The 115,343-nt window shown below is 38.8% G+C and carries 139 protein-coding genes and 1 pseudogene (1 of these 140 running past the window's edge); 133 read left to right on the top strand and 7 right to left on the bottom strand.

The features are described 5' to 3' along the window. Positions 1-174 precede the first annotated feature (174 nt). From DWW68_RS02135 to DWW68_RS02220, 18 genes and pseudogenes are all read left to right on the top strand, one after another. On the top strand, positions 175-1,272 hold the full coding sequence (locus DWW68_RS02135; RefSeq protein ID WP_118588718.1) for an endonuclease/exonuclease/phosphatase family protein: 1,098 nt from the start codon (positions 175-177) through the stop codon (positions 1,270-1,272). Positions 1,273-1,321: 49 nt separating this feature from the next. Then, complete coding sequence (gene xth, locus DWW68_RS02140; protein ID WP_118588719.1) at positions 1,322-2,074, top strand: exodeoxyribonuclease III; 753 nt, start codon at positions 1,322-1,324, stop codon at positions 2,072-2,074. 90 nt (positions 2,075-2,164) lie between these two features. After that, positions 2,165-4,048 (top strand): carbohydrate-binding protein, encoded by a 1,884-nt coding sequence (locus DWW68_RS02145; RefSeq protein ID WP_186840037.1) that lies wholly within the window; start codon positions 2,165-2,167, stop codon positions 4,046-4,048. Between the two features lie 182 nt (positions 4,049-4,230). Next, a complete protein-coding gene (locus tag DWW68_RS02150; RefSeq protein WP_118588720.1) occupies positions 4,231-6,423 on the top strand; it encodes a CotH kinase family protein in 2,193 nt (730 codons plus the stop codon). Positions 6,424-6,638: 215 nt separating this feature from the next. Next, positions 6,639-7,043: pseudogene (locus DWW68_RS02155) on the top strand (hypothetical protein); the annotation flags it as partial. Between the two features lie 68 nt (positions 7,044-7,111). Next, positions 7,112-7,816, top strand: coding sequence for a YoaK family protein (locus tag DWW68_RS02160; RefSeq protein WP_118588721.1), 705 nt, complete (start codon positions 7,112-7,114; stop codon positions 7,814-7,816). A 121-nt stretch (positions 7,817-7,937) separates the two neighbouring features. Continuing rightward, the gene (locus tag DWW68_RS02165) at positions 7,938-8,483 is read left to right on the top strand and encodes a PH domain-containing protein (RefSeq protein ID WP_118588722.1); all 546 of its coding nucleotides are present in this window, start codon (positions 7,938-7,940) and stop codon (positions 8,481-8,483) included. Positions 8,484-8,491: 8 nt separating this feature from the next. Continuing rightward, on the top strand, positions 8,492-9,994 hold the full coding sequence (locus tag DWW68_RS02170) for a PH domain-containing protein (RefSeq protein ID WP_118588723.1): 1,503 nt from the start codon (positions 8,492-8,494) through the stop codon (positions 9,992-9,994). A 236-nt stretch (positions 9,995-10,230) separates the two neighbouring features. Next, complete coding sequence (locus DWW68_RS02175) at positions 10,231-10,509, top strand: DUF6110 family protein (protein WP_118588724.1); 279 nt, start codon at positions 10,231-10,233, stop codon at positions 10,507-10,509. Continuing rightward, a complete protein-coding gene (locus tag DWW68_RS02180) occupies positions 10,509-12,584 on the top strand; it encodes a heavy metal translocating P-type ATPase (RefSeq protein WP_118588725.1) in 2,076 nt (691 codons plus the stop codon). The genes DWW68_RS02175 and DWW68_RS02180 overlap by 1 nt, the downstream gene beginning before the upstream one ends. Before the next feature lie 538 nt (positions 12,585-13,122). Next, positions 13,123-14,418, top strand: coding sequence for a phosphopyruvate hydratase (gene eno, locus DWW68_RS02185; protein ID WP_118588726.1), 1,296 nt, complete (start codon positions 13,123-13,125; stop codon positions 14,416-14,418). A gap of 5 nt (positions 14,419-14,423) precedes the next feature. Further along, positions 14,424-14,987, top strand: a complete 564-nt coding sequence (locus tag DWW68_RS02190; protein ID WP_021952788.1) for a DUF3793 family protein — start codon at positions 14,424-14,426, stop codon at positions 14,985-14,987. A 71-nt stretch (positions 14,988-15,058) separates the two neighbouring features. After that, entirely contained in the window at positions 15,059-15,481 is a 423-nt protein-coding gene (locus DWW68_RS02195; RefSeq protein WP_021952787.1) for a flavodoxin, read from the top strand. A 173-nt stretch (positions 15,482-15,654) separates the two neighbouring features. Further along, the gene (locus DWW68_RS02200) at positions 15,655-16,191 is read left to right on the top strand and encodes an RNA polymerase sigma factor (protein WP_021952786.1); all 537 of its coding nucleotides are present in this window, start codon (positions 15,655-15,657) and stop codon (positions 16,189-16,191) included. After that, positions 16,191-18,386, top strand: coding sequence for a beta-propeller domain-containing protein (locus DWW68_RS02205; RefSeq protein WP_118588727.1), 2,196 nt, complete (start codon positions 16,191-16,193; stop codon positions 18,384-18,386). The genes DWW68_RS02200 and DWW68_RS02205 overlap by 1 nt, the downstream gene beginning before the upstream one ends. 44 nt (positions 18,387-18,430) lie before the next feature. After that, on the top strand, positions 18,431-19,528 hold the full coding sequence (locus DWW68_RS02210; protein ID WP_118588728.1) for a 2-oxoacid:acceptor oxidoreductase family protein: 1,098 nt from the start codon (positions 18,431-18,433) through the stop codon (positions 19,526-19,528). Between the two features lie 3 nt (positions 19,529-19,531). Further along, positions 19,532-21,754, top strand: coding sequence for a thiamine pyrophosphate-dependent enzyme (locus DWW68_RS02215; protein ID WP_118588729.1), 2,223 nt, complete (start codon positions 19,532-19,534; stop codon positions 21,752-21,754). Between the two features lie 38 nt (positions 21,755-21,792). Then, positions 21,793-22,431, top strand: a complete 639-nt coding sequence (locus tag DWW68_RS02220) for a 4'-phosphopantetheinyl transferase superfamily protein (protein WP_021952782.1) — start codon at positions 21,793-21,795, stop codon at positions 22,429-22,431. Positions 22,432-22,508: 77 nt separating this feature from the next. Here the strand turns inward: DWW68_RS02220 and DWW68_RS02225 are convergent, their stop codons facing one another. After that, positions 22,509-23,369, bottom strand: a complete 861-nt coding sequence (locus tag DWW68_RS02225; RefSeq protein ID WP_118588730.1) for a class I SAM-dependent methyltransferase — start codon at positions 23,367-23,369, stop codon at positions 22,509-22,511. A gap of 339 nt (positions 23,370-23,708) precedes the next feature. On the opposite strand from DWW68_RS02225, the gene DWW68_RS02230 reads away from it, so the two are divergent. The 34 genes from DWW68_RS02230 to DWW68_RS02395 all read left to right on the top strand — a co-directional run bounded on the left by DWW68_RS02230 (position 23,709) and on the right by DWW68_RS02395 (position 46,118). Further along, on the top strand, positions 23,709-23,996 hold the full coding sequence (locus DWW68_RS02230; RefSeq protein ID WP_118588731.1) for a hypothetical protein: 288 nt from the start codon (positions 23,709-23,711) through the stop codon (positions 23,994-23,996). Positions 23,997-24,446: 450 nt separating this feature from the next. Next, positions 24,447-27,500: a S8 family serine peptidase gene (locus DWW68_RS02235; RefSeq protein ID WP_118588732.1), complete on the top strand. Its 3,054-nt coding sequence runs from the start codon at positions 24,447-24,449 to the stop codon at positions 27,498-27,500. 348 nt (positions 27,501-27,848) lie between these two features. Further along, positions 27,849-28,166 (top strand): 30S ribosomal protein S10, encoded by a 318-nt coding sequence (rpsJ, locus tag DWW68_RS02240; protein ID WP_021952778.1) that lies wholly within the window; start codon positions 27,849-27,851, stop codon positions 28,164-28,166. A gap of 108 nt (positions 28,167-28,274) precedes the next feature. Further along, the gene (rplC, locus tag DWW68_RS02245) at positions 28,275-28,904 is read left to right on the top strand and encodes a 50S ribosomal protein L3 (protein WP_021952777.1); all 630 of its coding nucleotides are present in this window, start codon (positions 28,275-28,277) and stop codon (positions 28,902-28,904) included. Positions 28,905-28,927: 23 nt separating this feature from the next. Continuing rightward, entirely contained in the window at positions 28,928-29,548 is a 621-nt protein-coding gene (gene rplD / locus DWW68_RS02250) for a 50S ribosomal protein L4 (protein ID WP_118588733.1), read from the top strand. Beyond that, entirely contained in the window at positions 29,548-29,847 is a 300-nt protein-coding gene (rplW, locus tag DWW68_RS02255) for a 50S ribosomal protein L23 (RefSeq protein ID WP_021952775.1), read from the top strand. Before rplD ends, rplW begins: the two co-directional genes overlap by 1 nt. 112 nt (positions 29,848-29,959) lie before the next feature. Continuing rightward, positions 29,960-30,802: a 50S ribosomal protein L2 gene (rplB, locus tag DWW68_RS02260; RefSeq protein WP_021952774.1), complete on the top strand. Its 843-nt coding sequence runs from the start codon at positions 29,960-29,962 to the stop codon at positions 30,800-30,802. Positions 30,803-30,815: 13 nt separating this feature from the next. Further along, positions 30,816-31,094 (top strand): 30S ribosomal protein S19, encoded by a 279-nt coding sequence (gene rpsS, locus DWW68_RS02265; protein ID WP_021952773.1) that lies wholly within the window; start codon positions 30,816-30,818, stop codon positions 31,092-31,094. A gap of 32 nt (positions 31,095-31,126) precedes the next feature. Continuing rightward, a complete protein-coding gene (gene rplV / locus DWW68_RS02270; protein WP_021952772.1) occupies positions 31,127-31,513 on the top strand; it encodes a 50S ribosomal protein L22 in 387 nt (128 codons plus the stop codon). A gap of 15 nt (positions 31,514-31,528) precedes the next feature. Next, positions 31,529-32,176, top strand: a complete 648-nt coding sequence (gene rpsC, locus DWW68_RS02275) for a 30S ribosomal protein S3 (protein ID WP_118588734.1) — start codon at positions 31,529-31,531, stop codon at positions 32,174-32,176. Further along, a complete protein-coding gene (gene rplP, locus DWW68_RS02280) occupies positions 32,176-32,613 on the top strand; it encodes a 50S ribosomal protein L16 (protein ID WP_021952770.1) in 438 nt (145 codons plus the stop codon). The genes rpsC and rplP overlap by 1 nt, the downstream gene beginning before the upstream one ends. After that, complete coding sequence (gene rpmC / locus DWW68_RS02285) at positions 32,603-32,812, top strand: 50S ribosomal protein L29 (RefSeq protein ID WP_021952769.1); 210 nt, start codon at positions 32,603-32,605, stop codon at positions 32,810-32,812. The genes rplP and rpmC overlap by 11 nt, the downstream gene beginning before the upstream one ends. A 28-nt stretch (positions 32,813-32,840) precedes the next feature. Then, positions 32,841-33,101 carry a 30S ribosomal protein S17 gene (rpsQ, locus tag DWW68_RS02290; RefSeq protein ID WP_347475138.1) on the top strand — a complete coding sequence of 87 codons (261 nt, stop codon included), beginning with the start codon at positions 32,841-32,843 and terminating at the stop codon, positions 33,099-33,101. 29 nt (positions 33,102-33,130) lie between these two features. Next, positions 33,131-33,499: a 50S ribosomal protein L14 gene (rplN, locus tag DWW68_RS02295; protein WP_021952767.1), complete on the top strand. Its 369-nt coding sequence runs from the start codon at positions 33,131-33,133 to the stop codon at positions 33,497-33,499. Positions 33,500-33,511: 12 nt separating this feature from the next. Beyond that, positions 33,512-33,823 carry a 50S ribosomal protein L24 gene (rplX, locus tag DWW68_RS02300; RefSeq protein WP_021952766.1) on the top strand — a complete coding sequence of 104 codons (312 nt, stop codon included), beginning with the start codon at positions 33,512-33,514 and terminating at the stop codon, positions 33,821-33,823. A gap of 22 nt (positions 33,824-33,845) precedes the next feature. Beyond that, positions 33,846-34,385, top strand: a complete 540-nt coding sequence (gene rplE / locus DWW68_RS02305) for a 50S ribosomal protein L5 (RefSeq protein ID WP_118588735.1) — start codon at positions 33,846-33,848, stop codon at positions 34,383-34,385. A 15-nt stretch (positions 34,386-34,400) separates the two neighbouring features. Further along, positions 34,401-34,586 carry a type Z 30S ribosomal protein S14 gene (locus DWW68_RS02310; protein ID WP_021952764.1) on the top strand — a complete coding sequence of 62 codons (186 nt, stop codon included), beginning with the start codon at positions 34,401-34,403 and terminating at the stop codon, positions 34,584-34,586. 27 nt (positions 34,587-34,613) lie between these two features. Further along, positions 34,614-35,015 (top strand): 30S ribosomal protein S8, encoded by a 402-nt coding sequence (rpsH, locus tag DWW68_RS02315; protein ID WP_021952763.1) that lies wholly within the window; start codon positions 34,614-34,616, stop codon positions 35,013-35,015. Between the two features lie 24 nt (positions 35,016-35,039). After that, positions 35,040-35,582, top strand: coding sequence for a 50S ribosomal protein L6 (rplF, locus tag DWW68_RS02320; RefSeq protein ID WP_118588736.1), 543 nt, complete (start codon positions 35,040-35,042; stop codon positions 35,580-35,582). 17 nt (positions 35,583-35,599) lie between these two features. Further along, positions 35,600-35,968, top strand: a complete 369-nt coding sequence (rplR, locus tag DWW68_RS02325; RefSeq protein ID WP_021952761.1) for a 50S ribosomal protein L18 — start codon at positions 35,600-35,602, stop codon at positions 35,966-35,968. A 17-nt stretch (positions 35,969-35,985) separates the two neighbouring features. Then, on the top strand, positions 35,986-36,495 hold the full coding sequence (gene rpsE / locus DWW68_RS02330) for a 30S ribosomal protein S5 (protein ID WP_021952760.1): 510 nt from the start codon (positions 35,986-35,988) through the stop codon (positions 36,493-36,495). A 15-nt stretch (positions 36,496-36,510) separates the two neighbouring features. After that, positions 36,511-36,693 carry a 50S ribosomal protein L30 gene (rpmD, locus tag DWW68_RS02335; RefSeq protein WP_021952759.1) on the top strand — a complete coding sequence of 61 codons (183 nt, stop codon included), beginning with the start codon at positions 36,511-36,513 and terminating at the stop codon, positions 36,691-36,693. A 25-nt stretch (positions 36,694-36,718) separates the two neighbouring features. After that, complete coding sequence (rplO, locus tag DWW68_RS02340; protein ID WP_021952758.1) at positions 36,719-37,159, top strand: 50S ribosomal protein L15; 441 nt, start codon at positions 36,719-36,721, stop codon at positions 37,157-37,159. A gap of 1 nt (position 37,160) precedes the next feature. Then, a complete protein-coding gene (gene secY / locus DWW68_RS02345; RefSeq protein ID WP_021952757.1) occupies positions 37,161-38,501 on the top strand; it encodes a preprotein translocase subunit SecY in 1,341 nt (446 codons plus the stop codon). A 76-nt stretch (positions 38,502-38,577) separates the two neighbouring features. Beyond that, positions 38,578-39,222, top strand: a complete 645-nt coding sequence (locus tag DWW68_RS02350; protein ID WP_021952756.1) for an adenylate kinase — start codon at positions 38,578-38,580, stop codon at positions 39,220-39,222. A 2-nt stretch (positions 39,223-39,224) separates the two neighbouring features. Then, the gene (gene map, locus DWW68_RS02355) at positions 39,225-39,974 is read left to right on the top strand and encodes a type I methionyl aminopeptidase (protein WP_118588737.1); all 750 of its coding nucleotides are present in this window, start codon (positions 39,225-39,227) and stop codon (positions 39,972-39,974) included. Between the two features lie 28 nt (positions 39,975-40,002). Next, positions 40,003-40,221 carry a translation initiation factor IF-1 gene (gene infA, locus DWW68_RS02360; protein WP_005362190.1) on the top strand — a complete coding sequence of 73 codons (219 nt, stop codon included), beginning with the start codon at positions 40,003-40,005 and terminating at the stop codon, positions 40,219-40,221. Positions 40,222-40,490: 269 nt separating this feature from the next. After that, positions 40,491-40,604 (top strand): 50S ribosomal protein L36, encoded by a 114-nt coding sequence (gene rpmJ / locus DWW68_RS02365; protein WP_118588738.1) that lies wholly within the window; start codon positions 40,491-40,493, stop codon positions 40,602-40,604. 343 nt (positions 40,605-40,947) lie between these two features. Further along, positions 40,948-41,316 carry a 30S ribosomal protein S13 gene (rpsM, locus tag DWW68_RS02370; RefSeq protein ID WP_021952754.1) on the top strand — a complete coding sequence of 123 codons (369 nt, stop codon included), beginning with the start codon at positions 40,948-40,950 and terminating at the stop codon, positions 41,314-41,316. A gap of 31 nt (positions 41,317-41,347) precedes the next feature. Then, positions 41,348-41,743, top strand: coding sequence for a 30S ribosomal protein S11 (gene rpsK / locus DWW68_RS02375; RefSeq protein WP_005362186.1), 396 nt, complete (start codon positions 41,348-41,350; stop codon positions 41,741-41,743). A gap of 15 nt (positions 41,744-41,758) precedes the next feature. Then, a complete protein-coding gene (gene rpsD / locus DWW68_RS02380) occupies positions 41,759-42,352 on the top strand; it encodes a 30S ribosomal protein S4 (RefSeq protein ID WP_118588739.1) in 594 nt (197 codons plus the stop codon). Positions 42,353-42,423: 71 nt separating this feature from the next. After that, positions 42,424-43,383 (top strand): DNA-directed RNA polymerase subunit alpha, encoded by a 960-nt coding sequence (locus DWW68_RS02385; RefSeq protein WP_021952752.1) that lies wholly within the window; start codon positions 42,424-42,426, stop codon positions 43,381-43,383. 101 nt (positions 43,384-43,484) lie between these two features. After that, complete coding sequence (locus tag DWW68_RS02390) at positions 43,485-44,009, top strand: L17 family ribosomal protein (RefSeq protein ID WP_118588740.1); 525 nt, start codon at positions 43,485-43,487, stop codon at positions 44,007-44,009. 627 nt (positions 44,010-44,636) lie between these two features. Next, positions 44,637-46,118 (top strand): glycosyltransferase family 2 protein, encoded by a 1,482-nt coding sequence (locus tag DWW68_RS02395; protein ID WP_118588741.1) that lies wholly within the window; start codon positions 44,637-44,639, stop codon positions 46,116-46,118. Between the two features lie 58 nt (positions 46,119-46,176). On the opposite strand, the gene DWW68_RS02400 is transcribed toward DWW68_RS02395, so the two are convergent. Further along, complete coding sequence (locus DWW68_RS02400; protein ID WP_158576787.1) at positions 46,177-48,051, bottom strand: alkaline phosphatase family protein; 1,875 nt, start codon at positions 48,049-48,051, stop codon at positions 46,177-46,179. A 138-nt stretch (positions 48,052-48,189) separates the two neighbouring features. Between DWW68_RS02400 and DWW68_RS02405 the strand changes: the two genes are divergently transcribed. The 10 genes from DWW68_RS02405 to rpsI all read left to right on the top strand — a co-directional run bounded on the left by DWW68_RS02405 (position 48,190) and on the right by rpsI (position 56,879). Then, positions 48,190-49,041 (top strand): energy-coupling factor transporter ATPase, encoded by an 852-nt coding sequence (locus tag DWW68_RS02405; protein WP_021952748.1) that lies wholly within the window; start codon positions 48,190-48,192, stop codon positions 49,039-49,041. Position 49,042: 1 nt separating this feature from the next. Further along, the gene (locus tag DWW68_RS02410) at positions 49,043-49,891 is read left to right on the top strand and encodes an energy-coupling factor transporter ATPase (RefSeq protein ID WP_118588743.1); all 849 of its coding nucleotides are present in this window, start codon (positions 49,043-49,045) and stop codon (positions 49,889-49,891) included. Between the two features lie 5 nt (positions 49,892-49,896). After that, positions 49,897-50,703, top strand: coding sequence for an energy-coupling factor transporter transmembrane component T (locus DWW68_RS02415; protein WP_118588744.1), 807 nt, complete (start codon positions 49,897-49,899; stop codon positions 50,701-50,703). A 13-nt stretch (positions 50,704-50,716) separates the two neighbouring features. Then, positions 50,717-51,457, top strand: coding sequence for a tRNA pseudouridine(38-40) synthase TruA (truA, locus tag DWW68_RS02420; protein ID WP_021952745.1), 741 nt, complete (start codon positions 50,717-50,719; stop codon positions 51,455-51,457). A 122-nt stretch (positions 51,458-51,579) separates the two neighbouring features. Continuing rightward, positions 51,580-52,416, top strand: coding sequence for a hypothetical protein (locus DWW68_RS02425; RefSeq protein WP_021952744.1), 837 nt, complete (start codon positions 51,580-51,582; stop codon positions 52,414-52,416). 14 nt (positions 52,417-52,430) lie between these two features. Continuing rightward, positions 52,431-53,858, top strand: a complete 1,428-nt coding sequence (locus DWW68_RS02430; protein ID WP_118588745.1) for an MBOAT family protein — start codon at positions 52,431-52,433, stop codon at positions 53,856-53,858. Positions 53,859-53,870: 12 nt separating this feature from the next. Beyond that, positions 53,871-55,277 carry a hypothetical protein gene (locus DWW68_RS02435; RefSeq protein WP_158576788.1) on the top strand — a complete coding sequence of 469 codons (1,407 nt, stop codon included), beginning with the start codon at positions 53,871-53,873 and terminating at the stop codon, positions 55,275-55,277. 83 nt (positions 55,278-55,360) lie between these two features. Further along, positions 55,361-55,810, top strand: a complete 450-nt coding sequence (locus tag DWW68_RS02440; RefSeq protein WP_021952741.1) for a hypothetical protein — start codon at positions 55,361-55,363, stop codon at positions 55,808-55,810. Between the two features lie 224 nt (positions 55,811-56,034). After that, positions 56,035-56,463: a 50S ribosomal protein L13 gene (gene rplM / locus DWW68_RS02445; protein WP_021952740.1), complete on the top strand. Its 429-nt coding sequence runs from the start codon at positions 56,035-56,037 to the stop codon at positions 56,461-56,463. A 23-nt stretch (positions 56,464-56,486) separates the two neighbouring features. Beyond that, on the top strand, positions 56,487-56,879 hold the full coding sequence (gene rpsI / locus DWW68_RS02450) for a 30S ribosomal protein S9 (protein WP_118588747.1): 393 nt from the start codon (positions 56,487-56,489) through the stop codon (positions 56,877-56,879). A gap of 217 nt (positions 56,880-57,096) precedes the next feature. Here rpsI and DWW68_RS02455 read toward each other — a convergent pair whose 3' ends face one another. The 3 genes from DWW68_RS02455 to DWW68_RS13570 all read right to left on the bottom strand — a co-directional run bounded on the left by DWW68_RS02455 (position 57,097) and on the right by DWW68_RS13570 (position 59,126). After that, the gene (locus tag DWW68_RS02455; protein ID WP_118588748.1) at positions 57,097-57,435 is read right to left on the bottom strand and encodes a hypothetical protein; all 339 of its coding nucleotides are present in this window, start codon (positions 57,433-57,435) and stop codon (positions 57,097-57,099) included. 9 nt (positions 57,436-57,444) lie between these two features. Then, complete coding sequence (locus tag DWW68_RS02460; protein ID WP_118588749.1) at positions 57,445-58,497, bottom strand: site-specific integrase; 1,053 nt, start codon at positions 58,495-58,497, stop codon at positions 57,445-57,447. 173 nt (positions 58,498-58,670) lie between these two features. Continuing rightward, positions 58,671-59,126: a DUF3040 domain-containing protein gene (locus DWW68_RS13570; RefSeq protein ID WP_118588750.1), complete on the bottom strand. Its 456-nt coding sequence runs from the start codon at positions 59,124-59,126 to the stop codon at positions 58,671-58,673. Positions 59,127-59,192: 66 nt separating this feature from the next. On the opposite strand from DWW68_RS13570, the gene DWW68_RS02470 reads away from it, so the two are divergent. Both DWW68_RS02470 and DWW68_RS02475 read left to right on the top strand, forming a co-directional pair. Continuing rightward, a complete protein-coding gene (locus DWW68_RS02470) occupies positions 59,193-59,390 on the top strand; it encodes a helix-turn-helix transcriptional regulator (RefSeq protein ID WP_022164642.1) in 198 nt (65 codons plus the stop codon). 47 nt (positions 59,391-59,437) lie between these two features. Continuing rightward, complete coding sequence (locus DWW68_RS02475; RefSeq protein ID WP_118369655.1) at positions 59,438-59,635, top strand: hypothetical protein; 198 nt, start codon at positions 59,438-59,440, stop codon at positions 59,633-59,635. Positions 59,636-59,642: 7 nt separating this feature from the next. Here DWW68_RS02475 and DWW68_RS02480 read toward each other — a convergent pair whose 3' ends face one another. Continuing rightward, a complete protein-coding gene (locus tag DWW68_RS02480; protein WP_118588751.1) occupies positions 59,643-60,008 on the bottom strand; it encodes a helix-turn-helix transcriptional regulator in 366 nt (121 codons plus the stop codon). Positions 60,009-60,155: 147 nt separating this feature from the next. Here DWW68_RS02480 and DWW68_RS02485 point away from each other — a divergent pair, with 147 nt between their 5' ends. The 57 genes from DWW68_RS02485 (at position 60,156) to pckA (ending at position 100,500) form a co-directional block, all read left to right on the top strand. Then, entirely contained in the window at positions 60,156-60,572 is a 417-nt protein-coding gene (locus tag DWW68_RS02485) for a hypothetical protein (RefSeq protein WP_118588752.1), read from the top strand. Between the two features lie 214 nt (positions 60,573-60,786). Then, a complete protein-coding gene (locus tag DWW68_RS02490; protein WP_226981619.1) occupies positions 60,787-61,047 on the top strand; it encodes a hypothetical protein in 261 nt (86 codons plus the stop codon). Beyond that, the gene (locus DWW68_RS02495) at positions 61,044-61,226 is read left to right on the top strand and encodes a hypothetical protein (protein WP_055287211.1); all 183 of its coding nucleotides are present in this window, start codon (positions 61,044-61,046) and stop codon (positions 61,224-61,226) included. The genes DWW68_RS02490 and DWW68_RS02495 overlap by 4 nt, the downstream gene beginning before the upstream one ends. Continuing rightward, positions 61,193-61,375 (top strand): hypothetical protein, encoded by a 183-nt coding sequence (locus DWW68_RS13320; RefSeq protein ID WP_147365636.1) that lies wholly within the window; start codon positions 61,193-61,195, stop codon positions 61,373-61,375. The genes DWW68_RS02495 and DWW68_RS13320 overlap by 34 nt, the downstream gene beginning before the upstream one ends. 25 nt (positions 61,376-61,400) lie before the next feature. After that, positions 61,401-61,697: a hypothetical protein gene (locus DWW68_RS02500; RefSeq protein ID WP_101874765.1), complete on the top strand. Its 297-nt coding sequence runs from the start codon at positions 61,401-61,403 to the stop codon at positions 61,695-61,697. A gap of 208 nt (positions 61,698-61,905) precedes the next feature. After that, entirely contained in the window at positions 61,906-62,871 is a 966-nt protein-coding gene (locus DWW68_RS02505) for a hypothetical protein (protein WP_118588753.1), read from the top strand. Beyond that, entirely contained in the window at positions 62,816-63,547 is a 732-nt protein-coding gene (locus DWW68_RS02510; RefSeq protein WP_243052991.1) for a lytic transglycosylase domain-containing protein, read from the top strand. Before DWW68_RS02505 ends, DWW68_RS02510 begins: the two co-directional genes overlap by 56 nt. Beyond that, on the top strand, positions 63,544-63,747 hold the full coding sequence (locus DWW68_RS02515) for a hypothetical protein (protein ID WP_118588755.1): 204 nt from the start codon (positions 63,544-63,546) through the stop codon (positions 63,745-63,747). The genes DWW68_RS02510 and DWW68_RS02515 overlap by 4 nt, the downstream gene beginning before the upstream one ends. Before the next feature lie 102 nt (positions 63,748-63,849). Further along, complete coding sequence (locus DWW68_RS13575; RefSeq protein WP_199641179.1) at positions 63,850-64,014, top strand: hypothetical protein; 165 nt, start codon at positions 63,850-63,852, stop codon at positions 64,012-64,014. Further along, on the top strand, positions 64,011-64,478 hold the full coding sequence (locus tag DWW68_RS02520) for a VRR-NUC domain-containing protein (protein ID WP_118588756.1): 468 nt from the start codon (positions 64,011-64,013) through the stop codon (positions 64,476-64,478). Before DWW68_RS13575 ends, DWW68_RS02520 begins: the two co-directional genes overlap by 4 nt. After that, a complete protein-coding gene (locus DWW68_RS02525) occupies positions 64,475-64,774 on the top strand; it encodes a hypothetical protein (RefSeq protein WP_118588757.1) in 300 nt (99 codons plus the stop codon). Before DWW68_RS02520 ends, DWW68_RS02525 begins: the two co-directional genes overlap by 4 nt. Before the next feature lie 33 nt (positions 64,775-64,807). Beyond that, complete coding sequence (locus DWW68_RS02530; RefSeq protein WP_118588758.1) at positions 64,808-65,587, top strand: ParA family protein; 780 nt, start codon at positions 64,808-64,810, stop codon at positions 65,585-65,587. Positions 65,588-65,589: 2 nt separating this feature from the next. Further along, positions 65,590-65,985, top strand: coding sequence for a hypothetical protein (locus DWW68_RS02535; RefSeq protein WP_243052992.1), 396 nt, complete (start codon positions 65,590-65,592; stop codon positions 65,983-65,985). 18 nt (positions 65,986-66,003) lie between these two features. After that, a complete protein-coding gene (locus DWW68_RS02540; RefSeq protein ID WP_118588759.1) occupies positions 66,004-67,308 on the top strand; it encodes a ParB N-terminal domain-containing protein in 1,305 nt (434 codons plus the stop codon). A gap of 91 nt (positions 67,309-67,399) precedes the next feature. Then, the gene (locus DWW68_RS02545) at positions 67,400-67,735 is read left to right on the top strand and encodes a hypothetical protein (RefSeq protein WP_118588760.1); all 336 of its coding nucleotides are present in this window, start codon (positions 67,400-67,402) and stop codon (positions 67,733-67,735) included. Between the two features lie 6 nt (positions 67,736-67,741). Continuing rightward, positions 67,742-68,353, top strand: coding sequence for a type II toxin-antitoxin system PemK/MazF family toxin (locus DWW68_RS02550; RefSeq protein ID WP_199641172.1), 612 nt, complete (start codon positions 67,742-67,744; stop codon positions 68,351-68,353). After that, positions 68,350-68,928 (top strand): hypothetical protein, encoded by a 579-nt coding sequence (locus DWW68_RS02555; protein ID WP_055287234.1) that lies wholly within the window; start codon positions 68,350-68,352, stop codon positions 68,926-68,928. Before DWW68_RS02550 ends, DWW68_RS02555 begins: the two co-directional genes overlap by 4 nt. 119 nt (positions 68,929-69,047) lie before the next feature. Further along, on the top strand, positions 69,048-69,476 hold the full coding sequence (locus DWW68_RS02560; RefSeq protein ID WP_118588761.1) for a single-stranded DNA-binding protein: 429 nt from the start codon (positions 69,048-69,050) through the stop codon (positions 69,474-69,476). Between the two features lie 23 nt (positions 69,477-69,499). Beyond that, a complete protein-coding gene (locus DWW68_RS02565) occupies positions 69,500-69,865 on the top strand; it encodes a hypothetical protein (RefSeq protein WP_118588762.1) in 366 nt (121 codons plus the stop codon). Then, positions 69,834-70,277 (top strand): hypothetical protein, encoded by a 444-nt coding sequence (locus DWW68_RS02570; RefSeq protein ID WP_055287240.1) that lies wholly within the window; start codon positions 69,834-69,836, stop codon positions 70,275-70,277. The genes DWW68_RS02565 and DWW68_RS02570 overlap by 32 nt, the downstream gene beginning before the upstream one ends. A 227-nt stretch (positions 70,278-70,504) precedes the next feature. Further along, positions 70,505-71,014, top strand: a complete 510-nt coding sequence (locus tag DWW68_RS02575; protein ID WP_226972221.1) for a hypothetical protein — start codon at positions 70,505-70,507, stop codon at positions 71,012-71,014. Between the two features lie 77 nt (positions 71,015-71,091). Further along, the gene (locus tag DWW68_RS02580; protein ID WP_055287242.1) at positions 71,092-71,631 is read left to right on the top strand and encodes a phage terminase small subunit P27 family; all 540 of its coding nucleotides are present in this window, start codon (positions 71,092-71,094) and stop codon (positions 71,629-71,631) included. A gap of 3 nt (positions 71,632-71,634) precedes the next feature. Then, positions 71,635-73,434 (top strand): terminase TerL endonuclease subunit, encoded by a 1,800-nt coding sequence (locus tag DWW68_RS02585; protein ID WP_118588763.1) that lies wholly within the window; start codon positions 71,635-71,637, stop codon positions 73,432-73,434. An 81-nt stretch (positions 73,435-73,515) separates the two neighbouring features. Next, positions 73,516-74,841, top strand: a complete 1,326-nt coding sequence (locus DWW68_RS02590) for a phage portal protein (protein WP_243052994.1) — start codon at positions 73,516-73,518, stop codon at positions 74,839-74,841. Between the two features lie 2 nt (positions 74,842-74,843). Further along, the gene (locus tag DWW68_RS02595; RefSeq protein WP_118588765.1) at positions 74,844-75,671 is read left to right on the top strand and encodes a head maturation protease, ClpP-related; all 828 of its coding nucleotides are present in this window, start codon (positions 74,844-74,846) and stop codon (positions 75,669-75,671) included. Between the two features lie 20 nt (positions 75,672-75,691). After that, a complete protein-coding gene (locus tag DWW68_RS02600; protein ID WP_118588766.1) occupies positions 75,692-76,924 on the top strand; it encodes a phage major capsid protein in 1,233 nt (410 codons plus the stop codon). Between the two features lie 51 nt (positions 76,925-76,975). Next, on the top strand, positions 76,976-77,284 hold the full coding sequence (locus DWW68_RS02605) for a head-tail connector protein (protein WP_055287252.1): 309 nt from the start codon (positions 76,976-76,978) through the stop codon (positions 77,282-77,284). Then, positions 77,281-77,598 (top strand): phage head closure protein, encoded by a 318-nt coding sequence (locus DWW68_RS02610; protein ID WP_118588767.1) that lies wholly within the window; start codon positions 77,281-77,283, stop codon positions 77,596-77,598. Before DWW68_RS02605 ends, DWW68_RS02610 begins: the two co-directional genes overlap by 4 nt. Before the next feature lie 29 nt (positions 77,599-77,627). Then, on the top strand, positions 77,628-78,077 hold the full coding sequence (locus DWW68_RS02615) for an HK97-gp10 family putative phage morphogenesis protein (RefSeq protein ID WP_118588768.1): 450 nt from the start codon (positions 77,628-77,630) through the stop codon (positions 78,075-78,077). A 9-nt stretch (positions 78,078-78,086) separates the two neighbouring features. Continuing rightward, positions 78,087-78,449 carry a hypothetical protein gene (locus tag DWW68_RS02620; RefSeq protein ID WP_118588769.1) on the top strand — a complete coding sequence of 121 codons (363 nt, stop codon included), beginning with the start codon at positions 78,087-78,089 and terminating at the stop codon, positions 78,447-78,449. 2 nt (positions 78,450-78,451) lie between these two features. Beyond that, a complete protein-coding gene (locus DWW68_RS02625; RefSeq protein ID WP_055287260.1) occupies positions 78,452-79,087 on the top strand; it encodes a major tail protein in 636 nt (211 codons plus the stop codon). A 29-nt stretch (positions 79,088-79,116) separates the two neighbouring features. After that, positions 79,117-79,434, top strand: coding sequence for a hypothetical protein (locus DWW68_RS02630; protein WP_118588770.1), 318 nt, complete (start codon positions 79,117-79,119; stop codon positions 79,432-79,434). Further along, the gene (locus DWW68_RS02635; RefSeq protein WP_118588771.1) at positions 79,431-79,958 is read left to right on the top strand and encodes a hypothetical protein; all 528 of its coding nucleotides are present in this window, start codon (positions 79,431-79,433) and stop codon (positions 79,956-79,958) included. The genes DWW68_RS02630 and DWW68_RS02635 overlap by 4 nt, the downstream gene beginning before the upstream one ends. A 16-nt stretch (positions 79,959-79,974) precedes the next feature. Then, positions 79,975-83,340 (top strand): phage tail tape measure protein, encoded by a 3,366-nt coding sequence (locus DWW68_RS02640; protein ID WP_243052996.1) that lies wholly within the window; start codon positions 79,975-79,977, stop codon positions 83,338-83,340. Positions 83,341-83,349: 9 nt separating this feature from the next. Then, entirely contained in the window at positions 83,350-84,048 is a 699-nt protein-coding gene (locus DWW68_RS02645; protein ID WP_055287266.1) for a phage tail domain-containing protein, read from the top strand. Between the two features lie 12 nt (positions 84,049-84,060). Further along, a complete protein-coding gene (locus tag DWW68_RS02650; RefSeq protein ID WP_158576789.1) occupies positions 84,061-86,331 on the top strand; it encodes a phage tail protein in 2,271 nt (756 codons plus the stop codon). Positions 86,332-86,347: 16 nt separating this feature from the next. After that, a complete protein-coding gene (locus tag DWW68_RS02655; RefSeq protein ID WP_118588773.1) occupies positions 86,348-86,578 on the top strand; it encodes a hypothetical protein in 231 nt (76 codons plus the stop codon). 2 nt (positions 86,579-86,580) lie between these two features. Beyond that, positions 86,581-86,877, top strand: a complete 297-nt coding sequence (locus DWW68_RS02660; RefSeq protein ID WP_118588774.1) for a hypothetical protein — start codon at positions 86,581-86,583, stop codon at positions 86,875-86,877. Positions 86,878-86,905: 28 nt separating this feature from the next. Further along, positions 86,906-87,967, top strand: coding sequence for a BppU family phage baseplate upper protein (locus DWW68_RS02665; protein ID WP_118588775.1), 1,062 nt, complete (start codon positions 86,906-86,908; stop codon positions 87,965-87,967). A gap of 90 nt (positions 87,968-88,057) precedes the next feature. Further along, positions 88,058-88,489 (top strand): alanine-zipper protein, encoded by a 432-nt coding sequence (locus tag DWW68_RS02670; protein WP_055287276.1) that lies wholly within the window; start codon positions 88,058-88,060, stop codon positions 88,487-88,489. Positions 88,490-88,492: 3 nt separating this feature from the next. Then, the gene (locus DWW68_RS02675) at positions 88,493-89,788 is read left to right on the top strand and encodes a hypothetical protein (RefSeq protein ID WP_118588776.1); all 1,296 of its coding nucleotides are present in this window, start codon (positions 88,493-88,495) and stop codon (positions 89,786-89,788) included. Between the two features lie 364 nt (positions 89,789-90,152). Beyond that, a complete protein-coding gene (locus DWW68_RS02680; protein WP_117800718.1) occupies positions 90,153-91,538 on the top strand; it encodes an RNA-directed DNA polymerase in 1,386 nt (461 codons plus the stop codon). After that, the gene (locus DWW68_RS02685) at positions 91,447-91,773 is read left to right on the top strand and encodes a hypothetical protein (protein WP_147365637.1); all 327 of its coding nucleotides are present in this window, start codon (positions 91,447-91,449) and stop codon (positions 91,771-91,773) included. Before DWW68_RS02680 ends, DWW68_RS02685 begins: the two co-directional genes overlap by 92 nt. 1 nt (position 91,774) lies before the next feature. After that, positions 91,775-91,927, top strand: a complete 153-nt coding sequence (locus tag DWW68_RS02690) for an XkdX family protein (RefSeq protein WP_118588778.1) — start codon at positions 91,775-91,777, stop codon at positions 91,925-91,927. After that, positions 91,924-92,169, top strand: a complete 246-nt coding sequence (locus DWW68_RS02695; protein ID WP_101874790.1) for a hypothetical protein — start codon at positions 91,924-91,926, stop codon at positions 92,167-92,169. Before DWW68_RS02690 ends, DWW68_RS02695 begins: the two co-directional genes overlap by 4 nt. Then, a complete protein-coding gene (locus DWW68_RS02700; RefSeq protein ID WP_055287287.1) occupies positions 92,159-92,464 on the top strand; it encodes a hypothetical protein in 306 nt (101 codons plus the stop codon). Before DWW68_RS02695 ends, DWW68_RS02700 begins: the two co-directional genes overlap by 11 nt. A 51-nt stretch (positions 92,465-92,515) precedes the next feature. Further along, positions 92,516-92,869 carry a hypothetical protein gene (locus DWW68_RS02705; protein ID WP_226972216.1) on the top strand — a complete coding sequence of 118 codons (354 nt, stop codon included), beginning with the start codon at positions 92,516-92,518 and terminating at the stop codon, positions 92,867-92,869. Continuing rightward, complete coding sequence (locus DWW68_RS02710; RefSeq protein ID WP_101874791.1) at positions 92,866-93,240, top strand: hypothetical protein; 375 nt, start codon at positions 92,866-92,868, stop codon at positions 93,238-93,240. The genes DWW68_RS02705 and DWW68_RS02710 overlap by 4 nt, the downstream gene beginning before the upstream one ends. Continuing rightward, positions 93,224-93,589 carry a hypothetical protein gene (locus DWW68_RS02715; RefSeq protein WP_055287292.1) on the top strand — a complete coding sequence of 122 codons (366 nt, stop codon included), beginning with the start codon at positions 93,224-93,226 and terminating at the stop codon, positions 93,587-93,589. Before DWW68_RS02710 ends, DWW68_RS02715 begins: the two co-directional genes overlap by 17 nt. Continuing rightward, positions 93,586-94,392: an SH3 domain-containing protein gene (locus DWW68_RS02720; protein ID WP_055287294.1), complete on the top strand. Its 807-nt coding sequence runs from the start codon at positions 93,586-93,588 to the stop codon at positions 94,390-94,392. Before DWW68_RS02715 ends, DWW68_RS02720 begins: the two co-directional genes overlap by 4 nt. Positions 94,393-94,403: 11 nt before the next feature. After that, positions 94,404-95,084 (top strand): hypothetical protein, encoded by a 681-nt coding sequence (locus DWW68_RS02725; RefSeq protein WP_118588779.1) that lies wholly within the window; start codon positions 94,404-94,406, stop codon positions 95,082-95,084. 508 nt (positions 95,085-95,592) lie between these two features. Then, on the top strand, positions 95,593-95,754 hold the full coding sequence (locus DWW68_RS02730; RefSeq protein ID WP_243052998.1) for a hypothetical protein: 162 nt from the start codon (positions 95,593-95,595) through the stop codon (positions 95,752-95,754). Further along, complete coding sequence (locus tag DWW68_RS02735; protein ID WP_118588780.1) at positions 95,744-95,950, top strand: hypothetical protein; 207 nt, start codon at positions 95,744-95,746, stop codon at positions 95,948-95,950. The genes DWW68_RS02730 and DWW68_RS02735 overlap by 11 nt, the downstream gene beginning before the upstream one ends. A gap of 5 nt (positions 95,951-95,955) precedes the next feature. Then, on the top strand, positions 95,956-96,645 hold the full coding sequence (gene vanR, locus DWW68_RS02740; protein WP_118588781.1) for a VanR-ABDEGLN family response regulator transcription factor: 690 nt from the start codon (positions 95,956-95,958) through the stop codon (positions 96,643-96,645). A 157-nt stretch (positions 96,646-96,802) separates the two neighbouring features. Continuing rightward, the gene (gene vanS / locus DWW68_RS02745; RefSeq protein WP_279220104.1) at positions 96,803-97,729 is read left to right on the top strand and encodes a vancomycin resistance histidine kinase VanS; all 927 of its coding nucleotides are present in this window, start codon (positions 96,803-96,805) and stop codon (positions 97,727-97,729) included. 125 nt (positions 97,730-97,854) lie between these two features. Further along, positions 97,855-98,718 (top strand): C39 family peptidase, encoded by an 864-nt coding sequence (locus tag DWW68_RS02750; RefSeq protein WP_118588783.1) that lies wholly within the window; start codon positions 97,855-97,857, stop codon positions 98,716-98,718. A gap of 177 nt (positions 98,719-98,895) precedes the next feature. Next, positions 98,896-100,500 (top strand): phosphoenolpyruvate carboxykinase (ATP), encoded by a 1,605-nt coding sequence (gene pckA, locus DWW68_RS02755; RefSeq protein WP_118588784.1) that lies wholly within the window; start codon positions 98,896-98,898, stop codon positions 100,498-100,500. A gap of 109 nt (positions 100,501-100,609) precedes the next feature. On the opposite strand, the gene DWW68_RS02760 is transcribed toward pckA, so the two are convergent. After that, on the bottom strand, positions 100,610-101,497 hold the full coding sequence (locus DWW68_RS02760) for a LysR family transcriptional regulator (protein WP_118588785.1): 888 nt from the start codon (positions 101,495-101,497) through the stop codon (positions 100,610-100,612). Positions 101,498-101,810: 313 nt separating this feature from the next. Here DWW68_RS02760 and DWW68_RS02765 point away from each other — a divergent pair, with 313 nt between their 5' ends. The 12 genes from DWW68_RS02765 to DWW68_RS02820 form a co-directional block, all read left to right on the top strand. Then, entirely contained in the window at positions 101,811-102,506 is a 696-nt protein-coding gene (locus DWW68_RS02765; RefSeq protein WP_347497858.1) for a F0F1 ATP synthase subunit A, read from the top strand. Positions 102,507-102,547: 41 nt separating this feature from the next. Then, on the top strand, positions 102,548-102,778 hold the full coding sequence (gene atpE / locus DWW68_RS02770; protein ID WP_021952726.1) for an ATP synthase F0 subunit C: 231 nt from the start codon (positions 102,548-102,550) through the stop codon (positions 102,776-102,778). A 24-nt stretch (positions 102,779-102,802) separates the two neighbouring features. Further along, positions 102,803-103,255 carry a F0F1 ATP synthase subunit B gene (atpF, locus tag DWW68_RS02775; RefSeq protein WP_118588787.1) on the top strand — a complete coding sequence of 151 codons (453 nt, stop codon included), beginning with the start codon at positions 102,803-102,805 and terminating at the stop codon, positions 103,253-103,255. Next, positions 103,233-103,751 carry an ATP synthase F1 subunit delta gene (atpH, locus tag DWW68_RS02780; protein ID WP_158576790.1) on the top strand — a complete coding sequence of 173 codons (519 nt, stop codon included), beginning with the start codon at positions 103,233-103,235 and terminating at the stop codon, positions 103,749-103,751. The genes atpF and atpH overlap by 23 nt, the downstream gene beginning before the upstream one ends. Before the next feature lie 5 nt (positions 103,752-103,756). Beyond that, on the top strand, positions 103,757-105,265 hold the full coding sequence (gene atpA / locus DWW68_RS02785; RefSeq protein ID WP_118588789.1) for a F0F1 ATP synthase subunit alpha: 1,509 nt from the start codon (positions 103,757-103,759) through the stop codon (positions 105,263-105,265). 32 nt (positions 105,266-105,297) lie between these two features. Next, positions 105,298-106,182 (top strand): ATP synthase F1 subunit gamma, encoded by an 885-nt coding sequence (gene atpG / locus DWW68_RS02790; protein WP_118588790.1) that lies wholly within the window; start codon positions 105,298-105,300, stop codon positions 106,180-106,182. Between the two features lie 56 nt (positions 106,183-106,238). Then, positions 106,239-107,630, top strand: a complete 1,392-nt coding sequence (atpD, locus tag DWW68_RS02795) for a F0F1 ATP synthase subunit beta (RefSeq protein ID WP_118588791.1) — start codon at positions 106,239-106,241, stop codon at positions 107,628-107,630. A 72-nt stretch (positions 107,631-107,702) separates the two neighbouring features. Then, on the top strand, positions 107,703-108,116 hold the full coding sequence (atpC, locus tag DWW68_RS02800) for an ATP synthase F1 subunit epsilon (protein ID WP_021952720.1): 414 nt from the start codon (positions 107,703-107,705) through the stop codon (positions 108,114-108,116). Between the two features lie 214 nt (positions 108,117-108,330). Next, a complete protein-coding gene (locus DWW68_RS02805) occupies positions 108,331-112,035 on the top strand; it encodes a hypothetical protein (protein ID WP_118588792.1) in 3,705 nt (1,234 codons plus the stop codon). A gap of 51 nt (positions 112,036-112,086) precedes the next feature. Further along, positions 112,087-112,527: a cytidine deaminase gene (gene cdd / locus DWW68_RS02810; protein WP_118588793.1), complete on the top strand. Its 441-nt coding sequence runs from the start codon at positions 112,087-112,089 to the stop codon at positions 112,525-112,527. Further along, a complete protein-coding gene (locus DWW68_RS02815) occupies positions 112,524-113,648 on the top strand; it encodes a phosphopentomutase (protein ID WP_118588794.1) in 1,125 nt (374 codons plus the stop codon). Before cdd ends, DWW68_RS02815 begins: the two co-directional genes overlap by 4 nt. Before the next feature lie 189 nt (positions 113,649-113,837). After that, on the top strand, positions 113,838-115,343 hold the 5' portion of the coding sequence (locus tag DWW68_RS02820) for a glycosyl hydrolase (RefSeq protein WP_118588795.1). Its footprint extends 2,343 nt past the window's final position; the window shows 1,506 of its 3,849 coding nt (coding positions 1-1,506); the start codon lies at positions 113,838-113,840; the stop codon falls past the right edge of the window.

Consider the following 115,343-nt stretch of genomic DNA (forward strand, 5'->3'; position numbering starts at 1 on the left):
AAAGTAAATTCCACTGTACAGTGGGAGAGTGGAATTTAAAATTTCATTTTAGGGAAGTATAGAAATCTGCTGACATGTTTGCTTCCCCGCCTCCTAATATGTTATACTAACCTCATATTAAATTCATTTATAATAACAGTGAAAATATTTATAGCCTAAAGGAGCAACATACAAATGAAGAAAAAATGGTCAGTTAAAAAGAAAATAGTAGTAACTCTGTTGTCTGTTATTGCGGCATTTTTGTTGGTGGTGATTGTGTATGTTCTATATGTATTTGGAACCTATCACAGAATTAAGGATAAGCAGCTTATTGAAATCAATTCTTTAAATGCCACGGAAGGAAGCAAGGTTAAGACAGGAGTGGAATATACAGCAGGTACTTATAATGTGGGATTTGGTGCATATACTCCGGATTACAGTTTCTTTATGGATGGAGGCAAGTATTCCAGATGCTTTAGCAGGCAGTCAGGTATAGATGCCATTAATGGAGCAGCAGATTATGCCAAAAGTGAAAATCCTGATTTTATGATTTTTGAGGAAGTTGACAGGGATTCCACCAGAAGTTATCACGTAAATCAGGAAAATCTTATTAATAAAAAGTTTCAGGGATATTTTCAGAATTTCGCAGTAAACTATGATTCTGCATATTTATTTTATCCTTTCAATGAACCTATTGGAAAATCATATTCTGGTATTAGTGTTTACTCAAAGTACGAGATAACCTCTGCCCTAAGAAGAAGCTTTCCTATTTCCACATCATTTTCTAAATTGTTGGATTTAGACAGATGTTACAGCGTAAGCAGAGTGCCGGTGGAAAACGGAAAGGAATTAATTATTTACGGCGTTCACATGTCTGCATATGGAAACAGTGATGAAATAAGAGAGGCTCAAACCTCCATGCTTTTTCAGGATATGAAGTCTGAAATGGATAAAGGAAATTATGTTATTTGTGGCGGTGATTTTAATCATGACTTAAAATTAGCAGAGGATGACAGCGTTGAATATGAAAGTTGGGCATATCCATTTCCAAGAAGCAAAATGCCGGAAGGTCTTTCATTTGCCATGGATCAGCTATCAAAGGAAAAGTACGACAGTCTGGCAGATTCTAACAGAAATGATGATACTGAATATATTCCGGGAAAAACTTTTACCTGTATATTAGATGGATTTATTATTTCGGATAATGTGGAAATGACGGATTATACAGTTAAGGATAACGGATTTTTATATTCAGACCATCAGCCGGTATTTATGAAATTTAAATTAAAATAAAGCAGGTGGAATAACAAAACAATTTTCTTATGGAAAGGCAGATTATATTATGAAATTTATATCATGGAATGTAAACGGGTTAAGAGCCTGTGTAGGGAAAAACTTTATGGAGGATTTTGAAAAGTTAGATGCAGACTTTTTCTGCCTTCAGGAAACTAAGTTGCAGAAAGGGCAGATTGACCTTCAGTTACCGGGATATTATCAGTATTGGAATTATGCAGTTAAAAAGGGATATTCAGGAACTGCAATATTAACAAAGCATGAACCGGTTTCTGTTTCTTATGGCATTAATATAGAAGAACATGATTTAGAAGGCAGAGTAATTACATTAGAATATCAGGATTTTTATCTGGTTACTGTTTATACTCCTAATTCTCAAAATGAGTTGGCAAGACTTGATTACAGAATGAAATGGGAAGATGATTTTAGAAAATATTTAAATAGTCTTGCAGAGAAAAAAGGGGTAATTGTATGTGGAGACATGAATGTGGCACACAATGAAATTGATTTGAAAAATCCAAAGACAAACAGGAAAAATGCCGGATTTACTGATGAAGAAAGAGAAAAAATGACTGAGTTGTTAGACAGTGGATTTGTGGACAGCTTCAGATATTTTTATCCCGATTTGGAGTCGGTGTACAGCTGGTGGTCATACAGATTTAAGGCAAGGGAAAAGAACGCAGGATGGCGTATAGATTATTTCCTTGTGTCTGAGGATTTAAAAGAACGAATGAAGGATGCCAAAATTCATACGGAAATAATGGGGTCAGACCACTGTCCTGTGGAACTGGATTTTGAGTAGATAAAACAATTTTTTTTCCCCATTTGGTGGAAATGATTCTATACTTTTGATATACTTAAGGGGTTAAAAAAATCTTTAAGGAGGAAGTAAATGGGGATTTTAAAAAAATGGTCAAAAAGATTTTTGACAGGATTGTTAGCATTTGTGTTGGTTATCGGCTCAATGACCATCACGCCAAAGACAGCTAAGGCAGCAATTTACGCTGATCGGGGAGCTTACGGAGTCGGTGAAGGAAAGAAGATTCCGGATCATATCTTTGCACCTTTTGTGGATATTGTATCTTATGTTTCAGATAAGAATTATTCTTCGGCGGGAACTCTTAGTCTGGAGAAGATGTACAAGGACACGGGGATTTTATATTATAACTTAGGTTTTATAATGACTACTGCAACAGGTGGCATTACAGATGGGGTTATTGACTGGTCATGGGGTGGCTATTCCACATTAAGCGAAAAAGCAACTGATACATGGCAGATTGACGGCATTAAAGAATCTATTAAGTATATCCGTTCAAAAGGTGGCGATGTTATCGTATCTATCGGAGGATTGAACGAGGGAAACTTTTTCCAGAAAACTCAGGATGAAGATATTTTATACAATTCATACATGGATGTAATACAGGGATACGGACTTACGAGGCTTGATTTGGATATTGAAGGCGGTGCTCAGGGCAAACAGATTAATATTGCTAATGCCAGAGCACTTAAGAGAGTTCAGGAAACCACAGGTATAGAAATTGTACTTACACTTCCGGTATTGCCTACAGGATTGACAGATTTAGGACTTGGAACTTTAGAGGCATATATAGAAAATGGTGTGGACGTTAAAATGGTAAACATTATGGCTATGTGCTATGGTAACGCAACTATTTTACCCGGGGAAACTTACGCAGGTGCATCAGTCCGTGCTATTGATAATACAGCAAGTCAGATTTTAAGTACATACAAAAATAATGGAAAGTCACTTAGTACTTCGCAAGCATATGAAAAGGTTGGAGTTACAGTTTCCATAGGAGAGGAAAGTGCAAGTTTCCCAATCTGGACTACTGATTATTCAAAGGTCGTAAATGATAAGGCAATAAAGGAAAATATTGGAATGACATCTTTTTGGTGCTTAAACCGTGATTGTCAGCAGTATGGCGCTAATAAGGGAATTACGGGAATGTATGAACATACCAATGTATTTAAAACCTTTATGGGGGATAATGCATACACAATTCCACCGGCAGGTTCAGATGGAGATTATGAATTAGATGGTGAGGTTATTAAGGAATGGAAGAAGGGTACAGCGTATTCCCAGGGTGATAAGGTTTTATATAATGGAAAAATATGGCAGGCATCATGGTGGACGCAGGGAGATACTCCGGGAGTTGCCACAGACAATGGTTCGGAGCCTTGGAAATATTTGCAGGATGCAACAGGAAGTGAAAAACCTACGGAACCGGAGACTACTCCGCCGGAAAGCACTAATGTTAAATTAGAAATTAATGGATGTCAGATAAGTACCACAAAGGAAGGATACAGGGTAATTTATTCTCTTGAAGATTCTGACAGTGAAGTGGAAAATTTTGGCCTTATATACGGATTATCAGTAAATGATTCGGATATGGTTATTGGAAGTACAAATAATGCCGTAGTAAATTATCAGGCAAGTGATGCCGGAAGAATGGACAATAATTATGGCAGTTATCCAATGGGACAAAGTTATGCCATGACTATGACTTTTATTAAAAATGCTTCGTTTTATAACAGTAATATAAGTGTCAGAGCATACGCAAAGTTAAAAAATGGTAATTATGTGTATGGCAATGTTAAGAAGATTAAAATATATGACATTGCAGATTATTTGTACCAAAATGCATTAATGAGCAATAATGCAGGTCATATATATTTGTATGATAATATATTAAAGGTTGTAAATGGAAGTTACAAAAAAATAGATTTTGATTTTAAAAATATTATTATAAAATATTAATGGTTAATTAGCATAAAATGAGGCTTTTGCTTTTGGGCATTATGCCTCTTTTTATTTTTGTGTATTTAATTTATTAAAAAAAATACAATACTCTGATACAATTATATCAATGAGATGAACGGGTTAAATTAAATATAGGAAGTGCAATATAGGATAAAACAAAATGAACGGAGGAAAGGATTATGCTTAGAAAATTCCTAATTACAATGACAGCATTTTTGATTGTCGTTTCAGGGGCGTTGTGTAATGGAAAAAGCGTATCTGCTAATGAACAAAGGAAGCCGGGAGACATTCGTACGATTTATGTCACTACCGATGGAACCACCATAACTAAAGAAAAAAAGGTTCCGGCGCAGATTACCGTGGTAGATAAAGAAGGTGGAGATTTGTATGAAGATAATGCAATTTATGACACAATAGAGTCTGATGGAACAATTAAGGTAAGAGGAAATTCAACAGCAGTGGCTGATAAAAAGCCATTTAATATTTCATTCTCAAAGGCTAAAGATGTGTTTGGAATGGGCAAGGCAAAGAAATGGAGTCTATTGGCAAATGCCTTTGATAAGTCTTTAATTAGAAATCGTCTTGCCATGGAATTTGCCACAAATTTAGGACTTAAGTACACAAGTAAAAGCACGTTTGTTGATTTATACATAAATGATGTTTATTACGGAAATTATCTGCTAATTGAATCTGTGGAAGTGGGGGAAAGCAGAGTAAACATTAATACTGAGGATTCAAATGATGTTCTTCTTGAAAAGGAATATGACAGAACAGAAGAGGGACAGACTTATCTTAGAACCATAAGATATGGAATAAGGTTTAATGTAGGTGACCCGGAAGGGCTTTCGGAAGATACGCAGCAGTATAAGCAGACCCTTACAGTGTTAAACAGATTTGAAACAGCATTGGAAAATGGTGATTTTGAGGAAATATCTAAGTTTGTGGATGTAAAATCATTTGCTAATTTTTATATTGTAAATGAATTGTTTAAAAATGTAGACTTTAATTACAGCTCCACAAGGTTTTACATAAAAGACGGTGTGTTGTATGCAGGACCATTATGGGATTTGGATTTGTCCGGCGGAAATGCCAATCCGGTGAATTATCCTACTTATTTTGAAAATGGTGACAGCAGTAAGGGATTATGGTGTCAGCAGTTTACATGGTTTAAAAAACTTATGGAAATGCCGGAGTTTTATAATATGGTGTCTGAACGTTACAGTCAGGTATCAGGACTTATTTCAAATATGATTTATGGAAATACCGGCAATTCAATTAATTGCATAACATCTACATATAAAAATTCTTTTGCAAGAAATTATCTTCCAAAGAAAAATGGTGGTGCAGGATGGAGTGTAACCAACAAAGACAGCGCTGATGGCATTAGTTACGCAGGTACTGCTAAGTGGAAGGATTATAATAGTGCAATTGAATATTTAAGACAATGGTTAATAGACAGAGATAAATATTTAAAATCCCAGTTTGCAGGTGGTAGAGATGCTACACCTAAAAAGAATATAACAGTAACTTACAATGAAAGTGCAGATGATATTGTTCTTGATGGAAATCCAAAAGGAAATCAGGCAATGATTGGGTCGTATTCATGGACAGATAAGGATTATCAGTGGTTGGGATTTGTTAACTTTAAGGGACTGGCAGACAGCTCTTATAAATATCTGGTAATAAGATATACCGGTGATATTTCTACATTCAGGTTGGAATTTAGAGGTAAGTCAGGCAGTGATGAGATTAAGTCAAAGCCATACTGGTTTAAAAATGTATATTATGATAATAATTTTGTATCAGCAGATGAAAAGGTATTATCTTTATATGATACAGATAAGTTGTTAATAATAGATTTGGAAAAATCAGGCTTAGATTTGGGCAAATATAATTTAGGTTTTCATATGCATATGGCAGCATCAGAATGTAGGAATGGTGAACTTACCATAAGTGATGCACGTCTGGTAAAATCTGTAGATATAAAGGTGACAGGTGGAGAAGAAACTACAAAAGAACCTCATACCACAAAGCCTGCATCTAAACCTACAGCTACTTCCGGAACATCAACAAAGGTTACAAGACCAAAAGCTACATCCATTAAATCTATTAAAAAAGCTAAGAAATCATTGAAAATAAGCTGGAAGAAGATTAAGGGAGTAAAAGGATATCAGATACAGTATTCTACCTCTAAGAAGTTTAAAAAGGCAAAGACAGTTTTAATCAAAAACTATAAAACAACTTCAAAGACCATAAAGAAGTTAAAACAAAAGAAAAAATATTATGTGAGAATAAGAACATATTATTGTGTAAAAGGAAAGAGAGTTTATTCATATTGGTGTAAGGTAAAAACCGGAAAAACAAGAAAATAGGTTTGTACGACTAATTTATAAACGGATTTCAGAATATATTCTAAAAATGCTCAAATAATAATACTTACCAACAAGTTATACATATGTAAAAAAATGGACATTTAAATTTTTTTTAATAAGTGATAATGTCGAAACGTGGAGGTAAGTAATATGGGAACAATGACACACAAAATTGACAGGTTGCTTAAGGAAGTTAATCCAAATGTATTAAAAACAACGGCACATTAGTAGACGAAAAATTGTGTAAACAAATGCAGGAAGTGGGTAATTTCTATCTTGCCATAAGTCTTGAAGGTTTTGAGGGAGTTAATGATTTAAGACGTGGTGAAGGCGTGTATGGCAAAGTTATGAAAGCAATGGACCTGGAATTTTTACTATGGATTTCCAAAATGATGGAGAGTTTGTTGGCGGATGTATTGCAGGAGGAAGGAATTATTTTCATATTAATGCCAATGGTGAAGGAAACAAGGGCTAAGTCAACAGACCTGCAATCACCGGAGACGGTAGAGCATTTGTGCGGAAAATGTAGTGAATATGCAAAAGAGTGGGCAGGAGTTGCCGACAAAATATGGAAAGAAACTGATTATAAAAAGCCTTCTTATGAGAATTATAAGAAATAAATTTGCCAATTTTCAAAAAAGTGCTATGATAGTATCTCGGAAGAAAACATAAAGGATGGTGTTAGAAAATGAACTTCCGAAGTAAAGAAATGTACATTCATAGCCTTATGTGCATAATTGGTGGATTTTTTGGGGCATATGCCATAGTTAATGGATTTGAAAATATGGGATCAGCCCAGACTACGAATATGATAGATATTGTGTGTACTCTTTTAGGAAAAAATTATTTTGATTTTTTCTTAAGAATTTTAGCTTTTGTGCTTTACATTACGGCAATCGCAATTTGCGTTTGCTTAGGAAAAATGACTAATGTTAATACAAGGAAATACGCAATTACCGTGGAAATTATAATTATGATTGCATTGGTTTTCATGCCAAAAAGTATCAATCCTCTGGTGGGACTTCTTCCTATATTTTTTATGATGTCAACCCAGTGGAGTGTTTTTCACGGCGTTGGAAAATATAATAGTGCAACAATTTTTTCAACTAATAACTTGAAACAGTGTGTAATCGGTTTTACTGAATATCTTTTAGACAAAAATCCGGAGCAGTTAGAAAAAGGCAAATTTTATGGCAATTCTCTTATATGGTTTCATGTGGGAGTTGCTATATCGTACTTTACATGTAAGGAGTTCGGATATATGGCAAGCCTTTTCGCAGTTCCTTTTTCAGTGGCAGCCTTTACTTTAGAGGTACTTCCGGAAAATATAAAAGACGAAGTAGAGGAAGAAATTGAAAAGGACATTACAGTATTGGGGGAAGTGAAGGCATAGAATATTATCTCTAACAAAGATGAAAAACAATATAGGTGAATAAAGACAATGGATGATTTTGGTAGATTAGTCATGAACTATATGGTAAACTTACAGTAAGTTTATTTACAGGAGGACTAATATGTACGAAAAATTATCTAAAAGAGCTTTAAAAAACATGTATATGGCAGCAGGTTTTGCTACGGTGGTATATCTTATTATTGCACTTGTAGTGGAACTTGCTATTTTTATACCTAATAATCTTACAATTGGAACAGTTATACTTGTTATAGTGACAATTTTGATGGTAATAAATTGTATAGTAAGTCCTGTTTTCAGATTTCACAGATACAGATATAAAATTGACGATGAGTGTATAGATATTGTTGAGGGATACATATTTGTGGAAAGAAATATTGTTCCTATTGAACGTCTTCACAAGTTGCAGATTCAAAGAGGACCTTTCGATAAAATCTGTAAAGTGGCAAAGATTGTGGTAACGACTGCCGGAGGAGATGTGGTTATCAGGTTTTTAGACGAGGAAAAGGCAGAAAATATAGCCGAAAATCTTAAAAGCAGGATAAACAAAATAGCAGTTTGCCAAAGAGAAGCGGATATACAAAAAAATGGTGACGTTTTAGACCATGAAACTCAAGGCATTAACGTAAAAAAATTGGATGATAAGTAGGTGGGACTATGGAAAATAAGAGATTTAGAAATCATTGGACCAGTGTTGTGGAACAATTTGGGGCAGCATTAATAGCACTGGTGGTTATTATTATGGGAAGTCCCGATGATATTATTGATATGATAGTGGATATATCCCGTGGAGGATTTTCAGTAGAAACCGTTTATGTTGTCTTTATTTTGCTGATTTTTATTGTGATTATAGCAATATTTGTGGCATGGCGTTTCAGGGTATGGTATAAAACATGGATTGTAATTGATAATGATACATTGTCAGTGGAGAGAAATACAATTATTTCACTAAAGAATACTATTGGGTTTAAAAATATATCCAATGTTAATATGGAACAAAATCTGTTTGAAATGTTAATAGGAACCTGCAAGGTTAAATTTGATACAGATAGCTTATCCACGGCTAACACCACGGATGTTAAAATAATTCTAAAGAAAAAAGAGGCTGAGGAATTAAGAAATTACATTATCAAACATATAAACCGGATAAAGGGTGATGGGGATGATGTGGTAGAGCAGGAAATTTTAAATAATGAAGATTATGATGTGGTTGCTAATAAAAGAAACATTATTATGAATGGACTATATTCAATAAGTATTTTAGGAATAATTATTTTTATAGCAAGTATTGGGAGTATAGTTAGTATTATCCCGAAATTTGTTACAGCAGGTTTTGATGGAGATGGTTTCAGAGTACTTATTGTAGCAATTACAGTGGCGTTTTCTCTGGCGTTAGGTACCGGTGCAGGTTTTGTTAAAAATTTCCTTAAGCTGTATGACTTTAAGCTTAAAAGAAAGAATAACAAGATATATATAAAATACGGATTGTTTAAAAAGGTTAATTTTGCCATTCCTGTCAACAGAATAAATGCCATTATTGTACATCAGACTTTTATTGCCAGATTGTTTAAGAAATATGCAGTGGAAATTGTAAATGTAGGTATGGGAGATGAAAAGCAGGAGCAGACATACTTTACTTTTTATGACACCTGGGAAAACACAGAAAAAATCATAAAAAGGCTTTTGCCGGAATTTTCCGAAAGCTTTTCCTGTGAAACAGAAAGACAACCAAAGTCAGTGTGGGTTATAAAGATGCTAAAAATTATTGTAAAATATATAATCTGCATAGTGACATTTTGTGGATGTAATATTGTTTTAGGTATTCCGTTGATAGTAGAAATAGGGGTATTGGCAGTGATTATGTTGTGGATTATTGTATGTAACATATTGTCATACAAAACAGAGGGAAGTTATATTGGCAATAGCCAGATAAAAGTAAAATCAGGAATTTTTGGCACAACTACAACTATAATAAAATTTGAAAAAATACAAATTGTTACTTTTAATCGGAATATTCTGGAAAATAAACTGGGGATAACCAAAGGCTTTATAAGAATACTGGCAGCAATTTCTAATGCAGGACATAAAATTCCATATATGAGTGCTGAAAAGACAGAATTAATTAAAGATAAATTGTGTATTTCTTCCTTTAAAGATTAATGGAGTACACTGTAAGTAATATAAGGCTGTTCTGTTAATGTTGAATTAAACATTGAAGGGATGGTCTTATTTAAAATACTTGAAAAATCCTCACAAAAGAAGTATTATTTGGTTAGGCGTAACAAACCTAAAAGCAGAAGGAAACATAATGAATCAACTTCATGGCTAAGGATGTTTCCGACGAAATGCCGCTGACCGAAGGGAGGGGGCAATACATATTATAGGAGGGTTTTATAATGGATATTTTAAAGAAGGTAGCTGTATTTGCAGCAGGAACATTATTTGGAACAGCAGGTATTAAGGTTCTCTCAAGCAGAGATGCAAAGAAAGTGTATGCCAATTGCACCGCAGCAGTTCTTAGAGCTAAGGATTGTGTAATGGACACAGTTACAACTGTTCAGGAAAATGCCGGCGACATTTATGCAGAAGCACAGCAGATTAACGAGGACAGAAAAGCAGAAGCAGAAGAATGCTTTGAAGATGAAAGCGTTGAAGACGAAAGTGGCGAAGAATAATGAAATTTGTTATTAAACATGAGATAAGGGGGAGACTCCGGGTACATTTTGTCTATAAGAATATGACGTTCAGACAGGCAGATATTTTACAGTATTATCTTATGGGAAGGGAAAATATAATCTCTTCACAGGTTTTTAATAGAACAAATGATGCGGTCATTTGTTATTCAGGTGATAGACAGGCTGTTTTGGATATGCTTAAGAGGTTTTCTTATGAAAAGGTAGATGTACCGGAACAGTATTTAGAAAATTCAGGTCGCCAGCTTAACGAGTATTATAAGGAAAAACTTATTAATAAAATTTTTATGCGTTATGCATGCCGTGTGGTTTTGCCTATGCCGGTTAAAATCGCTTTAACTTCTTATAGTGCTTTTAAGTATGTTCTTATAGGAATTAAGACATTGGCAAAGGGAAAATTGGAGGTTCCGGTTTTAGATGCCACGGCCATTAGCGTTTCCATGATTAGGGGCGATATTAATACTGCAGGTTCAATTATGTTTCTGTTAGGAGTAGGCGAACTCTTAGAAGAGTGGACACATAAGAAGTCTGTAGGTGATTTAGCACGTAGTATGTCACTTAATATCAACAAAGTATGGCTGAAAAAGGACGGTACAGAGATTATGGTGCCGGCTAAAGATATTAAAAAAGGAGACATAGTTGTTGCAAGAATGGGCGAAGTAGTTCCATTTGATGGCGAAGTGGCAGATGGCGAAGCCATGATTAATCAGGCATCTATGACCGGTGAAGCTGTTCCGGTTCGTAAAATAAAAGGAAATTATGTTTATGCAGGAACGGTGGTTGAAGAAGGAGAAATAGGTGTTATTGTAAAGGAAACCAGTGGCTCAGGTAAATTTGACAAAATTGTATATATGATAGAGGAGTCAGAGAAGCTTAAGTCATCAATGGAAGGAAAGGCAGAGCATTTGGCAGATAAGTTAGTTCCATATTCTTTGGGAGGAACGATTTTGACTTATCTTCTTACAAGAAATGCAACAAAAGCCATTTCCATTCTTATGGTCGATTATTCATGTGCTCTTAAGCTTGCCATGCCAATATCTGTTTTAGCAGCGATAAGACAGTCAAATGACTATAAAATAACCGTTAAAGGTGGAAAGTTTATGGAAAAGATGTCTGTGGCGGATACTATTGTGTTTGACAAAACAGGCACTTTAACAAAGGCGGAACCTACAGTTGTGGATGTAGTGGCATTTGAAGACAGGTCAAAGGATGATTTGTTAAGAATCGCAGCATGCTTAGAGGAACATTTTCCACATTCCATGGCCAATGCTGTTGTTAATGCGGCAAAAAGCAGAAATCTTACGCATGATGAATTTCACAGTAAGGTGGAATATATTGTAGCTCACGGAATAGCTACTACAATTAATGGAAAGCGTGCAATTATTGGCAGTTATCATTTTGTAATGGAAGATGAAAAGTGTGTTATTCCTGATGGAAAGGAAGAATTGTTCAAAAATCTTCCACCGGAGTATTCTCATTTATATCTTGCCATTGAAAACAAACTATCTGCAGTTATTCTTATTGAAGACCCGTTAAGGGAGGAGTCTGTTGAGACCATAAGGGAATTAAAGAAAAATGGTATCAGCAAGGTGGTTATGATGACCGGAGACAGTGACAGAACTGCGAAAGCAATAGCTGCGCAGGTAGGTGTTGATGAGTATTATTCAGAAGTTTTGCCGGAGGATAAGGCAAAGTTTATTGAAAGTGAAACCGAAAAGGGCAGATGTGTCATAATGATTGGGGATGGCATAAATGATTCACCGGCTTTATCAAAAGCAGATGTGGGTATTGCCATAAGCAACGGCGCACAGTTAGCAAGAGATATAGCTGATATAACTATAGATGGTGAAGATTTAAGCCAGATAGTTACTCTTATAAAAATAAGCAAAGGTCTTATGAAGAAGATACATAGGAATTATCGTTCAATTGTTGGTATAAATACTGCACTGATAATTCTTGGGGCCTGCGGTCTGATACAACCGGCAACGTCAGCATTGCTGCATAATTCATCAACTCTGGCAATAGGCTTAAGCAGCATGAAGGATATAGAAATATAAAAGTGGATGTGTATATAGATTAAACATTATAGAATATCTGTGGATGTGTATGAGAGTTGATATCTATAGGACATTTTAGAAAAGGCACTACGTTAATGAAAGTTAGTCATTAACGTGGTGCCTTTTTGTGGACAATTGTTGAGATAGTAGTTATCTGCTGCGATTGGAAAGTCAAATATAAGTGTGGCATGAAATTTGTTAGGGGACAATGTGTTTAAGAACAGTTGAAAGTGGCAATTTGAACTGGTCAATGGTACCCACCCCGGAAAAACAAATAAATTTGCTATTATGGGAAAAGCACACACCATCCCTCTTCCTTAACGTCTAACTTAAAAAAATAAAAAATCTCAAATTCCCTATTGACTTTTATCAAAATGTTAGTATATTATAACTATGGTTAGAAAAAACTAACCTCTTTTGAATAGACATTTGGACTCCGAACGGGAAATGGAAGGGGTAGCTGCCTTCCATTCGGATTCCTTACTTAATTATTTCAAGACTAAAATTTATTTTTTATAGAAATATGGAGGAACATACAATGAATTATTTACAGATTGAAAAAGTCGTAGGACGTGAAATCATGGATTCAAGAGGAAATCCTACAGTAGAAGCAGAAGTTTATTTGGCAGACGGAACAGTAGGAAGAGGAACTGCACCTAGTGGAGCATCAACAGGTGAGTTTGAAGCCCTTGAGTTAAGAGATGGTGATAAAAGCAGATATCAGGGAAAGGGTGTTTTAAAAGCAGTAGAAAATATTAATACAACTATTAATGATGTGTTAAAGGGAATGGATGCATCAGATATATACGCAGTTGACAAGGCTATGATTGAAGCAGACGGAACTAAAGATAAATCAAATCTTGGAGCAAATGCCATTTTGGCAGTTTCAATTGCCAGTGCCAGAGCAGCTGCAATATCATTAGACATTCCTTTGTATAGATTTTTAGGAGGAATATCAGGAAACAGACTTCCGGTTCCAATGATGAACATTTTAAACGGTGGAGCTCATGCGGCAAACACTGTAGACGTTCAGGAATTTATGATAATGCCGGCAGGGGCAGAAACATTTAAAGAAGCTCTTAGATGGTGTGCAGAGGTATTTCATCAGTTAAGCACATTATTAAAAGAAAAAGGATTTGCTACATCGGTGGGTGACGAAGGCGGATTTGCACCGGACTTAAAGAGTGACGAAGAAGCTATTGAATATATTTTAAAGGCAATTGAAAAAGCAGGCTACCAGCCGGGAAAAGATTTTATGTTGGCAATGGATGCTGCTTCTAGCGAATGGAAAGGGGAAAAGAAAGGCGAGTATATTTTACCAAAAGCAGGCACAAAATATACATCAAATGAACTTATTGAGCATTGGAAAAAGTTAGTTGACAAATATCCAATCATCTCAATTGAAGATGCGTTAGATGAAGAAGATTGGAAAGGATGGCAGGTTCTTACAAAAGAATTAGGAGACAAGGTTCAGTTAGTAGGAGATGACTTGTTTGTAACTAACACTGAAAGATTAGGAAAAGGTATAGAATTAGGATGTGGAAATTCAATCCTTATTAAATTAAATCAGATTGGCTCAGTATCAGAAACTTTAGAGGCAATTAAAATGGCACACAAGGCAGGATACACCGCAATATCATCTCATCGTTCCGGTGAAACTGAAGATACAACTATAGCTGATTTGGCAGTGGCTCTTAATACATGCCAGATTAAAACAGGAGCACCAAGCAGAACTGAACGTGTGGCAAAATACAATCAGTTATTAAGAATTGAAGAAGAATTAAAAGATGCGGCAGTTTATCCGGGTATGGCAGCTTTTAACGTGAAAAGGTAAAAAACATGCTTGAAAAATATCTTATTGAATGGTGTTCTTCCACTCTGGCATCTCTAAAAACCGCCAGTTTATTCAACTGGTTTTATACATGGGATGGATTAACAAGGGAAGACGTTTACAAAAATGTAAAAGACATGAACACGATATTTGAAGAAAAAGGAATAAGCATAGAAATATTGCGGGAAAATGAAAAATCAGCATTAATATATGTATATAGGACTAATAGACTGCAAGAGGATTTGAAGCAGGAGAAGACATGGGAGCTGCTAAAAAAATGTGGGTATACATGTTGTGATGTAAAGTATTCCATTGCACATTTGAAAGAGAGGCTTAGAAATTTAAATGACTTTCCCCATGAAATCGGATTGTTTTTGGATTATCCGGTGGAAGATGTTATTGGATTTATTGAAAATAAAGGGGATAATTTCAAGTGTTGTGGTTATTGGAAGGTTTATGGCGACGAATCGGCAGCAGTGAAACAATTTGCCAGATATGATAAGTGCAGATTGATTTATACAAAACTATGGAATGCCGGAAGAAGCATTTTGAAGCTTACAGTGGCAGCGTAAAATGGATAATTCCTTACTATAGCTAAGGAGTATTAACCATAAATATATTGTGGCAGAAAGGAATAAGATTAATGAGTAAAGTGGCAGTAGTTTTTTGGAGTGGAACAGGAAATACAGGAGTTATGGCAACTAATGTTGCAGAAGGAGCAAAGGAAGCAGGAGCACAGGCAGATGTAATATTTGTATCTGATTTTAGTGCTGATAAGATGGATGAATATGATGCCATAGCTTTCGGATGTCCTTCAATGGGAGCTGAACAGTTAGAAGAAGGTGAATTTGAACCTGTATTTGCACAGTGCGAGGCGAAGCTAAATGGCAAAAAAATAGCACTTTTTGGCTCTTATGGATGGGGCGATGGTGAGTGGATGAGAAACTGGGATGAGACATGCAGAAATGATGGTGCTGTTATGGCATGTGATTTTGTTATATGCAATGAAGCACCGGATGATGAAGCAATTGATGCGTGCAAGGCTTTGGGCAAAGCGTTAGCATAGATTTTCTCCAATTTAATTCGCCGGGAAACCGGCAACTCAAATACTTAATAATATGCCGGAATGTGTAGACAGCATTCCGGTGTATTTTTTTTTATTGCAACAAAATCTATATTTCCGTACACTACATATATGAAAAGATTAATTAATCATAATAAAAGGGAAAAGGTACCAATATGAAATATGATAAACAGGACGTAGTCCTTGCAATGGGAAATGACAAAAAAGCTTTTGAAAGGTTATATTGCTCCATCAACAATGATTTGTATAAGATGGGCATTTACATAATGGGAGATGTTTTGTTAGCACAGGAGGTGGTAAGTGACACTGTGCTAGATGCCCTGACAGGTATAACAAAATTAAAAAATCCTGATAGCTTTGAGCCGTGGATATTAAAAATATTAACAACTAAATGTAACAGGAAGATAAAGGACAAGTATAATAAGTTTTCAGTTTTTAATCCAAAGTCAAAAACCATGGAAGATGTGGAGTTAAGGGAAAGCACAAAATATGAAGATAGGGAAGAAGCAACAGATATACAGATAGCGCTATCAAAATTAAATAAAACAGACAGAATCATTGTTTCACTATGTGTGGTGGAGGGATACAAAAGCCACGAAGTGGGAAAGATTTTGTCCATGAACCCGTCAACAGTAAGAACAAGGCTGAACAGAGGTCTTGAAAAAATGAGAGAATATTTGGAGGTGCAGTAATGAGCAGAAATTTTGAAGATTTTGACGAAAAAAATATTGAGATAGCCAAAATGTTAATAAATGACAGCGAAAAGATAACAATTGATGAAAAAACTAATGAAAAGATAATAAAAAGTATTAGAAACGGAAGAAAAAAGAAATTTACCGGAATTTATAAAATGGCAACAGCAGTGGCGGCATGTATTGTACTTGTGGCAGGAATGACAATATGGAATCATGTTAATACCAAAGAAGTATATAGAAGCAGCGGTGAAAAAATGTACGCCGATAATTACGCTACCCTATCTAAGATTAATAAAAATGTTCAGGGAGGAAAATTCGCAGATTCCTATGATGAGATTAAGTCAAGGCTTAAGGAAGAAGTACCTGGATATAAAGACAATGAACGGGGCGTTAAAAAGTCTACAGATGCTGCAACAGATGGTATAAGCAGAAGCACAGGTACAGGAAAAAACAATTATTCAAAAACTAATGAGCAGACTGAAGGTGTCCATGAGGGGGATAGTGTAAAAACTGACGGAAAGTACATTTATACCCTAACGGAAAAATGTAAAAAAAATGGAGAGTTTGCCTATAATAAGGTTGTGATTACTGAGGCAACTAACGGAAATATGAAAAATATATCCACAATAATGTTTGATGAGAAAACAGTGGGAAAACAGACCAGTGTAAGGGAAATATATGTGGAAAATAACCGTTTAGTAGCCATTGCTTCAACTATCAACAGGATAGCAACATGTGGAGTTGTAGACGATGTAATAGCACGAAATAAAAAAAGTAAAACATATATCCTGATTTATGATATATCCGACATTAAAAATCCGAAGCTTATAAGTAAAAACAATCAGGATGGAAGTGTAGCTGAAACAAGGATTGTCAATGGATATCTGTATACAATATCTTCATGGGATGCCGATAAGGATGACTGCATACCTTATGTCAACGAAAAAAAGGTGGAATGTAAGGATATTTTTATACCGGATGTTTCAGAGGACAATTCCTATTCAATAATTACTTCAATTAACATTGATACAGCTAAGAAAATAGAAAATAGTGTATCTGTTTTAGGTAGCAGCAGTGATGTTTATGTTAGTGGAAATAATATTTATCTTATAAGCCAGGTGTTTGATGAAGAGGATGTTTCAGATGATGAAAACTATAAAGCAAAAATTGATAAATACGTAAAAAATAAGAAAATAGACTTAAATAAAAAGACAAAAATAAAATATCACTACGCATTAGATAAAATAAAGGCGGATACTAAGAAACGTCAGGTAAAAGCCATAAAAAGAAGTGATAAATCGGAAATAATAAAATATTCATATAAGGATGGAAAAATAACCTTTATAGCAGGAACCGGTATTAATGGAAGAATCGATGACAGGTTTTCTTTAGATGAAAAGGATGGATACTTAAGATTAGTTGCTCATGTTAGTGAAGGAGTCACTTTGGAGGATTCATATGTATATTACAAAGATGGAAAGCAGGTGGATGATGAGTGTATAGATGACAAGGTTATAACATCAACTGAAAATAATTCAGTTTATACCTTTGACAGTGCCATGAAGAAAAAGGGTGAAATTTTAGGTCTGGCAAAGAATGAGGATATATATGCTGCAAGATATTTAGGCAATTATGGTTATTTTGTAACCTATGAACAGACAGATCCTCTGTTTACAGTTGATTTTACCGATATGGCAAATCCAAAGATAACAGGAGCTCTTAAAATTCCGGGATATTCTGATTATCTCCAGATGTTTGACGAAAATAACATGCTGGGAATTGGAGTTAACGATGAAAATGAACCATCTAAGCTTAAAATTGACATGTATGGAATTTCTGGAAAGAAGGCAGAGAGAAAGGCTTCTTACACGGTGAAAAAAGAGTCTGACAGCGATGCACTTTACGATTCTAAAGCATTGTTAGCAGATAGTGAAAAAAATATTATAGGGATTCCTGTTTATGAGGACAACTACAGTGATGAGTACTATTCAGAAGACGTGTATTACTATTTGTTTAAGTATGAAAATAACAGGTTCAAACAACTTTTAAGATTAAAGTTAGGAGAGCAGGAGTATAGCGATGTCAGGGGATTTTATATAGATAATTATTTGTATGTTACAGATTGCAGCAAAGCAATATGGGCTGTTAATATGGCAGACTATAGTGTAAAAGGAAAAATCAGTATAAAATAATTAAATCTGCTAATAATGGTAATAAAATATTGTGGGGGAGAAGAATGGAAAAAGTAAAATTACCATTATTAAATGATGAAGGATATTATGAAATAAGAATAGAAAGCATAGGTGGTTTAGGAGCTAACCTTTGCGGAAAAATGTTAGGAGAACTGGCACTAAAGTTTTTGGGACTTAATAGTGCCGGTTTTTCAAGTTATGGCTCAGAAAAAACAGGTACTCCTGTAAAGGCATATGTAAGATATTGCAGAAAGGATATGGAAATCAGGCTAAATTCACCGGTTAAAAGACCTCATATGCTCTGCATATTCCATGAGGCATTAATGCAAAATCCTGAGATTTTTAACGGATGTAGTAATGATACGGTTATTGTAATTAATTCTGACATAGCACCTGAAAATATAATTAATTCCTACCTTAAGGCAAATGAAATATCCGGGGCAAGGCTGGTATGTGTTCCGGCACTTTCCATAGCCATGGAAACCAAATCGAGAATTAACGTTGTAATGTTAGGTGCCATGGCAAAAGCAAGCGGTTTTATTCCCATGGAGTGCGTTAATAAAATATGCAGTGAAATATTAGGGGCAAAGTACCCTGATGTGCTGGAAAATAATTTGCAGGGAATATATAGAGGATATAATGAAGCCATCCAATGTAATATTCCTAATTATAAGATTACCTCAAATTCAAAAGAAAATGGCAATTCTAAGGGATATGAAAACATGCTTACAGGGGGAGTAAATTTAAGTACGGGAAGCACCATAACTAATGATTTGTCCCCATCCAGGCAAGGGTATATTCCGGTGTTTATAAAGGAGAGATGCATTAATTGCGGAATGTGCGATGTAACCTGCCCTGATATGGTTTTTCAGTTTGAAAAAGGAACTTATAAGGGGAAGGAAATGATGGTGAATAAAGGACTTGATTATTTTCATTGTAAAGGCTGTTTAAGATGCGTGGAAATATGCCCTACCCAGGCTTTAATAAAGGAAAAAGAGAAAGATTATAGTGTGAAGCCGTGGTTTATTCCCAACATAGAACTTAAGGAAACACCGGATTGTTATGAAAAGACAGGTGCCGACGGATATATTACATCGGAGGCTTTTTTAGATGAAAAAAGAATAGAAGGGGGAGAAGTTTAAGATATGAAGGAACAGGTGGAAAAATATTTATCAGGAAATGAGGCTGCAGCGTTGGCAGTGAAACAAATAGGGTATGACATAATGGGTTATTACCCAATTACTCCTTCTACTCAAATTGCAGAAAATCTGGATTTAATGGGGGCTAAGGGAGAAGTTGACATAACTATGATTCCGGCAGAAGGAGAGCATAGTGCAGCAGGAATATGTTACGGAGCATCGGCAGCAGGGGCAAGGGCTTTTAATGCCACAAGTGCCAATGGACTTTTGTATGCCCTAGAGCAGTTTCCGGTGCAATCAGGTACAAGGTATCCCATGGTAATGAATGTGGCGTGTCGTACGGTTTCGGGGCCTTTATCCATTAAGGGAGACCATAGCGACATTATGTTTATGCTAAATACCGGGTGGATTATTCTATTTGCCCATAGTGTGCAGCAGGTTTACGATTTTAATATTATTGCCACTAAATTAGGAGAAAGTGTCAGCCTGCCGGTGGTAGTGGCATATGACGGCTTTTTTACCAGCCATCAGAAAAAACGAAGCTATAGCTTCAAATCAGATGAAGACGTAAAGAATTTTGTGGGAAAAAAGAAGGAAAAACATGATTTATTAGACCTTGAAAATCCCATAACCATTGGTTCATACATGAATGAGCCTGATTTAATAAATAACAGATTTCAGTTGTATGAGGCAGTGACCTTAGCAGGAAAGAGACTTGATGAAATATTTAAAAGCTATGAAAATTTATCACAACGACATTATGAAATGGTGGAGGAGTATAAGGTAAAGGATGCTGAAATTGTTATGATACTGTTAGGCTCTGCCTTTGACACAGTTACAGTGGCAGTTGATAAATTAAGAAAAGAGGGAATAAAAGCAGGCGTCATTACCCTTGATGTAATCCGCCCCTTTCCCATTGATGAAGTTGTTAAAAGGGTTAAAGATAAATGTAAAATACTTGTGGCAGACAGACAGGACAGCTATGGGGCTAATGGGGGAAATCTATCCTTAGAAGTTAGGGCGGCATTTCAAAGAAAAAAGAAAAATGTGGAAATTAAATCAGTGGTATATGGCTTAGGTGGTATTGACTTTGACGTATCTGATGGAAGATGGCTTTTGGAGCAATATGATAATCTCCCTGATTTTAGTTATTATGGCGTAACAAAAGGCGGCAAAGAAAAAGTACAGGATAATCTTCTTAAAAAGATAGATAAAGAAAGAACAATGTTAGGCATTACGGAAGTAAAAAATACCGGAGAGGGTTTAATGGTAAAGGGGGGACAGATTAATGCCACAACGGCAATGCCTGATAGAATTGCACCGGGACATGGAGCCTGTCCGGGGTGCGGAATATTAGTAAATTTAAATCTTCTTCTTAGGGCAATTGAAGACCCGGTGGTGCTTTTGTTTCAGACAGGCTGTGGAATGATTATAACCACTGCATATCCTAAAACATCTTTCAGGGTTCCTTATATTCATAATCTTTTTCAAAACGGGGCTGCCACCATGAGCGGAATAGTAGAAGCCTGTAAAAGAAGACAGGAGAAAGGGGAAATACCTAAAGGAGACATTGTTTTTATAATGGTAACCGGCGATGGAGGCATGGATATAGGTATGGGGTCAGCCATTGGAACAGCCTTAAGAGGCCATAACATGATTATATTTGAGTATGATAATGGAGGATACATGAATACCGGCTACCAGTTGTCTTATTCTACTCCTAAAGGGGCAAAAAGTGCTACATCCCATGTGGGACCTCTTCAATACGGAAAGACATTTTTTAATAAGGACATGCCGGAAATAATGGCAGCGGCTAATATTCCTTACGTGGCAACGGTGGCAGAGTGCAATCCTAAGGATTTTATTACTAAGGCTGCAAAGGCGGCGTATTATGCCAAAAATCAGGGAATGGCATATATAAAAGCACTATCAGCCTGTCCTCTCAATTGGAATGACAACCCTGCCACAGAAAGGGCGGTTATAGAAGCAGCAGTGAATTGTGGATATTTTCCATTATATGAAGTGGAGAAGGGAATTACTAAACTTAATTATAATCATGAAAACAGCAACAAAAAAATGCCTGTAAAACAGTGGTTTTCCATGATGGGAAGAACCAGGCATTTAGTAAAAGAGGAATATAGTAGTGTAGTTGAGGAAATTCAAAAAGAAATTGATGAAAGGTTTAGAAAACTAAAGGAAAAATCAGTTTCCATAAACATAAAAATGTGATACACTAAAGTCTGATAAAAAACCAAAAGAGGAATATTATGGATATTTATTACTTTAATATTACACCTTTAAGAAATAAATTTATCTTTGAAAGGAATTTAAGTAAGGTAAGTAAGAAACGTCAGGAGAAAATTGCCAGACTTAAAAGAAACGATGACAAATTAAGGTGTTTAGGAGCAGGGCTTCTAATTGAATTTATAAAAGAAAAGTATAATATAAATGACGAAATAGTAATTGATAAATTTGGAAAACCTCATTTTTTGAGAACTAAGGATTCTTTTAATATTTCACATTCAGGAAATTATGTGGTTATAGCAGTTTCAAGGTTTAATATTGGAATTGATATTCAGAGAATGGAAAAAAACAATCAGCTAGTGGCTGAGCGGAATTTCCACCAAAATGAATGTACCTATATAAACGAGGGAGAAGATGAAAATGTTAAAACCCAGAGGTTTTATGAGGTTTGGACAGTTAAGGAAGCCTATTTGAAAAATGTAGGTATAGGTCTTAGAAAACCTCTTAATTCTTTTGAAGTAAATTTTGCCGAAGGAAAGGCAAAGATTATGGATAATCCGGGATATGAGATTTTACAGATGAAATTAGATGAAAGATATATTATGTCTGTTTGTGCAGATATAAGGGATAAGGAACTTAATATAGAAGAAGTTGCATTTTAAAAAAGTTTTCACTTTAATTTACATTAAGGTGAAAACTTTTTGTATAATGGGAAACTCCCATATAGATTTTATATTCTTTAATTCTCCCAGCGACCGGAGGCTCCACATGGAAGCACCAATCCGTTAGATGTTACATTAAGTCCGATTTCATCGGCAGTAACGTGACCACCAAATTTTTTTACAATGGCTGTATTAATCATATAACTTAAAACTGCCGGCTGTAATCCGGTGGTATATGAATTTATAAGGAAGAAAAGAGGGTCATCGCTTAAAATGTTAGTACACAGTTCAATAAATGGAAAAATATTCTCCTCTATTTTCCATGTTTCTCCTTTAGGGCCTCTTCCGTAGGAAGGAGGGTCCATAATAATGGCATCGTATTTGTTCCCACGTCTTATTTCACGTTCCACAAACTTTACACAGTCATCTACTAACCATCTTACAGGGCGGTCTGCTAAATTAGACGAAACAGCATTTTCCTTCGCCCAGGTTACCATACCCTTTGATGCATCTACGTGAGTAACCATGGCACCGGCTTCAAGGGCTGCCAAAGTGGCACCACCTGTGTAGGCAAAAAGATTTAAAACCTTAACCGGTCTGTTGGCGTTTTTTATTTTTTCAGAAAACCAGTCCCAGTTAGTTGCCTGCTCTGGGAAAAGCCCTGTATGCTTAAAACTAAAAGGCTTAAGGTTAAATGTAAGGTTCTTATAATTAATAGTCCACTGCTCAGGCAAATCAAAGAAATCCCATTGACCGCCACCTTTGTTGCTGCGGTGATAATGTCCGTTTAATTTTTCCCATCTATAATCTTTCTTAGGAGTATTCCAGATAACCTGAGGGTCAGGTCTTAACAAAATGTAATCTCCCCAACGCTCAAGCTTCTCTCCTGAAGAAGTATCAATAACTTCATAATCTTTCCAATTATCTGCTATCCACATAACGTATTTCCTCCTATTATAATAGTAGGTTTAAATCAACCGGATATATATTAACATAATAATGATATGAGTGTCAAAAGTAAATTTGTTGCCCATTGAGGCAATGGAATTGGAAGAATCAAAATGACTTTGTCATACAGGGATAATTCATTTTTTTACACTGATAGTAAAAAATCCCATCTACCTGATGCATTTGGGCATATGAAATTAGCTTCCACCAATCCACATTTCTTTCTATAACAGTCTTTCGTTTGTTTAAATGATCTGCAAGTATTTTTATAAATATCTTTTAATGTTGAAAAACTTCCGTTTACAGATTTAAGAGGAACATCAGATAAAGTGTATCATATAATATTGGATAATTTTCCTGCGAATGGATTTGACGATAAATTGACACTTACAATTGCTGAAAAGGATAATTGCTCAAAAAAGTGTGAATTTGAGTTTAGCGTTATTGGATATTGTTATGAAATGATTAATAATGGTGGAATAGCAGCATTAGGATTATCAACTGAAAAACAGCAGGATACGAAATATTTTCTAAATTCGTTATGTTACTATAATACTTACGCAAATAAATACTTCCAAAATCATCAATATATAAAAGATAATGAAACAAATAAATGATGTATAACAAACGAAGTTTTTTTACAGACCGTTAATACGAGGAATAGACAGTTTAAAAAAACTAAAAAAAGTTTTGGTCTGACTTCCGTTAGACTAAAATTAAATTTATACAGTCTAAGATAAGAAGTGCGCGAACCTCAATTCCGCTTCGCTGAAATTCGGTTGGGGATTACGCAAGGTATGCTCCTGTTTTTTACAGTTGTAAAAAGGGAAAAGTCCTACAACCAGTGTAAATATGCTGTTTGTAGGACTTTATTTATATCAAAGTATGTGGCTGTTTTTGTTTCTTTCGGGTTAAATGTAAAATTTTTCTGATATTTTTTTGAGAAAAAAGTACACTTTCTAAAAAATAAGGTGCTAGAATTAAAATTTAAATGTGTTAAATTAAGATAGAATATTGAAATGTATACTCTAGAGAGGAATGCAACAAAAAAGAAAGGAAAATAAAAAATGATAAGTAGGAAAATAAAAACGTTCAGTCTGATTCTGGCAGTGCTGATGGTGGTCACTCTGATTGCACCCAAAGCAGATTTTACTGAAAGGCCATCTGTTTCAGGAACAGAAACAGAACTGAAAGAATTTACTGTTAGTGACAAAGATTTAAAAGAAATTGTTGTCGCAGCAAAAAAAGATGGCAGTAAAGCAGCAGCCAGAGTAAATGAACTAAATGGAAATGATTTTGAGGTGGCAGTGAACAAAATACTCACGGAATATTATAAAGACGGAAATACAGACTGTTGTAAGGCATTTGAAGAAAATGTAAATGCAAAAGCTGCAGGTATTATAAAGGGATATAAAGAAGCTGCCAAAGAGAGAAAGAATGCAGACAAACTTTCTTATGAGGCAGGGACATCCATTTTAACTTTTGGTGCGGACATTTCAAAACAGAAAATTAAAGACATTGTTGCTGATCAGTACGGAGAATGTGAGTATATATATAAATGTACGGATGGAACATATATTGTTAAAGTAAAAAACTCTTTGGGTCTTACAGTGGACAAGGCAGTTGATGCTTATGGAGCCTATGATGAAACAATGCAGGTTGCAAGAAATGATAAGGTTGAGCAGATTTCGGAAGCATATGAATTGGTGAATGATACATATGCGGCAAACCAGTATTATTTAAGAACGATGAAGGTGGTAGATGCATGGCAGTATATCCGAGGCGTCAACCATTCAAAGGTCAAAGTGGCAGTAATAGATGGTGGCGCAGATTTAAATAGTGCAGACCTTCAGGCAAGTTCAAGTTTGTCGGCAGAAATTTTGAGTGATGGTAGTTATATTCCGTTAAGACAAAGTACATCTATGTACAATAATAATCATGGCACTGCTGTAGCAGGTGTTCTTGCGGGAACCGCAAATAATGGAACGCAGATTGCAGGAGTCGCAAGCTGTATTAATAATGATGTTGCTGAATTAATTAACGTTAAAATTGAGATGTATGTGGATAAGATTGCAGTGGGGCTTGATTATGCCAGACAGGTAGGAGCAAAGGTTGCCAATCTCAGCCTCGCCCATGAGGGGGCAAACGATGTAGAAGAGGCTGCAATTAATAACTTTGTTGCAGCAGGTGGAACAGTTGTAGCCGGTGCAGGAAACAATGGATCTGACGTTGCAACGTATCCATCGGATTATGCAAACACGATTTCCGTAATATCTGTTGATGAGAGTTATAATATTGCAGCAACCAGTAACCGGGGATGGAATAAGGATATCTGTGCACCGGGGGTAGCAATATATGCACCGAATATAACAGGCTCAGGTTCAGATACCATTGTTGCAGGAGGAACCTCCTTTGCGTCTCCTATGGTGTCGGCTATTGTAACGATGATGTACAGCGTGAACGCAGGGTTAAATAGTAATACCGTAAAAAATATTCTTATTAATACTGCCAAAGACTTAGGAGACTCCGGCAGAGATTATACATATGCCTATGGATTTGCAAATGCTTATGCAGCAGTAGTATCCGCAGCAGGTGGTACTGTAGAAGAAACAACAACCACGGTATCATCTGACACTCCTTCAGGATATACCACTGCAGGAGCAAATTGGACAAATTTGAATTATTGGTCTGTATACTTTGCATCAGATTGGGGTGGTAATCCGACAGGAAGCTATAAAGATGGTGGTTCCTACAACGACTTTGGAGTTTATGTTAACAAATATAGTGGAGCTGAGTGGGGAGTTCAGATGAAGACTCATATACTTAGCACAACAATAGGAAAAACATACACATGTAAAGTATCTGCAACATTTAATTCGGATATGACAGATACAATTACATTTAAGGATGAGGGGACGCAGACAGCAAAAAAATATACACTTGTGAATGGAACTAATAATTTTGAGATTGATTTCACACCGACAGCAGATAATACGCAAATATTTATAGATTTAGGAAAAGTACCTGCGGGTGGAAATTTTGTAATCACAAGCTTTTCCCTTGAAGAAAAGGAAGAGACGACAACAAAAGTATTTGATGCTTTTGGTATTATAGAGGCTGAACAGTTTACTTCCAACCAGGGAGGGGTAGTGGATACAAATAGCAGTGCCAGCGGTGGACATAATATTGGAGGTGTTTCAAATGGAGTATATATGACGTATGAAAATGTTAACTTTAATGAAAATGCAAGTGCAATAGAATTTTGTTATTCCAGTCCAACAGGAACAGCTCTTGGAAATGCCGAGATATATGTGGATGATTTTGATAATAAAGTTGGAACAATTGTTCTTACCAATAATGCTTCGTCGTGGCAGGAATACGGAAATGTTACTGCAAATCTTGACAGCGAAATATCTGCGGGAAGCCATATAGTATATGTAAAATACGTTACTACAGGTGATTACTATTATGTGGCAAATGTTGATTATTTTAAGTTTATAAAAGAATCGGATATTGTAACAGAGGAACCAACAACGGAAGAGCCAACAACAGAAAAAATGACGGCGCAGGAAGAAACAACAAAGACTATAAATACAATAAACGGTGGAATAGAAGTAAACGGATATCAGATAAGTGCCACAACAAAGGGTATGCGCGTGGTTTATTCTGTGGATAGTGAAATTAATGGAAAAGAAGTTGTAAGTTCAGGACTGATATATTCTCTGGCAGATTATGTGGATGCATCGGAACTGTATGTAGGAAGTTCAAGTTATTATGTATGCAGTTATGAAAGTACATCTGCGGGCAAGTCAGATAGAGTGTTTTCGGATTCGGATATTGCTACAAGTTATGCAATGACAATGAAATTTGCTGCAGGTACAGCTCCAGAGTATAGTGATAAATGGAGAATCCGTGCATATGCAAAACTATCCGATGGAACTTATGTATATACAGATTCATATACATATACGATTTATGATGTGGCTGATATATTATATCAGGGATGTAAGATGAATTCAAAAGAGCATCATGAATACTTATATAATGATATTTTATCAGTAGTGAACAAGGAGTATAAGACAAAAGATTACGACTGGAGCAGTACAGTTGTGAAAGGATAAGTGTTGATTTTTATATGGCATCTCTCTAAGATTTAGAGGGATGCTAATTTTTCATATTTTTTATGGAAAAAAATTGGAATAGGGGTTGATTTTTGAAACAGTGTATGCTAAACTGTTCCTTGCTGTGACATTGATAGCGTAGAAGCGAGAGGTTGCTGCACCAGATGCAGGTTTTCCGTGGAGCGAATGTCAAGTTAGAAAACTGGCGACAAGTCACTGTACAAAAATCAGTCCACCGAGGTAGTGGAAACACCGTGTTTATGGCCCTTTGATTTGGGACACACACGGAAAGGTTGTACGGTCACCGCTTGTCGTGCTAAATAGTACGAAAAGGAGGCGGCTTTTTTTATGGCACAAGTAATGAGAATTACACTTAAGGCTTACGATCACAAATTAGTAGATCAGTCAGCAAAGAAAATTGTTGAAACTGCAAAGAAAACAGGAACTGAAGTGAGTGGTCCTGTACCTCTTCCAACAAAGAAGGAAGTAGTTACAATTCTTAGAGCTGTACACAAGTACAAAGACTCTAGAGAGCAGTTTGAACAGAGAACTCACAAGAGACTTATCGATATCGTAGCTCCAAACCAGAAGGCAGTTGAAGCTTTATCAAGATTAGAAATGCCAGCAGGTGTGTACATCGATATTAAGATGAAGAACGACAAATAATTTTAGAGAGTTATCCTTGAAGGTTTATATAGTAACTAATAGTTACGGAAACTGTTCTAGGATGATCGCGGTAAGCGATCCGCTGTAGATTAACAGGAGGTAATTAAAATGAAGAAAGCTATTTTAGCTACAAAAGTTGGTATGACTCAGATATTCAACGAGAATGGTGAATTAGTACCTGTGACTGTTCTTCAGGCAGGACCATGTGTTGTTACTCAGGTAAAAACAGTGGAAAATGACGGATACAGTGCAGTACAGGTTGGATTCCAGGATATCAGAGAAAAGCTTGTTAACAAACCTGTTAAAGGTATGTTTGACAAGGCAGGAGTTTCTTACAAGAGATATGTAAGAGAATTCAAACTTGAAGGAGAATACGCAGTTAAAGATGAAATCAAGGCTGACGTATTTGAAGCAGGAGATAAGGTTGACGCTACTGCAATTGCAAAGGGAAAAGGCTTCCAGGGCGCAATCAAGAGACACGGACAGTCAAGAGGACCTATGGCTCATGGTTCTAAATACCACAGGCATGCAGGTTCAAACGGTTCATGTTCAACTCCTAGTAAGGTGTTTAAGGGCAAGAAGATGCCTGGTCACATGGGTGGCAAGAAAGTTACAACACAGAACCTTGAAATCGTTCGTGTTGACGCAGAAAAGAATTTACTCTTAGTTAAAGGTGCTATACCGGGACCTAAGAAAGCTTTAGTAACAATTAAAGAATCAGTTAAAGCCGGTAAGTAGTATTTGAAAGGAGGAACACACAGATGGCAACAGTATCTGTTTTAAATATGGAAGGAAGCGAAGTTGGAACAATAGAACTTAGCGATGCAGTATTTGGTGTTGAAGTTAATGAAAACTTAGTACATCAGGCAGTATTGAACCAGCTCGCAAATAACCGTCAGGGTACACAGAAAGCTAAAACCCGTTCAGAGGTTAGCGGTGGCGGAAGAAAGCCATGGAGACAGAAAGGAACAGGTCATGCAAGACAGGGTTCAACAAGATCTCCACAGTGGACAGGTGGCGGAGTTGTATTTGCTCCAACACCTAGAGATTATTCATTTAAGATGAATAAGAAAGAAAAGAGAATTGCTCTTAAGTCAGCATTGACATCAAGAGTTAACGAAGGAAAATTAATCGTAGTTGACGAGCTTAAGTTTGAAGCTCCAAAGACAAAAGAATTTGCAAAGGTTATGGCAAACTTAAAAGCTAACAAAGCTTTAGTAGTATTAAGCGAGAACGATGCAAATGTTGTAAAGTCAGCTAAGAACATCCCTACAGTAAAGACAGCTTTAACAAATACTATTAATGTATACGACATCCTTAAGTACGATACAGTAGTTGTTGAAAAAGCAGCTGTAGAAACAATTGAGGAGGTGTACGCATAATGGCAGACCTTAAGTATTATGACGTTATACTCGCTCCTGTAATTACAGAGAAGAGTATGAACGCTATGTCAGAAAAGAAATACACATTCTACGTTCACACAGACGCAACAAAGGTTCAGGTTAAGGAAGCAGTTGAAAAAATGTTCGAAGGAGCAAAGGTTGCTAAGGTTAACACAATGAACTTAGACGGTAAGAACCGTAGAAGAGGATATGTTACAGGAAAGACCGCAAAGAGAAAGAAAGCTATTGTTCAGTTAACGGAAGATAGCGCTGATATTGAAATCTTTGCAGGACTGTAAGATAAAAGTGAAAAGGAGACTTATCACTTGGGCAGATAAATAATCTGCCGTAATGTTAAACGCAATAGAAGCGTGATAATAAATCTAGTTTGATTTTGAAAGGAGAAATAAAATGGGAATTAAGACATTTAACCCATATACACCTTCAAGAAGAGCTATGACCATGCTTGATAACGTTGAGATTACAAAGGCTACTCCAGAGAAGTCTTTAACAAAATCTCTTAAGAAAACAGCTGGTCGTAACAATCAGGGTAAAATAACAGTTAGACACCACGGTGGTGGATCTAGAAGAAAATACAGAATCATCGATTTTAAGAGAAATAAAGTTGATGTTCCGGCAACAGTTAAGAGTATCGAGTACGATCCAAACAGAACAGCTAATATTGCATTAATTAGCTATGCTGATGGAGAAAAGGCTTATATCCTTGCTCCAAGCGGATTAAAGGTTGGTGACGTACTTATGAACGGTGAAAATGCTGATGTTAAAGTTGGTAACTGCTTACCATTATCAGCTATCCCGGTTGGTACAGAAATTCATAACATTGAGTTATATCCTGGAAAGGGCGGACAGTTAGTACGTGCTGCTGGAAACGTAGCTCAGTTAATGGCTAAAGAAGGAAAGTATGCTACACTTAGACTTCCTTCAGGAGAAATGAGAATGGTTCCTATCGTTTGCCGTGCAACAATCGGTACAGTTGGAAACATTGAACACGGTCTTGTAAACATTGGTAAAGCAGGACGTAAGCGTAATATGGGTATCAGACCTACAGTTCGTGGTTCTGTTATGAACCCTAATGACCATCCACACGGTGGTGGTGAAGGACGTGCACCAGTTGGTCGTCCGGGCCCATGTACACCTTGGGGCAAACCGGCTCTTGGTTTGAAGACTCGTAAAAAGAATAAGAAGTCTAACAAGATGATCGTTAGAAGACGTGACGGAAAGAACATGAAATAGGAGGTAGAAACTAATGGCTAGATCATTAAAAAAAGGCCCATTTGCGGATGAGAGCTTATTAAAGAAAATTGATGCTATGAACGAATCAGGCGACAAGTCAGTTGTTAAGACTTGGTCAAGACGTTCAACAATTTTCCCACAGATGGTTGGACACACAATCGCTGTCCATGATGGTAGAAAGCATGTTCCAGTATATGTTACAGAAGATATGGTTGGACATAAACTTGGTGAATTTGTTTCTACTAGAACTTACAGAGGACATGGAAAAGATGAAAAGAAGGGTAAGAAATAATACCCTTTAGAATTTGAAAGGAGGTCTCATCTATGGCAAAAGGACATAGATCCCAGATAAAGAGAGAAAGAAATGCTAATAAAGATACAAGACCATCAGCAAAATTATCTTACGCTAGAGTGTCTGTACAGAAAGCATGCTTCGTATTAGATGCCATCAGAGGAAAGGATGTTCAGAGTGCTATCGGTATTCTCACATACAATCCAAGATACGCATCAAGTGTAATTTTAAAATTATTAAATTCAGCAATTGCAAATGCTGAAAACAACAATAACATGGATGTTAGTAAACTTTACATTGCAGAATGCTATGCAAATTCAGCACCTACAATGAAGAGAATTAAACCTAGAGCACAGGGTAGAGCTTATAGAATATTAAAGAGAAACAGCCACATTACAGTAGTGCTTGATGAGAGATAAGATAGGAGGCAAAGTATGGGACAGAAAGTTAATCCACATGGATTAAGAGTCGGAGTTATTAAAGACTGGGACTCAAAGTGGTATGCAGAAGCAGATTTTGCAGATAACTTAATCGAAGATTATAACATCAGAACATACCTTAAGAAGAAATTATACAACACAGGTGTTTCTAAGATTGAAATCGAAAGATCATCTGATAGAGTAAGAGTTAATGTTTATACAGCTAAGCCTGGTCTCGTAATCGGTAAGGGCGGTGCTGAAATTGAAAAAGTAAAAGCTGAAGTTCAGAAAATGACAGGAAAGAAGTTATTTATGGACGTTAAGGACGTTAAGAGACCTGACAAAGATGCTCAGTTAGTAGCTGAAAACATTGCTACACAGTTAGAAAACCGTGTAGCATTCAGAAGAGCTATGAAGTCAGCAATGTCCAGAACAATGAAGAGCGGTGCGTTAGGAATCAAGACATCTGTTTCAGGTCGTCTTGGTGGAGCTGATATGGCTCGTACTGAGTTTTATAGCGAAGGTACTATTCCACTTCAGACATTACGTGCTGATATCGACTATGGTTTCGCGGAAGCTGATACAACTTACGGAAAAGTAGGTGTAAAGGTTTGGATTTACAACGGCGAAATACTTCCAACTAAAGAAGGGAGCGATAAATAATGTTAATGCCAAAAAGAGTTAAACATAGAAAACAGTTCCGTGGTTCTATGAGAGGAAAGGCAACTAGAGGAAACAAGATTTCATATGGTGAATACGGTATCGTAGCAATGGAACCGGGCTGGATTAAGTCAAATCAGATTGAAGCAGCCAGAATCGCAATGACACGTTACGTAAAGCGTGGTGGTAAAGTTTGGATTAAGATTTTCCCAGATAAGCCGGTAACAGCAACACCAGCTGAAACTCGAATGGGTAAAGGTAAAGGTGCACTTGAATATTGGGTAGCAGTAGTTAAGCCGGGCAGAGTAATGTTTGAAATTGCCGGTGTTCCGGAAGAAACAGCAAGAGAAGCATTACGTCTTGCAACACACAAACTTCCAATTAAATGCAAGGTTGTATCTCGTGAAGATTTAGAAGGCGGTGATAACAGTGAAAATTAAGGATTATGTAGAAGATTTAAGAGGTAAATCAGCTGCAGATTTACAAGAGGAATTAGTAGCTGCTAAGAAGGAACTTTTCAATTTAAGATTCCAGAACGCAACAAACCAGTTAGATAACACAAGCAGAATTAAAGAAGTTAGAAAAAACATTGCCAGAATTCAGACTTTAATAGTCGAAAAGGCAAATGCTGCTGAATAGTTACAGGTTAATCCAATAAGAAAGGAGAATTGTTGTGGAAAGAAATTTAAGAAAGACACGTACAGGAAAAGTTGTCAGCGACAAGATGGATAAGACAATCGTTGTTGCTGTAGAGGATCATGTAAAGCATCCTTTATATAACAAAATCGTTAAGAGAACTTACAAATTAAAGGCTCACGACGAAGAAAACCAGTGCGGTATTGGTGATACAGTAAAAGTTATGGAAACAAGACCACTTTCTAAAGATAAGAGATGGAGACTTGTTGAAATTATTGAAAAGGCTAAATAGGCCTTATATAGAGATAGGAGGAATACAGCATGATTCAACAGGAAAGTAGACTTAAGGTCGCTGATAATACAGGCGCTAAAGAATTACTTACAATCAGAGTAATGGGCGGATCTACTAGAAGATATGCTAATATTGGTGATATCATCGTTGCTACTGTTAAAGATGCAACACCAGGTGGAGTTGTTAAAAAAGGTGACGTTGTTAAAGCTGTAGTAGTTCGTTCTGTTAAGGGCGCTCGTCGTAAAGATGGTTCATACATCAGATTTGACGAAAATGCTGCTGTAATTATAAAAGATGATAAGACCCCAAGAGGAACTCGTATTTTTGGGCCGGTTGCCAGAGAGTTAAGAGACAAACAGTTTATGAAGATTGTTTCTTTGGCACCTGAAGTTTTATAGGAGGTATGCATAATGTCAGCTATGAAGATTAAAAAAGGTGATACAGTTAGAGTTATTGCCGGTAAAGACAAAGGTAAAGAAGGAAAAGTTAGTGCAGTAGACGTTAAGAACGGAACTGTAACAGTCGAAGGTGTCAACATGCATACAAAGCACACAAAACCAAGTGCTCAGAATCAGAATGGTGGCATCATCACACAGGAAGGACCTATTCACATTTCTAACGTTATGCTTGTTGTTAAAGGACAGGTAACAAGAGTTGGATTTAAAGTTGAAGATGGAAAGAAAGTACGTATTGCCAAGAAAAATGGCAGCGTAATCGATTAATTAAGAGAGGAGGTCCGAAAAAGTGAGCAGACTTAAAGAAACTTATTTAAACGAGATTATGGATGCTATGCAGAAAAAGTTCGAATATAAGAACGTAATGCAGATTCCAAAGCTCGATAAGATTGTAATAAACATGGGTGTTGGCGAAGCTAAAGAAAACCATAAAATTTTAGATACAGCTGTTAAGGATCTTGAGACAATTACAGGTCAGAAAGCAGTTATTACAAGAGCTAAAAATTCAGTAGCTAACTTCAAGTTAAGAGAAGGACAGCCAATCGGATGTAAAGTAACTCTTAGAGGAGATAAGATGTACGAATTCTTAGACAGATTAGTAAATCTTGCACTTCCTCGTGTAAGAGACTTTAGAGGTGTTAACCCTAACGCATTTGATGGAAGAGGAAATTATGCACTTGGAATTAAAGAGCAGATTATCTTCCCTGAAATTGAATATGATAAGGTTGATAAGGTTAGAGGTATGGACATTATTTTTGTTACAACAGCTAACACAGATGAAGAAGCTCGTGAATTATTGACATTATTTAATATGCCATTTGCAAAGTAATTAGGAGGTAGATCCATGGCTAGAACTGCTATGAAAGTTAAACAGCAAAGAAAAGCTAAGTTCTCTACACAGGCTTATAACCGTTGTAGAATCTGTGGTCGTCCACATGCTTATTTAAAGAAATACGGAATCTGCAGAATTTGCTTCCGTGAATTAGCATACAAGGGACAGATCCCAGGCGTAAAGAAAGCAAGCTGGTAAGAGAAAATTTGAAGGAGGAAGTAAACTATGACTATGAGTGATCCAATCGCAGATATGCTTACAAGAATTCGTAATGCAAATACTGCAAAACATGATACTGTAGATGTTCCTGCATCAAAGATGAAATTAGCTATTGCTGACATTCTTTTAAATGAAGGATATATCAAAAAGTATGATATTATAGAAGAAGGAAACTTCAAAACAATCAGAATCACATTGAAATACGGTAAGGACAAAAACGATAAGGTTATTACAGGAATCAAGAAGATTTCAAAACCGGGTCTTCGTGTTTATGCCGGAAAAGATGAATTACCAAGAGTTCTCGGTGGACTTGGAGTAGCTATCATCTCAACAAACAAAGGTGTGATTACAGATAAGGAAGCAAGAAAAGCAAACGTAGGTGGAGAAGTTCTCGCATTCGTTTGGTAAATAAAAATTAGGAGGTAAGGCGAAATGTCACGTATAGGAAGAATGCCTATCGCTGTACCAGCAGGAGTAACTGTTGATATAGCAGAAAATAATAAAGTGACTGTCAAGGGACCAAAGGGAGAACTCTCAAGAGTTTTACCTGAGGCTATGGACATTAAATTAGACGGCGACCATGTCGTTGTAACAAGACCAAATGACTTAAAGAAAAACAAATCTTTACATGGTCTTACAAGAACACTTATTTACAATATGATCGTTGGTGTAACAGAGGGTTATACTAAGGTATTAGAAGTAAACGGTGTTGGTTACAGAGCACAGAAGCAGGGAAAGAAGTTAGTTCTTTCACTTGGTTATTCACATCCGGTTGAAATGGAAGATCCTGAAGGAATCGAAACTGTTTTAGACGGACAGAATAAGATCACTGTAAAAGGTATTGATAAAGAAAAAGTTGGCCAGTATGCTGCTGAAATCAGAAGCAAGAGAGCTCCTGAACCATATAAGGGCAAAGGTATCAAATATGAAACAGAAGTTATCAGACGTAAAGTTGGTAAGACTGGTAAGAAATAATTAAAGGAGTGTAGACGATGGTTAGTAAGAAATCTAGAAGCGAAGTTCGCGTTAAGAAACATAACAGACTGCGTAATCATTTAAGTGGAACAACAGAGTGCCCACGTTTAGCAGTTTTTAGAAGTGATAATCATATGTATGCTCAGATTATTGACGATACAGTTGGAAAAACTCTCGTTGCAGCATCTACATTAGAAGCTGACATTAAGAAAGAGTTAGAAAAGACTAATAACGTTGATGCCGCAGCATATGTTGGTAAGGTTATCGGAGAAAGAGCAGTAGAAAAGGGTATTAAGGAAGTTGTTTTCGACAGAGGCGGCTTTATATACCAGGGTAAAGTTCAGGCATTAGCTGATGCAGCTAGAGAAGCTGGACTGGAATTTTAGTTGAGGAGGTAACACACATGAAACGTGAGATAATTGATGCAAGTCAGTTAGAATTAGAAGAGACAGTAGTATCAATCAAACGTGTTACTAAGGTAGTAAAGGGTGGACGTAATATGCGTTTCGCAGCTTTAGTAGTAGTTGGTGATAAACATGGACACGTTGGTGCAGGTTTAGGAAAAGCAGCTGAAATTCCTGAAGCAATTCGTAAAGGTAAAGAAGATGCTATTAAGAACCTTATTACTGTTCCTGTAGATGAGAATAACAGTATTCCATACGATGTTATTGGAAAATTCGGAAGTGCTGAAGTACTTCTTAAGAAAGCTAAGGAAGGTACTGGTGTTATCGCCGGAGGTCCTGCACGTAGTGTTGCAGAACTTGCCGGAATCACAAATATCCGTACAAAGTCTTTAGGTTCAAAGAATAAGCAGAATGTAGTTCTTGCTACAATTGAAGGATTAGCTGCATTAAAGACTCCGGAAGAAGTAGCTTCACTTCGCGGTAAAACTGTAGAAGAGATTTTAGGCTAATAGGAGGAAATGAAAATGGCAGATAAATTAAAAATTACATTAGTAAAATCAACAATTGGAGCAGTTCCAAAAAACAAGAAGACTGCAGAAGCTTTAGGACTTACAAAGCTTAACAAGACAGTCGAAATGCCTGACAATGCTGCAGTCAGAGGTATGATTCAGAGGGTTAGACATTTAGTTAAAGTTGAAGAAATTTAATCTAATTAGATAAGGAGGTGCGACAATGGATTTATCAAACTTAAAGCCTGCTGAGGGCTCAAAACATAGTGATAATTTCAGAAGAGGCCGTGGACATGGTTCAGGAAATGGCAAGACAGCCGGTAAAGGTCATAAAGGACAGAAAGCACGTTCAGGAAGCCCTAGACCAGGTTTTGAAGGTGGTCAGATGCCATTATACAGAAGAATCCCAAAGAGAGGCTTCACAAATATTAATACAAAGAACATTGTAGGAATTAATGTTACAGCTTTGGAAAGATTTGACAATGATACAGTAGTAACTGTAGAAACATTACTTGAAGCTGGGGTAATTAAAAATCCTAGAGACGGTGTTAAGATACTTGGTAATGGTGAAATCACTAAGAAACTCACAGTAAAAGTTGATGCTTTTAGTGAAGGTGCTAAGTCAAAGATTGAAGCCGCAGGTGGAACTTGTGAGGTGATCTAATATGTTAGAAACCTTAAAGAAAGCATTAAAAGTTAAAGAGATAAGAAAAAGATTACTTTATACATTTCTGATGTTAATAGTTGTAAGATTAGGTAGTCAGATACCTATTCCATTTGTAAACGGTGATGCAATAAAAGATATTATGAGCAATTTCTCAAATGAAAACTTTAGTTTCTTTACTGCCATCACTGGTGGATCAATGGAAAAGATGTCGGTGTTTGCTTTGAGCATTACACCGTACATCACTGCATCTATTATCGTGCAGTTATTAACAATTGCTATTCCAAAACTTGATGAACTTCAGAAAGATGGGGAAGAAGGCAGAAAGAAATTAGCAGAAGTTACACGATATTTAACAGTTGCTCTTGCATTAATCGAGTCAACTGCCATGATTATTGGATTTGCAAATCAGGGAATATTTGATACAGACGCTATTAAGTATGGTGATATGCATGCCATAAGAAAATGGGGAGTAATCGTAACAGGAATTTTGGCGATGACAGCCGGTTCAGCAGTTCTTATGTGGATTGGTGAACAAATCACAGAAAAGGGTGTAGGAAATGGTATTTCTATTGTACTTACAATTAATATCGTTTCAGGTATGCCAAGTGATATTGCCAACTTATTTACAAACTTTGTTGCTAAAGATGGTATATCTCCAGGAATGAGAGGTCTTTCAGCTTTGATTATTATCGGAGTAGTTGTGGGAATTATCGTTCTTGTAGTAATCCTTCAGGGGGCAACACGAAAAATTGCAGTGCAGATGTCACAAAAAGTACAGGGAAGAAGACAGGTTGGTGGACAGCAGTCAAATATACCTCTTAAGGTTAACACTGCCGGAGTTATTCCAATTATCTTCGCATCATCATTATTACAGTTCCCTGTTGTAATTGCTCAGTTCTTCGGAAAAGATCCGGAATGGGCTCATTATCTTAGTCAGTCATATTGGTGTAATCCGGCGAATATGAAATATTCTATAGGATTTGTAGTATATATATTACTTATTATTTTCTTTGCATATTTCTACACATCAATAACATTTAACCCTCGTGAGGTTGCTAAAAACCTTAATGACAGAGGTGGTTTTATACCGGGAATCAGAAGCGGTAAGCCAACAGTTGAATATTTGACACAGATATTAAATTATATAATTTTAATCGGTGCAGTAGGACTTCTTATTGTAGCGGTTATTCCAATCGTTGCTTCAGGTGTAACAGGAGCAAAAGTTGGATTTGGCGGTACATCAATTATCATTATCGTAGGTGTTATTCTTGAAACACTTCAGACTATTAAGTCAATGGTTTCAGAACGCAGTTACAGTACAGTCAGAGGAATATTCTAGAAGATATCAGATAATTTAGGGGACGGCTTATGCTGCCCCCTAAAACTACTATTGTTTATTGTGTGAGGAAAAAAATATGAAAATTATTATGTTAGGCGCACCTGGAGCCGGAAAAGGAACACAGGCAAAGATGATTGCTGAAAAATACAGCATTCCACATATCTCAACAGGAGATATTTTTAGAGCAAATATTAAAAATGGAACAGAATTAGGAAAAAAAGCTAAGTCTTATATGGATAAGGGACAGTTGGTTCCTGATGAATTAACATTAGACTTAATTATGGATAGATTTAAACAGGATGATTGCAAAAACGGATATGTTTTAGACGGATTCCCAAGAACAATTCCACAGGCAGAAGCTCTTGATACAGCATTAAAAGCTAAGGGTGAAAAAGTTGACTTCGCAATAGATGTTGACGTACCGGATGAAAACATTGTAAAGAGAATGGGTGGAAGAAGAGCATGTGTAGGCTGTGGAGCAACATATCATGTAGTATACAGCCCGACAAAGGTTGAAGGTGTGTGCGATAAGTGTGGAGAAGAGCTTATTGTAAGAGATGATGATAAGCCTGAAACAGTATTAAACAGACTTGAAGTATATCACAATCAGACACAGCCACTTATAGATTACTATAATGAACAGGGAATTTTAAAGAGTGTTGATGGAACAGTTGACATGAAGGATGTATTCAATGCAATTGTTGATATTTTAGGAGCATAAAAATGGCAGTTACAATTAAATCAGAAAGAGAAATTGAACTTATGCGTCAGGCCGGCAAATACATTGCCAAGGTCCATGAGGAACTGGCAAAAGAAATAAAGCCGGGCATGAGTACTTATCAGATTGACAAAATTGGAGAAGAGTTAATAAGAAGCTATGGCTGTATTCCAACATGTAAAGGATATGAAGGATTTCCGGCAGCGTTGTGTGTATCAGTAAATGACGAAGTCGTTCATGGAATACCTAGAAAAGATCACTTTGTGGACAATGGTGACATTGTAAGTCTTGATTTTTGCTTAAGCTATAAAGGTTACCAGTCAGATTGTGCAAGAACATTGCCTGTTGGGGAAATAAGTAATGATGCAAAACAATTGTTAGAGGTAACAAAGCAAAGCTTTTTCGAGGGAATTAAGTTTGCAAAAGAGGGATGCCACTTATACGAAATATCAGCAGCTATAAATGATTATGTTGATAAATTCGGATATGGAGTTGTCAGGGATTTGGTAGGTCACGGCATTGGAAGAGAAATGCATGAAGATCCGCAGATTCCGAATTTCAGACAAAGAAGAAGAGGGATGAAGTTACAGGCAGGAATGACACTTTGTATTGAACCTATGATTAATATGGGAAGAGCAGATGTGGCATTTATGGATGATGACTGGACAGTGGTTACAGATGATGGATCATTGGCAGCACATTATGAAAACACGGTTCTTATAACAAAGGGAGAGCCGGAAATATTAACACTGTAAAAGACTATAAAAGTGGAGGAATGAAATCATGTCAAAGGCAGATGTAATTGAAATAGAAGGAACAGTTGTAGAAAAATTGCCAAATGCGATGTTCAGGGTAGAGCTTGAAAACGGACATATAGTGCTTGCACATATCAGCGGTAAGCTTAGAATGAACTATATCAAAATACTCCCTGGAGATAAAGTAACAATAGAAATGTCTCCATATGACCTTTCAAAAGGAAGAATCATATGGCGTGATAAATAAGCTGCGCAATAATAAAATTTGTAAAAGGGTTTGGATGTTTACATACAAACCCTTGCACAAAATTTTATTATTATGGGGCGTATGCCCCGCAGCGAAATGAAGCGAAGCGGAATTGAGCTGGCGCAGCTTATAAGGAAGAAAGGCTGTAATTGGTGCAGCTTTTTATAGAGTAACTAAAAAATATAATTTTTTTGAAAAAAAGTCCTTGTAATAATTATAATCTTATGATAACATTATATTCGGACTTTTTTGTGGAAGGAGGATTTACTGTGAAAGTTAGATCATCAGTTAAACCAATATGCGAAAAATGCAAAGTCATTAAAAGAAAAGGAATCGTAAGAATTATTTGCGAGAATCCTAAGCACAAACAGCGTCAGGGTTAATTTAATCCGGAAAAGAAGTGAATGATACATATTGTTCACTTATTTGTGCTGTTTATTGTAATGCGGTATTAACCGTATTAATGATGCTATGTTTAGAGAGCATCAGGTAGTTTTACTACGAATTTGCGGCTGCAGTAACTATATTTTATATATACGTTACTATGAAATAAAGAAGATATAATTGATTTATATTTTCAGAAAGAATGACTGGTAATTTGCTGAACCGGTTATTCGTTTGAAACTTACAAATATGAATTTTTGGGAGCGTACAACATTTCAGACGTGGAAACACGGGCTACGTATTTTGAAGATTCATACAATTTAACTAATGGAGGTTATTCATATGGCTCGTATTTCAGGTGTTGATTTACCAAGAGAAAAGAGAGTTGAAATTGGATTGACTTATATTTATGGTATCGGTGTTTCAAGTTCAAAGAGAATCTTATCAGAAGCCGGCGTTAATCCTGACACACGTTGTAAGGATTTAACTGACGAAGAAGTTAAGAAAATCAGCGACGTTATCGATGCAAGTCAGACAGTTGAAGGTGATTTAAGAAGAGAAATCGCATTAAACATTAAGAGATTACAGGAAATTGGATGCTATAGAGGTATCCGTCATAGACGTGGACTTCCTGTTCGTGGCCAGAACACAAAGAACAATGCCAGAACAAGAAAAGGTCCTAAGAGAACTGTAGCAAACAAGAAAAAATAGTATAAACCCATAAGGGAGGTTAGTTTAGAAAATGGCTAAGAAAGTTACAAAGAAAGTGACAAAGAAGCGTGTTAAGAAAAACGTTGAACACGGACAGGCACATATACAGGCATCATTTAACAATACAATTGTCACATTGACAGATGCTGAAGGAAATGCTTTATCATGGGCAAGTGCTGGCGGTCTGGGATTTAGAGGTTCAAAGAAATCTACTCCTTATGCAGCTCAGATGGCAGCAGAAACTGCAACAAAGGCAGCTTTAGTACATGGTTTGAAAACAGTAGATGTTATGGTTAAGGGTCCAGGATCAGGTAGAGAGGCAGCTATTCGTGCCCTTGCTACATGCGGTCTTGAAGTTACATCTATTAAGGACGTAACTCCAGTACCACACAATGGATGTCGCCCACCAAAACGTAGAAGAGTCTAATTTAGGAGGGAAAAGATGGCAGTAAATAGAGTTCCTGTTCTTAAAAGATGTAGATCACTTGGTTTAGATCCGATTTATTTAGGAATAGACAAGAAATCAAATAGAAATTTAAACAGATCAAGCAGAAAGATGAGTGAATATGGTCTTCAGCTTAGAGAAAAGCAGAAAGCTAAATTCATTTATGGTGTATTAGAAAAGCCTTTCAGAAATTACTATCAGAAGGCACAGAAGAAACCTGGACAGACAGGTGAAAATCTTATGATCATGCTTGAAACAAGACTTGACAATGTAGTATTCCGTATGGGATTTGCAAGAACAAGAAAAGAAGCAAGACAGATCGTAGATCACAAGCATGTTTTGGTTAATGGAAAGCAGGTAAATATTCCTTCTTACTTAATCAAAGTTGGTGATGTTATTGAAATCAAAGAGAACTGCAAAGGTTCACAGAGATATAAAGATATCATCGAAGTTACTGGTGGAAGAACAGTCCCAGCATGGGTTGAAGTAGACCAGGATAATCTTAAAGGTGAAATCAAGGAACTTCCAAAGAGAGAAGATATTGATGTACCTGTAGATGAGATGCTTATTGTCGAATTATATTCTAAATAATATATTCATATATTTTATTAAGATTGTTCCCAGTAGGCTTAAGCAATTCCCAATAAAGGAGGGGCTAATTAGTGTTCGATTTTGAGAAACCAAATATTATAGTAGAAAAATCAGATGATGGAAGATATGGTAAGTTTGTAGTTGAACCTCTTGAAAGAGGATATGGTACAACACTTGGTAATGCATTAAGAAGAATTATGCTTTCATCATTACCAGGCTCAGCTGTAAGCCAGATTAAGATTGACGGAGTTCTTCATGAATTCAGTTCAGTACCTGGAGTAAAAGAAGACGTTACGGAAATCGTAATGAACATTAAACAGCTTGAGATTAAAAACAACAGTACAACAGATGAACCGAAGATTGCTCATATTGATGTAACTGGAGACCAGGTCGTAACAGCAGCTGATATCCAGACAGATTCTGATATTGAAATCTTAAACCCGGATTTAGTTATTGCAACACTTAGTGGTGGTGCAGATAGCAAACTTAGTATGGAATTAATCATTACTAAGGGTAGAGGTTATGTAAGTTCAGAGAAAAATAAGAATGATAATCTTCCAATCGGTGTTATCGCTGTAGACTCAATTTACACTCCGGTAGAGAGAGTTAATATGTCAGTTGAAAACACTCGTGTAGGTCAGGTTACAGACTTTGATAAGCTTACATTAGATGTTTATACTAATGGAACATTAGATACTGATGAAGCTGTTAGTTTGGCATCAAAAGTTCTTTGCGAACACTTAAAGTTATTTATTGATCTTTCTGACACTTCAAAGGATATTGAAGTTATAGCAGAACCGGTCGATGATGAAATTGATAAAGTGTTAGAGATGAACATCGATGAATTAGAGTTATCAGTTCGTTCATACAATTGTTTGAAGAGAGCAGGTATCAATACAGTTGAGGAATTAGTAAATAAGACTTCTGATGATATGATGAAGGTAAGAAACCTTGGACGTAAGTCATTAGAAGAAGTACTTGCTAAGTTAAAAGAACTCGGCCTTGCATTGAAACCAGGCGACGAGAACTAATAGACATGAGTTTGTTAGAGGAGGTGCAGGGTATATACATATCCCACCGACGATTTGCCACTATTAAGCAATGGTGACAATACAAAACAGGAGGTAAGAAAATGGCAGGTTATAGAAAACTTGGAAGAACTTCAAGTCAGAGAAAGGCTTTAATAAGAGGTCAGGTTACAAGTCTTTTAAATAACGGCAAAATAGTTACAACTGAAGCAAGAGCTAAAGAAATTAGCAAGGTTGCTGAAGGTCTTATTGCATTAGCTGTAAAAGAAAAAGATAACTTTGATGAAGTTGAAGTTACAGCTAAAGTTGCTCGTAAAGATAAAGATGGCAAGAGAGTTAAAGAAGTAGTTGATGGCAAGAAAGTAACAATTTACGATGAAGTAAAGAAGACTATCAAGAAAGACCAGCCTTCACGTCTTCATGCTAGACGCCAGATGAACAAGGTTCTTTACACAGTAACAGACAAAACTGGCAAGAAGAATGAAGCAAAGAAAGTTGATTTAACTAAGAAGTTATTTGACGAGATTGCTCCTAAGTACGCAGACCGTAAGGGTGGCTATACAAGAATCGTTAAGATTGGCCAGCGTAAAGGTGATGCTGCTATGGAAGTATTACTTGAATTAGTATAATAGCAATATATTGAGTGTTAAGCTCGCATTAAATAAAACAAACAGTCGATTATGTTATACATAGTTGGCTGTTTGTTTTGTTTAACAGTAAAAATAAACGGTACTATACAAGAGTGGGGGCATGGTTCTTTGAAAACCATGAAGATTTGTTATTTTTTGTATTTGACAAAGTTAAAAGAAAAAAACACTATAGAAATTGTATAGAAAGAACGAGGTGACAGTATTGATGCATTTATTGACAATAAGGCTGCAAAGGAAATAACTATAATAAACAAATCCTCAAAAGATGACACAGGTATAAATAAAATAAGTGTTGAGAGATATGGGGATGAGTATGTTTGTAACGGAAAGACATATAAGTATTTTTATAAAATAACCCATTTAGAAGGAAATGAGATATCCCAGGATTATATTTTAGGAAATGTGATATTAGATGAAAAGGAATATAATAATTACATAGCAAATAGTACACAAGGGGAGAACGCACCACTTATTGTGGCAAGTAATATAGAGAAATAAAGTAAAAGCCTGTTTTACATAGTGCATAAATGAAAACATTCCCACTTGCTTTTTTTAATATAACTTAGTATAGTGTAATAGATTTTACAGAATAGAGAGGAAAGAATCATGTGGATTATGTCAATGACTATAATAGACAGAATCGTTGATTTTATGTGTAATATAAAGTCGCCGGTGTTGGCGATTTGCTATGTAGTAGGAATATTTATGGGAATTCTTATAATACAGGATAAACCATATATGCTTATTGGTTTGTTTGCCACCAGAAAATTTAAACCGGCAAAGAAGCAGCACAAATATGCAGTGCTTATTCCTGCCAGAAATGAGGAACCGGTTATTGCAAACCTTATTAACAGTATAAGAAAGCAGGACTATCCCCAGGAACTAATAACCATATTCGTTGTGGCAGATAACTGCACTGATAATACAGCAAAGGTGGCAAGAGAAAAGGGAGCCATATGCTATGAGCATTTTAATCCTGAAGAGAGAACCAAAGGATTTGCCCTTAAGTATCTTTTTGAACAAATACAAAGAGATTATGGCATAGAGTCCTTTGAAGGGTATTTTATATTTGACTCAGACAATTTGCTGAAAAAAGATTATATTTCAAGAATGAATGATTCCTTTGATGCAGGAGAGAAGATAATCACATCATATAGAAGCACAAAGAACTGGACGGAAAGCTGGATAGCATCCACATATGCCATTCATTGGTTACGGTCAATACGATACAGGCATAGAGCCCGTTCTCTTCTTCACTTAGCAACTAACATTCAGGGAACAGGTTTTCTGTTTTCCAATGAAATAGTAAAAGACGGATGGAAATATACATCCCTTACGGAAGATAGGGCATTAACAGCAGATTGCGTTGTAGAGGGATATGAAATATCCTACAATGATGATGCAATTTTCTATGATGAACAACCTGTTAGTTTAAAGGTAGCATTGAGACAAAGGTTACGTTGGTCTAAGGGGCATCTTCAGGCATTTGCTGAAAGTGGATGGGGTTTGTTTAAAAATATATTCATAGATAAAAACACAAAGCACTATGAAGATGATAAATGGTACAGCTATTTAATAAGAACCATAAGGCATAGATTTATGTCCTTTGATACTTTTGCACAACTTCTTCCTAAAAATATTGTCTATGCAGCCAAGTGGATTTTACTGAAATTAATAATTGATCCTTTTATTGCGTGGAATACAGGAGCTACAATGTACGTCTTTAGCAATGATACATATTTATCTGCCATTGTGAGACACTTTACAGGTAATACCACTGTAGCCCTAGACTCGGGAGTAAAAGCTTATTTTTTCAGCATTTTACTGGCAATATGGATAAGATTATTTTATAGAATAGGAAGATATTTTGTGAATATATGGGTAGCTGTTTATCTGTTTATAATTGAGCATAGAAGAATACCGAAGTTTAGCATATGGCGAAAGGTACTTTATGTATTTACCTGGCCTACTTTTGATATTATACAAAGATATACCCAGTATGTAGCATTGTTTAAAAAGGTTGAGTGGAAGCCAATTCCCCACAACAGCAAGATTACAATTGAAGATATAGAAGAGCAGGTAGGATAAAAAATAAGCTACAGTTTAAGGCAACACTTAAGCTGTAGCTTATTTTATAAATTAAAAATTATTTTCTGAAATAATCATATTTCAAGGTTAAATCATTTTTCTTAATGGTATCGTTTACCAAAATACTCATTTTTTCTAACTTCTTTTGACTGATTTTGCCACCGTTAGTGACTTTTCCATCTTCAACGTAGACTTTTCCGTCATACCATGAATAATCGCTGAAAAAGGCAAAACCGTGGTAATTATCTGCCAAAGCATTCTTTCCAATATAATTATTGCTGTTATATTTTATTCCAAACAGGTTAAGCACAGTAGGAAGAATATTCATCTGCATTGTAACCTCATTAACATCGGTTGGTTTAACATCACTACTCCATATAAAGAATGGTGTATGATTAATAAGATTGTTGTCAGTTTCCTTATATTTATCAAGAACTGACTTATCTTTAATTGTGTAAAGATAGTGGTCTGCATATGCAACAATAACTGTATTATCGTATAGGTTATTATCCTTTAACGCCTGAATTAAAAGACCTACCATATAATCTGTTTCTCCCACCATTAATTTGGCAGTTTCCTCTTCCGACAAATCGGGAACATTACCTACACCGTATTTTTTTTCGGCAATAAGCTTTCCCACCTCTTTGGAGGTTGTAAAAGGTGTATGAGGAGAGTAAGAAATAATATAATCCACAAATTTTCCCTTTTGTTTAAACATCTTATTGTAAAATGTTTTGTTAAGAATCAATTCCCTGTCTAACTCATAATCTAAATTATTATACTTGGCAATATCCTTTAAACCATAGTAGTTATCGTATCCCCAGCTTTTATAGTTAATGCCACGGGAATAAAAATCTGCCGAATTCATATGGAAAGCATTAACACTGTAACCGGCCTTTTTAAACAACCTTGCCATGGAATTGTCAAAGGTATTAGTGTTAAAAGTATATACATTTTCAGTATAAGATATTGGGGTGGTAAATCCCGCATTAACTGCAAATTCTGAATTGAAGGTAGAACCACCACCGGTATATATGGAATAATGATCCGTGAAATTAATGGAGTGATTAAGCAAATTATAAAGGTTAGGTGTATTTTCTTTGCTTAAAAGCCATGTATCCATTCCTTCTAACTGGAGAAAAATCACGTTCTTGTCCTTGAAAAGACCGGTATATGAATTAGTTTCATCTTCGGTTTTTGCATTATATATGTCATCTAAAAACTTTTTATCTTCCTTGCTGATTTTATCCTTAGGTTTAAGGAAAGTAAAATAAAAGTTTCTAACGGAATATTCATAAAGTCCTGATATTCTCATACTTTTGTTGCTGTCACTATAATTTTCGTACACGCTTCTTGGCTTTTTAAAGTTATTCCACTTAAGCCCTGAACTGGAGTGACCAAACATAAGAGGTGCTAAAAGATGAAGTATAACAAAAACCACCACAAAAATAAGCAGCCTCTTTAAACGAAACTCATCATATTTCTTATATTTTTTTGCCACAATAATAGTGTATACAAGTACAATTACGGCAAATATGTATATAACTGGATTTGTATGAACAATAGTATCTAATATATAAGAACTTCCTTCATCAGCCATTTTAGTAAGATTAAAACTAAAATAAAATCCTGTAAGGGAATAATAAATGGTGTTAGTCAAAAACATCCCAAAGGACAAAATGAAAAATATCCAGTAAAGAATTTTACCGGCAATTCCTTTTAAGGAAGTGACAATTCCCATAAAAAATACAATCCACAATAAAGTGAAAATATTAGGAGCCGGATAGTAAATCGGAAAATATGAAATTTTAAGACCGAAAGCACGGGTAAAAATATCCATTGCAAAGAATGGAAGAGCCATTAATATAATAACCTTGTTAGTGATAATTACTTTTTTTAACTTAATACTTATGTTTTTTATTGAATTAATCATTGTAATATTCCTCCACACAATAAAATACCATAAATAATTACAAATGTCTAAACTAATATTTGGCATATAAGTTGCAAAAAAAATCTAAATAGAATAAAATAAGTGCGGTGGCGTAGCAAAATTTAATCGGAGACTAAAATGGAAATAATTAATATAAAGAATCTTATTCATGAATATAGAACAGCTGATGAAGAAACAGAGACGGTAAGAGCCATTGACGGAGTATCCCTTGATGTTGAACAGGGGCAGTTTATTGTAATATTAGGTCATAACGGCTCCGGAAAATCTTCTTTGGCTAAACATATAAATGCCCTGTTAATGCCCACCGACGGAACTATCTGGGTAGATGATATGGATACAAGGGATGGTAAGCTTTTGTGGGACATAAGACAGACGGCAGGAATGGTTTTTCAGAACCCTGATAACCAGATAGTGGCAACCATGGTGGAAGAGGATGTTGCCTTTGGCCCGGAAAATATGTCGGTTCCCACAGGGGAAATATGGAAAAGAGTGGAGAAGGCATTAGGTGCCGTTGGAATGACAAAATTCAGGCACAAATCTCCTTTAAAACTTTCCGGTGGACAAAAACAGAGAGTGGCAATTGCAGGAATAATAGCCATGGAACCGAAATGCATTATTTTAGATGAACCAACTGCCATGCTTGATCCGGTAGGAAGAAGAGAAGTTATCAAAACATTGCATCAGCTTAATAAGGAAAAAGGCATAACCATTGTTTTAATAACTCATTATATGAATGAAGCAATTAAAGCAGATAAAATCTTTGTTATGGACAAGGGAAAGTTGGCAATGCAGGGAACTCCAAAAGAAATTTTTTCCCGGGTGGACGAAATAAAAGGATATGGACTTGAGGTGCCGCAGGTTACGGAATTAGGTTATATGCTAAAGAAAAGCGGTCTTGACATAGAAGATGGAATACTTACTGTAGACCAGCTGTTAGAACAGATAAATAAGATGGAAAGAGATAATTAATATGTCGCTTAAACTAGAAAATGTAAGTTATATATATGAAAAAGGAACAAGTCAGGAAACTGCAGCCGTAAAAAATGTTGATTTGGAAATAAATAAAGGAGAATTTGTGGCCATAATCGGTCACACTGGCTCCGGAAAGTCAACTTTGATACAGCATTTTAATGGCCTTGAAAAGCCTACGGAAGGAAAAGTTTTATATGATGGAAAAGATATATTTGACAAGGACTTTGATTTGCGAAAATTAAGGTGCAAGGTAGGTTTGGTTTTTCAGTATCCGGAACATCAGTTGTTTGAAGCTACTGTGTTAAAGGACGTCTGTTTTGGACCGAAAAACGAAGGACTAAGTAATGAGGATGCACGGATTAGGGCTAAGGAGGCACTGAAACTGGTGGGAATTGGCGAAGAAATGTACGAAAAATCACCTTTTGAAATGTCCGGTGGACAGAAAAGAAGAGTGGCAATTGCAGGAACACTGGCAATGAATCCGGAAATATTAGTTCTTGATGAACCTACTGCGGGATTAGACCCGGAAGGCAGGGATAAAATTCTTCAATGTATCAGTGATTTAAGGGAAAACCGTGGAATAGGAGTGGTTCTGGTGTCCCACAGCATGGAAGATGTGGCAAATTATGCAGACAGAATAATTGTAATGAATGGCGGAGAGGTAATGTATGATGATGTGCCTCACAAGGTTTTTGCCCATTACAGGAAACTTGAAAAGGTAGGACTGGCAGCCCCTCAAATAACTTATGTAATGCATGAATTAAAAAAAGCAGGATACAACGTAGATGAAAATATTATTAATCTTGAAGAAGCAAAGGAAAACATTCTTAAATGTTTAGGGAGATAAGATAAATGGCAAATATTACTATAGGACAATACTATCCCGAAAATTCAATAATTCACAAACTTGACCCAAGAGTCAAATTAGCAGGAACGATGATTTGTATAATTGTACTTTTTCAGATAAATACAATTGCAGGTTATGGATTATTTACAATATTTATGGCAGCAGTTATAAAAGCTTCAAAAATTCCATTTATGAAACTGTTGAAGGGAGTCAGGGGAATTTTATTTATACTGCTTTTTAGTGTGGTATTAAATATTTTTATGACAAAAGGCGAAATTCTGTTGGAAATAGGATTTCTTACCGTAACAAAAGAGGGACTTATAAAGGCACTATATATTTCCGTGAGACTTATATACCTTATTATATGTACCTCCATAATGACTCTTACAACCACGCCTAATGACCTGTCAGATGGGCTGGAAAAGGCATTTGGTTTCCTTAAGGTAGTGAAATTTCCGGTTCACGAAATTGCCATGATAATGTCACTGGCATTGCGTTTTATCCCAACTCTTATGGAGGAAACAGACAAAATCACAAAAGCCCAGAAGGCAAGAGGGGCAAGTTTTGATACGGGAAATATTTTGCAGAAAGCAAAAAGTTTAATACCTATACTTATTCCACTGTTTATATCATCCCTTAGAAGAGCCATTGACTTGGCAACGGCAATGGAAGCAAGGTGCTATCATGGAGGAAACAGAACGAAAATGAAACCGTTAAAATATGCTAAGCGGGATGCCATAGGATACGCGTTAAGTTTATGTATGATAGTAGTTGTAATAGGTGCAGACAAAGTGTTTGCATATTTCATATAGAGAGCAGGTTTTAATGAAAAGAGTAAGAATGATAATTTCCTACGACGGAACTAATTATTGCGGGTGGCAGACACAGATTAACGGTATTACGGTGGAGGAAATAATAAATAGAGAATTAACAAGACTTCTTGGAGAAGAAATTGCGGTAATTGGTGCAAGCAGAACTGACTCAGGGGTTCACGCCATAGGAAATGTGGCTGTTTTTGATACGGAAACAAAAATACCTCCTGAAAAAATCAGTTTTGCACTGAATCAGAGACTTCCGGAGGATATTAGAATACAGAAATCAGAAGAAGTATCTACTGATTTTCATCCAAGATATTGCAACAGTAAAAAAACATATGAATATAAAATATTAAACCGCAGATTTCCAAATCCTATGGTAAGGTTGTATACTCATTTCGTATATATGCCTTTGGATGTGGAGTTGATGAAGGAAGCTGCCGGATATATAGTTGGAGAACATGATTTCGCCAGCTTTTGCTCTGCAGGAAGCCAGGTGAAAACCACTGTGAGAACAATTTATGAATTAGACATAAATAAAGAAAATGATATTATAGCAATTAAAATCAGTGGAAACGGTTTTCTTTATAATATGGTAAGAATAATAGTGGGAACCCTTATGAAAGTGGGACTCAAGGTGTATCCGCCAGAGCATGTAAAGGAGATAATTGAGGCAAAAGACAGGTACATGGCAGGGCCTAAAGCACCGGCAAAAGGACTTACTTTAGTAGGCATTGAATACCAAGAATAGATTGTTAATTTTTGTAATAGAAATGTAATAAACAAAATGTTGATTTTGTATAGTCGCAGTGCTAGTATACCAATGATTAAAAGACATAATTACATCACATTTAATGAGAAAGGGAACAGAAAATGAAAAGAGTATTACATATTCACAAAGTATTAATGTTAGTTGCATTGTTTTTATGTATAGGTACATTAACAGTTACCTCAGCAGCCACAGTAGACAATAAGGATGGTAAGTCTGAAAAAACTACTACAGTATCAAAGAATACCAAGAAAAAGGCAGCAAAAAAGAAGGGAAAATTAGTTACAAAGAACGGTTATACATATTATAAGGTTAATGGAAAGTATGTGAAAAAACGCTTTGTAAAGATTAAGGGAAAAACATACCACTTTGGAAAAGACGGAACAATGACATTAGGATGGCTTAGAAGCCGTGGAAATTACTATTGTTTCAGCCGTGTAAATGGAAAAATGTTTAAAAACCGTAAGGTGGACGGAATTAAGCTGGATAAAAAGGGCAAGGCAGAAAAGACAGATTTAAATATTGATAAAATTAACACAATGATTACAGCAAGGTTGAAGGTAAATAAGATTTGCAAGGCTACAGACAGCAAGGAAGTAAAGTTGAGAAAATGTTTTGACTGGGTTGCCAAGGCACCTTACAAGAGATACCGTTTCCTTAACAAAATATATAAGCAAAAAGGCTGGGAATCAACGTTTGCCAATGATATCTTTAAAAATGGAGACGGATGTTGTGTTTCGGAAGCAGCAGCATTAGCTTTTCTGGTACATGAAAGCGGATATAAAACAGTTTATGTTGCCCATGACACGGAACATGCATGGATGGAGCTTAACGGAAAAGTTTATGATACATTATTTGCCAGAGCAAAGGATTATGAAAAGTACTACGGCTTATCATATAAAAATTATTCATGCTGGGCAGTAGATAAGAGAAAGATATAAAATAGGAGTACGGTATGGTATTTAGTTCAGCGATATTTTTGTTTGTTTTTTTGCCGATAGTGTGTGCATTGTATTTTTGTGCACCGGGCATTAAGGCAAAGAATGCACTGTTAATTATAGCCAGCCTGATATTTTACGCATTTGGAGAGCCGGTGTATATTTTACTTATGCTGGCCTCTATTGCTGTAAACTACATGTTCGGAAGGCTTATTGGCGTGTTTTCAAAAAATGAAAACCAGGCGGGCAGAAAGATTTGTCTTATATTAGCTGTAATAGCCAATATAGGAGTTTTGGGAGTGTTTAAATATACCGGATTTATTGTGGAAAATCTTAATCACATAAATGGAATAAATATAAAGAATCCTAATATTGCCCTTCCTATTGGAATTTCTTTTTTCACGTTTCAGGCTTTGTCTTATGTAATTGATGTTTACAGGGAACCTGAATTAGAGCAGAAAAATCTATTTAACCTTGTTTTGTATGTATCATTTTTTCCACAGCTTATTGCGGGCCCTATTATAAGGTACAATGAAATAGCAAAACAGATAAATAGCAGAAAATCAAGTATAGATATGGCAGCTGCAGGCATTCAGCGGTTTATAAGAGGTCTTGCAAAAAAACTAATTATAGCCAATGGTGCAGGTTATATAGCAGATGCCATATTTAAGTTAAACATAGGAGATTATGGCTTTTTTGTGGCGTGGGTAGGAGCTATAAGCTATACTTTACAGATTTATTATGATTTCAGCGGTTATTCTGATATGGCAATTGGAATGGCAAAAATATTTGGATTTGAATTTAGCGAAAACTTTAAACATCCATATTGTTCAAAAAGCATAAAAGAATTTTGGCGCAGATGGCACATATCCCTTTCTACTTGGTTTAAGGAGTATGTGTACATTCCGTTAGGGGGCAACAGAAAAGGAAAACTTCGCACAGAAATAAATAAGTTAATTGTTTTTGCACTTACAGGTATATGGCATGGTGCTAACTGGACTTTCCTTGTATGGGGAATGATTCATGGTGTGGCAAATGTTTTAGAGGACACTGTAGGAAAGGGCATAAAAATAAAAAACAAAGTCATAAAAAATATATATGTGTGGTTGGTGGCAACAGTAGCTTTTGTTATGTTTAGGGCAGACACGGTGGCTGAAGGTTTTGGAATGATTAAAACAATGTTTACAGGCTTTACATTTGGAATAAATTCTGTAAGCTACATAGCTGAATTATTAAGTCCTTATTACATATTTATTTTGATATTGGCTGTGGCTTTTGCATATCCTGTAAGGGAAAATCTGCTAAGCTATGTAGATGGCAGAAGCGTAAAAGCAAAATACACCATAAATACAGCTGTTTATGCATTTGACATTTTGCTTGTTTTACTATGTGTTATAAATTTAGCAACGGCTACATATAATCCGTTTATTTATTTTAGATTTTAGGTGGTGATGGGAATGCAAAAGAAAATATTCATAATTTTATTTTTTATAATAATTTGTCTTCCGTCAGTAGCCATGTTTTTTTACAAGACGGATTTAAATGCGGAAAAACGTCAGGTTCAGGGTTTCCCGGAATTAAAGAAAGATGGGCATATAAATGGAGATTATTTTTCGGAATTAACGGATTTTTTCGCAGATAATTTTGCCTTCAGGCAGGAATTAATTGAGGCTGACGGTGTCATTAAAAGTAATGTGTTTAAGGAATCTAATAATGACAATGTAATTGTAGGCAAAGACGGCTGGCTGTTTTTCAGTGAAACATTAGATGATTATATTGGAAGAAACACATTGTCAGAGAGAAAAATATATTCCTGTGCAAAGGTACTTTCCCTGATTCAGGAAAATGCCAATAACAATAACAGAAAGTTTTTGTTTATAGCAGCACCGGATAAAAACGCCTTATATCCTGAGTATATGCCTTCGAGATACATAAAGATAAGTGATGTTAACAATTATTCACTGTTAAAGGCTGAAATGGAAAAGTTAGGTGTTAATACTCTTGATTTGCGGCAGATGTTTAAAAATGTAAATAAACGTGTTTATCATAAATTAGACACTCATTGGAATAATGAGGGAGCTGCTATGGCATGTGGTTGGATTTTGGACAATTTAGGAAAAAGCCATTATGATTACAGCAATGAAAAGTACACTATTAAGAAGAACTTCTCAGGAGATTTATATGGCATGCTTTTCCCAAAGGGGAAGAAAAAGGATGATAATGTAATTTACGAAAAAAAGCATACATATGAATATCTTTCAAAGACAAATAACGTGGAAGATATTTCTCTTGAAACTAAAGAGGATTCTAAAAAAGGGTCTATTGTGATGTACAGGGATTCTTTTGGAAATGCTTTGTTACCCTTTGTGGCAGATGAATATAACCATGGTTATTTTTCAAAGGCTGTGCCATATAATCTAAATCTAGCGGATGATTATAATGCGGATGCAGTTGTTATTGAAATAACGCAGAGACATATTCCGTCACTTATTGAGGAAGTTCCATATATGGCAGCGCCGCTTAGAACTGAAAACTTATCGGTACAGACAACGGATAAGTGCAAGTCTGTTATTGAAATGGTGGACAGTGAAAACCAGTATCTGCCCTTTAAAGGTGCTGTAGACAAAAACTATTTAAGCGATGACGGAAATATATATGTGAGAATGTACAATGATAAAAATTCTTATACTTTTGAGGCATTCCCGGCATCCTATGAAAATGAAAAAGCAGATGGATACCATTTCGGGCTTTATATTGATACGGCAGATATTGCATCAGGAAGTTATGATGTGGAAGTGATTTCTCAAAAGGGAAATGAATATTATACTTCCGGCAGCGGTGTGGAAGTGGAACTTGAGGAATAGATTAAGAAATAATTAATTTCGCAAAAAGATGTTTACAAGAAATAAAATAAATGTATAATGAATGATTGTGGAGGAAATGGAACATGAGAAAAAATATTTTAATGATTGCTACAGTTACAATGATGGCATTTGCAATTACTGCATGTGGCTCAGATAGCAAAGATAATGAAACAACAAAAGCAGAAACAACAGTACAGGTAACAACTGAAGAAGCAACAACAGTGGAGGAGACTACGGCAGAGGAAACAACAGAGGCTCCTACAAAGAAAGTTGTAAAAAAGAAGAAAGTTAAGAAAAATACGGAAACACAGGCACCAAAAGCACTTAGTCCGGAAGAAGCTAAGGCTACAGCTAAAAGTTATGTTGGAAAAACAATAGACCAGCTTGTTGCTGCAATAGGTCAGTACAACAGTATGGACAAATCAAAGAGCTGCTTAGTTGACGGTGAATATGATGGAATGTTTTATTATGATGGGTTTACCGTTTCAGCATCTACAGAAAATGGTGTTTGGGTAATATCCAGCGTAGATTAATGATATAATTCAGTTGATTATAAGGAAACTACAGTTTTTTATTGAAAAAAACTAAAAAAATCAACAAAAATTAATTGACAGTAAAAAATACTTATTATATAATAAGTTCTATTGTGACGTGTTATGCACGTTTGTTTTATGTCTTAGCCAAAGCCCCGGTATGGATATAGAACGTTTTATAAAAGAAATATTAAAAGATAAGCAAAATTTCAGGAGGTAAACCAATGAAAACATACATGGCTAGTCCAGCAGATATTGAAAGAAAATGGTATGTAGTTGATGCTACAGGATATACATTAGGACGTTTGTCATCAGAAGTTGCTAAAATCTTAAGAGGAAAGAACAAACCACAGTTCACACCTCATATTGATACAGGTGACTATGTAATTATTACAAACGCTGACAAGATTAAGGTTACAGGAAAGAAGTTAGACCAGAAGGTTTATTATCATCATTCAGACTACGTTGGTGGTATGAAGGAAGTTACACTTAAGGAAAAACTTGCTAAGAAACCTGAAAGTGTTATTGAACTCGCAGTTAAAGGCATGCTTCCAAAGGGACCTTTAGGAAGAAGCATGATGAAGAAACTTTTTGTTTATGCTGGTGCTGAGCATCCACATGCAGCTCAGAAACCGGAAGAATTAACATTTTAGTTAACTGAGAGGAGGAAATGATAATGGCTATAGAGAAGTATTATGGAACAGGTAGAAGAAAAAGCAGTATCGCTAGAGTATACGTTATGCCTGGTAAAGGAAATGTAACAATCAACAAGAGAGACATTGATGATTACTTTGGTCTTGAGACATTAAAGGTAATCGTACGTCAGCCATTAGCAGCTATTGATGCAGCTGATAAGTTTGATGTTGTTGTAAATGTACATGGTGGTGGATATACAGGACAGGCTGGTGCCATCAGACATGGTATCGCCAGAGCATTAGTTCAGGCAGACGCTGAAAACAGACCAGTATTAAAGAAAGCCGGATTCTTAACAAGAGATTCAAGAATGAAGGAAAGAAAGAAATACGGTCTCAAAGCAGCCAGAAGAGCACCACAGTTTTCAAAGAGATAATTCAAACGAATATCAGAAAAGAGCAAATTTCCCCGAAAACATCGAGTTTTCGGGGATTTCTTTATATTCCGATAAATCTATCAGACACCACAAAAACACACGAAATTTCAACGGTAACTAACACATAACTAACAGGTAACTAACACGGAAAACACTGTCTTGTGTAAGACATTGCAAGTCTTATGTAAGACACATTTTTGCAATAAAAAAGGACGAATCAATCGCCCTTTTCGTTGCAGTATTCAATGATACATGACCGGACATCTTTTTTCGTCCGGCAATGATAGGAATGACCGTCCTTGAAAATGATGTCATATCCGTCGTGCATGTTTCCAGTGATTCCGGAAATCATTTCTCTGTTCTTTTCTGCAATCTGCATTGTATCAAATAAACCGCATTGGTCTTTTCTGACGAGGTCTTGCATGTACGCATTGACCGACATTCCTTTACTGGATGCAAGAGCCTTGATAATGTCTTTCATGCCTTTAGGTACAACGAGATTGATTCGTTCGTAATGTTCACGCCCGAAATTGTTTTTGTATTCAGTTCTATTCATGGCACACCTCTATATTTTGTTGATAGCGTCAATCAGTTCCTCGATTTCAAAATGTGTATATACGACCTCTGTCACGCCCTGCCCTTTATGACCGACAATTTTCTTGATGACCTTGTCTGACACTCCGGCAACCGTCAACATGGAAATACATGTGTGACGGGTATCGTGAGGACGGTGTTTCATTCCGAGGGTCTCAATAAGTGGCGACCAGTACGAATCATAATAATTCCGGTATTTGAAATGTTCACCCTCCGGAGTAGAGAGGAGATATTCACAATCATTGAGGTTGTACCAGTATTCAAAGAACGGATAAACCTTTTCAGAGATTGGAGCGGTACGGATTCCGGCAGCAGTTTTCGAGGCGACAATCTTGAAATATCTTTCCTCAAGGTTCACATTTTCTTTCTTGAGGTCGAGGAGTTCGCCGATTCTGCATCCGGTATATATCAGCATGAGGATGACAGTATAATATATATTTGAATCCTTGACATCCCATATCTTTTTGACCTCTGTTTTTGAAAAAGGTTTCCGGTTGTATGCGTTCGGGTTTCCTGCCTTTTTGATGTCGAGGTATTCAACGAGATTCCGTTCTTTTGGGATAATCTCATGAATCACGGCGTATTTATACATCAGACCGAGCAGGACTTTCAATTTCCGGAGTGTTGGATAATTTTTGCCGGATTCATCGACAATCATTTGCAGGTGGTCGAGTTTGACATCGACAAACCGCATCCGTGCAAGTTTATCACACAACGCCCATGCTGCACGATAACCCTTGACGTTGGAATCACTGACGGTCGGAAAATGTTCATCAGACCATCGCTCATATACATCCTCGAATGTGACTTTTGCAGCATCCACATCATAAGGATTTGCATTGAACTCCGCAAGTGCGGTCAATGCCTCTTTACGGGTCGGGTAATATCCGACGACCGTATATAATTGTTTTGATTTACCTGTTTTCGGGTCGATTTCCCATCCTTTTGTCTTTTTGGCAACATAAGGATTCCGGCGATTTCCCGATAATTTGTAAACCGTTCCGAATCCGTTCGGTAGTTTCATAAAATCACCATCCTAAAAAAGAGTATAAAAAATAAAACCAATGCAAAAAGCACGGTTTTATGATAGAATGGTGTTTGCAGGAACATTCTGTCGGTGCTTTTTGCAGGAGCATGAGACGGAGGTTTCACAAAGGCGATTCACATTGCAGTGTGGGTCGTCTTTTTTATTGTGCATTATTCATTTGCACGGCGTTCTTTTGCGACTTTTCTATACTTGCGACCGATGACAACACATGCGACACCGAACACAATAGCAATTATTCCGGCAACCGGAACAGCAAGCAATAGAATCAATCCTAAAAGTGCAAGGACAGCACCGAGAACAATCATGAGGATTCCGCAAACACTGTATGTATTTGCAGAGTATTCCTTTTTCTGCGGTGCATTTGTGGAACTGGATGCAGCAGGATTTCCGTTTGCAGCCGTCAATCCTTTTGCGATGCCGGACACGCCGACGGTAGTTCTGTTATACACTGCGTTATATGCTGCCTTTTTCGGGTCGTTGACGATTCCCATTCCCTTTTTACCATAAAGGGGATTGACCGCCTTTTTGACCTGCCGTTTGACTTTTCCTGTTGTTCTTGCCTTGATGCTTTTCTTAATGTTTGGCTTTCTGACACCGTATTTCATGAACACACCTCCATTTCTATAAAATCAACATTCTGTAAACTTTCCTCAAGAGAGGAGGTGAGCAGAATGAAAATCCTTGTGTGGGAAGTGAGAACCTCAAAAGGGTTCACATTGATGGAGTTATCGAAGAAATCCGGAATCGGAAAATCTACGATAAACAACATCGAAAACGGTAAGGTGTCACCGACATTGTTTCAACTTGAAATGATAGCGATTGCATTAGGCGTGAACATCACCGACCTGTTTGAATCCGAATACAAATAATTGTACCATAATGCAGCGGGATTCCGGCAGCAGGAGGAACGATTTCCATGATTATGGAAATCAACCTCGATATTTCCACAATCATGGAAATATATGATACAATGCAATTCGGAAAGGGGGTGGTGTCTCCCTTGAATTACAAAGAGGCTATTGTCGAAATAGTCGGAAAGATACACAGCGAACGCATCCTCAAGAGGATATACAAATTCGTGTTGTATCTCTACACCCATGAGACTGGCAGTTGAAAGACTGTCAGTCTTTTTTTGATGCAAATAAATCTATGATTCTTTGAAATGCTGCGATGTCCTCGTCGCTTGCCTCAAGTAGTGCCTTGAAAAGATTCTTGCGGGCATCGTCCTCACCTACCATGATGCGGTCGATTCTTTCGATGAAATCATCGTCGGTATCAACGAACATCTCACCGTCACCAGTAGTCAACCATATATAATCAACATTAAATTCACGGCAGATTGATTTGATAACCTGTTCAGTAACGGAGTTTTTTCCGTTTTCAATTTGACTGACAGAGTTCTTTTTCATTCCTATTTTCTCACCGAATTTTTCAAGGGTGAGACCGAGTGCTTTTCGTACTTCTCTGATTCGTTCGCCTTGTGTCATGTGAAATCACCTCCTCTATTTTCTAAAGCATAACACCGAAAGAGACAAAAATCAATAAAAAAGTTCTTTCAAAGAACAAAAAAGAGTTGACATTGTTCTTTCAAGGAATTATACTGTTCTTACAAAGAACACAGGAGGTACAAAACAATGATGAAATCTGAATTTGAAAACCTTGCAGGTAGAGCAGTAACAAACGAACAGTACAGAGCGATTGAAACATTATATATGAGTAGCAACCTTGAAAAAGCGGAATTTGTAAAGAGCATCAGAACAATGCTCAAGAGCATCCCACAGCCGGAAAGGAAAAAAGACATCAAACGAATGGTCGTAAGAGACAAGAGCGGTTACAGAAAGACACCGAACGGATGCTATTACCACATCAAATATGTTGAATTGGTAGACATTGACATCAAAACAGGGAAATACATCATCAAGCCACTTGAGGAAAAAGATTTTGAGAGACTGGCAAAAGACGGACACGATTTGAATTTAGACACATGGTTTGATTTCGATTATGAGGATTGCATCGACGAAAAGAAAAAGCCGATTGAACTGAATTATTAAAGCCGAAACGGGGCAGCAGTCGCCCCGTCAGTGTCCGGATGGCAACCGACACTCTGACGATGGCAAGCCGAAAGACATCGTTCAGCGATACCGTGGGAAACATGGCAGCGGTCGCACCTGCTACAAAGTGCGTGGATGGTCAACAGGTTTTTCTTGATTTTTTAAGGTGAAAAATCAAAACACGGTATACATTGCCGGAAAAGAGGTGGACGGGATGAAAAGACCGAGAGAACCACCGACAGGAGGAAACAGGATGGATATAGGACGAATATTGCCGACAGAGGCAGCAGCAATCCTCAATGTATCACCGCAATTCGTGAGGGTAGCAATGCAGCAGGGAAAACTCCCGATAGGAACGGCGGTGCAGATGTCCTCAATTTGGACGTATCACATTTCGGAAAAACTGCTTGCAGATTATTCCGGAAAGAACATAGAAAAAGAGATTGAGCGAATCCGAGGAGGTGTTGAAAAATGACGAGAAACGAGAAAAAGGCAGTGATTGAGAGCATGGCAGAAAAATTCATGAATATTGACGACCTTGAGGGAAAGTCAATGACCATTATGGTGATGTCTGCGTATGCCGAGGGTAAGGCAGCAGGAAAAGCAGAGGAGCGTCGCAGATGGGAACAGAAAGAGGCGGTTGCAGCCGTTTAATGAAAACGCCCCGTCATAACGGCGGGGCAGTACATAGCAGGAGCATGAGAGCAAAGAAAAAGGACAACCATTGCAGTGGTCGTCCTTGTGATAAGAGCAGAGGAGGAAGATGCGACAAGAAAAGAGAACTTGCGGTTGCGACCGTATAAAAGACAACAGCAAAGGAGTGAGAAAATGAGATTTTATCATGCAGCACCAAAAGAAACAATGATGAAGATATACGCCGAGGGCGTTCTCAAAAAGTCGTGGGATGGCGTTGTCTATATGTGCAAAGACCCGATTGACGCTTGCAAGTTTCTTGTGATTAGAGGAATGAGACAAATGAGCGTCATTGAGTTGGAACTTGATGAAAAGGAGGTTGAGGAATCACACGACCATTCAGAGACATTTTTCAAATGCAAGGCATACATAAAACACGGAGACATTGTTCTCTCCGGAGACGAGAGAATATTCGACTATGATTTTGAGTAAAGAAAAAGGACATCCGTTGCGAGCAGATGTCCGGTGCAAGTCGTGTCAGACTTGAAATTCACTAGAAATATTATAGCAAATCTGACACAAAAAAGCAACTTGAAAAGAGACCGAAAAGGTCTATAAAATCAAGGGTTTTCGGAACTTTTATCGTCCTTGTAATAGATAATAACAAGTCTACGAAAACATGACAGGAGGATTGTGTCAGATGGCAAGAAAAAGAGGGATGCAATATATCCCGTATGATTATGAGGCAGCATATAACAAAGCGATGGAGGACATGCATGAGTGGTTCATTGAGAACCTGTTCCAACATCGAAAGAAAGTTATATATGCACTGAAAGAGATAACAGCAGGAGACCAGTTTGAAATTGAGATATATCCGCAGTTCCGGAGCATGGATGAAGTACCTCCGGAGGGGAGAACTATCAAGAAAGACAACAAGGCTCAAAAGAATCTGAATGACAAGAACGCACGGAAATATGTTGAGAGGCTAATCAATGAGAATTTCAGTGACCGTGATATTTGGATGACATTGACCTATGATGACGAGCATCTCCCGCCGGACGGGGATGTGGATGCAGCAATCAAGAATGTGCAAAAGTACATCCGACGCATCAACTATCAGAGGAAAAAGAGAGGTCTCCCGAATGCGAAATATGTCTATGTGACCGCATACAATCCGGATGCGGAAATCAGATGGCATCATCACATTGTCATGGATGGAGCGTTAGACATGGAGACGGTTGAATCCTGTTGGAAACAGTCAAGCAGGAATGAGGTTCGCCGATTGCAGACGGACGAAAACGGTCTGTCCGGTATGGCGAATTATATCGTCGAGGAAAAGAACCGTGTTCCGTCGGAAAAGAGGTGGAACAGTTCGCAGGGATTGAGAGACCCACGAATCAAGGTCGTTCATTCCAAACGTCCGGCAGCAGGAGGCAGTTATAAAAAAATAGGCTCATTCGTTGACAAGATGGTCAAGGATAGGGATTCCATTCCGGAGATATTGAAAAAGTGGTATCCGGACATGGATTTCACGAATGCAGCAGTGTACTACAACGATTTTAATTGCATGTTTTATATACATGCACGAATGCGGAAAAGGAGGTCGACAGGTGAAAAGACGAATAAGACGGATAAGACGGGCATTGAAAAGAGCAGGTTTATATAGTACATTTCACATCACATTGATTGCGGTATTACTGATAGGATTTTGCGTGATATTGTTCAATGTCAAAGAACCGGAGCAGCAGGAGGAAAAACCGGAGACGACGCAAGCGGAAGTGATACAGAATCCGGAAACAATGACACAGACGGCAGAGAGCATCGAGGACAAATACAAGGTGTTTGATACCATGTCCGAGGACTGGGGGAGTGATGACCTTGAGGGATTCGTGTTCTACGACCTGCCGGAGAAGTATGCAGACAAAGGCTATTTTCCGGAGAAAATGCAGATATACACAAGATGTCTATGCAAGCAAAACGATGTTCCGTATGCCCTTGTATTGGCAATCATAGAGTATGAATCCGGATATGAGTTCGACAAGACCGGAGACAACGGGAACTCAAAGGGATATATGCAGATATATGAGAAATGGCACACCGACCGGATGCAGAAATTGAACTGCATCGACCTCATGAACCCATATCAGAATGTGAAAGTCGGGATTGATTTCCTATCGTATCTCCTCAAGAAATACGGAACGGTGCAGGATGCACTTGCAGCGTACAACTACGGTGAAAGAGGTGCAAGGGAACATTTGTGGAACAACGGCGTGTATGTCTATTCATACAACACGGCAATCATGCAGAGAATGAAAGAGATTGAGGAGGTGGTCGGGAAATGAGGTTTGACTGGAAACCGGAATCGAAAGAGAGGTATTTCCGAAAAGCGGAGGCAGCAGTCAAGGCAGCGGGATTCGATGACATCCTGCGGGTAGACAGAGACCAGTTTTTCCGTCGTCAAGGGAACGGTCAAGGTACATTTCAAACCGATTTCGAGAGACGGGAAAACACGCCGATGGTGGGAGGCAAAGAGAACGATTGAGAACATGCATGAAGTGCCTCCGGCAAAAGACCAGTTCGGCAAGAAACACAAGAGCATTTTCATACATGCTTTTATGATTTTAGAAATGGAGGAGCAAGACAAATGAAAACATACAGACAGAAACATCCGTACATTGCACAAATCGGGTACATACTGCGGTACAAGCTGCAACGGTTCACATGGATGTTCAAGGTCAAGGATTGCAGACACATTTGTTTGTTCTGCGAATATTATGACACATGCAGACAGGAGGGCAAAGGCAAATGAACATGAAATATGCAATGAGAAGTGAGGACACAGAGCAAATCAATGTTGTGTCGTGGGCGAATTGGAACATGAACCGTTATCCGGAATTGAGATGGTTGTTCCATGTACCGAACGGAGGCAGCAGAAACAAGCAGGAGGCAGTCAAATTCAAGCAGATGGGTGTCAAGGCGGGTGTTTCTGATTTGTGCCTCCCATATCCGAAAGGCTCATACTGCGGATTGTTCGTTGAAATGAAATTCGGTAACAACAGGCAGCAGGACACGCAAAAAGAGTTCCTTGCAGACATGGCAGCAGCAGGACATTTCGTCGCAACCTGCTATTCAGCAGAGGAGGCAATCAAAGTCATTGAGGAATATTTGAATCTTGCGTTGTGTTATTGTCCGGAGGAGGATTTCAACAACAAAATGAGCATCCCGAACAACAGCATCCTCAAGGATGGGAAAGTCAAGGGAGGCAGGTCATGACGCTTGCGGATTTACTCAACACATTAGAGAGTGCGGACATGCTGCGAATCATCAAGGGAGGCGAGGAGATGTTCGTCGGCTATCTTGCATTATTTGCACCGGAGGTCGGTCACACGAACTGCACACTCTATGAGCAACACAAAAACGACACGGTCGTGAAATTCAGAGCAGTTCCGGAGATTACTCACAGGAAGTGGAAAGAATTGAACCTCATGTCACCATTACGACCGGACGAAACGCCGGATTTCAAGTTTCAAGAATTGCAAATGAAACTGTATTACACAATTTATTTATAACAGGACAATAACAGGAAAACAGGAGGAAAAGACATGAAAATTATTGCAGTAATGTCACCAAAAGGAGGAATCGGGAAAACAACGACATCCGATTCAATCGCCTATATGTTGGGCGAGGAGCAGGGGAAAAGAGTGCTTGTGTTAGATGGAGACCCACAGGGAGACACATCAAAGACGTTCGGGGTATATGAACCGGACGGAATCGGCATGAGTGAACTGCTTGAGAAACATGAATGTGTCGGAGGTGCATATAAAACGGGCGATTTGATTCGACCGACCGACTATTCACACATTGACATCATTCCGGCGAATGGCTATCTCATGAAAACCGACATGAATCTGCTGCTCAAGTCAGAGGACAACCAAGTCACAAGGATGCGTGAGGCATTGGAGGAAGTATCTGACGCATACGATTATTGCATTTGTGATTGTGGTCGCTTGCTTGACATGGTCGTCATCAACATTCTGATTGCAGCAGAACTCGTCATCGCTCCGGTAAAGGTCGGAGGATATGAAATCGAGGCATTGCAGAACCTTGAGGAGCAGATTGAGGACTTGAGAGACATCAATCCGGATTTGAGAATCAAGGCACTCATGACAATGCGACAGAAAAACAAGACCTCTCTTGAGGTGGAGGAATGGTTGAAAACAGAATCCGGATTTGACATGTTCGTCACACCGATTCGTCGTTCCATCGTCGCAGAGAAATCAACAACGGCGATGATTCCACTCCCGAAATTTTCAAAGAGAGGAATCGTGTCTCAAGATTACAGATGCGTTGTGCATGAGTTACTCAAGGAAATGGAGGAATAAACATGGGAGACATTATCAAAACAGCACAGTGCAGGTTTTGCGGTCAGATGGTACAGATTGAGACCGACAAGGAACTGACGCAACCACAGGCAGAGGAACAGGCAACAATGACATGTAACTGCACAGAGGCGGTCGAGTATCAGAAAGAGAAACAGAGGAAAGAAAAGGCAATGATGAATGTGTCTGCCTTGTTTGGAGAGAACGCAGCACCGGACAAGAGATGCGGTGAGGGCATCGTGAACATCTTAAAGGCAGCAGTCGAGGAGATTTACACCGGAGGACTTGCGAAAGTCACATTGAACCTCCGAGGGGGGGGCAAAGCATCAATTTCACAGAATGCAAAGGGTGAAATCAACGTCGAACGTACAGAGACAAAGAAACAGAAACTCACAGAGTAATAACAGGAGGTTGAACAGATGGCAGCAGGATTCAGCGTGAAAGACGCACTCAACAAGAACAGCAAAGCGGGGATTGATGAATCTCCGAGAGCGAGATTCCGGACAAAGGACATTTCAATTTTCAAGATGTACCGGAACGATATGAATTTTTACAGTGTAGAGCAGATTGAGGAACTGGCAGGAGACATCCTCATGTATGGGTTGAAACAGAACCTTGAACTTGTATATGCACCATGCGACAAGGGCGAATATAGAATCGTAGCAGGTGAAAGACGATGGGAGGCTCTCAAGTACCTTGTGTCAAAGGGATATAAAGAATTTGAACTTGCAACCAGTAAATTGACAACGCCACAGGATAACGACGAGGAGCAGGTTGAAATCATAATTGCGAACGCATACCGTACAAAGACGACCTCCGACATGATTGAGGAGGAAACACGCCTCAAGGCATCTCTTGAACGTATGAAAGCAGCGGGAAAGAAAATCAAGGGATATGACCTGCAATCCGGACGATTGAGAGAGGTGATTTCCTCAATGCTGCACATGAGCAAAACAAAGGTTGCTCAAATAGAGGCAGTCAACAACAATCTGATTCCGGAATGGAAAGAGGAACTCAAGGGAGAACGCCTCACATTTTCCGCAGCCTATGAATTGAGCGGGATGACAGAGGACGAGCAGCGGGAGGCACTGGGGAAATTCACAGAAACCGGAGAACTCACACACAAAGATGTGAAAGACATGAAAGCAGAAAGGGCAGCAGGGCAGCAGGTGTCAGAATCCGACACAGAGACAGAAATCGGCATGAACCCGCCGGAAGTGAGAGCGGGCGACGATTACGAAACACCGCATCCGGAGGGAATCACATCAATATGTTATTCCTGCACCGAATATGAGACATGCAACGTCAAAACCGGAACATGTACATCATGCGACCAGTACAAGAACCGTACAGAGGCATACAAGACCGACGAGCAGAGATATTCAGAGGAACAGGATGCAATCGACCGTGAGACAAAGAAAAAACTCCGTGAGATGGAGCAGGAGGAGAAGATGCAGAAACTCCCGTCAACAGCACCGGAGGAAATAAAGACAATCAGAGTGTCACAGGACAAATTCGAGGAATACACGGGAGAATATAGAAAACCGTACATGATAACAAAAGACGACGGATTCAAGGTCGGAAATGTCGTCAAATTAGTAGTATTTGCAGCAGGTAAAGCGACCGGAGAGACGGCAGACATGAGAATCACCTGCAAAGATGATGACATCACATGCAGTGGACTGTCAGACGGTTGGTGCGTTATCGGTTTAGGCGAGGCATAGAGGAGACAGAATGAGTCATAAACAGAGACACCCGTATTTGATGCAGATTGTATATATCATCAAATACAGATTGAAGAATTGGAGGAAATAATTGAAAACAGTATATGTCAGAACAAAGACAAAAGACGAGGCAAGAAAGAGAGCGGAGTGGCTCTATATGATATTAAGGGATTGCACTCCGGTTATTGCAGATTTGCACACATCAAAAGCACAGGTTGTGACTGAATCAATGGTTATCAAGTATGTTCCGGAAAACTACACAATGGACGGAATACGATGCGACATTGCAATCGGGTTCGGGCAATTAGGAAAAATCATCGCAACAGAGAACACCTGTGATAATTTGATGGACGAAAGAGAACTTGCAAAGTATATCGTTGGCAATGAAACGATTTCAGAAAATGAAAATATCGAATGCAGGAGGTAAAAATCAATGAATGACATCAAAAGAGGCGAAATGTTCTATATCAGCAGAGGGGGGGCATCCTACAACGGGAGCGAACAACACGCAGACCGTCCGGCGGTAGTGGTTAGCAACAACAAGAACAATGAGAACAGCAATGTTGTTGAGGTTGTATATATGACTACACAGCCAAAAACAGACCTCCCGACACATGTGACAATAAGGTCAACAGGCAGAATCAGCACGGTATTGTGTGAGCAGGTTTATTCGGTATCAACGGAACGCATCGGAACATATATCGGAGAGGCGACAGACAAGGAAATGGAGAATATCGACATTGCTCTCATGATTTCCTTGCAGTTGGATAATGGCATTAAGACAGCAAAAGAGTATTACAAGACCATCAAGGAGCAGCAGGAGGAAATCGACAGTCTCAAGAGAGAAATTGAGACAATGCAGCAGGAGCATGAGGAGGCAATCGCAGAGATTGAACAGGATGCAGCAGTATACGTTGAGGAAAACAAGAAAATTGCAAATATGACATCATCAGAGGACACAATCAGATTACAGACAGAAAGAGACACATACAAGACCATGTATGAACAGTTACTCAACAGATTAGTGAATGGAGGAGCAGCATGAACAAAAGCGAGTTAAAGGCAATATTTATCAATGCAAAGGCAACAGATGCGAAATACATCGGAGTGAGCATCCAAACAGAGGGCAGCAGTCAACCGGAAATCATCATCAATCCGAATCCGAATTTTGATGCGAAATTTGACTACTACATGGAGGCATACGACGACGATTTGATTCTGATTGCAGCAAAGGGCAAAAAGGACATCAGAATCACGGCAGCAGGGCAAGGAAACCGTTTCGAGGATATTGAATGTCAGTTATTAGGAGAGCGGGGCAAGGGTTGGAAAGAACTCATTGCAGGAGCGATTGACAATGCGTATGAGAAAATGATTGCAACCACACCTCCAACGACAGAGGAGGAACAGACCCATTGTGAAATGATAAAAGAGGCAGTCAAGGGAATGTTCATCAATGAGAGCAGGACGGCAGCAGAGGCAGAGTTCATCAAGACACACATTGTCGACTATGAGAAAATATTCGATGTCTGCATGAACGGTGATGACCTTGAGTTCAAAAAAGGACTTGTCAGATTGCAGAAAATGCAAAATGAATATGTCATGCAGCGGGAAAATGACTGATAGAGAAAAAGAGGCGTTCATCGGCGGAATAGAATTTGCGAGAGACTGGAATCTCGACATCCCGCCGGATGATTTGCGTTTATACGAGAGATTGATTCAAGAAAGGACGGAAAAAGAGAATGAACAAAGTCATATTGATGGGTAGGCTCACAAGAGACCCGAATGTCAGATATACACAGCAGAACAGTTCACAGGAATCCATGTGCGTGGCACGTTATACACTGGCAGTCGACCGCAGAGGTGCAAGAGACGGGCAGCAGTCAGCGGATTTTATATCATGCGTCGCATTCGGTAAAAATGGCGAATTTGCAGAGAAGTATTTGAAACAGGGAACGAAAATTGCTGCAACTGGCAGGATTCAGACAGGTTCATACACCAACAGAGACGGTCAAAAGGTATATACGACCGATGTTGTGATTGAGGAACAGGAATTTGCAGAAAGCAAGAGGGTAGCAGGAGAACAGGCAGAAAATGCCGGATATTCAGACGCAGGAGACGGATTCATGAACATTCCGGACGGTATCGACGGCGAATTGCCTTTTATGTAAGCGAAAAGGAGGGTTGTGATAATATGGGAATCTTAAAAGGCATAATTGACCGATTTCGGGCGATGGGAAAAACGGAAAAAGAGATTTCGGGCATTATTGAGACGGCAGCAGACAAAGCGACCGTAAATCCGGATGTCACGAAACCGGAAAAACCGAAAGAACCGGAAATGAAGATTGAAACAACAGCAGAGGCGTTCGTTGAGGCAGTTTTGCAAATGGGAACGACTTTGCAACAGGCAAAAACGGCAATTTTGAAAATGAGCAGTTTGAGAGATGCGAAAAATCGCAAAAACACGAATAACTGGCGTAAAATGCACGGTCTGCCTATGAGAAGAAAGCAGAAAGCGAGGAAAAAGCATGAAAGAGGAAAAGGAGCAGACGGTCATTGAAAAAACCTTGCTATATCTTGAAAATTATCGTGAAATGGAACGATACATCAACGAGGCAGTATCAGAGACCTCTCAAGTGCCGGATATAGGCAAATACAACATATCAGCAGAAAAGGCGTTCTTGCAATCGGTCAGAGAGTGCCGTGCAGAGACGGTCATTCTGTTTGAACACTTGAAAAAGGCTCTTGCATCGCTCAAGGAAGATGCAGAGGCAGCAGGTGAGGGGTACAAATACGACACTCTTGAGGCGGTCTATATAAAGGGCATGTCATACGAGGATATAGTGAGGGAGACAGGATGCGGACGCAACTCACCGAAAAAGTGGTGCAGGGTGATGATTCAGCGGTTGTCAATCAAGTTATTCGGTGCAAAAGCGATTGAAAATGATAAAAACGGAGTGAAAACAGGGTGAAATGAGGGTGAAAACAGGGGTAAAAAGTGGGTGAACAAAAGACAAAATAAACGTGATAATATGTTAGCGTGAACAGTTGAGACGAGCGATTGCAGATGTGCAGTCGCTTTTTTCTTGCCTGTTTGCCCTCCTGTTATATGCGGGTGGGATATACACAGTCATGTGCATAACTGCCCGCCTCTTGTGGATAACATAGCAGGAGAACACAGCAAGAGAGGAGAACACAGATGCTATTGAAATCATGCAGGTGTGGGAAGTTGATTCCGCAGTCAATGAAGATGTGCGAGGAATGTGAGCAACGGCAGCAGTCGAGACACATGATATATAACAACACACGGCGAGACGAGAGAGCAGCAGAGTTCTATGTATCAAAGGAATGGCGGGCGATGCGAGAGCGTATCATTGAGGTCTATGACAACGTAGATATATACGCATTATATGTCGAGCATGAGTTGCTCACATGCAATCCGGTTCACCATATCATTGAACTTGAGGACGACTGGGAACAGCGTTTGAATCCGTTCAACCTCATACCTCTCAACCATAAGACACACAACACAATCACTGCTTTATATAAGCAGAGCAAAGCAAGTATGAGAGCAACACAAAAACAGTTGAGGTCACTGATTGAGTACCACTTTCGAGAGGCAGGGGGATATAAAAAAGTTTTGTGCGATTCGTTTTTAGTCGCACCCCCTCTTTTCCTTGGAGAAAACTCCCCACGAGAATTTCAGTAGATGGGTACATCCGAAAGAGGTGTCAGAATGTGACACAAAAGCACTGAAATACTGACGGAAAGGAGGTTTGTTGCATCATGGCAGGACAGAGACAACCCACAGATTTGGTTGTGATGAATGGGCGAAAGCACCTCACAAAAGCAGAAATTGAGGCACGAAAAAACGCCGAGGTCACAGCACCATGCGACAAAGTGAGACCTCCGTCATATTTGACACCGGAACAAAAGAAACAGTTCCGGAAGATTGCGAAAGAATTACTCGAAATCAAACTGATTTCAAACCTTGATTGCGATGCACTGGCGAGATTGCTCATTGCACAAACGCAGTACATCGAAATCACAGAGCAAATCAGAGCAACTCCATTGATGGAGGATGTTCCAGTCTATGAGATGCGGGAAAATCCGGACACGGGCGAAAAAGAACGTGTGCAGGTCGGTACAAGACAGGTCGTTTCCGGAGAAAGAGAACGCCTCATGATTATTCAAGACCGCTGCATGAAACAGTGTAGGCAGGGAGCATCAGATTTCGGACTGACAGTTTCCTCCCGCTGCCGTTTGGTCGTACCGAAACCACAGCAGCAAAAGCCGGAGAACAAATTTGCGAAATATGCAAATTAAGGCATGGCAAAAGCAGGAGAAACACAAGACCGCTGCACACAATACGCCCTTGATGTCGTATCGGGCAAGATAACAGCCGGAGAATATGTCCGTCTTGCATGTCAGAGGCATCTTGACGACATCGAAAAATCGAAAGCAGCACCGTACAAATACTATTTCGACGTTGAAAAGTCAGAGGAAATCATCAATTTCGCAGAGGAATTGACCATTGCAGAGGGCGAGGAAAATGAGCATGTGACGGCATATCCGTTCCAGTGTTTCATTTTAGGGTCGCTCAATGGATGGAGAACAAAGGAAAAGTCATACAGACGATTCAGAACATCCTATGTGCAATTAGGACGACAGAACGGAAAATCGTTCATCAATGGTATTTTGGCGTGTTATTACGGCAATTTTGACGGGTACAAGTACGGAAAAATATTTTGTACGGCTACAAAGCAAGACCAAGCGAACATTGTTTTTGACGAGGTCGCAAAATTCATCAATTCCGACGAGGATTTGTCAGAGTGGTTCAAGGTTCACGACCACAACCACACGATTGACTGTTTGCTGACACATTCGGAAATCAAAGCGTTGTCCGGAGACACAAAGTCACTTGACGGACACCGTGCATATTTGGGAATCGTCGACGAGTATCACGCACACAAAACAAATCAGATGTACAAACTGCTTGAGGGCGGTATCAAGAAACTCAAGTCGGCGTTGATTTCAGTTATTACGACAGCAGGGTTCGACCTCAAGTCGCCGTGCTACAAATTATATGAGTATTGCTGCAATCTACTCAAGGGCGTTTTCGAGAATGACAGTCAATTTGTCTACATCGCACAGATGGACGAACACGATGACAGGTACACACCGGAAAACTGGATAAAAGCGAACCCGATTCTTGAGTTTGACAGGGATGCACTTGAGAACCTCATTCCGATTGCACACACTGCCCGTGATATGGGCGGGGAGGACTTGAGAGATTTCCTTGTAAAGCAGTTGAATATGTGGATGCAGTGGTCAAATTCACTGTACATCAAGGACATTGCATCATGGAAAGCATGTGCCGTTCTGAAATCACTCAAGGATTTCAGAGGGTCAAAGTGCTATGTCGGCGTTGACTTGTCATCCGGAGGCGACTTGACATCAATCGCAATCGTGATTCCGTTCATGGTGGAGGACACGAAAAAATATTTTGTTCACACACATTCATTCATTCCGTCCTCAAGGGTGGATGAACACATCAAGACCGACAAAGTGCCATACGACGTATGGATTGAAAAAGGTCTTGTGACGGTAACGGAAACACTGGGAGGAATCAAGACAGATTACAAATATATCATCAAATACCTTGAGGATTTAGTGAGAGAATACAACCTCAAACCGCAGTTGATTTGTTACGACCCACACAACGCATCAGCATTCCTGTCAGACCTTGAGGCGATGGGATTCGATTCAATCTCTGTCACACAGACAGCAAAAGAGTTGAACGATGCGACCGTTGATTTCAGACTTGAGATTCTTGCGGGCAATGTGGAAATCGAGGGAATGGAAGTCGGCAAAGAGGGAAACAAGATAGTTGTTCCGGTCGACAGCCTGCTTGTATGGTCGATTGCAAACGCAAAGACCATTTCAAACAACTACGGCGAAATAAAGATTGACAAGGACATCACGACAGAACGAATTGACCCGATTGACGCTATCATCGACGCATGGAAACACGCAATGAAAGAGGAGTATCGACCGGATGTGAACGAAACTGTCAATGAATGGCTTGAACAATTTGAAAAATACATGAAGAAAGGCGGTGAGAAATAAATGAATCCGTTTCAAAGACTAGGAGCAAAAATTTCAAATTGGTGGAAAGGCGAACCACAGGACAGCGGGGGCAAAACGACATTGAACTCACCGTCATTCCTTGAGCGGATAGGACTGAAAAGAAAAGGGAAACCGACATCAGAGGTCACATATTTCACATGTCTCAAGATGCTGTCAGAAACCCTTGCAAAAATGCCTATCAAATATTATCAGAAAACGGACAAGGGAATCATTGAGGCAGAGGCGACAGATACATCAAAACTGCTCTCAAAAAGACCGAATCCGTTCATGACACCAACAACATTTTGGAACACGGTTGAAATCAACCGCAACCATTACGGAAACGGCTATGTGTATATGAGAAAGAAGTTTGACCGAAAGAAATTCGGCGGTGAAATAAAAATCGTTGATTTGTGGGTCATGCAGTCAAATTGTGTGCAGATAGTCGTTGACGATGCAGGGATATTCGCAGGAGTGGGGCGTTTGTGGTACGTCTACACAGACCCGACATCCGGTCGTCAATATGTGTTCAGTACAGACGAGGTGATGCATTTCAAGACATCTTTCAGTTTTGACGGAATCACAGGACTACCAGTACAGCAGATATTAAGAGACACGGTTGCAGGTGCATCCGAATCACAGGCGTTTATGAATAATCTGTACGAGAGCGGTCTGACGGCAAAGGCAACTCTTGAATATACCGGAGAATTGAACGAAAAGGCAAAATCAGCACTTGTCAAGTCGTTTGAGGAGTTCGGCAGCGGAGCAAAGAACACAGGAAAAATCCTGCCTGTTCCGTTAGGAATGAAACTCACGCCCCTTGACATCAAACTGACTGATTCGCAGTTCTTTGAACTGAAAAAATATAATGCCCTGCAAATCGCCGGAGCGTTCGGAGTGAAACCGAATCAAATCAACGACTATTCAAAGTCGTCATATAGCAACAGCGAAATGCAGCAGTTATCGTTCTACGTTGACACAGAACTGTTCATCATCAAGCAGTACGAGGAGGAAATCAATTTCAAAATGCTGCCGGATGAAGATGCAGACGACGGATATTATTACAAATTCAACGAAAAAGTATTATTCCGAACCGATTCAAAAACACAGATGGAATATTTGAGAAACGGTGTCGGTGGAATGATTATCAAACCGAATGAGGCAAGACGTAAACTCGACATGGAAGATGCGGAGGGAGGCGATGTCCTACTTGCAAACGGTAGCATCGTACCGTTGACGATGGCGGGTGCAGCATATTTGAAAGGCGAATCCGAACAGGAGAACGCCGATGAACCGGAACAGCCGGAGGAAGAAACAGAGCCGGACACAGAGCAGCCGGACACAGCAACAGAACCGGACGAAACCGACGAGGCAGAGGACGAGGATGAACAGGAGGGAGGTGAATAATCATGCCAAAAAAGAGACGTTTTGATTTTACAAAGAAGAATAAACGCAACGGGAAAGTTGAAAATGTCGGCTATTTGAATTTAGAGCAGGACGAGGAGCAGAGCAGATGTTCCTTGTATTTCTACGGTGACATTGTATCAGCAACATGGGAATCCATGTGGTACGAGGAGGACAGATGCCCGCAGGACATCGCAGATTTCCTCAACCAGTTAGATGGATATGAGGACATTGACATCTATTTCAATTCCGGCGGTGGCGATGTATTCGCAGGACTGGCAATCTATAACCAGTTAAAACGATACGACGGACACAAAGTCGGATATGTCGACGGAATGGCAGCATCTATCGCATCAGTTATCATGTTCGCATGTGACGAACTGCATTTTGCAACAGGTGCTCAAGCAATGATTCACAAACCGTTATGCATGGCATACGGAAACGCAGACGATTTCAAGGCAGTTATAAAGCAGTTGAATCTCTGCGAGGATTCGATTCTTGATGTCTACATGGAGCATGTGCAGGAGGGTGTCACAAGAGACAAGATTCAGACCCTTATGAGCAATGAGACATGGTTTGACAGTAAGAAGATGCAGCAGTATTTCGACGTTGAAATCGAGGAAAAGGCAGCAGTTGCAGCGTGTGCATCCGACTTTTTCGAGAAATACAACAATATTCCGGAGGTACTCAAAGGAATTGACACAAAGGACATTGTCGATGCCGTAATTGCAGAATTGGAAAACCGGAACAATGCAGCAGCAGAGGCAGAGAAACAGAGAATCGAGGCAGAAAAGCAGCAGATTCTTGATGATTTATACCTTTACGGTATGTAAGAAATGGAGGACAGAAAGTCATGAATAAGGAATTACAGAAGTTATTAAAGCAGATTAACGACAAGAAGAATGAAGTCAAGAGCCTTGTGAACGATGGAAAACTCGACAAGGCAAGAGCAGCAAAGGAGGAACTCGTAGAATTACAGAACAGATTCGACCTCCTCTATGATTTGGACGAGGACGAGCAGGACGGCATCGAGAACAAGGTCAAGGATGGAACTGCAAAGCAGGTCGGCGGGGATGTCAAGCCGGACAAAAAGAACATCGTGAAATCATTTGTCAACATTGTCAAAGCCGGATTCCTGCACAAAGAGGCAGACGAGGCAGACATCAAGGTGTACAAGGATGCACTCACATCCGACACAACCGCAGGAAGTGAGGGAGAGGTCGGAATCGGTGTCACAATTCCGGAGGACATCAGAACAGACATCATCGAGTTGCGTCGTTCGTCCGACAACCTTGAGCAGTATGTCAATGTCGAGGGCGTAACAACTAAGACAGGAACACGAAACATCGAGGTTGATGCAGAATCGACACCATTTGACAATGTTGACGAGGCTGCGGATTTTCCGGAGATGGACGAACCGGAATTTTTACCGATTGAGTACAAGGTAAAGAAAAAGGGTGGAATCCTCAAGATGACAGCAGAGTTACTTGAGGACACAGCATCCAACATCATGGCATACATCAATAAATGGATTGCGAAAAAGACAAAGGCAACCCGTAACGCAATGATTCTCAAGGTACTCAATGAGATGACAAAGGGAAAAGAGGTCACAGTCGAGAATCTTGACAGTCTCAAGGACATTTTCAACGAGCAGTTAGACCCTGCAATCGCTGACAATGCAGTTGTTATCACGAATCAGAGCGGTTTCAACTATCTTGACAAGTTAAAGGATAAAGACGGCAACTATATTTTACAGAAAGACCCGACACAGCAGACAAAGGGAAAGATGCTTTTCGGTGAATATCCTATCATCAAATTATCAAAGAAAACTCTTGCATCCGAGAAGATTATGAACACCGATGGTCACACAGTCGATGGGTACAAGCATCCTATTTTCTGCGGTGACTTAAAAGAGGCAGTCACACTCTTTGACAGAAATGTCCTCACAATCGACCTCAATGACAAGGGTGCGGGTTTATGGGATAAAGACATGACCGGAATCAAGGTGCGTGACCGTTTCGATGTGCAGCCTGTTGACAAGGGAGCAGTCATCAAGGGTCAGATTACAGAAGTTATCAACGGGTAATATGGCAGCAGGGCGGTGAATCCGTCCTGCTAATTGAAAGCAGGTGAGAACATGACGGATGAAGAAAAAGAGAAGTACAGAGGCGGTCTGATTGCTACATGCAAGATATATTGTCACATCGACTATGATGACGACATTGAAATCCTTGAATTGATGCTTGACACGACACTGGATGAAATGACGGAACTGATTCCGAATTTCGACCGGAACAACCTCACAAGCCGTCAAAAACTGCTTGCATTTATGTCCGTGAAAGAACTGTACGACAACCGTGACAAGTACCGGAGCGACACAAAAACGCTATCCGCTGCCGTTTCCTCCATGTTACTGAAAGAAATATACGGAGGTGCAGCAGAATGACGGGGAGAATCAAGATAATTCGTAAGACAACAAGCGTTGTTGATGGCAGACGGCAGCAAGAGGAACAGGAATTTTTCTCATGTTGGTGCGATGTCAAGAGTTTGGGAACAAACGAGAAATACAATGCCTTGCAGATAGGTCTTGAGAACACGATTGTGTTTGAAACGAGAGCCTGCGACAAGATGGAGGAAATCAGATTGAATCTGAAAGAGTTCTATGCAGTGTATAAAGGCATTGAGTTCAAGATATATGATGCGTGTCCGATGTTCACAGACGACAGGAAATATCAGTTGAAATGCAGAGCGGGAGCATAGTGTCATAATCTGACACCGGAGGTGATGCAGTGAAAATTGAGATGGAATTTCAAGGTTTGAAAGAACTTATGAAAGCATTTGAGGACGCAGCAAGCGACGAGGACATAAAAGAGGTCAATCAAAAGATTGTCAAGCAAAGCGAACCAGTCGTGAAAAACATCATGTCCGGTAAGATTCCGAAATCTGCGGACATTAAATTGTCCGGTCGAGGATTTGGTTCAAAGTCATCCGTGACATCACATGCAGCGGACAGCATACCGATGGGAGCAGTCAAAATGAAAGACACAGGAGCAACAGCAGATGTCGGATGGGAAAAGTCGGACAATAGCGAACACTTTTATGTGAAATTCATAAACTGGGGAACTATCTATCGCCCGCCTCAAGAATTTATCTATGCAACAGGGCGTGAGGCAGATGCGGAACTGCAAAAAATCGCAGAACAGGAATATCAATCATATTTAGACAACACATTGAAATGAGGTGAGAGCATGAGCAGCAGTCCGGACATCATCAAAGATGCATCCGACGCATTGAAACCAATATCAGACAGGAAAATCATTGTGATGCAAGGATGGTATGACAAAAACATCCATGACAGACATGTGACATTGTGGGATTTGGGAGAAAACGACGAGAATTTTTCGGACGACGATGCAGAGGGAGTGACGCTGTCAGTGCAGGTCACTATATTTTCAGAGAATGACGAGGTTGAACTTGCGAGGGAAATCAAGTCACTCATGAAAGAAAATGATTTCTCATTTGACGGCAGGAACGGAGACGATTCAAAGCCGGAGGACGGAATCTATATGAAAGCACAAAGGTTTTCAAAGTTTTATGAAATGGAGGAATAGACATGAGCGAAACAGTAACACAGGTTAGCGACACAGAACAGAAGATTGTGAGGAGTAGAACTTGCGGTTGTAGAGATTTCTACATCGCAAAACTCACACAGAACGATGCAAAAGCATACGTTGCAGAAACTCCGGTCAAACTGGCAAGAGCAATCAAAGCAAAGGTTGACGAAAAGTGGAGTTCTGAAAAGATTTACTCTGACGATGGAACAGAGGAAGTCATCAATTCCTATGAGGGAACAGAAATCGAACTTGAGGTCAATGCACTCGCACCACAGGACAGACAGATTCTTTTCGGTCAGTTATACGAGAACGGTTTTCTTGTAAAGACTGCGGATGACAAAGCACCGGAGGTCGCTGTCGGATGGAGAGAAAGAAAACTCAACGGAAAGTATGATTTCAAATGGTTATACGCCGGAAAGTTCGCAGAGGGCATCAGTGAGGAGGCAAGCACAAAAGAGGGCAAATTGTCTCCGACAACAAAGAGCATCAAGGGTTCATTCTATGAGAGAAGTCTTGACAATGCGTATGAGATTTCGGTTGACGAATCAAACCTCGTTTCCGGAGACACAAAGGCAGCAGAGGCAATCAAGGCATGGTTCAGCAAAGTGCAGGAGAAAAACGGCGGTTTAGGCTAATAAGAGGACATATAACAGGAGGATAAATCATGAAAAGAAAAATTATAGTCAATAACAAAGAGTTTACAATGCCGAAAATGTCAATCGACACATACACGGAATATCTCGAACTTGCAGAGATTGTCGACGCAAAACAGAGGTATTCAAAGCAGGACATTGAGGCGATGGGTCTTTTTATCTGCAAAGCATACGGAGACCAGTTCACCGTTGAGGAATTAAAGAATCCGGAGACCGGACTTGATGCAGCAGGTTTGATTCTTGAGTTCCAGTTCATCGACATGGGAATTGCAGAAGAACTCACCAAGAGAATGGAGAACATCGAGAAAAATTTTCAGAGTGGCAAGTGATACCGGAAATCGAGGTCACTTGCAGAGGTGAGAGACTTTTCATCAATTCCGTAACGGTAGAACAGTATAAAAAATACATCAGTCTCATGGAAAAGAATGACACGGAGAAATTCTCCGGAGTGATGTTTTTCAACAAAAAGATAATGCAGGAGATGTTCGGGAATGAATTGTCGCTTGCAGCAGTTGGGGAGGTTGATGCAGTTGAATTTCTGACGGCAATCAAGACGGTTCATTTCATCATGCAGAATATTGTTGCAGAGAAGATGTTGAACATTGTCGAGGTTGAGCAGGTGGAAAAAGAGGCATCCGCATTCGATGACTATGACCGTGAAAATGGATATGAGGACGAGGACGAACAACCGGAGGAAAATCAATGGAAAGTCTGCGGGGAAATTGTTGACCGTGTTGTAAAAATTGCGATTCGGCTATTGAAAAACTCATACAGTCAATGCATGAAAGAGAACATTGTCACGTTGTTGGACTACTTAAAATTTGAATTAGATACAATCAACGAAAATCAGTAAGAGAGGAGGCGACCGAATGGCTTATACAAGCGTCAAAATATCGGCAGATTCGAGCAGTTATCAATCGCAAATGAAATCAGCAGCATCGCAGATGAAAGTCTTGTCTGCGGAATATACGACGGCAGCGACGAAAGCAAAGTTGTTCGGGTCGGAAACAGACAGCCTCAAGGCAAAAGCCGAATCGCTCACTCAAAAAATCACGGTGCAGAAAAACATCGTGAAATTGAACAGTGAGCAGCAGGAGAAGTTGACAAAGAAACTGTCAGACCAAAAGACAAAGCAAGAGGAACTCAAAACAAAGATTGATGCTGCAAAAGAGGCTTATGAGAAATCGACAGCAGAGACCGGAAAGAACTCCGAACAGTCAAAGGCACTCAAAGAGGAACTTGACAAGTTAGAGAAAGAGTTTACCGCAAATGAGACAGCAATCGGAAAGACGGAGACCGCACTTGCGAATCAGACAGTAAAGACGGAAAAGTCAAAAACTGCTCTCATGAACATGGAGGCAGAACTAAAAAATGTTAATGACCAGTTGAAAGATAATAAACTTGAAAAATTTGCGACCGCTTGCGATACGGCGGGAACAAAGATGGAAAGTTTCGGAAAGAAAATGTCGGTTGTCTCTGCCGGAATTGCGGGCATTGGTGCAGCATCTATTGCAGCGTTCAAAGAACTCGACGAGGGATATGACACCATAGTGACAAAAACCGGAGCAACCGGAGAGGCACTTGAGGGATTGACAAAGTCTGCGGACAATGTTTTCGGCACAATGCCGGAGGATATGTCGACGGTAGGCGAGGCAATCGGAGAAGTCAACACAAGATTCCATACAACAGGAACGGAACTTGAAAAGACCTCAAAACAGTTCATACAGTTTGCAACAATCAACGGAACAAACGTCACACAGTCAGTTGACCAAGTTGACAAAATTATGAAAGCGTGGAACGTCGATGCATCACAGACGGGAAACTTGTTAGGATTGCTCACGGCAAAGGCACAGGAAACCGGAATCTCTGTTGATACATTAGAGGGATATGTCCTCGACAATAACGCACAATTCAAAGAAATGGGATTGTCATTGCCTCAAGCAATCAATTTGATGGCTCAATTCGATGCAAACGGCGTTGATTCCACTCAAGCAATGGCGGGTCTGAAAAAAGCATTACAGAACGCCACATCAGAGGGAAAATCAATGGACGAGGCGTTGTCAGATACTATCGGCAGCATCAAGAACGCAAAGACAGAGACCGAGGCGATGCAGATTGCAACGGAATTGTTCGGGAAAAAAGGTGCTGCGGAAATGACAAAGGCAATTCGTGAGAACAGAATTGACCTCACCAGTCTTTCATCATCAATGGAGGAATACGGTTCAACAGTCGAGGACACATACAACGGAACTCTCGACCCGATTGATAATGCAAAAGTTGCGATGAACAACGCAAAACTGGCATTGTCGACACTGGCATCCACAGCACAGACATCCGCAGCACCTATGATTGAGAAACTGACCGGAAAGATTCAAGAGTTGACAAAGTGGTTCACGTCGCTCTCTCCGGCACAGCAACAAACAATTCTCAAAGTCGGTCTTGTGGTCGCTGCTATCGGTCCGTTGTCAATCGGATTCGGTAAGGTGGCAAAGGGAATCTCCGACACAGTAACAACCGGACAGAAATTTGTTTCCGGAGCAGCAAAGATAATTGCAAAGATTACGGCTAAAACAGCAGCCACGGCAGCAGGAACGGCAGCAGATACGGCAGGAACAGCAGCCACGGCAGCACATACGGCAGCCACAACAGCAGCCACGGCAACAACCGGAGGAATGACAGTGGCACAAACGGCACTCAATGCAGTTATGAACTTGTGTCCGATTATTTTGATTGTGACACTGATTGCCGGACTGATTGCAGCAGGTGTCGCCCTATATAAAAACTGGGATAAGGTCAAAGAAAAATTGTCCGAATTGTGGGGCAACATCAAAGAAAAATTCAATGCAATCAAAGAGACCATCACGGGAGCATTCACGAAAGCGAAAGAGGCGGTCACGAATAAGGTCAAGGAAATCGGTGACAACATAAAAAATAGCACAATAGGACAAGCTGCATCGAAAGTATTCAACGGCGTAAAGGACACGGTTCACAATGTCATGTCGGCAGCGACCGAAACGGCAAAGGAAAAACTGGGGAACATGAAAACCGCCTATGAAGAAAACGGAGGCGGTATCAAGGGTATTGTTGCTGCCGGATGGGAGGGAATCAAAGGATATTATTCAGCAGGATTCACATTCGTTGATAATTTATCCGGAGGGAAACTCTCTGAAATCAAATCAAAATTCTCTGAAAAGACATCGGAAATCAAAACAAAGGTTTCCGAGGGTTGGGAGAATATGAAAACCACCGTCACCACAAAAATGACGGAATGGAAAACCAACGCATCAAACAAACTGAATGAAATAAAGACGAATTTTTCAACAAAGGTTTCAGACATCAAGTCAAATGTTTCAACAGGTTGGGAGAACATGAAAACCACCGTCACCACAAAAATGACGGAATGGAAAACCAACGCATCGAATAAATTGACGGAAATCAAATCCGGATTTTCCTCAAAGGTTTCGGAGATAAAAACGAAATGGTCGACGGATTTCACGAACATAAAGGACAAGGCAACCTCACTCATGGAGACGGCAAAGTCCAATGTTTCAACGAAACTCAATAATATGAAATCCGCATACAGTGAAAAAGGCGGGGGAATCAAGGGAATCGTGTCTGCTACGTTCACAGGCGTAAAGGACACAATGAACTCTCTCATGAGTACGGCGAACACTTTGACGGGCGGGAAACTTGACAGCATCAAGTCGGCTTTTTCGTCAAAAATGGGAGCAGCAAAGTCAACCGTTTCATCTGTACTCGACGGCATTAAGGGAGCATTTTCATCAAAACTTGAGAGTGCAAAGTCAACCGTTTCAAGCGTGATTGAAAAAATCAAGGGCGTGTTCAATTTTAAATGGTCATTGCCACACTTAAACCTGCCCCATATTAGCGTGAGCGGAGGAAAAGCACCGTTCGGAATTGGAGGAAAGGGTTCACTCCCGTCGTTTTCGATTCAGTGGTATAAATCCGGCGGTATCATGACGAATCCGACCGTGTTCGGAATCAACGGAAACAGTCTCATGGTAGGAGGCGAGGCAGGAGACGAGGCAATATTGCCTCTTGCGGAATTTTACAACAAATTGAACAGCATCCTTGACAAGAAACTGGATGCAGTACAGAAATCGCAAGTTGTGTATGTAACGAATCACACATACATTGACGGCGACGAAATAGCAAGCAGAACCGTGTCAAAGGTTGATGCGGAAATGGTAATAAATAAGCGAAAAGGGAGGTAAAACAGGGCGATGAAAATAAACGGAATAGACATCAAGAAATACGATGCAAAGCAGTTGACCGCCGATGTGCAGCCTCCCTCTTTTTCAAATTCTTATGAATGGCTGACGAGTGCAGCACTGCCGACGGAATTTGAGACAGAGGTTCAGATGGGTCATTTGAAACTGTCAATATATTTCAAAGGCAAGGACAGGAACAACATCATCCGTGCTGCATCGGAGTTCATGAGCAATTTCACAAAGGCTTGCAAGATGGAACTCGACGGCTACAAAGGAACATACATCGGATTCATCACAACAAATGACTACGAAAAAAAGAATGTAAAACAGAGGTACATTGTAAACCTCGAATTTGACGGCTTTTTCGTCGATGACGACCTCTCAATCACATTCGACGGGAAAACCTCTGCATCGTTCTATAAAGTGGGTACAAGAGACGCTCCGTGCGTTGTGGAGGTATATGCAAAGAGTGCCTTGACGAATTACACAATCACCGGACTGGGAGAGGATGACATCATCATTGAGAGTTTGGCAGCAGGAAAGACGGTTGTGATAGACGCAAAGACCGGACTTGTGACAATCGACGGGGCAAATGCATTCGACAAGGTGAACATGTGGACGTTTCCGGTATTAAAGACCGGAGAAACAGCACTCACATTCTCCAACACAAAGGCGAGAGTGACTATCAGATACACGCCTATGTGGATTTAGGAGGTGAGAGCATTGCAGATTTTTAATGACAAAAAGAAAAGAATCGGAACATTGTCCGGATTCAAGAACAAGGAAATCACCACGACACTGGATTCCGGAGACAAAGAGTTGTCGTTCAGTTATCCGACAGCGGGAGCATTGGTTGACCTGCTAAAAGAAGAATATTATATACGCACCAAAACGGACGAATATGTCATCAAAGCGGTTGAAAAGGGAGAGCAGTTCAACAAATACACAGCAGTCCTCAATGTCGAGGAGCTGGAGGGAACGCCGTTCCCGTATGGTTTTGAATCACAGGAGCAGACAATCAAAGCGTGTCTTGAGTTTGCGTTCGAGGGTACGGGATGGCATGTCGGAACATGCACCGTCACAAAGAAAAGAACCATCGACGAGCAGGAAAGCGTCACGGCATGGGATGTCCTGCAAAAGTGCCTCACGACATATCGTTGCGAGTGCATCATCCACTCTCTGACAAAAACAATCGACATATATGACCGGATAGGGAGTGACAAAGGTTGCTATTTCATGGAGGGGTTGAACCTCCGGAAAATATCATTGAAGTCGGACACATACGATTTTTACACAAGAATCTATCCGATAGGCAAGGACGGCATCACACCGGAATGGTTGACCGGAAAAGATTACATCGACAATTTTCAGTACAGTTCCAAAATCAAGGCGTATGTTTGGAAAGACGAAAGATATACCAATACCACAAGTCTGATTGAGGATGCGACAGCAAAGATTGAGGAAATGTCAAGACCATATAAGGCATACACCGCAGAGGTGGTCGACCTTGCGAAAGCGTCAGAGGAATACAAAGACATTCTCTCATACGGAATCGGAGACACGGTCACACTTGTGTCAAAGAAAACGAGGACGAGGGAAAAGCAGAGGATTGTCAAAATCACAGAATATCCGGAATCGCCGGAAAAGAACACGGTTGAGATTTCCAATGCGAGAAAGACATTCGCAGAGATTCAGAAAGAGGAGACGGCAGCAGCCACGGAGGAGGCGGTCTCCATCTCAAACAGGGCGACAAAGAAAGTCCTTGAGAGTTATTCGACCACGGAGGAAATAGAAACCAAAATCACGGCATCAAAAGAGGCTATTGAGGAGGGCGTTTCCTATAAACTAAAAAATTATTATACGTCGGTCGAGATGGATTCGTTGATAAAAGCGACAAAGGATGAAATCTCACAAGAGGTCAAACATGTGGAGGAAAATTCGATGCACAACTATGTTGTGAACGGAGATTTTTCAAACGGGTTTGATGATAATTGGTACAACAATGACGAGACAAACAACTCCGTGATGGATGTGTCCGGTTTGGGTACGGTTGCAAAAATACTGAAAACATCCTCAAGCAGTTCCTATATACGGCAGAATTTAGGGAAAATACCTGCGGGAACATATCGTGTGAGATATAAGGCAGCAACAGCAGCAGGGTACGAAAGCACGGCAAGGGTGCAGGTGGGGGCGTTGGGAAGTTATTCAACGACATCCTCCGGAATGTTAAAGAGCAAAGAGTTCACGACGATTGAACGTGAAATCACGGTATCAGAGGGAACGAAATATATTTACATTTACGCATACACACAGAACGCACCCGTGTATATCACAGATATTGAAGTATTAGGATTGTATTCATTGTATGCGGATGCAAAGATTCAAGTGACTGCGGAGGAAATAACCTCCGAGGTCAACAAAAAAGTGAACAGCGATGATTTCGGAACACTAATCACACAGAACGCATACAATGTCCGAATTGCATTCAACAAAGGCAGTTCGTACATGCAGTTTGATTCGACAGGAATCACGATGTACACAGGAACTATCACAGACAACACAAAAAGAACACGATTCGATTACAACGGTGAACATTTCTATCGTGACGGAAAATATGTCGGAAAAATCGGAACAAACACCATGATAGGGAATGACAGTCAGAGAGGACTTGTGTTTGATATAGAATATGACACAGCATATATGTCATGGGCGAACAAGGAAAGTGCAAACGGCAGTTCATACATGATGAAATGGGCGTACTGCACACAACAGTGCGACAATTATGAGGCGAATATGCTACATGCAGGGGCAGACATTAACATGCACTATCATAAATTGAGAAACGTGAGTTTTGAAGATGGGGCAATCAATGGAACATTGACATTCAAGCAACCTTTAGCAGTAAGCAGCGACGGAACATTGTCAAAATGGGCAACAGCAACATTGACGTTCAAGAATGGGATTTTGATTTCGGGTGCGTGGAGTAACGGATAAAACAGGAGGAAAAACAATGCAGATGAATGACGAAAATATTCAAACAGAGGAAATCAAACGGGCAGCAGAGCCGGAGTTCAAGTTTCCGGATGATGCGGAAAGCACATCAAGACCAAACGAAACAGCAGAGGTTGTGACGAGGGAATCAGCAGAGGAGACAAACACAGAACTCTTGCAGAGTATTGACAAGAAACTTGACATGCTGCTTGCAGCACAAACAGCGACACAGGCAGCAAAGGAGGAATAATCATGAATACACCGATTGCAGTAAGAATTGAATGTGCAAAGGGAGAAATCCTCAACGCTATGGAGACGATACAGAAAAGACATGCGTTGCCTCCCTGCATCATGGACGGCGTGTTGTCGTCCGTACTGGCAGAGGTGAGGAGTGAGGCAAAGATTGAACTCATAAACTCAACAAATGCGATGATGGCATCAAAGGACGAGGAACTCGAAAAGGCAAAGAAAGCAGCAAAGAGAGTTTTGAAAACAGAACCGGACAAGGAGCAGCCGGAGCAGGATGCACCGGAGAATCCGGAAAAATAAGAAGTAAACACCGAGAGGAGGTGAGAGCATGGCAGCATTGACGAAACTGACAACGAACATCAATCTTGAAATGTCCGGAGACACTAAAAGATATTTAGTATCTGCAAAGCAGGGAGACAAAGCAACACGATTCATCGTCGCAAGACTGCTCAACAACGGTGAACCGTACACAATCCCGACGGGTGCGAGAGCGGTCATCAACATCGCAAAGCCGGACGGAAAGCATGTGTATAACACATGTTCATATTCCGGTTCGGATGTGACAGTCGAATTGACAAATCAAGCACTTGCAGCCTCCGGAACGGCGTATTGCGACATTGAAATCCGGACAAGCGATGATTCACAGGTTATCACATCCGCATCATTCACAATGGAGATTGAACCGTCACAGAGGAATGAAAATGCTATCTTGTCAGCGAATGAGTTCACAGACCTTGAGAACCGGATTGCAGGACACATCAAGAATATTGATGACACGGATGCAGCAGTCAAGAAAGCAGAATCCGAAAGAGTGGTCGCAGAGAATGCGAGAGTGAAAGCAGAAAAGGCAAGGGTGACGGCAGAAAATAAGCGACAGGAAAATGAGAACACCCGCATCCAACAGGAGCAGCAGAGGCAGCAGGACACCTCGCAGGCGGTCAAGAATACGAATGAGGCAACAGATGCATCCAAAAAGGCGACAACAGCCTGCAAAGAGGTTACAGAGCGGGCAGAGGATGCATTGCAGAATCAAGAGCAACTTGAGGCGACATTGAACACGGCGACGCAGATTCGACAGGATGTGTCACAGATGCAGACAGCAGTTGCAGAGGCAAAGAAACAGGTCGAGCAGGACAAAAAGGATATTGATGACACGATTCAAAATTCACTGCTTGCATCAGCAGAGAAAATCCTTGAGAGTGTGCAGGACTATTTCAACCGTGCAGAGGCTTTATATTCGAGTATGTATCTTGATTGTGACGGAGAAACGCCGTATCTGCGAACGGTGACACCGGTATTCATTGACGGAGCAACGCCACAGGTCAGAAATGCGAATGAGGGCGTTGATTTTGACGGAGGAACGCCGACCTCCCGACAATTAGCAGTATAATTCCATGATACTGGAAACAGACGGCGAAACGAACACAAAGGAGTGATTGTGTGATATATTCCATAATCACGGAGCAAAGGAGGTTGAACAATGGCAGCAATCAGACCATGCACCGGAACAACGGCAGACTGGAAAGCGGTTGAGGACACTCTGATTCTCAAGGAAAGAGAAATCGGAGTTGAACTTGATGCATCCGGTCATTATCAAATCAGACAGGGAGATGGTAAAAAGAAATTCTTTGACCTGCCGATTATCGTCAACAATGCCCGTTATGAGGAAATACTGACATTGACACAGGGATATATGAACACCGTGAACAATTTCAGCAAGAACATGACAGAGGCGACGAACAGTGCAAACGGTGCAGCAGCAACGGCAAACAATGCAGCGTCGACAGCAAGTGCAGCAGCAAAAGCGTGTCAAGGCATTGTGAACGGTCTCAACACTATGGTTGACACCGTCACAAAGAAATCATGTGTCCTCACGGTTGAGGATGGAATTTTGACGATAAGGGAGGCGTAAAAAATGGCAAGCGGAGACTTAATTGTAAAAGTAGCAGACAAAGACACACTCGACCGCACATATGCAAATACAAACGCTATACTGGCAGCAGTCGGGGAAGATGTAAGAATAAAGGGTGTAAAGCGTTACGGAATGAAAATCAACAAAAATGACAGCAATCCGGCGACACGATGCACATATCTTTTCGATGCGGTGGGAATGACACCCGCTGCGATGAATTATTCTGCCGGACGGTTCGATTTTGGAGACTGGGGAAACGTCTTTTTTGTAAAGAACAATTATCCGGCAATGGTCAAATATGACGGTACAGAAGATTATAAACTCGACCCGAACGACCACACAAAGAAAGCAGACGGAAAAACGGCATCCGATGTCTCAAACACGGCATACGGAGGAAATGCAATGAGCGTATTCGATGGCAGCGGTGACAAGGGCAAGATTTGGCTCTCACAGTTTGAGGTCGGAAACTATGAGTACATGATTATTTCAAACGTCCAGTACGATGAATCATACAACGATGACGCATATGTCAGAGAGGACGGTTCACATGCGGACAAACTCTATTTCCCGATGTTTGGCGGTTCGTATGATGGAACACGCATCCGCTCACTTGCAGGACAGGCACTCATGTATAACACAAACGCATCAACAGAGATTGCAAGAGCAAAGGCAAACGGTGCGGGATGGAATATCGGCTCATGGAGCAAACGAAACCTGTTGAATTGTATGCTCAAGATTATGTCAAAGACAGACAATTCACAGACTGCATTCGGACAGGGTCAGACATCCGGATATGTGAACGATGCATCACAGAATTACGGGCATCTTGCAACCGGAACACTCAAGGACAAAGGACAGTTTTTCGGATATAACGACACAACACATGAGGTCAAAGTGTTCTACATGGAAAAACCGTGGGGCAACCGTTGGGATAGAATCAACGGTCTGTTGATGGTAGGCGGTGAAATCCTTGCAAAGATGACACCACCGTACAATCTGACAGGAAAGGACTTTGAAAAGGTCGGAATCACATTCACATCATCCGGCAACGGTTATCAGAAAGGAACAAAGTCAAGTAGATTCGGACGCATTGTCAATTCAATAGGTGGCAGCAGTAGCACATACACATGTGACTATTTTTGGTGGAATGCCGGAATTCCTGCGGTCGCCCTTGTCGGCGGTCACTGTAGCAATGGCGAGTACTGCGGTGCGGATTGCTTGTATTTGAACGGTTCTGCGGGCTCTGCGTACTGGTACATCGGTGCGTCCGTTTTCTTAGAACAGCCTATCGCTGCGTAAGCAGCAGGGGGAGGAACGGAGGGGGAACGCCTCCGCTATTCCCGCCGTTAGGCGGTGTGGTCGTTTTTAGAAAAATGAATATAGGGATATAGGGTGCGGTGTCGGGCGGTGTTCCTGCTCCCTGCGGTCGCCCTTGTCGGCGGTAACTGTAACAATGGCGAGAACTGCGGTGCGGATTACTTGAATTTGAACAATTCTGCGGGCAATGCGAACTGGAACATCGGTGCGTCCAATTTCTTCTCATATCGGAGCGTTTAATCAAATGCAGCCTATATCCCACGCCACAAGGCGAAAATCATTCCGGATATAGGGTCGGTTGAGTAAGCATCCGCACAAAAACCGATAGGAGATAAGAAAATACTATATGAGAAGTTACAACAACCTATATGAACCAATGTTACAAGACGACTACATAAAACAGTGTTTTATAAATGCATCCAAAAAGAAAAAGAACAGGAATGATGTGCGGGAGGTATTAGAGAACCTCGATGAACACACAGAACTCTTGAAAAAGATGTTGACAGAGGAGTTGTTCATTCCGGACTATCACAAACCGAGCATCATCAACGAGAGCAGCAGCAAGAAAACACGCCGTATATTGAAACCGCATTACAAATATGAGCAGGTTATTCATCATTGTGCAATAGGTCAGTTCAAACCGATTGTGATGAATGGATTGTATGAATTTTCATGCGGGAGCATTCCGGACAGGGGTGTTCATTACGGAAAGAAGTACATGAGAAAATGGCTTGATTCCTACGACGGAAAGAAATTCTTTGTTCTCAAGATGGATGTTCACCATTTCTTTGAATCCATAAACCGGAGAATCCTCAAAAGGAAACTCAAAGAGGTAATTCGAGATAAACGGTTTTATAGATTACTCTGCATACTGATTGAACATGACAAAATAGCACTCGTTGCAAAGATTTTGACGGATGCAGGTGTTGAGATAGATGCAGAGCAGACGAAAACGCTTGTCGGATGCATAGCATTTGACGACATCTCCGGAGCGTTGGAGATATTGCAGGAAATCGGCATCGCAGGAGCGATGTTCGATGAACTGAAAGAAATTATTGAGGAGATGCGAAAAGGCGTTCCGTTGGGATATTTCACATCACAATGGTTCGGCAATTTTTACTTGAAAGCACTCGACCATTACATCAAGGAGGAACTCCATGCAGAGCATTACATGCGATATATGGACGACATGGTGATACTGGGAAAGAGCAAAAAGAAACTGCACAAAATACATGCAGCAATCGAAACATATCTGAATGACAATCTCGACCTTGAAATAAAAGGCGATTGGCAGGTGTTTAGATTTGAATATCCGGTATTTGATAAAGGCGGGAATCCGGTACTCGATAAAGACGGAAAGCAGGTCACAAAGGGTCGTATGCTTGATTTTATGGGATTTCAATTTCACCATGACCGGACAACCATCCGGAAATCAAACATTGAGGCTGCGAGACGTAAGGCAAACCATATCTCAAAACAGGATAAAATCTCATGGTATAACGCATCGGTGATGTTGTCATATATGGGATTGTTCAAACACACGGACACATACAACTATTACATTGATTACATCAAACCAAAAATCAATGTCAAGAAACTCAAGAGGATAGTTTCAAAGCATAGCAGAAAGGAGAACGAACATGACAGACTGGAAAAAGGTGACAGGAACACAGCCGGACAAGCCGGAGGAGGTCGACAGGACATCGTCGCCGTCAACGGTTTACCTGCGTAAGAACATCGAACAGGTGACAAGAGAGGTTGAGGGCAGCGACGGAAAGATGCAGACAGTGACCGAATGGCAGTACGACGAGAAAGAAATGACAGTTGAGGAATATGAGAACATGGCACTCATGAAGTCAGTCGTTGAGGAGAACACATCCGGAATCGTCGAATCAGTGACACAGTTTCAGAAAGATGCGGTCATTGACGAATACACACAGCAGTTGATTGAGGAGGGGTTGATTTAGTATGAAAATACTTGTTGAAAGTCTCAAAAGAATGTACAAAAAAGGCACTCTCACAAAGGAACAGATTTCCGAGCGTGTCACAAAGGGCAGTATTTCAGCGGATGAATATGAATATATAACAGGAGAAAAATTCTCCGGCGGTGATACAGAATGAGTCCGCTTGAAATAATATCACGATTGTGCGATGTGACGGAAAATCTATCGGCAATCGTGAAAAAACAGCAAACAATCATTGAACAGTCGAAAATCGAGGAGGCGGTCAGAGCGGAACTCCGGCAGGAGGTAGAGGAGACAGACAGGGAGATGGATGTTCTCGAATATCACATGCGGAAATACTGCGACACCGACGACATCGAGGCGACAGAGTTCGGAAAGGAGAACGCCGTTGACGATTGAGGTTTCCTTGCTAATCTCCGGAGTGTCGGTTGCATTCGCAATCTTTTTCGGAATCTGCTCAAAGCAGAGGAACGACAAAAAAGACACACAGGAAGAAACGGAGAGACGAGCAGAAAATGACACAATGGTGGTTGTGAAACTTGAGAACATCGCAGACGACATCAAGGACATCAAACGGGAATCAAGAGAGAACCGTGAGGAGATGAAACAGTTGAGAGAGCGTGTTGTCATTGTGGAACAGTCACTCAAGAGTTATCACAAGAGACTGGACGGAGAACAGCATTCCGACCGATAACAGGAGGGCAGGAAACAGGCAAGAATCAACCTCACAGAAAAGAGGCAATACATGAGAATGACAGAACAGGAACGACGCATCAGAATTCGGCATCTGAAAAGAATGTACCGGATAAGGGAGCGAAAAGAGAGACATGACAAAAAGGTGTCCGGTCTGTTCATGAAACGTGTTGTATTCACTTTGATTCTTGCAGCATTTATCTTTACAGTCGTGATGATATTTGTGTTTTTGCGGATGGGTTCAGAACCGTCGACACTGATTGAGAATGTATTCCGTTTTCTATCAGTCGAGGGCGGGGCGATGGCACTCATTAAGTCCGTGAAAACGGTCAAGGGAACAAAGTCAAACGGAGAAATACAACACAATGACGAACCGGAACAGGATGACGAGGAGGTACAAGGATGAAATACATCGTCGAGAATTGGTTTGTGATTGTGGGTCTGATTGCAGTATGTGCAGCGGGAGGATATGCAGTATATGTTTTCGTGAAAATGCCGTCAGACAAACAGTTGAACAAAGTGAGAGAATGGCTGCTCTATGCAGTCACAAAGGCAGAAAAGGAACTGGGAGGCGGTACAGGTCAAATCAAACTGCGATATGTATATGATATGTTCGTCGCACGGTTCACATGGCTTGCGAGAGTGATTTCGTTCGAGGCTTTTTCGATGATGGTCGACGAGGCACTTGAGAGAATGAAAAAGATGCTTGAGAGCAACAAAGCGATGCAGACGCTTGTGAGCGGTGAGGCAGGTGAAACGGTTGAAAAGGATATGTGATTTCGCAACCGGAAACGCACACACAATCGTGCTGATATATGCAATCGTCGCTGTCATCGTATGGGTGGCGGTAAATCTGTATTTTTGGAAAATTTCTTTTGATTTAGACAGAGAAATTCGGGAAGAAATGAGAGAATACGGGGATTGCTATTCTGACACGGACGAGGCAAAATTCGGGAAACACATAACAAGGTTGACCGGATTTATCATTTCAATTCCTGCTGCGGTGATGTGGTGGTGTACACCTCTAATCGTGGCGGGATTGATGATATATGACAAGATACAAGAAAAGAATCCGGAATTGTGCGGATTCAAAGCAGACGATTTTGACAAGGAGGAAAACAAATGATTTCAAATTGCGGACATGATGAAAACGGAAGATATTCCGGAGGAAAAGCCGGAGACCAAACAGGTACAGAGTGGCAGGTTATAAATTGGTATAGTAGACCGTGGAAATGCGTTCTCCGTCACCCGAACGCAAAAGTGAGAGCGATGATTGCGAGCATGGCAAAGGCAGCAGCAGTCAATAATAAAATCGGATATTGTCAGTCACACAGGGGTACATTTTGGACGAATCTTGCAGATTCAAATTTCGACCCCGCACAGATTACAGTTGCATGTGAGGCAGATTGTTCATCCGGTGTCGCTGCAATCGTAAAGGGTGCAGGTTACAGACTGGGGATTGACGCACTGAAAAAGGTGAGTACGGCATGTTATACCGGAAACCTGCGAGCAGCACTCAAGGCAGCAGGATTCGAGGTACTGACAGAAAACAAATATCTGACATCGGATGCGTACTTGCTTGCGGGAGATATTCTGTTGAATGATGGTGCTCACACAGCAACAAACCTCACAGACGGTGCAAAGTCATCCGGAGCGGGAGCATCCAACACAACACCAGTCAAGAGCAACACAAAGGTTGATGTTGCACACGGATTCAACAAGAGCCTTGCAGGAACATACAAGGTGACTGCATCCGGATTGAATCTCCGTGCGGGAGCAGGAACAGGAAAATCAATCCTTGCAGTGATGAATCACGACGAGAAAGTCCAGTGCTATGGATATTATAACGATTGCAACGGCGTGAAATGGTTGTATGTGGTTTATAAGAATATCGTCGGTTATGCATCAAGTAAATATTTGAGCAAATAGGAGGGATAATCATGTTATACTATTTAGGCAAAGGAACAGAGTTCAAGAAAGAGGACTGCAAAGAGTACAAGAAACTTGATGCAGCATTAAGGGCAGCAGCAAAGGACGAGAGCCTCGTTGTTTGGGATGAAACCGGAAAGGTCATCGGTTCGCTCACGGATGATGTTCCGGAGGGAGCGTTGCAGACAAATCCGGACGGCAGTGTCAACACATACGATGCGGACGGAAACAAGACCGGAACAGTAGACGCAGAGACACTCAAGGAAATGACAACGGTCAATGACGATGTGAGCGAACTTGCAACCGGAGACAATGAGCAGGAAACATCGCAGAAGAACGCAGAGGACGACGAGAACGCCTCAAATGAGGATAAGGCGACAAATCCACAGACCGAACAGGAAAACGGCGAAAATGGGGCGAATACAGAGCCGGACAAGGCGACAGAGAAGCAGCAGGAGGACAAGGTCATCATTCCGCAGGGCAAAATGAGGGTGACAGTCATTTGTGACGGTTCACTCAATATCAGACGTTCGGCAGAATGGGGCAATGACAACATCTGCGGTCGTGCTATCAGAGGACAGTCATATTATGTGAAAGAGATTCATGTTGTCGACGGAAAGAAGATGGTCAGAACAATCGGCGACCTTTACCTCTCCGGAGAATCCGAGCATGTACAGTTCGAGCAGTTGTGATATAATAAAGCAACGGGAAAACGCTTGAGAGAATATGCGTAAAAGACGGGTAACTGACAAACGGTCAAAAAATGCCGTAAAATAGGCGTTTGGAGTTATCAAAGAGATAATGATTGCTTGCGAATCGCAATGCAAATGGAAAGCCCTGAAGAATTTATTCTTCAAGGGCTTTTTCTTTGCATTGTGATTCATTAGAATCTAAGAATGACCGAGAAGAAGTGAGCGAAGCGAACGGATTCGAGGCTCATTATTAGATTCGCAAGCAATATTGGGGGATATTCACGATTCCATAGGAATCTGAAAAAAGTTTATTTCACCTCAGAAATTCGGATCGAAGGTGTTTTTTTATATAAATTATGATAAAATATATTGTGATAGTTGAAGATTAAATGTAATTAATAAGTAACTTTCATATTAATTAGAATGGAGGGATGTTTATATGACAACTGTAAGCACTAAAAATGGTAGAATTATAAAAGTTGTATCAAGAGAAGAAGAGTAAAGTACATTGACAGAATCAGATAATGAAATGGATGAAAGAGCGGTTGAGGCTGTTAAGGCAGCAATAAATAAAGCAAAAATTTGCAAAAAACCTATAGCGGGTTACGATAAAGAAAAGAAGAGAGCATATGTTGAGTATGCAAATGGAGAAAGAAAGTATGCAAAATAGAAAACCGATGATTCTTGTATTAGCGGGACCAAATGGCTCGGGAAAAAGTACATTAACAACTTTTTTCGATAAAGTTGGTAAATATACTAATGCCGATGATGTTGTTGCTGCGGTTTTAGTTGGAACGGTGTTAGGGGTTGTTACCAAAATGTTTGGAGCAAAGAGAGATTATTTATTAGCAGCAGAAAGAAGATAAAAATTATGAATAAGGTACTTATTGTAGATGATGAAAAAGAAATTGCTGATTTAGTTGAAATTTATTTAGAAAATGACGGATATCAGGTTCATAAGTTTTATAATGGGGAAGATGCTCTTAACTGCATACTTAATAATGACATAGATTTGGCAATTTTAGACGTTATGCTTCCTGATATTGACGGATTCTCCCTTTGCAGAAAAATAAGAGAAAAGTTTTACTTTCCTATCATTATGCTAACGGCAAAGGTAGAAGATATGGATAAAATAACGGGACTTACAATTGGAGCAGACGATTACATCACAAAGCCATTTAATCCATTAGAACTTTTGGCGAGGGTTAAAACTCAGCTTAGAAGGTATACCAGATATAATGGGTTGGAAAATCAGGAGGATAATCAATATGATATTAGGGGACTTCATATCAATAAAGAAAATCATAGCTGTTATTTAAATAAAAAAGAGATATTTCTCACCCCCCTTGAATTTGATATATTGTGGTATTTGTGCGAAAACAAAGGCAAAGTAGTGTCTTCAGAGGAACTGTTTGAAGCTGTATGGAAGGAAAAATACATGGACAGCAACAACACAGTAATGACTCATATTGCGAGAATCAGGGAAAAGATGAAAGAGCCGGCAAGAAATCCTAAATATATAAAAACCGTTTGGGGTGTGGGCTACATAGTTGAGGAATAAATATATGAAAAGTAAAATAACAGGGAGATTCATAAGAAAATACATAGTAACAGGTGCGGTTTTTACTCTTTTAGTTATTGGGTTGGCTGTGGGAGCTGTTATATTATGTCATACCAGAATATGGTATGGCGATGACCCTACCTATATATTTCTAAAAATGATAGACCAAAACAAGTGGCAGATAGGCATTGGTTTTGTGGGCATTGGATGGATTATTATAGCATGTTTTTTTATGGTGAAATGGATTGGATATATTGGTGAAATTGCTTTGGCTTCAGAGAAACTTGCCGATTTGTCAGAGGATACAATTATACTTCATGACGATTTGAAGGAAATTCAGGATCAGTTAAATGAAGTAAGAAAAAAAGCAATTAAAAATGCCAGGGCTGCAAAAGAGGCGGAGCAAAGAAAGAATGATTTAATAGTATATTTAGCCCATGATTTAAAAACCCCCCTTACAAGTGTTATAGGCTACCTTACCCTGCTGAGTGAGGAACCGGACATACCGGCAAAAACACGGGCAAAATATGTGGGAATTACTTTAAGGAAGGCAGAACGCTTAGAGGAACTAATTAATGAATTTTTTGATATTACAAGATTTAACCTTAGCAAAATTGAAATTGATTTGGAGAAAACCAATTTAAGCAGAATGATTGAGCAGGTGTGCAATGAATTTATTCCGGTTCTTATGCAAAAAGGTCTTACATGGAATCTGGCAATTGCTCCTGACATTTTTATTATGTGTGACACTGACAAAATCCTAAGGGTATTTGATAATCTTATAAGAAATGCCATAAATTACAGTTATAATGATACGGAAATAAAATGTAGTCTTACATTAGAAGACAATGTTGTATATTTCAAAATAAAAAACAAGGGAAAGACTATTGCACCTGAAAAATTAAAGCGTATTTTTGAACAGTTTTTCAGACTCGATTCCTCCCGTGGAACAGCTACCGGCGGCGCAGGGTTAGGACTTGCCATAGCAAAAGAAATAGTGGAACTTCACGGCGGAACAATTACAGCAGAAAGCAGGGATGAAAGCATTGCCTTTCAGGTGGCACTTCCATTAAGTGAGCCTTAAGAATTTCGTAAGAAATATGCAAGTGTTTTGAAACAATGGTTATACAAATAATTAAAACATAAAAATCTCCTATAAGTTAAACTTTTAATGAAAACAAAGTATAACTTGTAGGAGGTTTTTTACATATGAAAAGGAGAAGAAGGAGAAAAATAAGAGTTGTAAGGGTGACAATTTTTGTAGTAGCTATACTTATTGTAATATTTGTAGGAAGTAAAGGGGCAGGTTTTCTCATAAACCTAAAGCAAACAGACACAGAAGAGGTTACGGCAAAATATAAAGCAGAAACTCCTGTAAAAAGAGATTATAATGAAGCAGAGAAAAAATTAGCCGGGCTATCTGAAAAATATCCGGAATTTAAGCCAATATATAATAACAGAAATGAGTATCCACAGGAAATAATAAAATCTCTTTGCAATACGCCTGAAATGATTGAATTTGTTAAGGGATACTTAGATTCAGGTAATAAGGCAAAGGGAGGTCTTGCAAAGAAAGAAAAACAGGCGAAAATACCATTACTGATTCAGTGGGATAAAAGATGGGGGTACGCACCTTATGGAGAATCAGATATAGGAATGGCAGGGTGTGCACCAACGTGTTTATCCATGGTAATTGTAGGATTAACTCATGATGACAGTGCGACACCATATGAGGTAGCAAAGTACGCACAGGATAATGGATACTATGTTGAAAACACCGGGACTTCCTGGAGTCTCATGACAGAAGGGGCAGCAGAGTTTGGTGTTGATGGCAGGGAAATATCTCTTGACAGGGAAACGGTTATGTCCAATTTGCAAGAGGGAAATCCTATTATTTGCAGTGTAAGACCGGGCGATTTTACAACAGAGGGACATTTTATTGTACTTACTTCCGTTCAAAATAATAAGATAAAAGTAAATGATCCTAACAGCAGGTCAAGGAGCCGTTTATGGGATTACGACAAAATTGAAGGACAGATAAAAAATCTATGGGTATATAGTTTAAAATCTTAAATAAAATTTTTCTAATACAAATTTTATTGATTTTATCAATTAAATATGTATAATACTAAGGTAGGGAACCTGGACTGGATATGTACGGTATGGTTCTTTACTATTGTTGATATAATATTCTGCATGGCAGATATTAATTATATTACAAAATAAGAAGAAAAGAGGTTTTAAGGCAACATGGCAGAGATTAATTTAAGCAAGTATGGTATTACAGGTACCACAGAAATCGTGTACAACCCTTCTTATGAATTATTATTCGAAGAAGAAACAAAGCCGGAACTTGAAGGCTACGAAAAAGGACAGGAAAGTGAACTTGGTGCAGTTAACGTTATGACTGGTATTTACACAGGACGTTCACCTAAAGACAAATTTATCGTAGAAGATGAGAATTCAAAGGACACTGTATGGTGGACAACTGATGAATACAAGAATGACAATCATCCGGCTAGCAAGGAAGCTTGGGAAACAGTAAAGGATATTGCAATTAAAGAACTTTCAAATAAGAAGCTTTATGTTGTAGATGCTTTCTGTGGAGCAAACAAAGATACACGTATGGCAATTCGTTTTATCGTAGAAGTTGCTTGGCAGGCTCATTTCGTAACAAATATGTTCATTAAGCCAACAGCTGAAGAACTTAAGGACTTTGAACCTGATTTCGTTGTTTACAACGCATCAAAGGCAAAGGTTGAAAATTATAAAGAATTAGGACTTAACTCAGAAACAGCTGTAATGTTCAACATTACAAGCCGTGAGCAGGTTATTGTTAATACATGGTACGGTGGAGAAATGAAGAAAGGTATGTTCTCAATGATGAACTACTATCTTCCACTTAAGGGAATTGCTTCAATGCATTGTTCAGCTAACACAGACCTGAATGGTGAAAATACAGCAATCTTCTTTGGACTTTCAGGAACAGGTAAGACAACACTTTCAACAGATCCTAAACGTCTCCTTATTGGTGATGATGAACATGGTTGGGATGACAATGGTGTATTCAACTTTGAAGGTGGATGCTACGCTAAGGTTATCGACTTAGATAAGGATTCAGAACCTGACATTTATAATGCAATCAGACGTGATGCACTTCTTGAAAATGTAACACTTGATGAAAATGGAAAGATTGATTTTGCAGATAAGAGCGTAACAGAAAATACACGTGTATCTTATCCAATTAATCATATTGAAAATATTGTACGTCCTATTTCATCAGCACCTGCAGCAAAGAACGTAATCTTCTTATCAGCAGATGCTTTCGGAGTACTTCCTCCTGTATCAGTTCTTACACCTGAGCAGACACAGTACTACTTCTTATCAGGATTTACAGCAAAACTTGCAGGTACAGAACGTGGAATTACAGAACCTACACCTACATTCTCAGCATGTTTCGGACAGGCTTTCTTAGAGCTTCATCCTACAAAGTACGCTGAAGAATTAGTTAAGAAGATGGAAAAGAGTGGCGCTAAGGCATACTTAGTAAACACAGGATGGAACGGAACAGGAAAGAGAATCTCAATTAAAGATACAAGAGGAATTATCGATGCTATCTTAAATGGTGATATTTTAGATGCACCTACAAAGAAGATTCCTTACTTCAACTTTGAAGTTCCAACAGAACTTCCTGGAGTTGACCCTGCAATTCTTGATCCAAGAGATACTTATGCTGATGTTTCAGAATGGGAAGCTAAGGCTAAGGATTTAGCTGAAAGATTCAACAAGAACTTCGCTAAGTACGAAGGAAATGAAGTTGGTAAGGCTTTAGTTTTAGCAGGACCACAGATTTAATAAGAAATTATTGATATAAAAAGACAACCACGTTTGGGATTATCCATAAACGTGGTTGTTTTTGTGTATTTAAGACTATTTATAATGTTGCCATATAAAAATTAGATAATTACATGTTTTCACAAATGAAATCCGTTATTTTCCTTACAGATGTACTCATTGCTATGTTTTTGTTGGTTACTAAACATATTTCACGTTCAGGTAAAGGCTTTTCTAATTCAATAGGAAAAACTTTGCCGGCAGCAATAACCTCTTCTGCTAATTCCTTAGGATAAAAACCTATGCCCAGGTTGTGGATTACCATAGGAAGAATCTGATCTGTGGTGGCAACTTCCATGTCAGGGTTAAAGGGAATATTGTTACTTATATAGTATTTGTTATATAATTTATGAGTTCCTGTTCCTTCTGATAATGTGATAAGAGGAATTTCTGTTAAATCCTTTAGGTACTGTTTGTGAGCTGTAAGATATTTATATTTTGTGCCACAAATCAATATTTCCTCATATGTGGTAAGGGAAAACTGATTCATGGTCTTTTTTAACTTAAAGGGTGTTGTAACAACAGCAAAATCTATTAAATTAGCTTCTAATGAACGAATGGCATCAGGAGAAGAGTAGTTAAGTATACGGATACGCACATTAGGATATTCCTTGCGAAAAATTTCCAACTTGCTTAACAGTAAAAGCCTTAAGGCGTTTTCACTGGCACCAATGGTAATAATACCGTTTTCCAAGGTTCTATCCTGACGCAATTCTTCTTCGGCTAAAGAAAGCTGCTTGTATGCAATGGCAACATGCTTATATAATTTTTCGCCTTCAGGGGTAAGAACAATGCCACGGTTAGAACGGAGAAATAATGTACATTCTAATTCCTGCTCTAAATTGTTCATACATCTTGTAATATTAGGCTGGTTATTGTGAAGAATATCAGCAGCCTTTGTAAAACTTTTATATTTTGCCACAAAATAAAATATTCTGTAATAGTCATATGTAATCAAATTTTTGCCCTCCTAAAACACAAAAATATAGTTAATAAACAGTTAATATTGTGCTTATATTGTAATATTTGTGAAAAAAATGTCAATGTTTTCGTGAAAAATCGCTTTTTAGACACGAGCATAAAAAATAATATAGTAAAAAATGCCATAAAAATGTGACAATTGTACAAAAAACTCGTCAATATAACTTAATTCAAAACTATAATACAAAAATAATATAATGAATATATCAAATATGTATTTTACATATTACAAAACTTGGAAGTATAATACAAACATCGAAAAAATACATTAATAATTGTCTTAGAAAGGGGTGAAACTGTTGAATGACATCGTGGACAGATTGTTAGAAGAATTAAACTGCGATACAGTTTTTGAAATTCCAATCTTTGGCGGGATTCCAATTTATGAATCGGTTGTGGTAACCTGGATTATAATGGCTGTAGTATTTCTTTTATGTATTATTTTTGTAAGAAATCTTAAGGTTGAAAATCCTGGTAAAAAACAATTGGTTCTGGAGACAGCAGTTCAGGGACTGTATAATTTCTTCAAGGACACAATAGGGGAGCATGGAACTGCATACATACCATATCTTATGGCAGTTGCACTTTACATAGGTATTGCAAACCTGATTGGTCTGTTAGGTTTTAAACCACCAACAAAGGATATGAATGTTACGGTAGCTTTAGCAGTTATGAGCATCGTATTAATTGAAGTATCCGGAATAAGACAAAAGGGTACTAAGGGCTGGCTGAAAAGTTTTGCAGAGCCTATGCCAATTGTATTACCAATAAACATTTTAGAGGTTTTCATTAAACCGTTGTCATTGTGTATGCGATTGTTTGGTAACGTACTTGGATCTTTTGTAATTATGGAATTGATAAAAATTATAATTCCTCCGGTTTTACCGGCAATATTCAGTTGTTATTTTGATATTTTTGACGGATTAATACAGGCATATGTATTTGTATTTCTAACCGCATTGTTTATTAAAGAAGCCACTGAATAAATAATAAAAAATATAGATAAGAAAGAAAAGGAGAAATCAATATGTCAACATCATTATTAGTAGCAATAGGAGCAGGAGTAGCAGTATTAACAGGTATTGGAGCAGGTATTGGAATTGGTAAGGCAACAGCATCAGCATGTGATGCAATTGCAAGACAGCCGGAAGCAGAAGGAAAAATCAGTAAGTCGCTTCTTTTAGGATGTGCACTTGCAGAAGCAACAGCTATTTATGGTTTCGTAATTGCATTGTTAATAATCCTTCTTTTAAAATAATAAAGCAGAAAGGCAGGAAAGCATATGCTTAGTTTAAATGCATGGAACATTATATGGATAGTTGTCAATCTGTTAGTTTTGTACCTTATATTTAAAAAATTCCTTTTTCAGCCTGTGTTAAATGTAATTAAAGCAAGAGAAGATTTAATTAATGAACAGTTAGAGAATGCTAAAAAAACTAACGAAGATGCATGGGAGAAGAAAAAGAACTATGAGGAACAGTTAAGTCTTGCAAAGGGTGAAGCAGATAAGATTATCATGGAGGCAAGAGAACGTGCTGAAAGTGAAAAGGTTAAAACTATGGAAAAAACCAGAAAAGAAGCACAAACCATGATGGATAGGGCAAAAGCCGATATTGCAAGAGAGGAAGAAAGTGCCAGAAGGGCAGCTCAGGCTGATATTGCCAGACTTGCTATGGTAGCAGCAGAAAAAATTATAAAATCAGGTGATGAGAGTGACAAGAGAATCAGTAAATAATGCAAAGGTATTATACCGTTTATCTTTTGACAGAAGTGAAGTAGAAAGGGCACAGGAGATTTACTTTTTGAGTTCTAAGTTACAGCAGGTTATGAATAACCCAACCATACCTTATGAAAAAAAGGCGGATATACTGGAAAAGATTTTTTCTAAGGCTGGTATTTCAGAGAAACTTGTAAAGTTTTTTCAGGTTATGTGTAAGCATAATGAAAGCTGTGAAATGAAAGATATTTTTAAAGAGTATTATCGATATAGCGATAAAATGAAAAAAATAATAAGAGCACAATTCTTTTGTACCTCATCAGCTACTGCAAAGGAAGAGGAGAAGGCAAAAGAATTACTTTCAGAGAAGTATAGCGGCTACACCATAGATTGGGAAAAAACAGTTGATGATACTTTGCTTGGCGGTTACATAGTAAAAGTTGGAAATATAGAATATGACAAAAGCTATAGAAACCGTTTAAGACAGCTGGAAGAAAAATTAACCGGGAGGTGAAATAAGTGAGTGCGATTAGTGCAACAGATATAATCTCTATTATACAAAGTGAAATCGAAGGTTTTGATTTCAACGAAAATGGCGAAAAAGAAACAGGAACCGTTATATGGGTAGGCGATGGTATTGCAACCATATATGGAATCGAACATGCCATGTATGGTGAGATTGTTGTTTTTGATAATGGAGTAAAAGGAATGGTTCAGGATATCCGTCAAAATGAAATCGGATGTATTTTGTTTGGACGTGATACGGGAATCAAAGAAGGAACTAAGGTAGTAAGAACAAAGAAAAAAGCCGGAGTTCCGGCAGGAAAAGGTTTTATAGGCAGAGTTGTAAATGCATTGGGAGAACCTATTGACGGAAAAGGAAACATAGAAGAAGAGGCATACATGCCGGTGGAAAATGAAGCTCCCGGCATTGTAGAGCGTAAATCAGTAGATACACCAATGGAAACAGGAATTTTGTCCATTGACTCAATGTTCCCTATTGGACGTGGTCAGAGAGAGTTGATTATCGGTGACAGACAGACAGGAAAGACATCCATTGCCACAGATACCATAATCAATCAGAAGGGCAAGGATGTTATATGTATATATGTTGCCATTGGACAGAAGGCATCAACTGTAGCAAAGATAGTTTCAACGTTAGAAACTCATGGGGCAATGGATTATTCCATAGTAATGTTATCTACAGCCAGTGATGCAGCATCATTACAGTACATAGCACCATATGCAGGTACAGCCATGGCAGAGTATTTTATGCATCAGGGAAAAGACGTACTTATTGTATACGATGATTTATCAAAGCATGCGGTAGCATACAGAGCCATATCATTATTGTTAGAGCGTTCACCGGGACGTGAGGCATATCCGGGAGACGTATTCTACCTTCATTCAAGATTGTTGGAGCGTTCAAGTAAGTTAAGTGATGAATTAGGTGGCGGTTCCATAACAGCCCTTCCTATTATTGAAACTCAGGCAGGAGATGTGTCAGCATATATTCCTACAAACGTCATTTCAATTACTGATGGTCAGATATTCCTTGAAAGCAACTTATTCTTCTCAGGTATGAGACCGGCAGTAAACGTTGGTCTTTCCGTATCCCGTGTAGGTGGTGCGGCACAGACTAAGGCAATGAAGAAAGCAGCAGGAAGCGTAAGAATTGATTTGGCACAGTATAGGGAAATGGAAGTGTTTACCCAGTTTTCATCAGATTTGGACGAAACTACAAAGAAACAGCTTAATCACGGAAAAGCTCTTATGGAATTATTGAAGCAGAAGCTGTGTAAGCCTTATTCATTACATGAAAAGGTTCTTATACTGCATATGGCAAATAATGGAGTTTTTGATGATATTCCAACTGATGAAGTTAAGTCATATTGCGGAGAAGTATTAAATTATATTGATTTGAAGCATCCGGAAATTTCAGAGGAAATAGAGACCAAAAAAGATTTATCAGATGAATTGTCAAAGGCAATATTAGCAGCAGCTGATGAATATAAGGCTACTAAGTAATTGATGGATTTTTGAAGTAAGAGAGGTCAGAAATGGCAAACACAAAGGAAATTCAGGAGAGAATGGCGAGTATCAATGATACACTTAAAATAACAAATGCAATGTATATGATTTCCTCGTCAAAGTTAAAAAAATCAAAGAAAATGCTGGAAGATACGGAACCTTATTTTTACGCGTTACAGTCTCAGATGGGGCGAATTTTAAGACATGTTCCGGATATGGAAAGCATATTTTTTAGAACAAGTGAAAAAAGTCCTGAAGAAAAGAGAGCCGGGTACATTGTTATTACGGCGGATAAAGGACTTGCAGGTTCATACAATCATAACATATTAAAAATTGCAGAAGAACATCTGAAAAGTCAGAAGAAGCACAAGCTTTTTGTACTGGGAGAGGTAGGAAGGCATTATTTTGAAAAAAGAGGATGCCATATTGATAAGCAGTTTCATTACACAGTTCAGAATCCTACCTTAAACAGGGCAAGAAACATTACGGAGGAATTACTTCTTTCATATATAAAGGGTGAACTTGATGAAATATATATTATATATACAAAGATGGTTAGTCCCATAAAGGAAGAGGCGGAGCTTTTACAGTTACTTCCTCTTAAAAAAGCAGACTTTCAGGTTCAGATTCCGGCAGGAATACCTATAGAGCAGGTATCCTTCAGACCATCGCCGGAGGAGGTTATGAACAGAATTGTTCCAAGATATATTGAAGGTTTTGTATATGGTGCTTTAGTTGAAAGTTATTCCTGCGAACAAAATGCAAGAATGATGGCTATGGAAGCTGCAACTAAAAGTGCTAAAGATATGTTGCATGAATTAAGTATTTTATACAATCGTGCAAGACAGGCTGCCATTACTCAGGAAATTACCGAGGTAATAGCAGGTGCAAAGTCTCAGAAAAAGAAAAAGTAGCATAATACATAGAATTTATCTACAGTTAAGATTCATAAAATGGAGGAACATTTTATATGGAAACAGGAAAAATAGTACAGGTTTTAGGTCCTGTTGTGGATGTTGTCTTTGAAAACGGAAAGCTTCCGGCAATTAAAGATGCATTAGAAGTACAAAACGGTGACAAAAAATGTGTTATGGAAGTGGCACAGCATATAGGAAATGATGTTGTACGTTGTGTAATGTTAGCGTCAAGTGAAGGACTTTCAAGAGACATGGAAGTAGTGGCAACGGGAAGTGGTATAAAGACACCTGTTGGTGAAAAAACATTAGGTCGTCTCTTTAACGTATTAGGAGAGGCAATAGATGGTGGCGAGCAGCCTGACAGTGAAGAAAAATGGGTAATTCACAGAGAAGCACCTAGCTTTGAAGAACAAAATCCTGCACAGGAAATATTAGAGACAGGAATTAAGGTTATTGATTTGTTAGCACCATATGCAAAAGGTGGTAAAATCGGTTTGTTCGGTGGTGCCGGTGTTGGTAAGACAGTGCTTATTCAGGAACTTATCAGCAACGTAGCAACTGAGCATGGCGGATATTCCATATTCACAGGTGTTGGAGAAAGATCCCGTGAAGGTAATGATTTGTGGACAGAAATGAAAGAGTCAGGGGTTCTGGAAAAAACAGCCTTAGTGTTCGGACAGATGAACGAGCCACCTGGAGCACGTATGCGTGTTGCTGAAACAGGACTTACAATGGCAGAATATTTTAGAGATGTGGAACATCAGAATGTATTATTGTTTATAGATAATATTTTCAGATTTACCCAGGCGGGTTCAGAGGTATCAGCCCTTTTAGGACGTATGCCGTCAGCGGTAGGTTATCAGCCAACCCTTGCCAATGAAATGGGTGAACTTCAGGAAAGAATTGCCTCTACAAAGAATGGTTCAATTACATCAGTACAGGCAGTATATGTGCCGGCTGATGACTTAACTGACCCGGCACCTGCTACAACATTTGCCCATTTGGATGCTACAACAGTTTTATCAAGAAAGATTGTTGAACAGGGTATTTACCCGGCAGTTGATCCATTGGAGTCTACATCACGTATATTAGAGGAAGATATTGTTGGAAAAGAACATTATGATGTAGCACGTAAGGTTCAGGAAATTCTTCAGAAATACAAGGAATTACAGGATATTATCGCAATTCTTGGTATGGAAGAGTTATCAGAAGATGATAAAATGCTTGTATATAGAGCAAGAAAAATCCAGAAGTTTTTGTCACAGCCATTCCATGTGGCAGAAAACTTTACGGGGGTTAAAGGTGTATATGTTCCTCTTAGCGAGACAATAAAGGGCTTTAAGGCTATAATTGACGGCGAGATGGATGAATATCCTGAAAATGCATTCTTTAACGTAGGAACTATTGAAGATGTAAAGAAAAAAGCTGAAATTATGGCTGAATAATGTTACAAAATTGGCTTTTGATACTCACATCATAATACATTGTTTTCAAATGAAAACGGAATGGGGTAACATATGGCAACAAATACATTTAATTTAAATATAATTGCCGCAAACAGAGTGTTCTTTTCGGGAAAATGCTCATCGGTTATTGTGCCGGCACATGACGGTCAGGAAGAAATTATGGCACACCATGAAAATATGGTAAGTGCCGTGGAAAATGGAGTCCTGAAGTTCAAAAAAGACGGAGAAAAAGACTATGAAACAGTTGTAGTTGGTGCAGGCTTTGTTGAAACCATAAATAACCGAGTTACGGTTTTGGTGGAAACTGCAGAGAGGCCGGAAGAAATCGATAAGGTAAGGGCTGAGGAAGCAAAAGAAAGAGCTCAGGAGCAATTGAGACAGAAGCAGAGTATCCAGGAGTATTACCACTCCAGAGCATCTCTTGCAAGAGCAATGACAAGACTTAAGGCTACAAGCGGTAAATAATTTACGAATGAAATGATATAAAGAATTAATTTAGCAGTTGGAGTGTTAATGGTGAAATATCCATTAAATACCACAACTGCTTTTTTTATAAAAGTTGAAAATAACGTGGGAACACATTGAAAAAAGAAACAATTATAAAATTAGAAGCCTTTAATAAGAAAAAACAACATTATATAATTTATGTATATTATTATCATAAGAGAGGAGAGTTGTTATGAAGAATAGAATATTGGCTTATATAGTAATTATTGCCACGGTTTTTCAGATGTTTTCAGGGATATCCCATGACTTTAAAAGTATGAATGTAATGGCGGATGAAAATGAATTATCACAACCGAAAATGGTTGATGGTACATATCAGATTTCAAGTGCAAAGGAATTAATGTGGGCAAAAGAAAATCCCGGTAAGGACTATATACTTACTAGTGACATTGATTTATCAGGATATGAAAATTTTCAGGGAATTGGAACTGAAACAGAACCTTATTCAGGGGAATTTAATGGAAATGGACATTCTATAAAGATAGGAATTAACAGGACGGATTCAACGGAGAAAATAGAGAAAATAGGCCTGTTTAATTATGTTTCAGGAGAAATACATAATTTGGTTGTTACAGGAAGTATAAATGTTTCTGTGGCAGGTGGATATGTAGGAGGAATTTCAGCTGTACTATTAGGAGGATATATATATGACTGTACAACGGATGTAGCAATTAATGCCACAGGAACGAAAGAGGCGCTAAATGTAGGTGGAATAGCAGGAGGTGTGAAAAATGAACAAAAGGAAAGTACCATTGAAAATTCTGTGAATAATGGTGAGATAAATGTTAATGCCATGTCAGCCCAAAGAGGGGAAAATGATTATAACAACGGTACATCAGGAGCTGTTGGCGGAATAGTAGGGTTAGTGGTTGCTAAAAGTGGTGTTAAAGTAGCAAGAACCATTAATAATGGTGAGATTATTGTAAATGGTGGTAAGGACAATATAGGTGGAATTGTGGGACAAACTTCCGTTAATGAAAATTCTACATATGTTGATATAAGTTATTGTGCCAATAAAGGTAATATAGAGGTATATAAAACAGAAGGGGAAAGAGCAGCAGGAATTATAGGATATGTTAAGAGTGGAAAAATAAGATATTGTTATAATGTGGGAAATGTAGTGGAATACACTGATAATGGAAATACATTGGCAAGAAACGGATATGGAAATTATTTTGGAATATTTGGTTATGCAAACCTGTCGTCTTATAACAAGTTGTCTGTATTATATTGTTATAATGCCAGTGAGAAAAAACTTGAGGCAGAAATATGTGTAGTTAGAAATCCTTCTAATGGAGAATTTAAAAATTTCTATATGTCAGGCAGAAGTGAATATGAAACAGAATTAAATAGTAATGCAACAGCAGGTACAGCAGGAGAAACATTTCAAAATTCAACTGAATTGTATAATAAAATAACAGCTTATACTGAGGGTGCAAGTGCCTATAGGAAAAACAGTCAGGGGGGTTATCCGGTGCTTTATTTTGAAAAAAACGCTGTATATGAAAGCAATCCCACAGATAATGATACAGTAGATGTTAAGTTAGAAAATATGCCAAAATACATTGACGGAGTGGTTTCTGATAACATTTATAATTGTGGCCCGGGTATGGCAAGTGATGAAAATGGAACCACATCAGAGGATGCAAAGATGGTTGTAATAAAAGATACAAGTAGGAGCACTTTTGAGGATTATGTAGACAAGTTAGTGTGCAGAGGGTACGGGAAAACGAGCAAGAGAGAGATGGAAAACAATATGTATTATACTTTAACTAAAGCCGGACGTATATACTATATATATTATACTTATAGTAAAAATGAAGTAAGGGTAATATGCGATTATGCTTCAAATACATTGCTTTCAAACATCAGCACAAAACTGACAGGTGACAGTGAAACAGAAATGTATATGTATAGCATAGATTACACTAAAGGAGAATCAACTACCAGTGTAACGGATTACTGGCAGATAGATTGTGGTATGATGTTTATAATAAAGCTGGCAGATAACAGTCTGTTCTTAATTGACAGTGGACATGAAAGGCAGTCATCAAAGGAGGCAATGGCAGCTGAACTTAATTTTATGAGGAAAATAACAAATACCTCCGAAAATGATAAAGTTAAAATAAGAGGATGGTTTTTCTCACATGCTCATGGAGATCACGTTTTTGGGGCACATCAATTTGTAACAATGTATCATGACTACATCGATGTGGAAAGTGTGTTGTTTAATTTCCCGGCATATGGAGTTGTAGGTGGTTATGATGGGGGAACCTTTAAAATGAAAAAGGCATTTAACACATATTTTCCAAATGTTAATCATGTATCTCTTCATACAGGACAGAGGTTTTCAATGCAGGGGGTTAATTTTGACGTAATGTGTACTCATGAAGATTGGGTAGGTACTGATGGAAAAACCACTTTAGGCGGTGACATGAATACAGCATCCACAGTGCTTAAGATTACAATAAACGGAAAGAGTCTTATGTTGCTAGGGGATATTACAAAAAGTGACCAATTGGAAAAAATGTACGGAAATGAGCTAAAAAGTGATATGGTTCAGGTTGCCCATCATGGATATAACCGCCTTACATCTTTATATAAAGCCATTGGTGCAAAATATGCTATATGTCCTAATTCGGAAGAAAATGCAGGGCTTAATAGCGGTAACAAACAAAAATTGCAGGATATTTTAGATGCAGGTGCAACTAAAGCAATATTTGCAGGGGAATATACCTACAAAATAACAACAGATAACGGAATACAAATGAGTACCTATGATAATTATAGAAAAGAGCTGGGAATAGATTTTGATGCACCAGGAGGTAATTTAAGCGAAGTAAATGGGAAAAATGCCGTAATAGGAAGTGATAGTGATATTGAAAAGGGAAAAAAATTAAGAGATGAGTTAATAACAGTGTCTGTAAATGGTTCACCGGTATCATCAAAGAATGCAGGAAATGCCATAAGAACAGAAAATGCATATATGGCATTTGACGGTTCAACATCCACGAAATATTGTACGGAAACCATACCGGCAAATATAAAGTGGAAGACAACTAAACCGGTTTCCATAGATGAATATGTTTTATACACTGCAAATGACACACAAAATAATCCTGGAAGAAATCCCGTAAAATGGATATTAAAGGGTTCAAATGATGGAAAAAACTGGAATATAATTGATGCTGTGTCAGATGGAAATTTACCGGCTAAAAATTATACAGGAACTATTTTTAAATCAAAGAATCCGGGAAAGTATTGCTATTTCGCAATTTGCTTTTTGGAAATAAACAGTGGAAACATATTACAGTTATCAGAAATTGAACTAATAGAGAATCAGCAGCAAAACATATCAGATAAGGTTAATGTTCAGGGATTTCAGATTAGCAATGTATTAAAGGGAATTAGAACAGTATCCACCGTGGAGCCGCAAATAGACGGCATGGAAGTGACTGAATTTGGCAACGTTTACGGTGTAGATGAAAATGGTGTAAGTGAAGATGATATGTATGTTGGAAGTGAAAGTAAATATATTTCCACAGTGAAGGCGACAGAAAATGGAATTATTAATAAACAGTATTCATCATCTGAAACGGCTGTAAATTATGTTATGACAATGTGTGACAACGGAACAACAGTGGCTGCATATACAAGAAAGTATTATGTAAGAGCTTATGCAAAACTATCTGATGGTAGTTACCTTTATAGTAAAGTATATAGTTATTCCATATATGATGTGGCAAAAAAACTATATGATAATGCATTAATGTCTACATATGCAGGTCACAGGTATTTATATGAGGATATATTAACAGTTGTTGATAGTAATTACAAAGAAGTAAAGTATAATTGGGGAGGAACTATAGCAAGATAAATAACAAAAAAAGTGGTATAATGAAGTCATAAAAATTAAGGGAGATAAGTTATGACCGATATTAACACAGATACAATAAAAAACATGATTAACCTGGCAATAGAGCAGATAAAATATTCATACGCCCCTTACTCTGATTTTAAGGTAGGAGCGGTGCTCATGTCAAAAACAGGAAAGTTATACACGGGATGTAATATTGAAAATGCGGCATACACTCCTACAAACTGTGCTGAACGTACGGCATTTTTTAAAGCCATAAGTCAGGGAGAAAGGGAGTTTATGGGAATATGCATTGTTGGGGGAAAAGGAGGAAAAATAGAAGAGATGACAGCACCATGTGGCGTTTGCAGGCAGGTGATGATGGAATTTTGTAATCCTGAATCATTTGAAATAATATTGGCAGTTAATGAGAATAATTATAAAATATTCAAATTAAAGGAAATATTACCCTTGGGATTTGGCCCTGAGAATATAAGGAGGAAACAAAAATGAAGAGAGTGTTTTTAATTGTTTTAGACAGCTTTGGAATAGGGGAGGCACCGGATGCTGATAAATTCGGAGACGTAGGAGCCAATACTCTTAGAACCATAAGTGGCAGTCCTAAATTTAACTGCCCCAATATGACTAAACTTGGATTGTTTAATGTTGAAGGTACGGATTATAAGGAAGGCGTTGAAAATCCAATAGGAATGTATGGAAAAATGCAGGAAGAAAGCATGGGAAAGGATACTATTATTGGACACTGGGAATTAGCAGGACTTGTAAGTCATAAACCTATGCCAACTTTCCCACAGGGCTTTCCGGATAGTTTTGTAAAAGAATTTGAAAAGAAAACAGGAAGAAAATGCTTATGCAACAAGCCATATTCAGGAACGGAGGTAATAAAGGATTATGGTGAGGAGCATATGAAAACGGGAGCGTTGATTTTGTACACCAGTGCAGATAGTGTGTGTCAGATTGCAGCTAATGAGTCAATAGTTCCTGTAGAAGAATTATATGAATATTGCCGTATGGCAAGAGAAATGCTAACAGGAGATATGGCTGTGGGAAGAGTTATTGCAAGACCTTTTGATGGTACGAATAAGGATGATTTTAAACGTACCACCAGACGTCATGATTTTGCATTGTCTCCATTTGCGGATACAATGCTTGACAAGATAACTAATTCCGGAAAAGAAGTTATAAGCATTGGAAAAATTGTTGATATTTTTAATAACAGAGGAATAACTAAATTTTATCGCACCACAGGAAATCAGGAGGGAATGGAAAAAATCGCTCAGGTTGCAAAAGAAGATTTTAACGGCTTGTGTTTCCTTAATCTAGTTGACTTTGATATGCTGTATGGTCACAGAAGAAATATTGAAGGTTACGCTAATGCGGCAACGGAGTTTGACAGATTTTTAGGTGGATTTATGGAACAGTTAAGGGATGAGGATTTGCTGATAATTACAGCCGACCATGGCTGTGATCCGGCGTTTACAATGACTACGGATCACACAAGAGAATACGTTCCTTTGCTAATTTACAATAAAAATATTAAACCGAAAAATCTTGGAATAATAAAGGGATTTTCTTATGTTTCAAAGGTAGTATGTGAAAGTCTTAACATTTAAAAAAATAACACTGAAATAAAAATATTACACCTTATATAATCATAGTATCTGGTATAAGATAAAGCTATATTGAGGTAGCATAAAGGGCGGAATTTGAGTACAATATTTATTTTTTACAGGTCACATAAAAAGTGATTATTAGAGAAAAAAGGAGGAAGTACATAGCAGATTTAGTTGTGGAAAGATATTATGAGAAGGAGAGTTAAAAAAGGTGTAGCCATTATGCTGTCATTAACACTGGCAGTGGGATATCCTAATGTTTTTAGTAATGGAACAAATAATGTTAAGGCAGATGAAAACATAGGAAGTATTTCAGACAAAATTTCCGGAACATGGTCTTATGAGGCTAACGGACAGGAGATAGTTAAGACTAATGAAATGCTGACAAAGTATTTACCAACTATTGCAAATAAAGGCATAACACGTTTTACAACAGATAATTATGATAAAAACAACGCTGCACTTGATATAGGCGGATGGTCCACATCTATGCTTTGGAGTTATTTGAATCCAAGTGAAAACGGAAGAGGCAATGTCTTTGGAAACAGCACATATGCAATACCGTTGTCATATAAGGCAACATCCACGGGAATGTACGTTACAAAGCCAAGTACAATAAGGGTTGAAACTACATTGCTTATGAATCAGCCGGAAGATGGCTCATTGACGGATTTTGTTATTGGTTCGGGAAATGCAGATAAAAGTGAAGTTGATAAAGAGACGGAATGGTCTACAGATGTTATGTTAGGCTCCATGAAAATGACAATGGTTCAGGGAAGTCCTTTTGCGTTTATACAGACTGAAAATAAATCAAATGTTACTTTAACAAGAAAGAGGGTATCCCTTCCAAGTGGGGTATCATATTTTGATGGTTCAGACTTAAGTAGTTCAACAATGGTTGTACTTAGGGTTTTTGATAATCAGGATGATGCTACAGGGTACAGCAATTATGATTACTATGCATTGTATTTGCCAAAGGGAGCGAAGTTAAGCCAGAGTGGTACTGACAATGTTAATGGTATCGGACAGCTTAACGTGGAATTCCCAAGTACGGACAGGTCATATTGTTCATTTGCATGGCTTTGTGAAAGTAAAGGACAAAATGATGGAGAAGCAGAAAAAATAGCCAAATTATATGAAAAGTATGCATACAATTTTGTAACTGATACTGAAACAAGCTATTCTTATAATGATAAAACATCTACATTAACTACTAATTACAAATACACATTAGATAAAAAAGAAGAAAGCACGGCAGATGGAACGGTAATGGGTATACTTCCTCATCAGTACAAAAATATGACAGGTTATACATATTTAGATAATGAGGCAAGAACCATAAGGGGTAATATGAAATATTTAGTAGGAGACAGTTACTCTACTAATTTAAAATATTCAGGAATATTACCCTCAATGCCTTCTATTTATACATCAGACCATGATGAGTTAGCAGGCTATGTAAAAGATTTTATGGAAGAGTACGGTCCTACAGATACAAAGGTTACTAAAGAAGAATATGGCGAGAATACCTATGACACAGGAAAGAAAATGAATCGTGCCATTCAGGTAATGGAGGCAGCAGAGGAATGCGGAGATACTGACAGTGCCAATAAGCTTTTAAAGGGATTAGAGGCAGAATTGTCAGATTGGTTCACATATTCAGGAGAAGATGATACTAAGTATTTCTACTATGAC

It is taken from the genome of Eubacterium sp. AF16-48 (assembly GCF_003479405.1).
Lineage (GTDB): Bacteria > Bacillota > Clostridia > Lachnospirales > Lachnospiraceae > Eubacterium_G > Eubacterium_G segne.

Bases quoted from the DNA above. Each gene is read 5' to 3' on its own strand.
- DWW68_RS02205 (WP_118588727.1), top strand. From the start codon at position 16,191: ATGAGCAGAAATTTTGAAGATTTTGACGAAAAAAATATTGAGATAGCC.
- DWW68_RS02515 (WP_118588755.1), top strand. From the start codon at position 63,544: ATGAGGTTTGACTGGAAACCGGAATCGAAAGAGAGGTATTTCCGAAAA.
- DWW68_RS02645 (WP_055287266.1), top strand. From the start codon at position 83,350: ATGAAAATAAACGGAATAGACATCAAGAAATACGATGCAAAGCAGTTG.
- DWW68_RS02705 (WP_226972216.1), top strand. From the start codon at position 92,516: ATGAGAATGACAGAACAGGAACGACGCATCAGAATTCGGCATCTGAAA.
- DWW68_RS02235 (WP_118588732.1), top strand. From the start codon at position 24,447: ATGATAAGTAGGAAAATAAAAACGTTCAGTCTGATTCTGGCAGTGCTG.
- DWW68_RS02720 (WP_055287294.1), top strand. From the start codon at position 93,586: ATGATTTCAAATTGCGGACATGATGAAAACGGAAGATATTCCGGAGGA.
- rplN (WP_021952767.1), top strand. From the start codon at position 33,131: ATGATTCAACAGGAAAGTAGACTTAAGGTCGCTGATAATACAGGCGCT.
- DWW68_RS02350 (WP_021952756.1), top strand. From the start codon at position 38,578: ATGAAAATTATTATGTTAGGCGCACCTGGAGCCGGAAAAGGAACACAG.
- atpE (WP_021952726.1), top strand. From the start codon at position 102,548: ATGTCAACATCATTATTAGTAGCAATAGGAGCAGGAGTAGCAGTATTA.
- DWW68_RS02410 (WP_118588743.1), top strand. From the start codon at position 49,043: ATGTCGCTTAAACTAGAAAATGTAAGTTATATATATGAAAAAGGAACA.
- rpsK (WP_005362186.1), top strand. From the start codon at position 41,348: ATGGCTAAGAAAGTTACAAAGAAAGTGACAAAGAAGCGTGTTAAGAAA.
- DWW68_RS02585 (WP_118588763.1), top strand. From the start codon at position 71,635: ATGGCAAAAGCAGGAGAAACACAAGACCGCTGCACACAATACGCCCTT.
- rplF (WP_118588736.1), top strand. From the start codon at position 35,040: ATGTCACGTATAGGAAGAATGCCTATCGCTGTACCAGCAGGAGTAACT.
- DWW68_RS02680 (WP_117800718.1), top strand. From the start codon at position 90,153: ATGAGAAGTTACAACAACCTATATGAACCAATGTTACAAGACGACTAC.
- rplW (WP_021952775.1), top strand. From the start codon at position 29,548: ATGGCAGACCTTAAGTATTATGACGTTATACTCGCTCCTGTAATTACA.
- DWW68_RS02460 (WP_118588749.1), bottom strand. From the start codon at position 58,497: ATGAAACTACCGAACGGATTCGGAACGGTTTACAAATTATCGGGAAAT.
- rplB (WP_021952774.1), top strand. From the start codon at position 29,960: ATGGGAATTAAGACATTTAACCCATATACACCTTCAAGAAGAGCTATG.
- rpsM (WP_021952754.1), top strand. From the start codon at position 40,948: ATGGCTCGTATTTCAGGTGTTGATTTACCAAGAGAAAAGAGAGTTGAA.
- DWW68_RS02665 (WP_118588775.1), top strand. From the start codon at position 86,906: ATGGCAGCATTGACGAAACTGACAACGAACATCAATCTTGAAATGTCC.
- DWW68_RS02310 (WP_021952764.1), top strand. From the start codon at position 34,401: ATGGCTAGAACTGCTATGAAAGTTAAACAGCAAAGAAAAGCTAAGTTC.
- DWW68_RS13570 (WP_118588750.1), bottom strand. From the start codon at position 59,126: ATGAAATACGGTGTCAGAAAGCCAAACATTAAGAAAAGCATCAAGGCA.
- atpF (WP_118588787.1), top strand. From the start codon at position 102,803: ATGCTTAGTTTAAATGCATGGAACATTATATGGATAGTTGTCAATCTG.
- DWW68_RS02640 (WP_243052996.1), top strand. From the start codon at position 79,975: ATGGCTTATACAAGCGTCAAAATATCGGCAGATTCGAGCAGTTATCAA.
- DWW68_RS02555 (WP_055287234.1), top strand. From the start codon at position 68,350: ATGAACAAAAGCGAGTTAAAGGCAATATTTATCAATGCAAAGGCAACA.
- atpD (WP_118588791.1), top strand. From the start codon at position 106,239: ATGGAAACAGGAAAAATAGTACAGGTTTTAGGTCCTGTTGTGGATGTT.
- DWW68_RS02440 (WP_021952741.1), top strand. From the start codon at position 55,361: ATGAGAAAAAATATTTTAATGATTGCTACAGTTACAATGATGGCATTT.
- rpsH (WP_021952763.1), top strand. From the start codon at position 34,614: ATGACTATGAGTGATCCAATCGCAGATATGCTTACAAGAATTCGTAAT.
- DWW68_RS02520 (WP_118588756.1), top strand. From the start codon at position 64,011: ATGAACATGAAATATGCAATGAGAAGTGAGGACACAGAGCAAATCAAT.
- DWW68_RS02525 (WP_118588757.1), top strand. From the start codon at position 64,475: ATGACGCTTGCGGATTTACTCAACACATTAGAGAGTGCGGACATGCTG.
- DWW68_RS02425 (WP_021952744.1), top strand. From the start codon at position 51,580: ATGAAAAGAGTATTACATATTCACAAAGTATTAATGTTAGTTGCATTG.
- DWW68_RS02495 (WP_055287211.1), top strand. From the start codon at position 61,044: ATGACGAGAAACGAGAAAAAGGCAGTGATTGAGAGCATGGCAGAAAAA.
- DWW68_RS02670 (WP_055287276.1), top strand. From the start codon at position 88,058: ATGGCAGCAATCAGACCATGCACCGGAACAACGGCAGACTGGAAAGCG.
- DWW68_RS02610 (WP_118588767.1), top strand. From the start codon at position 77,281: ATGACGGGGAGAATCAAGATAATTCGTAAGACAACAAGCGTTGTTGAT.
- DWW68_RS02710 (WP_101874791.1), top strand. From the start codon at position 92,866: ATGAAATACATCGTCGAGAATTGGTTTGTGATTGTGGGTCTGATTGCA.
- DWW68_RS13575 (WP_199641179.1), top strand. From the start codon at position 63,850: ATGAAAACATACAGACAGAAACATCCGTACATTGCACAAATCGGGTAC.
- DWW68_RS02135 (WP_118588718.1), top strand. From the start codon at position 175: ATGAAGAAAAAATGGTCAGTTAAAAAGAAAATAGTAGTAACTCTGTTG.
- DWW68_RS02595 (WP_118588765.1), top strand. From the start codon at position 74,844: ATGCCAAAAAAGAGACGTTTTGATTTTACAAAGAAGAATAAACGCAAC.
- DWW68_RS02210 (WP_118588728.1), top strand. From the start codon at position 18,431: ATGGAAAAAGTAAAATTACCATTATTAAATGATGAAGGATATTATGAA.
- DWW68_RS02490 (WP_226981619.1), top strand. From the start codon at position 60,787: ATGAAAAGACCGAGAGAACCACCGACAGGAGGAAACAGGATGGATATA.
- vanR (WP_118588781.1), top strand. From the start codon at position 95,956: ATGAATAAGGTACTTATTGTAGATGATGAAAAAGAAATTGCTGATTTA.
- DWW68_RS02220 (WP_021952782.1), top strand. From the start codon at position 21,793: ATGGATATTTATTACTTTAATATTACACCTTTAAGAAATAAATTTATC.
- pckA (WP_118588784.1), top strand. From the start codon at position 98,896: ATGGCAGAGATTAATTTAAGCAAGTATGGTATTACAGGTACCACAGAA.
- eno (WP_118588726.1), top strand. From the start codon at position 13,123: ATGAATTATTTACAGATTGAAAAAGTCGTAGGACGTGAAATCATGGAT.
- DWW68_RS02200 (WP_021952786.1), top strand. From the start codon at position 15,655: ATGAAATATGATAAACAGGACGTAGTCCTTGCAATGGGAAATGACAAA.
- DWW68_RS02485 (WP_118588752.1), top strand. From the start codon at position 60,156: ATGATGAAATCTGAATTTGAAAACCTTGCAGGTAGAGCAGTAACAAAC.
- DWW68_RS02435 (WP_158576788.1), top strand. From the start codon at position 53,871: ATGCAAAAGAAAATATTCATAATTTTATTTTTTATAATAATTTGTCTT.
- DWW68_RS02535 (WP_243052992.1), top strand. From the start codon at position 65,590: ATGGGAGACATTATCAAAACAGCACAGTGCAGGTTTTGCGGTCAGATG.
- rplM (WP_021952740.1), top strand. From the start codon at position 56,035: ATGAAAACATACATGGCTAGTCCAGCAGATATTGAAAGAAAATGGTAT.
- DWW68_RS02725 (WP_118588779.1), top strand. From the start codon at position 94,404: ATGTTATACTATTTAGGCAAAGGAACAGAGTTCAAGAAAGAGGACTGC.
- vanS (WP_279220104.1), top strand. From the start codon at position 96,803: ATGATAGACCAAAACAAGTGGCAGATAGGCATTGGTTTTGTGGGCATT.
- atpC (WP_021952720.1), top strand. From the start codon at position 107,703: ATGGCAACAAATACATTTAATTTAAATATAATTGCCGCAAACAGAGTG.
- DWW68_RS02225 (WP_118588730.1), bottom strand. From the start codon at position 23,369: ATGTGGATAGCAGATAATTGGAAAGATTATGAAGTTATTGATACTTCT.
- map (WP_118588737.1), top strand. From the start codon at position 39,225: ATGGCAGTTACAATTAAATCAGAAAGAGAAATTGAACTTATGCGTCAG.
- DWW68_RS02405 (WP_021952748.1), top strand. From the start codon at position 48,190: ATGGAAATAATTAATATAAAGAATCTTATTCATGAATATAGAACAGCT.
- DWW68_RS02190 (WP_021952788.1), top strand. From the start codon at position 14,424: ATGCTTGAAAAATATCTTATTGAATGGTGTTCTTCCACTCTGGCATCT.
- atpG (WP_118588790.1), top strand. From the start codon at position 105,298: ATGGCAAACACAAAGGAAATTCAGGAGAGAATGGCGAGTATCAATGAT.
- DWW68_RS02580 (WP_055287242.1), top strand. From the start codon at position 71,092: ATGGCAGGACAGAGACAACCCACAGATTTGGTTGTGATGAATGGGCGA.
- DWW68_RS02415 (WP_118588744.1), top strand. From the start codon at position 49,897: ATGGCAAATATTACTATAGGACAATACTATCCCGAAAATTCAATAATT.
- DWW68_RS02685 (WP_147365637.1), top strand. From the start codon at position 91,447: ATGACAGACTGGAAAAAGGTGACAGGAACACAGCCGGACAAGCCGGAG.
- DWW68_RS02575 (WP_226972221.1), top strand. From the start codon at position 70,505: ATGCTATTGAAATCATGCAGGTGTGGGAAGTTGATTCCGCAGTCAATG.
- rpsJ (WP_021952778.1), top strand. From the start codon at position 27,849: ATGGCACAAGTAATGAGAATTACACTTAAGGCTTACGATCACAAATTA.
- DWW68_RS02620 (WP_118588769.1), top strand. From the start codon at position 78,087: ATGAGCAGCAGTCCGGACATCATCAAAGATGCATCCGACGCATTGAAA.
- DWW68_RS02480 (WP_118588751.1), bottom strand. From the start codon at position 60,008: ATGACACAAGGCGAACGAATCAGAGAAGTACGAAAAGCACTCGGTCTC.
- rplP (WP_021952770.1), top strand. From the start codon at position 32,176: ATGTTAATGCCAAAAAGAGTTAAACATAGAAAACAGTTCCGTGGTTCT.
- DWW68_RS02180 (WP_118588725.1), top strand. From the start codon at position 10,509: ATGAAATTTGTTATTAAACATGAGATAAGGGGGAGACTCCGGGTACAT.
- DWW68_RS02475 (WP_118369655.1), top strand. From the start codon at position 59,438: ATGATTATGGAAATCAACCTCGATATTTCCACAATCATGGAAATATAT.
- DWW68_RS02690 (WP_118588778.1), top strand. From the start codon at position 91,775: ATGAAAATACTTGTTGAAAGTCTCAAAAGAATGTACAAAAAAGGCACT.
- DWW68_RS02660 (WP_118588774.1), top strand. From the start codon at position 86,581: ATGAATACACCGATTGCAGTAAGAATTGAATGTGCAAAGGGAGAAATC.
- DWW68_RS02455 (WP_118588748.1), bottom strand. From the start codon at position 57,435: ATGAATAGAACTGAATACAAAAACAATTTCGGGCGTGAACATTACGAA.
- rpsS (WP_021952773.1), top strand. From the start codon at position 30,816: ATGGCTAGATCATTAAAAAAAGGCCCATTTGCGGATGAGAGCTTATTA.
- DWW68_RS02165 (WP_118588722.1), top strand. From the start codon at position 7,938: ATGTACGAAAAATTATCTAAAAGAGCTTTAAAAAACATGTATATGGCA.
- DWW68_RS02175 (WP_118588724.1), top strand. From the start codon at position 10,231: ATGGATATTTTAAAGAAGGTAGCTGTATTTGCAGCAGGAACATTATTT.
- DWW68_RS02170 (WP_118588723.1), top strand. From the start codon at position 8,492: ATGGAAAATAAGAGATTTAGAAATCATTGGACCAGTGTTGTGGAACAA.
- rplC (WP_021952777.1), top strand. From the start codon at position 28,275: ATGAAGAAAGCTATTTTAGCTACAAAAGTTGGTATGACTCAGATATTC.
- DWW68_RS02815 (WP_118588794.1), top strand. From the start codon at position 112,524: ATGAAGAGAGTGTTTTTAATTGTTTTAGACAGCTTTGGAATAGGGGAG.
- DWW68_RS02470 (WP_022164642.1), top strand. From the start codon at position 59,193: ATGAAAATCCTTGTGTGGGAAGTGAGAACCTCAAAAGGGTTCACATTG.
- DWW68_RS02655 (WP_118588773.1), top strand. From the start codon at position 86,348: ATGCAGATGAATGACGAAAATATTCAAACAGAGGAAATCAAACGGGCA.
- DWW68_RS02560 (WP_118588761.1), top strand. From the start codon at position 69,048: ATGAACAAAGTCATATTGATGGGTAGGCTCACAAGAGACCCGAATGTC.
- xth (WP_118588719.1), top strand. From the start codon at position 1,322: ATGAAATTTATATCATGGAATGTAAACGGGTTAAGAGCCTGTGTAGGG.
- DWW68_RS02735 (WP_118588780.1), top strand. From the start codon at position 95,744: ATGCAAAATAGAAAACCGATGATTCTTGTATTAGCGGGACCAAATGGC.
- rpmD (WP_021952759.1), top strand. From the start codon at position 36,511: ATGGCAGATAAATTAAAAATTACATTAGTAAAATCAACAATTGGAGCA.
- rplO (WP_021952758.1), top strand. From the start codon at position 36,719: ATGGATTTATCAAACTTAAAGCCTGCTGAGGGCTCAAAACATAGTGAT.
- DWW68_RS02565 (WP_118588762.1), top strand. From the start codon at position 69,500: ATGGGAATCTTAAAAGGCATAATTGACCGATTTCGGGCGATGGGAAAA.
- DWW68_RS02695 (WP_101874790.1), top strand. From the start codon at position 91,924: ATGAGTCCGCTTGAAATAATATCACGATTGTGCGATGTGACGGAAAAT.
- DWW68_RS02750 (WP_118588783.1), top strand. From the start codon at position 97,855: ATGAAAAGGAGAAGAAGGAGAAAAATAAGAGTTGTAAGGGTGACAATT.
- rpsI (WP_118588747.1), top strand. From the start codon at position 56,487: ATGGCTATAGAGAAGTATTATGGAACAGGTAGAAGAAAAAGCAGTATC.
- DWW68_RS02390 (WP_118588740.1), top strand. From the start codon at position 43,485: ATGGCAGGTTATAGAAAACTTGGAAGAACTTCAAGTCAGAGAAAGGCT.
- DWW68_RS02430 (WP_118588745.1), top strand. From the start codon at position 52,431: ATGGTATTTAGTTCAGCGATATTTTTGTTTGTTTTTTTGCCGATAGTG.
- DWW68_RS02540 (WP_118588759.1), top strand. From the start codon at position 66,004: ATGGCAGCAGGATTCAGCGTGAAAGACGCACTCAACAAGAACAGCAAA.
- cdd (WP_118588793.1), top strand. From the start codon at position 112,087: ATGACCGATATTAACACAGATACAATAAAAAACATGATTAACCTGGCA.
- rpsD (WP_118588739.1), top strand. From the start codon at position 41,759: ATGGCAGTAAATAGAGTTCCTGTTCTTAAAAGATGTAGATCACTTGGT.
- rplV (WP_021952772.1), top strand. From the start codon at position 31,127: ATGGCAAAAGGACATAGATCCCAGATAAAGAGAGAAAGAAATGCTAAT.
- DWW68_RS02550 (WP_199641172.1), top strand. From the start codon at position 67,742: ATGAATGACATCAAAAGAGGCGAAATGTTCTATATCAGCAGAGGGGGG.
- DWW68_RS02675 (WP_118588776.1), top strand. From the start codon at position 88,493: ATGGCAAGCGGAGACTTAATTGTAAAAGTAGCAGACAAAGACACACTC.
- rplR (WP_021952761.1), top strand. From the start codon at position 35,600: ATGGTTAGTAAGAAATCTAGAAGCGAAGTTCGCGTTAAGAAACATAAC.
- DWW68_RS02605 (WP_055287252.1), top strand. From the start codon at position 76,976: ATGACGGATGAAGAAAAAGAGAAGTACAGAGGCGGTCTGATTGCTACA.
- DWW68_RS02805 (WP_118588792.1), top strand. From the start codon at position 108,331: ATGAAGAATAGAATATTGGCTTATATAGTAATTATTGCCACGGTTTTT.
- rpsC (WP_118588734.1), top strand. From the start codon at position 31,529: ATGGGACAGAAAGTTAATCCACATGGATTAAGAGTCGGAGTTATTAAA.
- rpsE (WP_021952760.1), top strand. From the start codon at position 35,986: ATGAAACGTGAGATAATTGATGCAAGTCAGTTAGAATTAGAAGAGACA.
- infA (WP_005362190.1), top strand. From the start codon at position 40,003: ATGTCAAAGGCAGATGTAATTGAAATAGAAGGAACAGTTGTAGAAAAA.
- DWW68_RS02195 (WP_021952787.1), top strand. From the start codon at position 15,059: ATGAGTAAAGTGGCAGTAGTTTTTTGGAGTGGAACAGGAAATACAGGA.
- secY (WP_021952757.1), top strand. From the start codon at position 37,161: ATGTTAGAAACCTTAAAGAAAGCATTAAAAGTTAAAGAGATAAGAAAA.
- rplD (WP_118588733.1), top strand. From the start codon at position 28,928: ATGGCAACAGTATCTGTTTTAAATATGGAAGGAAGCGAAGTTGGAACA.
- DWW68_RS02160 (WP_118588721.1), top strand. From the start codon at position 7,112: ATGAACTTCCGAAGTAAAGAAATGTACATTCATAGCCTTATGTGCATA.
- DWW68_RS02395 (WP_118588741.1), top strand. From the start codon at position 44,637: ATGTGGATTATGTCAATGACTATAATAGACAGAATCGTTGATTTTATG.
- DWW68_RS02215 (WP_118588729.1), top strand. From the start codon at position 19,532: ATGAAGGAACAGGTGGAAAAATATTTATCAGGAAATGAGGCTGCAGCG.
- DWW68_RS02570 (WP_055287240.1), top strand. From the start codon at position 69,834: ATGAAAGAGGAAAAGGAGCAGACGGTCATTGAAAAAACCTTGCTATAT.
- DWW68_RS02625 (WP_055287260.1), top strand. From the start codon at position 78,452: ATGAGCGAAACAGTAACACAGGTTAGCGACACAGAACAGAAGATTGTG.
- DWW68_RS02145 (WP_186840037.1), top strand. From the start codon at position 2,165: ATGGGGATTTTAAAAAAATGGTCAAAAAGATTTTTGACAGGATTGTTA.
- DWW68_RS02150 (WP_118588720.1), top strand. From the start codon at position 4,231: ATGCTTAGAAAATTCCTAATTACAATGACAGCATTTTTGATTGTCGTT.
- DWW68_RS02600 (WP_118588766.1), top strand. From the start codon at position 75,692: ATGAATAAGGAATTACAGAAGTTATTAAAGCAGATTAACGACAAGAAG.
- DWW68_RS13320 (WP_147365636.1), top strand. From the start codon at position 61,193: ATGGGAACAGAAAGAGGCGGTTGCAGCCGTTTAATGAAAACGCCCCGT.
- DWW68_RS02530 (WP_118588758.1), top strand. From the start codon at position 64,808: ATGAAAATTATTGCAGTAATGTCACCAAAAGGAGGAATCGGGAAAACA.
- DWW68_RS02505 (WP_118588753.1), top strand. From the start codon at position 61,906: ATGGCAAGAAAAAGAGGGATGCAATATATCCCGTATGATTATGAGGCA.
- DWW68_RS02500 (WP_101874765.1), top strand. From the start codon at position 61,401: ATGAGATTTTATCATGCAGCACCAAAAGAAACAATGATGAAGATATAC.
- DWW68_RS02630 (WP_118588770.1), top strand. From the start codon at position 79,117: ATGAAAAGAAAAATTATAGTCAATAACAAAGAGTTTACAATGCCGAAA.
- truA (WP_021952745.1), top strand. From the start codon at position 50,717: ATGAAAAGAGTAAGAATGATAATTTCCTACGACGGAACTAATTATTGC.
- DWW68_RS02400 (WP_158576787.1), bottom strand. From the start codon at position 48,051: ATGATTAATTCAATAAAAAACATAAGTATTAAGTTAAAAAAAGTAATT.
- rplX (WP_021952766.1), top strand. From the start codon at position 33,512: ATGTCAGCTATGAAGATTAAAAAAGGTGATACAGTTAGAGTTATTGCC.